The organism is Celerinatantimonas marina (genome assembly GCF_046054165.1).
Classification (GTDB): domain Bacteria; phylum Pseudomonadota; class Gammaproteobacteria; order Enterobacterales; family Celerinatantimonadaceae; genus Celerinatantimonas.
Map to the genome: position 1 here is coordinate 1 of NZ_JBFNXK010000008.1, position 115,343 is coordinate 115,343.

The window sequence follows — 115,343 nt, forward strand, 5'->3', positions numbered from 1 at the left end:
CTTCAATTCAAATCATGCTCATCGAATTCTGTTATTGACAGTGTTAGTCACTGCAGAATTGATGATTTAAAATTTTTGCAAATCATCTCTGCGAGTGCCCACACAGATTGCTTGATATCTTGTTAAAGAACGTTGCTTCTTTCGAAGCGAGGCGCGCATTATAGCGAACCTTTATTTGAAGTCAACCTTTTATTAAGGAGGACTTCACAATAAGTAAATTCAAATGAATTGTTAACTTATTGTTTTAACTGACCTTTACAGCAGCGTTTGGCTGGTGTGCCGTGTCAGTGGTGGTGCATTATAGGGATTTGCCGGACAAGCGCAAGAACTTTTTTGAAGAAAATCACATATTTTTATTATCCACACCTCCACAGCAGGTTATACACAGATATACCCACATATTTATGCTAAAGCGTTGGCTCTGAGACAAAACAATCATCAAATCTGTGCTACATTTCAACTATTAGCTAGCATTTATGAAACAATTGGAATATTAGCGAATTGCTGGTTAAGATATTTTCTGTGGAATAACACATTAATATGAAATGGACTCTTCTATTATTTAACGGTTGATTATGAAAACACCTTTATCTTTATCTATTATTGTCACAATTGCATGCGCAATTGTTTTAGCAATTATTACGGCTGCACTCAAAACTAATTTATCCGCACCATTAGCAATTAGTATTGGTAGTGTTATTACTGGTTTTGTAGTTGCTTTTACTAAAACATCTCTTCCTCACCCCAATCAATCTACTTCCACGGTCGTAGAAAATGGACCGACTCAAACCTTATATGTAGGGAATCTTCCTTATCGTGCTAATGAAACAGCCGTTCGGGAATTATTCGGTCAATATGGCCATGTGGTCTCCGTACGTTTATTAAAAGATAAACATACGGGTAAACGTCGCGGCTTTGGATTTGTTGAAATGAGCGAAAAAGGCGCTCAAGCAGCACAAGATGCTCTTAATGAGTTTGAGTTCCAGCAACGGACACTAAAGGTTCGTCCTGCGAATGATCGAAAAGAACTTCAGGATATGGATTAAACTGAGTAAAGTTTAGCTTTATGAAAAATGCCTGCAGTGATTCACTGTGGGCATTTTTTTTCGTATAGAATGCTATTCGCGATGCAGCTATTGAATTAGATTGATAATGTCGATGTAGCGACTTCAATAAAAACTGTATTCGCCGAGCTACCGCTTCGCCTGAATCAATTAAAACCGCCGATCCTAGCACCTGGGATAACGGCTCCCGAATCAGTGGAAAATGAGTGCATCCTAAAACAATCACATCCGGAGCAATACTCCGTTCAAGCCAAGGCTGCAATATGGTTTCTATATCAGCTAAGTTGATACTTTCCCCCGTGAGTGACTGTTCGGCCATGCGTACCAATTGGCTTGAACCTAATTTTAATACCTGCACATGTGCCGCAAATTTTTGGATCAAAGCATCCGTATAAGTTCGATGAATCGTTGCCGGCGTCGCTAATAATCCGATAGTTCCTATTTTAGTCAACTGCGCGGCCGGTTTTATCGCAGGAACAACCCCAACAACGGGGATCGTTAACTGAGAGCGCAGACTATCCAATACCGCTGTTGATGCGGTATTACATGCAATCACTAATAAATCAGGATTTAATCGCTGGCATAAGGGGATCAATAAATGGGTTACCCTCAAAATAAGTTGCTCCCGGGATAATTCACCATAAGGGAAAAACTCATTGTCAAATAGATAAGTTAGTTGATAAGGCCCGAGACTTTGATCCAATGATTGCACAATAGATAAGCCTCCCACCCCAGAATCAAAAACAACAATATGCGGAAACATGAACGCTTTTAATCAATAGAAAATCAGATGCATTGAAGTTTACGCCTATCGGTTTATTCAGGCCAAGTAAAAAGCCATTCACTCAGACATGAGCTCAAGACAGTGATAGATGAAGTAGAAAGGCCATGAAATGGATTAATCGGCCCCATTTATTTTAAATACAACCTCGTCGGATCCATATTCCGATTAAAAATAATAAAGCTCTACAGCGTTTAACGGCTCATTCAAAAATTTAGCCTTAAACCTATTTATCTCTGTTGATTGAAATTTACTCGAAGCACTCTATTTTAACGTGATATTGCCGCCTAATCAGTTAAATAAACAGAGTGCAATAACATTCAACCAAGGAAAAGGTCAACACGCCTTAATGTTCCACGGAAGTGGTTTGCATACGACGACGATACCGCTGCAACTTTCCCATCAGAAGACATACAATCAGCATTACAAAAGAGGGCCAAAGCCAGCTCATTCCAAGCGAGAAACCAGGTAAAAAATCAAGCCAATGTATATCAATATTTAAGGAATTAAGGGTATCAATGAGTGCAAAAACAAATGTGGTCGTCAGAATATATCGGTAATCTCGTTTTGGATCAGCCAATTTAGAGCGAATAAAAACCAGAGCAACTAACACAATCGCAACCGGATATAGCATATATAACACCGGTTTTGACAATTCGATTAATTTCGATAAACCAATGTTCGTCACTAAAGCGCAAAGGCATCCTAAACAAATAATCCAGTACCGGTAACCCCCTCCGATCAATCGAGCAAAATATTCAGAACAGGCTGAAATTAAGCCGATAGCCGTAGTCAAACATGCCAGTAATACAATGCCAGATAACACCAATTGTCCATAATGCCCAAATAGTTGCTGAGTATACAGGCTCAGAATGGTGCCTCCATTATCAACATGTAAAGCAACCGAAGCACTGGTCGCACCTAAATAAAAAAGGGATACATAGACAAATGCCAATCCCACTGCTGCAATACCAGCCGCCCATACTAAATATTTTGCACAACTTCTAAGCTCATCAATGCCTTTGCTGCGCAATGTATCGATCAGCAACATTCCAAAAATCAACGAACCGAAAGTATCCATCGTATTGTAACCATCTAAAAACCCGGCCGATAATGGGTGATGTTGGTATCCACCTGATGCAACCCGAGGTATCCCTAAGGGGTGTAAGAATACGGTCACAGCTAAAATAATTAATCCGATAAATAACGCCGGCGTTAGCACTTTACCGATAAGATCGATCAATTTCCCCTGAGACCAAGCAAAGAAAACGGCAACCGCAAAAAATATGATGGAAAAAACAGCAAGTGGCAGCGTTCCATTCTGATACGTTTGACCCAGCAATGGTTTCACAGCCATTTCAAATGCCACCAGCCCGGTGCGGGGCACGGCAAAGGCGGGACCGATGATGATATACATAAGAACAGCAAATAAGGTTGCAATGTGTATGGGCAGATCTCGACTCAACTTTTCCCAGGAACCGCCCGCCACGGCAATCGCGAGAATACCCGCTAATGGCAACCCTACGGCAGTCACCAGAAAACCACTCATAGCCCAAACATAATGTGAACCGGCAAGTTGTCCCGCCAAAGGTGGGAAAATAATATTGCCAGCTCCTAGGAAAAATGCGAAAAGCATAAAACCGAGTGCAATAATGTCTGATATCCTCAAAATACTTCTCACAATTCACCCTCATTTACTTTAAAAATTATTTATTTTGTGCATAAAAATGACAAAAAATAATTATTCAGACTAAATTCGGGCGCAATAATGACGAAACAGCAAGAGAGAATCAACCCCTGGATCAAGCAAGGATCCAGGGATGAAGAGTGGCAATCAGTTCAATTCTTTAAAAATCGTAGGTTGCATTGAGTCGAGTATCGATCCCCGGAGCCCGATAAGTAGACTGTGAATCATAATGACGATCCAATACGTTATGAGCACTGGCATTAACTTTAAAGCGCGAAGTAATTTGGTACCCCACAGCCAAATTCAATGTCATATAACTCGGCATCTGCACACTATTGCTAACGTCAGCATACTGTTTTGCGATCCATTTGAGTCCCGAATGCAGATGCCAATGGGCAAGATCCCAGTCCATCTGCCATTTCACGCTATGCTGAGGTACATAACGTAATTGCCGATGGGTATTTTCATCTTCGCCGTATTGATACACATAGCTGAGCTTTTGCTGGATCGGCCCCGTATTTCCACTCAAAATGAATTCACTACCCGATATTCGAGCTTTGGAGACATTGCTTGGAATATAAGTCGGTGCCGGTGAACTCACCAAATCACGATACCAACTTTGATAAAGATTCACTTCATAATTAAACCAAGCGTTATTTCCGATAAACCCTAACTCCAACGTATTGGAGTGCTCAGGATCTAACTTTGGATTCGAAAAACCCGGATAATACAGATCATTAAAGTTAGGGGCTTTAAATGCCGTCGCATAACTCAGTTTAACTTGTTGATGAGGGAGATAATTCCAGCCCGCGGCAGCTCCGAAAGTCGTATCATTCCCATAGCGCTGATTATGATCCTGACGGACACTGACATTAGCCAGATAATCGCCATTATCAAAGCCCAGCTGGCTAAATACCGCAACATTATAACGGCGAGTTTCATCATAACTCTGACTTGAACGTCCCACATCATCGTTACGTCCATCAATTCCACCACTGAGCTGCCAGTGTGGCCTGAACTGCCAGCGGTTAATCCAGTTCAAAGCATATCTCTGCGTCACATAACGAGTGTGATACGCATGATCGCGACTATCATCAATCCCATAACTGACATTTAAATCGCTATGATACGTGTCATTTTGGTAATCGCCGCCCAACACATAGAACTGTTGAAACAAATCCGTTTTAGCGACTGAATCGGGTGACCCTAAAAATCCGGCAATATTATATTCAGAGTGCCCTCGGTTCAGAATCGCTTTCCCATGCAATTGTAGCTTCGGATTAATCTGATAAGATCCGCCCACCAATGCTTGCTGAGTGTCATATCCATAATCGTGATCTAAGGTACTGGTCGGTTTAAAGTTATAGCCATCTGAACGCTCTTCGTTCACGCTGGCTTGCAGTTGCATCGCCTGATTGATTTGATGGACATAACGAACACTGCCCTGTCCATATCCTCGGTTCCCCATTCCCGCTTTCAGCCGCAGTTGCTCTTCCCCCGGCTCAGGTTTAGTGATGATATTGATCACGCCAGCCATTGCATCTGCACCATACTGCACAGCTCTCGGCCCACGAATAATTTCAATCCGCTCCACCATACTGACCGGTAAAAAGCTAATCGAGGAACCACCTGCGGTAGCACTCATCGCCCGAACGCCATCGACCAATACCAACGTATGACTGCTACTATCCCCCCGAATGGAAGTATAGGAAGTTGTGCCCCGCCCACCACTGGTTCGAATATTGACACCCGGTTGCATCGAAAGCACATCTAAAATACTGGAAGCCTGCATCCGTTCAATATCTTCCGATGTTACGACGGTATAAGCAGAAAGGACTTTTTCGGTTGATTCAGCCATACGACTGGCTGTCACTAACATTGTCGGAGTAGACTTACTCCCTTCTTGAGCATAACTATTTAGTACAACCAGACTAAACAGCACACAGCTCCATTGCTTTTTCATAATAGATCCCACTAAATAACGCGTTAGCTGTTGTTGTCTCCGGGCAGGTCTTCGGACTTCGAGATAGCCTTTCGGCCTCAAGAGCACCTTCCCACATCTCACCAGATGCAGTGGTTTGCCACTCCTGATTCATCGTTACCGCTGCGCGACAGCTCTGGATTTACACCAGATTCCCTTTTCAATGGCCTCGGCCATCACCACGGAGGCGCGATTATACGCAGTTTATTAAATAACTTTCAAATGCATCTTATAATTACTCCTTGTATTAAAATCAGGCTTACCTAAAATGACGCGCCAGAAGCGCATCAACCAAAAGAACGATCATGGCCGAAATAGCATACTCTCCAGAACAGTATCAGTCCCTTCTGAGTACGAAGGTTGAACGGATCCGTCAGCAATTTGCAGATTTAACCCCCCAACCACCAGAAGTCTTTGCATCGCAATCCGAACATTATCGAATGCGAGCGGAGTTCCGGGTCTGGCATGAGGGGGAGGATCTCTATCACATTATGTTTGATCCACAAACCAAGCATAAAATCCGTGTGGATCAGTTTCCACCGGCAAGCCTGTTGATCAACACCTTGATGCCATTACTACTGGAACAACTGCGACACAACCCAGTCTTACGTCATAAGCTATTTCAAATCGACTACCTCTCCACCCAAAGTGGCCAAGCAATTATCAGCCTGCTTTATCATAAACACCTTGATGAAGCTTGGTTACAACAAGCGACTCAGCTTCGCAACCAACTCCGTGAAAACTTCGATATTCATCTAATCGGACGCGCTCGCAAGCAAAAAATTCTACTTGATCAGGATTTTGTCGTCGAACATCTCCACGTCGATAACCAAACACTGCAATATAAACAGGTGGAAAACAGCTTCACGCAGCCTAATGCCGGTATCAATGAAAAAATGCTGGCTTGGGCACTTCAGGTCACCGCCGCACAACACGGTGATCTACTCGAACTTTATTGCGGGAATGGCAATTTTTCACTGGCCTTAGCGCGTAACTTCCGTAAAGTTCTAGCTACCGAAATCGCCAAACCGTCGGTCGATTCAGCCCAATATAATATCGCCGTCAACCAGATCGAAAATGTGAAAATTTTGCGAATGTCAGCGGAAGAATTCACCGAAGCGATGCATGGCCGCCCTTTTCAACGTCTGAGCAATGCTCAGGTCAACCTCAGTGATTACCAATGTGATACGATTTTTGTCGATCCGCCCCGATCGGGATTAGATCAGGACACCTTAAATATGGTTCAGGACTATACCCATATTCTGTATATTTCCTGTAACCCTCAGACACTACATGCCAATTTGCAGCAGCTCAGTCAAACGCATCAAATAACACGCTGGGCCATCTTTGATCAATTTCCTTATACTGATCACGCTGAAGTTGGGGTCTGGCTCACGCCACACAAGTCATAATCACAAAGGTGGGGGCGTTTTCATACAGGCACCGCCACTTCGCAACCCACCCGAATGAGGCTCAAAGGGATATGCTAAAGGCGGTGATTTATAACAGGATAAAAACAACATGCCAACACCACAAGTAGGCGTCGGAGTCATTATTCTCAATCAGGAAGGGAAATTACTCCTCGGTAAACGCTGCAATACCCATGCGCCTTTTTGGGCGCTTCCGGGAGGGAAGGTCGAACTCGGCGAGAGCTTTGAACAAACAGCAATGCGGGAAGTACAGGAAGAAACAGGTTTAACCATAGAACATGTGCAGGTCATCGGACTAACCAATAACCTGCAGACCTATCAGCACGAAGGGATCCATTTTGTCTCTGCGATTTTAACCTGCGATCCAGTTGCTCAGACGCCCTGTTTACGCGAACCCCACCGCTGTGAACAGTGGCGCTGGTTTGAAATCAATCAACTCCCAAAGCCACTGTTTGAAGCTTCCGAGCACGCTATCAGCAACTGGCAAGCCGGACAATTTTATACCCGTAGCTGATACGCTTTTGGGGTGATGCGTGTCGACGTTGGCAATAGTCTCAGTGATCGGGTATTAGGAACACTCATTTAGACCAGACGCTGACACAATTGTACCAAATCGCTTTGAATAGCACCGGCTGTCACTTCTCGACCCGCTCCCGGCCCCTGAATCACTAACGGATTACTCTGATACCAATCCGAAGTAATCGCGAACACATTATCACAGGGGCGTAAATGGACAAAAGGATGTTCTGCATCCAGTGCAATCAACCCAATCTGGGCCTGTCCCTGTTCATTAAAACGCGCTAAATAACGAATAAATTGATGGCTATGAGATGCCTGCTCCAGTTGCTGCAGCATCGGGGCATCTAGCTCCGAGCTTCGTTGCCAAAACTCATCCAGCGGTAATTCAGCCAGCGACTCCGGAATCAGTGATTGCAGCTCGATCTGCTGCTGTTCCAGGGCAAATCCAGCTTCACGCGCCAGAATCAATAACTTACGCTGTACATCCTGTCCGGACAGATCTTCTCGCGGATCCGGTTCGGTTAACCCTTGTTGCCAGGCTTCATGCAGCAACTGCGAAAATGGTTTTCGTCCATCGTACTGCTGAAACAACCAGCTTAACGTTCCTGAGAAAATCCCACTGATTTCGCGAATTTTATCTCCGGAATCGCGGAGCATCTGGATACTGGACTGAACCGGTAACCCCGCCCCAACGGTAGCGTTATAGAGCCAGTGCCCACCATATTCATGAAAGAGCTGACAGGTCTGCTGATAAAAAGACAACTCAGCGGAACCAGCATATTTATTGGCAGTAATCACATGGATCCCATGTCGAGCCAACTGCGGATAGTAACGGCTGACAGTTTCACTGGCTGTCATATCCACTACCACTAACTCATCAAAAGGATGATGCCGTAATTGATCCAATAACTCCTGCCAAATCAAAGGATGCGGTGTAAAATGATCCAAAATACTGACCGGATCAAGCCCTTGCATATTGAGCATGCCGCCGGTTCGGCCAAAGAGTCCCGCTAAAATCAACCGCTGATGAAACCGTTGCTCCAGTTCAGAGCGTTCCCGCGCAAACAGCGATAACCATAACGATCCAATATTACCTTTGCCAAAAACCACCACCCCAATCTGCCGAGGAGCATCAAACAGAGCCTGATGTAACTCCTTAACCAATGGATCTAGAGTGATCTGGGGCAATACGGCAATCAGGCTTAAATGAGCCGGCCCGTGTTGAATAAAACTGATAGGTTGGCGAGCTAATAATCGGTAAAACTGACTACTATGTTCCGCATGTTCACTCACCCCACGTCCGACCAGCGCCAGCAAACAAAATCCACCCTGTCCCTGAACCGGGCATTGCCGTGGCGCAGCCCATTGTTCAATCGACTGTAGAGCCTGCGGATAAAGCTCGGCGGTATAAGCCAGACGAATTGTGTCGCAATCACGGCGTTGCTGCCAGGTCAGCGGTTTTAACTGCTGCTCATCGAGATAACATAACAGCTGATTCAGAACCGTTTCTTGGCCATCAAAATCAATGTCAATGAGGTACACATTATCTAAAGCAGAAACAATACGGGCACCGGGACCCTCACAACGCTGACGGACAATCTGAGTCATCCCATCATCAGGGGTATAACTACATCGCAACATGAGCCGCTGTTTCGAACGAGACAACGGTTCAAGAGAGCGAGCATGTAACACCGAGGCGCCGATTCGGGAGAGTTCACTCGCCTCTGCATGGGACAACTTGGTTAATAATTTAGCGCTACGCACTTTTCGCGGATCCGCACTGTAGATCCCCGCCACATCACTCCAGATCGTCGTGGCCGCCGCATCCGACAACGCTGCGAGCTCTGTCGCTGAGTAATCACTGCCATTGCGCCCTAATGTAATCGTATGCCCACCGGGCTCCCGGGCAATAAAACCGGTGATGACTAACCGGGCATCGGCCGGATACGCTGCCAATAACTGCTGCAAAAGCGGCTGACTACAGGCAAAATCGACTTGGGGCTGAGCCCCATCTGGGGCTCGTAAAAAATCACGAGAATCAATCCAATCCGCCAACAGGTGTTGCTGTTGGAGCAATGCACTTAAGAGTCGAGCGGACCAGCGTTCCCCAAAAGAGAGGATCTCATTACATGTCCAGCGATCTAACTGCTGTTCTAGGTAATGCGTGATTTGAATTTGGTCCTGTTGCAACGCCGCCGTTAACTTAGCTGCGAGTTCTTCATTTAATAACTGAGAAACCAACTCCAACTGGTAGCTTAGCAGCGATTCTAAAACATCGACCGCGGCCGGATCGGCATTGCTCGCTAAATCTAACAACTCGAGCAACCGATTCGTGGTTTTCCCTGCCGCCGAAACCACTATCAGATCACCAGCCACCGAATAGCGCTCAATAATCTGAGTGACACGCCGGAAACAACTGGCATCCGCCAAACTGCTGCCCCCAAATTTATGAACGTGACGAGCCTGCTCGCTCATATTATTTCCCTACCGAGGCTAAAGCCTGCTCAAGATCTGCAATTAAATCTCTGGCATCTTCCAGCCCCACCGATACGCGTAACAACTGAGGGGTAATGCCAGCTTCTAACTGATCGGCCTCCGACATCCCGGCATGAGTCATCTTGGCCGGATGAGCAATTAAACTTTCGACCCCACCCAGCGATTCAGCCAGACAAAATAACTGCAATTGGTCTAAAAAGGCAGCCATACCCTGCTCATCCAAATCGATCTCAAAACTAAACATAGCTCCGAATCCACGTTGTTGCCGTTTCGCAAGTTGATGTTGGGGATGAGATTCTAACCCCGGATAATAGACCTGTTTAATCAAGGGATGCTGATCTAAAAATGCGACAATTTGCTGGGCATTTTCCTGATGTGTTCGCATTCTGGGACCCAAAGTTCGAAGCCCGCGAAGCACCAAATAACTATCAAATGCCGAACCTGTTTGTCCCTGACAGTTCGCCCACCAAGTCAAATGCTCATACAAGACTTGAGTCTTGGCTACCACCGCTCCAGCCACAACATCAGAATGACCATTAATATATTTAGTCGTAGAATGCACAACGATGTCAGCCCCCAGCGCCAACGGCTGCTGTAGTGCGGGAGATAAAAATGTATTATCAACGGCCACCAAGGCTCCATTGGAATGTGATTTCTGGCACACGGCTTCGATATCAACCAATCGCAATAACGGATTACTCGGTGTTTCAATCCAGACCAATTTAGGTGAACGAGCTAGCGCCTGCTCTAAAGCCTGCCCATCATTTTGATCCAGGAAAATCACCTCAAACAACCCACGAGCTGCCAATGATTTAAATAACCGATAACTCCCACCATAACAATCATGAGGGGCAACCAGAATATCTCCTGGATTTAATAAGGAGCAAACCAAATGCACGGCGGACATCCCGGTATTCGTAATCACCGCACCGACTCCATCTTCCAGTTCAGCCATAGCCTGCGCCAATACACTACGGGTCGGGTTATTACTACGACTATAATCAAAAGGCCCTTTCTGATTAAATGTAGGAAAACTGTAGTTGGTCGACAAATAAATAGGGGGGACCACAGAACCATATGCGGTGTCGGTTTCGATACCGTTACGCACGGCAATGGTGTTGATCTGACGTTTGCTCATGAATACTCTCGCTGACTCTAGTATGCTCGTGGTAGCTTACTATTTAGCAATAAAGACGTCAACACTTCTAGACGTCTAAAGCTCCTGCCGTACAGATTGTCATCTATAGTAAGACTGGGTACAATGTCCTCAAGATTAGTCACATTATTTAGCTTATGGCAACTGAATGGAATGGCGAGTGGATCAGCCCTTACGCTGAACACGGCAAAAAAAACGAACAGGTTAAGAAAATTACTGTTTCGATCCCTTTGAAAGTATTAAAAATATTAACTGATGAACGGACTCGACGTCAGGTGAATAATTTGCGCCATGCAACCAATAGCGAATTGCTATGCGAAGCTTTTTTGCATGCCTATACCGGTCAGCCATTACCGACGGATGACGATTTAAGCAAAGATAAAAATCAACCGATCCCTGACAGCGCTTTGGAACTCATGCGTCTGCTAGGTGTTGAGCCCCCTTCGGATAGCGATGAATAATTTTTTAACGCTCATCCCAACGTTTTTCCCATCGCGCCTTAGCACCACAGCGTTAAGGCGCGTTCAGTAGATCTCAAATATCAGATCCAGCCCGGAGCATCTGCTTTGCTCCTGTGCCCAAAGCCCGCTACAATCCTCCAACAAGTGACTCTATACCGGTTTAATAGTGCATTAAGCAGTGATGAGCGCGTCTGGCCGTGGCTTCATGTATGAAACAAACCAGACACGCACATACCATAGATGTTTACTGATCTCTTCTAACCGGAGTTTAACCTAACCCAAATCAATGCAAGCCCAGAGGCTTTCATAACAATTACATCAGAGATACGTTCAATGAGCTTAACGATCGACCAACAAATAGCGTCTGAACTAGGTGTCGCTTCGCCACAGGTTCAGGCAGCCATCGGATTACTGGATGAAGGTGCCACCGTTCCCTTTATCGCCCGTTATCGAAAAGAAGTTACCGGTGGGCTGGATGATACCCAACTGCGAACGCTCGATAGCCGGCTGAGCTATTTGCGAGAACTTCACCAGCGCCGTGACACGATTTTGCATAGCATTGAAGAACAGGGCAAACTCAATGAGTCCCTACGTCAACAAATTATGTCCGCCGACAGTAAAACTGCTCTGGAAGATTTATATCTGCCCTATCGTCCCAAACGTCGAACCAAGGGCCAAATTGCCAGAGAAGCAGGTATTGAACCTTTAGCCCAGCAATTACTTGAAAATCCACAACTGGATCCGGAACAATGCGCGCAAGATTATCTCAATCCAGATGCCGGATTCGCCGATACCAAAACAGTTCTGGACGGTGCCCGGGCGATTTTAATGGAACAATTTGCTGAAAATGCCCAGTTACTCGCCGATCTACGAAGCCAACTCCAGGAACAAGCCCTGTTAACCTCAAAAGTTATTGATGGTCAGCAGCAAGCCGGACAAAAATTCCGGGATTATTTTGATTATCAGGAACCCTTACGAGAGGTTCCGTCACATCGGGCACTGGCGATGCTTCGTGGCCGTAATGACGGCATCCTTCAATTGGCCTTGCAATGGGGTGAACCCGATGCAATCCTTCATCCAGCCCAAGTGGTCATTGCCCAACATCAACAAATCCAAAATCTAAATCGTCCAGCCGATCCATGGCTGCAATCGGTCGTGCAATGGACCTGGCGGGTCAAATTGAGCCTTTCTCTAGAGAATGAGCTTCTCAACCAATTGCGGGAACATGCTGAATCGGAGGCAATTCATGTCTTTGCCGACAATTTAAAAGATCTACTCATGGCCGCACCAGCCGGACACCGGATCACACTGGCGCTGGATCCGGGGATCCGCACCGGAGTCAAAGTGGCGGTGATTGACGGCACCGGCAAACTGTTAGCCACGGATACGGTTTATCCTCATCCTCCCAGGAATCAATGGGATCAATCGATTGCAACCCTAGCCCGCCATTGCAAAACTCATCAGGTATCGTTGGTGAGTATCGGAAATGGCACCGCCTCACGGGAAACCGACCGGCTGGTCGCTGATTTGGAAAAACAGCATCCAGAACTCACCCTACAGCGAGTCGTGGTCAGTGAAGCCGGAGCGTCGGTCTATTCCGCATCGGAATTAGCCGCCCATGAATTTCCAGATCTGGACGTTTCGCTACGGGGAGCCGTATCCATTGGCCGGAGACTACAAGATCCATTGGCAGAGTTGGTGAAAATTGATCCCAAATCGATTGGTGTGGGTCAATATCAGCACGACGTCAATCAGGCGGAACTCTCCAAAGAATTAGCCAATGTCGTCGAGGACTGTGTGAATGCCGTAGGCGTCGATGTGAATACGGCATCTCCGGCGCTCTTGGAGCATGTCTCCGGACTCTCTAAAACACTCGCACAAAATATCGTGCTGTATCGCAATGAAAACGGACCGTTCCCGGATCGTAAAACCTTAACCAAAGTTCCGCGTCTTGGAGCCAAAGCCTTCGAACAATCCGCTGGATTTTTGCGGATCCGGGGGGGGAACAATCCTCTGGATGCCAGTGCCGTGCATCCGGAATCCTATCCATTGGTTCAAAAAATTCTAAAAAATACCTCATATTCCATTGAGCAGGTGATGAGCAACGCGACGCTTCTACACCAGTTCAATGCTGCTGATTATGTCGATTCTCAATATGGATTACCCACCATTTCCGATGTTTTAAAAGAACTGGAAAAACCGGGACGAGATCCTCGCCCTGAATTCAAAACCGCTCAATTCAAAGAAGGGGTTGAAACGCTTACCGATCTCAAAGTCGATATGCGTTTGGAAGGCACCGTCACAAATGTGACCCACTTCGGTGCTTTTGTGGATATCGGCGTGCATCAGGACGGTTTAGTGCATATCTCATCGTTGGCTGATCGTTTTGTCAAAGATCCCCGAGAAGTTGTTAAAACCGGTGATGTCGTCACCGTGAAAGTCCTCGAAATCGATTTAGAGCGAAAACGAATTGCACTAACTATGCGAATGGATGAATCTGCGCAGCAAACCGCCAAACAACCCCAAACAGCCACAGGAAACTCTCGTTCATCATCTACAGTGAAACCGAAAGCCTCTCGAAGCGCCCAAACGGCCGCTCCAAATAACGCTTTTGCCGAAGCCTTCGCTAAAGCTGAATTCAAGAAATCCAGATAGTCATTCACTGACTCAAAGGGGAGCGATCCGCTCCCCTACGCTTAAATGCATAAATTAGGACACGCTAGCGGTGTTTTCAGTCAATGGTTTAGCAGGCTGAACTTCTTCTGATACCAACGGTTCCTCCGAAAGCTGGATCGGACGCCGTTTCTGATGGATCATTCCCATAATATAAAAAGCTAACATCAGCACCATCAACCAACCAGATAGTGAATATAATGCGGCATAGCCCGTTTTCACCGCAATCATTCCAAATAAAATTGCACCGCAGCCATTACCAATATCTAGCATATTATAAAATGTCGCACTTGCGGCACTACTTTTATCCATAGACACTCGGGTCAGGATCTGAGTCTGTAATCCCGGGAATAAGGTTCCAAGACCAAAGCCGTACAAAATCGAACAAACGATAAACCAGATTTCACTGGTAATATGCGCCAATAAAAAGAAGGATACTAAGAATAAAAGGATCCCGGGAATAATAATACTAGAGGGACCATTTCGATCATAAATGCGGCCAGAAAAAACTCGAGCAATACACACACATACAGTTGATATCAAAAAGAAATATCCTGGATGCTGAATATGATTTATATTTGCAAAAATAGAAATGAAATTCAGAACACTGCCATACCCAATCCCGAATAGTAGTGTCAACAAAGCGGGTAACCGAGCGCCTTTCACTGCAAATTGATCAAAGATGGATATATGTGATTTTCTACGTGATACATTTAAATTTTTAGTCCGTTCGAAATGACAAAAATAAGTCCAGACTAACGCGATTACCTGACAAGCCACCGCAACCCAAAAAACGTAAGAATAGCTATAATCCAGTGCCAGCCATAACCCTAGTGCAGGAGCAACCGCCATGGCGACAGTTGTTCCTAAACCAAAAAATCCCATACCTTCGCCTTTTTTGGAATTAGGAATAATGACCGCTGCTAACGTCGCATAAAAAGTTGTGGCAATACCAAAACCAACACCATGTACAACCCTAATCATTAATAATCCATTGACACTACCAAATATCATATAACTGAATGCACACAAGAAAGAAATAATAATCCCTAGGAATAAGCACTTCGTCGTCCCTAGATATTTTTTACCGATATCCGTACACAATCGAATAATAATTGCTGAAAAAACAAAGATCCCCGCAACGAGACCCACTTGTGTTGGCGTCCCTCCCATTTTCGAAACATACAATGGAAGAACCGGTAGCAATAAATGAAATCCAGAAAAAAATATCCCATTGGTTACAATGAGTGAAATAAAATTCATATTCCACAAATTATCTCCATTAGAATTTCGACTCGACATAATGCCATACTCCTTTATTATAAATCTGACTATCTCCCTGAATAATTAAATCAGTTAGTGATGACCAGAATGATCAAACGTCATTGAAATAAAATTAATGAATATGAAGTAACACTGACATCGCATGTAGCTTGAACAAGCCATATATTCCAGCAGGAAACTGGATATAATAAATAGCCAAAACGGCATTTCCACACATAGGTACAACAACAAATGGAGATTACATCAGCATTTCGACTTTAGAGCGACGATCCAATATAACATCAAGACATCTTAAATAAATTCATCGCATTGATGATTTATAAAACCTCCTAAAAAATAATTCCTTAAACTATAAATGAGTATCTAGCTACATTCATTTTTTGTCAATAGAGAAAAAAGCTATCGTTATTTTCTTACATCTTATAAAATTCAAATATAGATTACATTTTTAGTTATATTTTATTTAGCATGGACAACTAATTTTATACATCTAAAATCCTCACCGAGCAGATCTTTATTTTATCGTCTACTGAATAGATTCATTGAATATATTAAAAAAACAATTTAATTTAATAATGACTTCATTTAAAAACTAATTCGATTAGATTGATAATATTAATAAGATTTTTTTATATTCATATTAAATAATTTCTATGTAAAAAAATCACATATAATAAATACATTCCTTCATATCAAAATTTAATTCCGATGATATGGACAAATTTGCTTTTAAATAAGTCTACATCAAATCAATGATTATCTAACGGCCCCTGTCGTACCCCTCCATTGACCGAAACGTCCCAAGGGAACTCATTAGAACACAAAGCTCCAGACACAACGCCTGGAGCTTTTATCACTAAGATCAGCTAATCCGAGTAATGGTGATATAACGATAGGGATCCATCTTGATGGATTGCCATTACATCAATATTTTCGGCTGGCTTCGCCGGATCCCCCATCCCTGGGGCCTGTTTCGGCATACCGGCCACAGCTAATCCAATCACATCTTTCGGGGCCGCTTTAAGCAGCGACCGCATATCCATCACCGGAACATGGCCCTCAAACACATACCCCTTCAGTTGGGCAGTATGACAGGAACGAACTTGTTGCGGTATTTTCGCCTGCTCTTTAATGCTTCGCATATCAGTTTCAACATGATCGACGACGCTATAGCCTTGTTTTTGCATCATTGCCGACCAACGTAAGCAACAGCCGCAGTTTTCAGAACGATGTAATTCGATCGTTTCAGCGGCCAAAACTTGCCCGGATAATCCCAATGCGAGTAGTGCTAAAGCGAATTTTTTCATCATTAATCCTCTTATCCTAAATTGTAAGTTCAAACAATATTCGCAATATCAATAGGTTGTAGCAGCGACAAGGATCGGGATCGGTTCAAGCGGACCGACGGTCCGAGAAAGGTAAACTTTGGCAGATATCGGCTGTTGCAGCATTTGACCATACACGGCGGGATTTTGAATATGGATGGGAGCGATAAACGTGAAACAAAGCGCACAGTGATTTGATTCGGAATCCACACTCTCAGGACTATGGTCCACCGGAGTGACAATCGCACACCCGGCATCAATTGATGAAGAAACCAGATGCATAGGAACGCTGGCATGAGCCCATCCAAAGAAGAGACTCAGCAGACATAGGATTATCAGTACCCGTTTGTGATGCATCCAGTTCCATACAAAATAGTTTGACTGAGCATGATGCTAAACGTTACAGCTACAGGAAAGTCAATGCTTAAGATACAATTCCGATTAAATAGTAACCGAGAGTCCTGGCTGAGCCGGCAACTGATAGGAAGACTGGTAGCGATGGGCAATCACCTGATTACGAAAGCGCATGGCTTTAACTTCTTCGGGGGAACTGGGCGCTCCCGGTGGAGCTCGATGATAATAATCGCGATCGCGCAGCTGGCTGGATTTAGCGCGGGCTAAAAGCGCATCTAAACTCACATTACTCAATGGCAATCGACGATTGTCGTTCGGATCCCCTTGCTGTTCCTGCTGTTCTTTTCCTGAAAATGAATGCTCTTCCTGCTGCTGAGTTTTTTCTTCAATACGAGGATGTTGTTTCTGCGTTGAATGTGAAGCGGTAGGAGTAGCCAGCTTATGGGAAGCGGTGCGAGCCTGATCGCCATGTCCCCCAACCTGAGCGCCACTGGGATTAGCAGCCATTTCTTTCGGGGGAATAATCTGCGGACGTTGAATATTATCACGACGAGCGTCTTCCGTCGGCGGATTCACCGCCAACGGGACAATATTGGGAAGTGTTACATTGATATTCATAATCTAGGCTTGAATATCGAGTAAACTACCTACCATCTGGTTATGAGTCTGGATCACCTTCGCTCCGGAACGAGCATAAAGTTCGCCCTGCTTCAACCCCAGCATCGCATCAGTCACTCGTTGATCACCAGGCTGAGATGGTTTTTTACTAGCCACATCGGCAAGCTGCTGACTACTTTGAGTCACCTGTTCATCAGCATGGCGAACCATTTGCACCCCAGAGATATCAGCTCGTTGAATCTCCATCGCAACCTCCATGCTTTCAGTTCATCAACTCTATTATAGCCAAGTGACCAGTTTTTAATCAACTGAAAAGAAAATTTTCTATACTTTCGACAAATTCTCGTGGATGGGAAATAAACGGCGCATGGGATGCTTTTGCAATCAGTTGTTGTTGAATATTTCGGTATTGCAAATGCGCTGGCATCGCCTGTTTGGGAACCAACGAATCCAGAGCACCGAAAATCTGCAACCAAGGGACCTGAAGGCTTGATAGTCCGGATCTTAAATCAATAGTTTTTAACCACTCAATCCCTTGATTTAAATGTGTCAAAGCCGGTTCTGGCCTTTGTTGTAATTGATGACGGATCTGCTGGATATCTGCTTTTGCCCGGGGACTACCTAACGTCTGAATCGCTAAAAAACGATCGAGGGTTTTGCGATAATCCTGAGTTAATCCCTGCGCAAAAAAAGCTAAGACATCGGGTTTAATTCCCGGCCATTGCTTTCTTTCTACAAACGTAGCAGTACTGGCTACCGTAATTAATTTTGAAACTTGTGAAGGACAGCGCAAAGCTATCTGTAATGCCAATAACCCCCCCATACTCCATCCAAGCCATATCCCTTCAGGGAGTATTCGACTCAACTGCTCACAGGTCTCATCAAAGGTGATAAGTTCTGCTGGCTGACTCAACCCATACCCGGGCAAATCCACTAAATACAGTGAAAAACGTTCAGCCAAGCGATTGGCAACACTCTCCCAAATGGCACTGTTCATTCCCCAGCCATGGAGTAAAATCAGATTAGGTCCGGATCCCCGCTGTTCAACATGCAGTGTCATATTTACATCTCTTGGTTCATTCATAGGTCTATGGTCGCGATTCTTGAATATACAAAACAGTCTTGGCTAAACTGGTTTTATCACCTTCAACGTTGCTTAGGATGCCAGCAATCACTAGATCAACACAGCCACTGGTGCTCTGAATGTCTGACCCAATTAACCCCCATCTATACCCATCGTTGTTTACAATGTGCGCTGCCAATTGCATCCGGAGATCGATGTGGTCACTGCTTGCATGAAGCACCTTACTTTGACGAGACATTTACTTTTGATGATTACCGCTGGCCTCTGGCACAGTTTGTCCAACAATTCAAACATCGCCGGCAAACTCAGTTAGCCCAAGGGCTTGCTGAATTATTTTACAGCTATCACCCAGATCTTGATAGCGCATGCCTGTGTCCCGTCCCCATGCATTGGCGAAAACGCTGGCAACGTGGGTTTAACCAGAGCGAACTACTTGCCAGAGCACTGGCTAAGCAGTTCCGACTCCCTTATCGCTCACTTTTTTCTAAACCCAAGTCCAGTGCCGATCTCATTGGTTTATCCCGAAAACAACGCCAACACATTGTCAAAAACAGCTATCAACTGCTCCCCAATCAATCATTACCTGATCAGGTAACTTTAGTCGATGATGTGATGACCACGGGCGCGACGTTAAACGAGCTAGCCCGGCAACTCAAACAAGCAGGCGTTGCTAAAGTGGATTGTTGGGTGCTAGCACGAACCCCGGTCCATCATCATCCCAGTGAAAATTCTCTATAGCACCACCCCAACTCATTGATATCCATCTAACTCGTTCAATAGTCTCATATTATAAGCGCATAACCGTGTTGCTCCTGATAAAATTATATTTTGATAACGACAAAAATAATCACGAAAGATCAACAGCCCCTAGCTTTTGAACGATTATTCAATTTATAATAAAACCTACTAAATTAGTCAGGTATGTAAGGACGACTTTATGATATCCATTTCTACCGCCGCGCAGCAGCATTTTGTTAAGTTATTAAGCGCGCAACCTGAAGGTACAAATATTCGCGTATTCGTTATTAACCCTGGTACGCCTCATGCGGAATGTGGTGTCTCTTACTGCCCGCCAGACAGTATCGAAGAGGAAGATCTTCAGTTCCCTTTTGAAGGGTTTAAAGCACTCGTTGACGCAGCCAGTGCACCATTTTTAGAAGACGCCGAAATTGATTTCGTAACAGATAAAATTGGTTCTCAACTGACACTCAAAGCACCGAATGCCAAAATGCGTAAAGTAGCCGATGATGCGCCTTTGATTGATCGTGTCGAGTATCTCATTGAAAGTGAAGTAAATCCCAATTTAGCCGCTCATGGTGGCCGGGTCACGGTCTTAGAATTAACCGATGACGGCATTGCCATCGTGCAATTTGGCGGTGGATGTAATGGCTGTAGTATGGTTGATGTGACCCTCAAAGAGGGAATAGAAAAACAGCTGCTCGAAGCATTTCCGGATGAACTCAAAGGTGTTCGGGACATTACCGAGCATCAATCAGGTGAACATTCCTATTATTAGCCCCAGCGTTATCGTTATCTAAAGAGACTCACGAAATAAGCCATTGCAAATACTACACTGGCCGAGTCCAGATAAACTAAGGACGTGACATCAATGATAAACCTGCCTAAAACTAATTTTCAGCAGGTTTATCATCGTAATTATTCATCTTTTTGCGAACGGGCTAACAAATCAGTGGCCGCGGCCGATGCCGATTTATGCTGATAAAGCACCTGATAGACTTGCTCAATAATTGGCATTTCAATGCTGAATTGCTGAGCCAACTGGTAGACTTCTTGAGTATTTCGATACCCTTCGACAACCTGACCGATAGCCTCTTGAGCCTCTGTAATAGACTGCCCTTGTCCCAAAGCTAAACCAAAGCGACGATTTCGAGACTGATTATCGGTACACGTTAACACTAAATCGCCGAGTCCAGCCATCCCCATAAACGTTTCAGGAAGTGCTCCAAGAGCCAACCCCAAGCGCATCATCTCCCGCAATCCGCGGGTGATCAGCGCGGTTCGGGCATTGGCACCGAAGCCTAAACCATCCGCAATCCCGGCACCTATGGCAATCACATTTTTAACGGCGCCCCCCAGCTGAACACCAATCATATCGCGATTGGTATACACTCGAAAACTCCGCTCACAGTGCAACAATGAGGCTAAATCACTGACAAACGTTTCATCAGCCGATGAAACCGAGATCGCTGTCGGCAACCCTTTAGCCAGCTCTCCAGCAAACGTTGGTCCGGAGATAACGGCCAGCGTTCGACTCGGACCTAAAACTTCAGCCGCCACATCTGAAAGCAAATGCCCAGTTTTAGGTTCAAGGCCTTTCGTCGCCCACACAATCCGAGCCGTCTCAGACAAATGAGGTTTGATGTGTCTGAGGACATCCGCAAAGGCATAGCTAGGCACAACAATCAAAACATCGTCAGCTTGTTGCAAAGTTGCAGCTAAATCATCGCTAATCAGCAGTGATTCCGGAAACGGGATCCCCGGTAAAAAAGCGCTATTACAACGATCACGGGACAAATGCGCCATGTGCTCAGGCTCATGCCCCCACAATAAGGTAGGGTGCCCATTACGAGCCACAGCAATAGCAAGTGCCGTCCCATAAGAGCCGGCACCGAGCACACATAAAGGAATGCGATTAGGCATTAGTGTTGAATATTCTGTTCACCCTCTGCCGCAGCCGCTTGTTCGAGATAATTTGCAAACATAGCGTCAAAATTCACAGGGGCTAAATTTAACTGAGGGAATGAACCACGGTTGACCAAGCTGGCCACAACTTCACGGGCATAGGGGAACAAAATATTAGGTGTATAAGCATTGACCGCATGGGCTAACTGAGCCGGTTCCATATTAGCCAGCGTAAAGATCCCTGCTTGTTTTACTTCACATAAAAAAGCAGTTTTATCGTCATGAGTGGCTGTTACAGTCAAAGTCAGTACAACTTCATACACATTTTCACCCAGCTCTTCGACATTGTTATCCAAATCGACTTTTACTTCTGGCGCCCATTCCTGCTGAAAAACAGCGGGTGAATTGGGAGTTTCAAAAGAAATATCTTTGGTATAAATACGCTGAATAGCGAATTCAACTTCCTTATTTTCATTTGCGGCGTCAGCCATAATCAAAAACCCTATTATTAATGGTGTAACGACTTACCCGGTCCAAAACCAGGCATACAACAGGAACCTGAATCTGGTTCCCTTATCTTTTATGTTGTTATTTTTTTACTAAAGGTAGATTAGCACTGTTCCAAGCGTTAATACCACCTTGCATAAAATAAACTTCTTTAAAGCCAGCCTTAGAGAATACTCTGGCAACTACAGAAGCTTTGTTACCTAGCTCACAGGCTACGACAATCGGCTGTTCCCGATATTTCTCATAGGCTTTTAAATCATCGACCGTCACTTTGGACTGAGTCAAATTGACCGAGCCGGCAATATGCCCTTTACGGTATTGATCCCCCGAGCGAACATCTACAATCACCGCATCTCGTTTATTGATCAGCTGAGTCACTTGCTGATAAGCAATTCCTTTGACTCCAGACAACAACGGCACAATGAAGCTATAAATCACAGCGGCGAGTAACACGACCCATAACGCACAAAGTAACAGATGGGTCTGAATAAACTCTATAATTTGCGGCATTCCCAACAGTAATTCCCCAGATAAACTTAAAACATAGGCCGCTGAGTATACACCGAGCGACTTCTAAGATCAGCTGGGTCGATTACAATCTGCCCCAAATTTCACACTCTGTAACAAAGAATTATCTTTAATATTGATCTGTTTTAAGAATAGACAGGTGACGTCGGCTCAAAATGTAGTAAAATTTCAGCAGATTTGATCAGAATTATATTTAACTAACAGGTAATCTTTATGTCTGCAAATAAAAAACCTTTAGCGCTTATCATTATGGATGGTTGGGGCTATCGTGCTGATAGTGCCAACAATGCCGTGGCTCAAGCAAATACTCCCGTTCTGGACCGTCTAGCGGCCACCAAAGCCAGCACTATCATTTCTGGTTCAGGTCTCGATGTCGGTCTTCCAGATGGACAGATGGGTAACTCTGAAGTTGGCCATACCAATATTGGTGCAGGCCGCATCGTCTATCAAGATCTGACTCGCATCGATAAAGATATTGCTGAAGGGACTTTCTTCAAACATCCAGTCCTCACTTCAGCCGTTGAAAAAGCCGCAGCGGCAGGAAAAGCCGTCCATATTTTAGGCCTGCTGTCTCCCGGTGGTGTACACAGCCATGAAAACCACATGATGGCAATGGTTGAACTCGCCGCTAAACAAGGTGCTGAAACCATCTATGTACATGGCTTTTTAGATGGACGTGATACTCCACCTCGAAGTGCCCAGGGGTCTATCGATAAATTTGAAGCTAAATTTAAAGAAGTCGGCAAAGGCCGTTTTGCTAGCTTAGTCGGCCGTTATTATGCAATGGACCGAGATAATCGTTGGGACCGGGTTCAATCAGCTTATGATTTATTGACCCAAGGTAAAGCTGAATTTAGCGCTGCCTCAGCAACCGAAGGCTTAGCCGCCGCTTATGCACGTGATGAAAACGATGAATTTGTGAAAGCGACTCGCATTGGCGATACAGCAGCCATCGCCGATGGCGATGCGGTTATTTTCATGAACTTCCGTGCTGACCGAGCTCGTGAAATTACTCGCGCTTTCGTAGATACTGACTTCACAGGATTCGCTCGTGATGTTCGTCCTGCCTGTGAATTTGTAATGCTGACTCAATATGCGGCCGACATCCATACCACATGTGCCTATCCCCCTGAAGATTTAGTCAACACGCTGGGTGAATGGTTAGAGAAAAAAGGCAAAACGCAGCTGCGTATTTCTGAAACAGAAAAATATGCACATGTCACTTTCTTCTTTAACGGCGGTAAAGAAGATCCATTCCAAGGTGAAGATCGTGAAATCGTCCCTTCACCACAAGTTGCGACCTATGACCTGCAACCTGAAATGAGCTCTAAAGAGCTGACCGATAAGATGGTGGCCGCGATTAAGAGTGGCAAATACGATGTCATCATCTGTAACTATCCAAATGGTGACATGGTTGGTCATACTGGAGTCATGGAAGCGGCCGTTAAAGCCTGTGAAGCCGTCGATCAGAGCATTGGTCGGGTCGTTGAAGCATTGGAAGAAGTCGGTGGCGAATGTTTAATTACAGCCGACCACGGTAACGCAGAACAAATGGTTGACCCAAAAACCGGGGGTATCCATACTGCTCATACCAACTTGCCCGTTCCATTTATTTATGTTGGCCGTGAAGCCACTATGAAAGAAAATGGACGCCTTAGTGATATCGCCCCCACCATGTTGACGCTGATGGGAGAAGAAATTCCAGCGGAAATGACTGGTCACTCGCTAGTGGTTCTGAAATAATGCGCTTATGATGCGTATTAAGAAACAACTATTACAGTTGATTTGTGCCAGCTTCGTCGCTGGCACTTTTATATGGCCTTTCGTCAGCTTTTCAGTGGCTGCAGATGAAGTCAGCCAAGAGCAACTGGATAGTGTAACAAAAGAACTAGGAAAAACTCATCAGGTCACCAAACGAGCCCAAAAGTTGTTAGCCCGATTGGAAAAGCAACTGAAATCGGATGAATTACAGATCGCCCGGCAAACTCAAAAAGTAGCCCGGACCCAACAAGAAATCATTCAACATCAACAGCAGCTCGATCAACTCAAATCTCAAGCCCAAACACTGCAGCAACAGCAACAGCAGCAACGACAGTTATTACGACAGAACATGATTGCCGCCTATCAAATGGGCCAGGGTAGTTATTTAAAAATGCTACTCAATCAAAATAAAACGGCTCAACTTGAACGAATGATGGGCTATTATCAGTACCTGACACAAGCCCGGCTCGAGCAAATTAAAGCACTGGAACAAACAACGCAGCAATTAACCCAAAACCAACAGCAACAGCAACAACGACTGGAATCACTCAATCAATTGTTAGCTGACCAAAAACAGCTCCAAAATCAACTGGCGAAGCAACAGCAAAAACGTCAGCATACGGCGAAACAAACCAATCGTTTACTCGCCAATAGCCGGTTAAAAACAGAACAACTTAATCAGGCCAAGGCTTATCTGGCCAGAGAACTGGCTGAAAATGCAATTCCGGAAGTGCAACTCTCTGGCCTCACTCATCATCAGTTAAACTGGCCGGTTACCGGTAAAATTATTCACGATTATCACTCACTCCAGCTAGGCGGTAACCGCTGGGATGGCGTTGTATTGCAGGCCAAATTGGGAACACCGGTCAAAGCGATAGCTGACGGTCAGGTGGTATTTGCCGATTGGCTTCGAGGATATGGGTTAGTGATCGCACTTAACCACGGCCATCATTATCTGAGTCTATACGGATACAATCAATCACTGCTGCATCAGGTCGGTGACAAAGTGAGCCGGGGACAACCTATTGCCACGGTCGGAAATACAGGGGGCCAAGAACAACCAACCCTGTATTTTCAGATCCGCTATAAATCCGGTGTTGAAGACCCACACCAATTTATTCGTTAATTCGAGTGATCACTTCTAATTCATTGAGGATCCGCAACGCCTGTTCTCGAGTTTCACCACACACCCAGTCACTAAACTGGAATCGAAGGCAGACGGCAGGACGCTCCGGTTTTCCAAACAATTTGCAAAGATTATGGTCATCTAACTGAATGCACCGAACACCTGCGGGTTTTCCGTCAGGCATTCCAGGGATCGGAGAAGTAATACTTGGGGCAATGCAGCACGCCCCACATCCAGCCCGACATTCAGTTGACGATTGACTCATGCACACTCCAAACTTTTAAAGTTCACGACTCGCCATATGCACCGACTGGATCCGACGCTGTACTTTGGTAATCCCATCAACAACGAGGGTTTCTGTGTTTAACCGCCCCTGACCATCTCGCCAGATCCCTCGCAGTAAATCCCCTTGAGTAATACCGGTTGCAGAAAAAATAACCCGATCCGAACTCACTAACTGCGATAACGTCAAAACTTGATTGACTTCTAACCCTTGCATTTGACAGCGATGAATTTCAGTCGCTGCGATTTGCTGATTTTCAACTGAAGAACCTTTTACCTGATCCCGAGGTAACAAACGGGCTTGCATATCACCGCCCAGCGCCCTAACAACTGCCGCAGAAACCACACCTTCAGGTGCCCCACCGATACAATACATCACGTCGACATCACTCTGCTCAATACACGTTAAGATCGACGCAGCGACATCCCCATCCGGAATAGCAAACACTCGCACACCTTGTTGATAAAGCGATTCAATCAAATGATCATGACGAGGCTTGGCTAATGTCACCACCGTTAAGTTTGCCAGTGGTTTTTCCAGTACATCCGCGATCCGCTGTAAGTTATCCATCAAGGACAGATTAAGATCAATCATCCCTTTCGCCTTGGGACCCACCACTAATTTTTCCATGTACATATCAGGAGCCCGCAAGAAACAATCTTTTTCACCGGCAGCCAGAACCGTGATCGCATTGCTTTGCCCCATTGCTGTCATTCGGGTTCCTTCAATCGGATCAACCGCAATTTCAACAATGTCGCCCCCCATACCGATGCGCTCTCCGATGTAGAGCATAGGGGCCTCATCAATTTCCCCTTCACCAATCACGATTTCGCCATCGATCGGCATGTCATTCAGCTGTTCTCTCATCGCCGCAACGGCGGCGCCATCAGCTTCATTTTTATTACCACGGCCTAACCACTGATATCCGGCCAGCGCAGCAGCTTCGGTCACTTCAGCAAACCGAAAAGCCAACTTCTCATTCATCACATCAACCTTCGTTAACTAACCTTAAATCCTGTAATTGCCGCGATCCTAGCATATTTATCCAGCAAAGAAGCGATGAAATCCAAGTCAATAAAATAATAAATGTTCTGCATCAAAGGTTGTGAAGTTCATTTAGGAACGTCGGACTATTTTAGGGCGTTTTTTGCCATATCCCCGATCTTTTAATGACCGCCCCCATTGATCTTTCCAGGCATCCAAACCACTTCGGGCATTTCCGGCAATAAGACATGCGGCCAAACTGGGACTCGCAAACTGATGATCCCGTAAAAACTCATATCCTTGTTCTGTTTCTACGAGCACATGTTCTCGAAGCAACTGTTCTCGAAGTTCACGAACCGCCGGGCGCATGGACTCGGTTAATCCCAGATTGGCCGTTGAGCCCTTGGTGACGACAAACTGAGGACGACTTTTACTTCCCGCCGGATACCCATAAGCACTGGCCCGTTTAACCTCAAACTGAAAATCAGCCTGAATTTTTTCCTGGACCGCTTCCGGATTGATCAAACTTTGCAGTGCCTGCAACTGATGATACATATCAATAGGGATAATCGCCGCTTGCTGACGCCCTTCATTATCGACAATAAAATTAACCCGGTTTAAATCAAAATCCTTATCCATCAATGATTTCCTAATCGTTAAAAACACGAGGGGTATTATCGTTTATCGTGCCATAACCCCGTGGAATAGTTTTATCTAATTCACTCAGCTCACGGAACAATCACAGACGTTCAACCGTCTCAAACATAGCCTCTTGAGTCATAATATTCCAGATATGAAAAAGCCCCGCAATAGCGAGGCTTTAGGAAACAAATCACAATAATTATAACTGCATAGACTGACGTAATTTTTTCAACGCATTTTTTTCAAGCTGACGAATTCGTTCAGCCGAAACCTGATATTCATCAGCAAGTTCCTGCAACGTGGCTTTGTCATCATCCAACCAACGACGAGTCACAATATGCTGGCTGCGATCGTCGAGCGTATTTAACGCCGCAGACAACCGATTAGCGGCATGAACTTCCCAGTTATCGTTTTCAATGCCTTGAGCAACATCGGATGTTTTGTCTTCCAAATACTGAACCGGAGCAAAACTTCCTTCGCTATCATCATCCACGCTCACATCAAAAGCCTGATCCTGCGCAGCCATGCGCGACTCCATCTCTTCGACTTCTCGAGTCGAAACCCCCAATTCATTGGCAACGGTAGAGATTTCATCTTGACTGAACCAACCCAGCCGTTTTTTCGACTTGCGTAGATTAAAAAATAGTTTACGTTGCGCTTTAGTGGTCGCAATTTTTACAACACGCCAGTTGCGCAATACATATTCATGAATTTCTGCTTTAATCCAATGGACGGCAAAAGAAACCAGTCGGACTCCATGATGGGGATCAAAACGTTTTACCGCTTTCATCAACCCGATATTGCCTTCCTGAATCAAGTCTGATTGAGGCAAACCGTAACCGGAATAATTTCTGGCAATATGCACGACAAAACGCAAATGAGACATAACCAGCTGGCGAGCTGCTTTCAAATCGCCATGCTCCCACCAACGAAGAGCCAACGCCTTTTCTTCTTCCTCCGTCAGCATTTTAATGCTGTTAACGGTCTGAATGTAAGCTTCAATACTCCCTTGGGGGACTAAAGCCATAGACGTTAAATTATCGCTCATCACTAAACCTCAACATCACGTTTATTGGATAAAGACCTAAAAACTCATATTTAGTTTACCACGGGCAATAGGGATTGCCAAACTCTGTCTATATCACATTTCTCTATAAAAGTAGAGTCCTGCCACATAAAAAAGTTCCCTACAAAAAAGCCGCCTTATCTAAACAAAGCGGCAACCAATTGACTGTAATTGAACATCAATTTTGGAGATTTTAACGGGCTAACCAGCCCCCATCAACGGCAATGGTATAACCATTAATGTAGTCAGAAGCAGCTGAAGCTAAAAAGACAGCCGGCGCCGCAACGTCTCGAGGAGTTCCCCAACGTCCGGCTGGAATACGATCCAAGATTTCGCTGGAACGATCATTATCAGCTCTCAGTGCTGCGGTATTATTCGTAGCCATATAGCCAGGGGCAATCGCATTCACATTAATATTATATTTGGCCCATTCGTTCGCTAACAAGCGGGTAACCCCCATGACACCACTTTTAGAGGCAGTGTACGATGGGACTCGAATTCCCCCCTGGAAAGATAACATCGAGGCGATATTAATGATTTTGCCGCCATTACCTTGTTTAACAAACTGCTTCGCAATCGCCTGAGACATAAAGAATACAGATTTAATATTGAGATTCATGACATCATCCCAGTCTTTCTCTGTAAAGTTTAAAGCGTCTTCACGACGAATAATACCCGCGTTATTTACCAAAACATCAACATGGCCATATTCACTCAGAACTCGATCAATATGACTATCGAATTGATCTATTTCAGCCATGTTGGCATGAATATCGAGGAATTTATGACCTGCTTTTTCCATCATAGTTTTTGTTTCTGTCGGTTCTACAATATTGATCCCGGCAATCGAACATCCAGCTTCAGCTAAACCAAGTGCCATTCCCTGACCCAAGCCTGTATCGCAGCCAGTCACAATGGCGACTTTTCCGGCTAAATCGAAACTATCCAAAATCATATATAACCCCTTTTCCATATATATTCGAAAAACGTCTTACATCCGACGTATCTAATGGTTACTAATATAAGTTCAAAGAACCATCATTTCAACGTTTATGAAATATTGTTTTAATTTTGGTTTTAAGATAGAGAACTGGCTCACAACTTTTCGGGTTTTGATAAAATCACGTTTTATAAAATATGAAATGTGACATAGATAATCTTTTCAACCACCTCTATAATAGAGAACAACTAATAACATGCTCAAAACAGGAAAAGGTAGCTATTTATGGGAGCAACAAAACAGGTTGAACCGGTTTCATCGGTACTCAAAGTGTTTGGCATCCTTCAGGCTCTGGCAGAACAACGAGAGATAGGAATTACGGAAATTGCCCAGCGACTGATGATGTCAAAAAGCACGGTCTATCGGTTCTTACAAACGATGAAGATGGCAGGTTACGTTTCTCAGGAAGACGATACTGAAAAATATACCCTCACCTTAAAACTATTCGAATTAGGCTCTAAAGCCTTGGAACATGTCGAACTCATCTCTTTAGCCGATAAAAAAATGCGAGAACTGGCGACTAAAACCGGTGAAGCCATGCATTTGGGGGCACTCGATGAAGATGCGATTATTTATATCCATAAAATTGATTCCCGTTACAATTTGCGTATGTACTCACGAGTAGGGCGTCGAAATCCACTCTACAGCACAGGGATCGGGAAAGTACTGCTGGCTTACCGAGATGAAGCTTTTGTCCGTGATGCTCTTAAAGATGTTGAATTCATCGCGCATACAAACAACACCATCACCGATGTCGAACAATTCATAGAAGAACTCGCAAAAGTACGTGATGAAGTCGTCGGTGAAGACCGTGAAGAACAAGAAGAAGGACTAAGATGTCTGGCCGTTCCAGTATTTGACCGATTTGGGGTGGTCATTGCCGGGCTGAGTATTTCATTTCCGACCATCCGCTTTGAACAAAGCCGTCGAGATGAATATGTATCGATGCTGCATCAGGCTGCATCTTCATTGTCAGACTCGCTGGGATTCCACGACTACCCCCAACCCGTACGGACCAGTAGTGAAGTTTCCTGAATCATTTCAGTTCATTAATCATCTAAAGAAGTCTCTTCATTAATAGAGGCTTCTTTATTTCCAAAGCATTTTACGCACTGGATGTTCCCCATCGAAAAAATCACATAAAAAAACCGACAATCTTTCGATTATCGGCTTTTTTACATTCCGGAGAACGGTATTCATCATAACTGGATCATGAATGGGTTTCCGGCAAACTCGGTCATTATTTAGCAAATTTACCGAAACGTTTGTTGAAGCGATCCACACGACCACCGGTATCAACAACACGTTGTTTACCAGTATAGAATGGATGACATTTGTCACAAACGTCCAAGCTGATTGCGCCAACACGAGTTGAGCGAGTTTTGATTACGTTACCGCAAGAACAAGTTGCAACAAGTTCTTCATATTCTGGATGAATACCAGTTTTCATGGGAAACCTCACAATTAGGCCGTGTCGCTATCCAACCCGAAGTCAGACACCACACGAAACATTATAAAATTGAGTGAACACTCTATCAGGGCGCGCATGTTAGCCGATCTTAACTATTCTAGCAACGAGTTTTGATGAATTATTGCTGTTTTTTTCACCGTCTCAATCAACCAATATCACTGGTAACCCCCTTACGGGCTGTTTACACTACTCTCTCATTTATTATGAAATCGATTTAGGAGATGACGCGTTGCAATTAGTGCGGGTGGTGGTGGCGACTCATTTACGCCGAACATTTGATTATTTAATACCGGACGATCAGGAACTTCCAGCGATTGGGGCTCGCCTTGAAGTTCCTTTTGGCCAGCGCCGATTAATTGCAATAGCCATCGAACATCCCCAGCACAGTGATATTGCAGCCGATAAATTACGACCTATCGGCCAACGGTTAGATCCGTGCCCGCTGCTTCCAGCGCCTATCCATAAATTACTACTCTGGTCGGCCCAGTATTATCATTACAGCTTAGGGGACGTCTATCTTCAGGCCCTCCCCACCTTGTTACGTCAAGGACAACCCGCGCAAAAAGTGCCCAAAAAATACTGGCAGATCACTGAACAGGGGAAAACCCGCCTGCGACAGTTAGCGCGAACCTCAAAAGCGCCCCGCCAAAAACAGGTTCTGGAACAGTTGCAGCAAGTGGCATTATTTCCCCACGAACAATGGTCATCTCTTGAAATTACCCCTGCCGTTTTAAACACCATGCAATCACAGCACTGGATCGAACCCGTCACGCAGATGCCCAAAAGTCATCCATGGCAATGGCGAGATCTAGCGCAACAACCTCACCAACTAAATAGCCAACAGGCCGTTGCCGTCGCCGCTATCACTCACCGGAGTGCACCTTTCACTCCTTTCTTATTAGAAGGGGTCACCGGTTCAGGAAAAACCGAAGTCTATCTGCAGGTACTGGAACCTTTATTAAAATCGGGTAAACAAGCACTGATCCTAGTCCCCGAAATCGGATTAACCCCGCAAACGATCGACCGATTTCGACGACGTTTTGAGCTGCCACTGGCCGTTCTCCATTCCGGGATGAATGACCGCCAGCGCCTTGATGCCTGGTTACAGGCCAAAAATGGTGAAGTTGCTATCGTGATCGGCACCCGATCCGCCCTATTCACTCCATTGCAAAATCCCGGGATTATTATCATTGATGAAGAACATGACAGTTCTTTCAAACAACAGGATACCTTCCGCTATCATGCCCGGGATGTGGCACTGATGCGAGCGAAACTGGAGCAAATTCCCATCGTTATGGGAACGGCGACACCGGCGTTAGAATCGCTACATAATGCCCTGTCCGGCCGCTATCATTATCTTCAGTTGAGCCAACGAGCCGGAAACGCTCAACCAGCCCATCATCAACTGCTCGATATTAAAAACCAGCCCCTGCGGGCGGGGTTATCTCCCCAGCTTCTCCAAGCCATGCAGCAAACATTGAAAAATGGGCAACAGGTCATGCTCTTTCTGAACCGCCGCGGATATGCCCCGGCCCTGCTTTGCCATGAATGTGGAGAAGTCGTCGAGTGCCCCCGCTGCGAACGCTTTTATACGGTGCACCAACAACCCGCCCATCTGGCCTGTCACCATTGCGGCAGTCAGCGCCCGATCCCGCAGCAATGCCAGCATTGCGGATCCACACAACTGGTCACCACCGGACTGGGCACAGAACAACTCGAACAAGAGCTGAAACAACTGTTTTCAGACTATGCCATCGCTCGAATTGATCGAGACAGTACCCGCCGCAAAGGCGCTTTAGAAACCATGCTAAAAGCGATCAATGCTAATGAATATCAAATTTTAATCGGAACGCAAATGTTGGCCAAAGGCCATCATTTTCCTAACGTAACCTTAGTCGCCATCATCGATATTGATCACGCGCTGTTTAGTAGTGATTTTCGAGCAGCCGAACGACTCGCACAGTTATTTATTCAAGTTGCGGGGCGTGCCGGACGCGCCGGATTAAAAGGTACCGTCATGCTTCAAACACACCATCCGGAGCATGAACTCCTGCAGGATTTAATCAACAATGGCTATACGCATTTTGCCCAATTTGCCTTAAGAGAACGTCAGCAAACCGAATTACCACCGTTTAGTTATCAGGCTCTGATCCGATTCGAAACCTCTCATTCAGAAAAAATCCAGCAATTCAGCGAGCAATTAGAAGCGTTTGAACGTTCGCTGAGCGATCATCAGTGTTGGATCTTTCCCGTTACCGAATCCGCTTTGCCCAAACGGGCCGGGAAATTACGGATGCAACAATTACTGCAGGCCCATCAACGCGTCAGGCTTCATCAGTTACTCCACCATCTGGCACATTGGCTAGAAAATACACCTTGTGCACAACGGGTTCGCTGGTCAATTGATGTCGATCCCATTGATATGCTGTAATGAGCAGTAGTGTTTAGCGGCAATTATCGCTAAAATACCCGGCCTGAATTTTGAACTATTGCCAAAAAGCCAAACAGGTACTGTCCAGCTATGAAAGAGCGCATCCAACAACTTCTTGAAGAAACAATTTCTCAACTCAAACAACGGCAATTACTCCCTGCCAACCTGAGTGCGCAGATCATGGTGGACAAGACCCGAGATAAAACTCACGGGGATTTAGCGACTAACGTAGCGATGGTCAATGCCAAAGCCGCCGGGATGAAACCCCGAGACTTCGCCCAAATGATTATCGAACATCTACCGACCTCTGATCTGGTTGAAAAAACAGAAATTGCCGGTCCCGGATTTATCAACTTTTATCTGAATAGCAACTGGCTTGCCTCTCAAGTCGAACAGATGTCCCATTCCGCCACGCTGGGTGTACAACAAGATCAACATCAAACCATCGTCGTAGATTACTCCGCTCCGAATGTTGCCAAAGAGATGCACGTTGGCCATATCCGCTCCACCATCATCGGGGATGCTGTGGTTCGAACACTGGAATTTTTGGGTAATAAAGTCATCCGAGCCAATCACATCGGGGACTGGGGAACCCAGTTTGGGATGCTGATTGCCAACTTAGAAGATGTCGCTCAGCAACAAGGGCTGGATCCCACCCACATCAGTCTGGCCAATCTGGAAGAATTTTACCGGGAAGCCAAACAACGTTATGACAGTGATGAAGTCTTTGCAGAACGTGCTCGCAACTATGTGGTGCGACTACAAGGCGGTGACGAATACTGCAATACGCTCTGGCGAAAACTGGTCGATATTACGCTCAATCATAACCAATCCGTCTATGATCGATTAGGCGTTTCCCTCACCAAACAAAATGTGATGGGTGAAAGCCTTTATAATGACATGTTACCCGGCATTGTCGACGATCTGCTGCAACGTCACATTGCCGAGGAAGATCATGGTGCCACGGTCGTATTTCTGCCGGAGTTTAAAAATAAAGATGGCGATCCAATGGGCGTTATTATCCGAAAAAAAGATGGGGGATACCTATACACCACCACGGATATCGCCTGTGCTAAATATCGTTATGAAACGCTAGGCGCTGATCGCGTCTTATATTTTATCGACTCGCGCCAACACCAGCACCTGATGCAAGCTTGGACCATTGTGCGAAAAGCGGGCTATGTTCCCGAAACAATTCCTTTAGAACACCATGCTTTCGGTATGATGCTGGGCAAAGATGGACGTCCGTTTAAAACGCGTAGTGGCGGTACGGTCAAACTCGTTGATCTGCTGGATGAAGCTGAATCCAGAGCCACAGAATTATTAGCAACCCGCGATACCGACCTAACCGAACAGGAATTGGCCGAAGTGACGCGGACGATCGCCATTGCCTCGGTCAAATATGCAGATCTGTCCAAAAACAGAACGACTGATTATATTTTCGACTGGGATAACATGTTGGCATTCAACGGAAATACAGCGCCTTATTTACAATATGCTTATGCCCGAATCGCTGCAATCTTCCGTAAATCCGCCATAGCGATGGATTCACTACAGGCCCCACTTTATCTTGAACAAGAACAAGAAATTGCTCTGGCTCAGAAACTTATTCAATTTAATGAAACCGTGCATCAGGTGGCTGCGAAAGGAATGCCACACATGCTCTGTAATTATCTTTACGAATTATGTGGTTTATTTATGAGTTTCTACGAAGCATGCCCAATGTTATCCGCTGAGGAAAAACTCAAACAATCTCGACTACAGCTGGCAGCCCTGAGTGCCAAAGTCATCCAACGGGGGCTCGGCCTGCTCGGGATCCAAACATTAGAGCGAATGTAATTCATGGCACGGGACTATGTCGGGCGTAAGCCTTCACCCAACAAAAAAGGGCGGAAACCCACCCCGCCCCCCAGTCGACGCTTGCCTATTTTGGCCGTCATTATTCTGGTTGTGGCGATTGCTGCATTCGTAGGGGTCCTCTGGCATATAAAAAACTCGGCAAAAGCTCCTGCGCCATTACCCGCGGCTGTCGTTCCCAAAGCACCGGCTCCCGTCCAGGTGAAACCCTTACCGAAGCAACCCAAAGAACCGGATTATATTCGTGAGCTGGAAAATAAGCAGGTCAAAGTCAAAGTACCTAAACGAGAAAAATCCGAACATCGTTATCAAATGCAATGTGCAGCCTTTCGCAATCGCAGTGATGCGGAAACCATGAAAGCCAAAATTGCATTTTCCGGATTATCCAGTCAGGTCCGCCGCAGTGAAGGGAAAAAAGGGGCTTGGTTTAAAGTCGTGCTCGGACCTTATGACACTCGCCGTAAAGCCGAAAGCGATCGCCATCTACTGGAACGAAACAACATCAATACCTGTCAAATCTGGTATTGGACTTGGGATTGATCTTCCTTCAATCTTTGTTCATTAAAGGGCTGTTTTGCCGATACCGACACAGCCTACACCGCTAGCTTTCGCGAGCATCAACCATGGAGGTTGATGCTCTTGCTTAAGATCTCGATAAAAATCAGCGCTGTTTAGCGCCCAGTCTGGGACATTTTCGCTTTGCTCTTGAAAAAGAGCTGAATCCCCCCCATATCAGCAGGTATATCTGCAGATCAGTTACTGATCTTATTTGCAACAGAGAGGTTTATTGTGACAACAATCGTATCCGTTCGACGCGGCAATAAAGTAGTTATCGGTGGTGATGGTCAGGTCTCACTTGGCAATACCGTTATGAAAGGCAATGCCCGTAAGGTACGCAGACTCTATAACGGCCAGGTACTCGCTGGTTTTGCGGGAGGAACTGCCGATGCTTTTACCCTGTTTGAGCGTTTTGAAGCGAAATTAGAGATGCACCAAGGACAGTTGATGCGTGCAGCCGTTGAACTGGCAAAAGACTGGCGAACTGATCGGGCCTTACGTCGACTCGAAGCATTGCTGGCTGTCGCAGACAAAACGGCGTCTCTTATTATTACCGGTAATGGCGACGTGCTCCAACCCGAACACGATCTGATTGCCATGGGATCGGGAGGTCCTTACGCTCAAGCAGCTGCACTCGCCTTACTTGAAAATACAGATTTAAACGCGCATGACATTGTTCAAAAAAGTTTGACGATCGCAGGTGGCATTTGTATTTACACCAATACGAATCAAACTATTGAAGAGCTTGACATAGCCTAACTATCGATTACAGGATTCTGACATGTCTGAAATGACTCCACGAGAAATTGTCTCGGAATTAGACCGCCATATTGTTGGCCAGTCTGAAGCCAAACGCGCGGTTGCGATCGCACTGCGTAATCGCTGGCGACGAATGCAACTTGACCCTGAACTACGTCAGGAAGTAACTCCGAAAAACATTTTGATGATTGGCCCCACCGGGGTAGGTAAAACCGAAATCGCCCGTCGTCTGGCTAAATTAGCTCGGGCACCATTTATCAAAATCGAAGCAACTAAATTCACCGAAGTGGGCTACGTTGGTAAAGAAGTGGATACCATCATTCGTGATCTGGCCGATGTGGCCATGAAAATGACCCGTGAACACGAAATGGAAAAAGTCCGTTATCGCGCCGAAGAACACGCGGAAGAACGTATTTTAGATGCGTTGCTCCCTCCGGCCCGAGATGGCTGGAGTAACGATACCACCACCAGCACCTCCGATAGCCAAAACCATACCCGTCAAATCTTCCGGAAAAAACTCCGCGAAAATGAACTGGATGATAAAGAAATAGAAGTCGATGTGGCTCAGCCACAAGTCGGTGTTGAAATTATGGCGCCTCCTGGAATGGAAGAGATGACCAGCCAGCTTCAGAGTATGTTCCAAAATCTGGGTGGACAAAACGGCACCAAAAAACGCAAGCTCAAGATCAAAGATGCCTTTAAGCTACTGATCGAAGAAGAAGCCGCAAAACTATTAAATCCGGAAGAACTCAAAGAAAAAGCACTGGCAGCCGTTGAAAATAACGGCATTGTCTTTTTAGATGAAATCGACAAAATCTGTAAACGCGGTGAAACTTCAGGCCCAGATGTCAGCCGTGAAGGCGTTCAACGAGACCTGTTGCCATTAGTTGAAGGTTCAACCGTCAATACCAAACATGGAATGGTCCGTACCGATCATATTCTGTTCATTGCCTCGGGTGCTTTTCAGGTTTCCAAACCTTCCGATTTAATTCCAGAATTACAGGGCCGTTTGCCAATCCGCGTGAGCTTAAACGCACTCAGTGCCAGCGATTTCGTAAGTATTCTCACAGAACCGAATGCTTCACTGACCATGCAATACAAAGCATTGATGCAAACTGAAAACGTCAATGTTGAATTTACAGCGGACGGGATCGAACGCATTGCCAACGCGGCTTGGCAGGTCAATGAGCGTACCGAAAATATCGGAGCGCGCCGACTACATACCGTGATGGAAAAACTGATGGAAGAAGTCAGTTTTAGTGCCGCCGATCATGCTGGGGACACCATCACCATTAATGCGGAATATGTTAATCAGCATCTTGATGAACTGGTGGAAGATGAAGATTTAACTCGCTTTATTCTTTAATAAACTTCAAGGTCGGCCTTCGGGCCGGTCTTTCCTGCTATCCTCTTTATTTTTGACAAGTTTTTTCATCTCTGTATAAATTTTTACCTCAACAAGATAAATTCGTCATATTTTTTCAATTGAAAACGGCTACTTAGGGGTTATACTTGGGCCATTAGTCAGCGTTAGCAGGACCGTCTCTATGGAATACAACACATCTGAACTTTGCGATATTTATGCGGATACCGTCGATGTCGTTGACCCTATGTTTGTGAGCTTCGGTGGTCGTTCATCGTTTGGCGGCTCAATCGTCACCATCAAATGTTTTGAAGCCAATGGATTAATCAATCAGGTTGTTCAAGAAGATGGTGAAGGGAAAGTCTTACTTATTGATGGGGGTGGCTCGATGCGACGCGCTCTTGTTGACGAAGCCATTGCCAATGCCGCCATTGAGAATAACTGGGAAGGTATTGTCGTCTACGGCTATATTCGGGATGTCGACGCGCTTGAAGAGTTAGATATTGGCGTTCAGGCGTTGGGATCTATTCCTGTAGGGGCTGATTTTGAAGATGAACATGGCGAAATCAATATTCCAGTCAATTTTGCTGGCGTCACTTTCTTACCGGAAGATCATCTATATGCGGATACAACAGGGATGATTCTCTCACCCGATCCGTTGGATCTGGAATAATTGAATATCAGCACTCAACAGCAAAGCCACCGTCAGCAGACAGTGGCTAAGTGATTGATGATCATTCACCGTCCGAATTGATATTATTCATACGTCCCAGCAACGATTTCAATCGCTCTTGCCAAGCTTGTTGCTCTTGGGTCAGACGGTTGTTTTCGTCACTTAATTTGCTGTTCTGTTCTTTTAAATCATCAATTTCCATACGTAACAGCTCAATATTTTCAACCGCAGTCTGGATTTTAGCTTCCAGTTCTTCAAGTAATTCGAACGACATAGATGCTCCCGTAATTTTAATCGCAATGCCCGAATATAAGAATCAAATTCAAAAGCCATGACAAAGGCCCACTTGCAGCATACCCTTGTCTTCACAAGGCAACAAGGAGAACCCGATGACCGTTCCATCAGATGATGAAAAATCAAACAGCATTCCTGTTCCTGGCCTCTATCAACATTTTAAAGGAAATTTGTACGAAGTTTTAGATGTGGTCCATCACAGTGAAACCGAAGAATTGCTAGTTTTATATCGCCCTTGTTATGGCCAGCGTCAACTCTGGGTCAGACCACTGGCACTCTTTAATCAACCCGCCACCACAGCGGATGGAGAATGCCCCCGTTTTAGTTTAATCCGTAAAACAGAGTCATCTTTATCGCAGCCCAGTGATATCTGAACTAAAGTGACTGACTCATTCCAATGGCGGGGCAATCACAATCCGGTCGTCCCACGATCCGAGCTGGAACGCCCGCTACCGTGGTATGAGGGGGAACAGATTGCAGAACAACGCTACCAGCTCCAACTTTAGCATCGGATCCAACTTCGATATTACCCAGAATTTTAGCGCCGGCACCAATCATCACCCCTCGGCGGATTTTAGGATGGCGATCACCGCCTTCTTTCCCGGTTCCCCCCAAGGTTACCGACTGCAGCACCGACACATCATCTTCAATAACTGCGGTTTCTCCAACGACAATTCCGGTTGCATGATCGAACATAATTCCCCGTCCAATCGTAGCCGCCGGATGAACATCGACCCCAAACACGACAGAAATCTGATTCTGCAGATAACTCGCTAATGCTTTTCGATTATGTTGCCATAACCAATGAGCTACCCGATATCCTTGAATGGCATGGAACCCTTTGAGATACAATAATGGTACTGAATATTGAGTCACAGCCGGATCACGTTCTACAACGGCTTCAATATCGGCAGCCGCTGCATCAAGAATATCAATATCGGCCCGGCAGGCTTCCTCGATGATTTCCCGCAGTACAATCGACTGCACCGTGGTACTATCCAGTTTACTGGCGAGCTGAAAACTCAGAGCGGAACGCAAATTTTTGTGATTAAGTAACGTTGCATGGAAAAAGCTCCCCAACATCGGCTCATCAAGTGTAAATTGATAAGCTTCTTCGCGGATGATCTCCCATATCTGTTGCCGAGTTAACGCCATAGTAATTGTTTTACTCCAACCTAAGTTGTTTGGAAATCCAGTGATGGTTCTTTGCCAATCACCGATAATGGATCCTGATGGATTAATATATCAGATTTAGGCCAACGACTCTTCAACTGCTGCTCAACCCGTTCAGCAATAGCATGCGCCTGAATCAGAGGAAGATTATCGTCCAATTCAATATGAATTTGAATAAAGATAATCTGTCCTGATTGTCGGGTTCGTAAATCATGTGTGCCCTGGATCCCATCAACCGCTTCAACAGTCGCCACGATCTCATCTTTAAAGTCGTCATCAAGTTCGCGATCCAACAGATGTTGAAAGGCTTCAAAACCAATCGACCAAGCGCCCCGAAAAATGTACAACGCAATGGCAATAGTGAACAAGCCATCCGCCCACCACCATCCGATACGATCCAGAACCAACGCCACCATCACCGCCAAATTCATCAAAATATCAATACTATAATGTAATGAATCGGCCTTAATCACACTATTCCCGGTCCGGCGTACAGTATAAAGTTGATAAAAGATTAAAAGTAATGTTAACACCGTCGAAATAGCCATTACCAATAACCCAACAGAGGTCTGTACCAGAGGTTTCGGCGTCCACACAGCCGCAATACCGGTATACAGCAAAATAATTGCGGTTCCACAAATAAAACCAGCCTGTAACAACCCCGCCAATGGCTCTACTTTACCATGCCCAAAGCGGTGTTCTGCATCCGGAGGGCGCAATGCATAACGAATAGCCAATAAGTTGACCACCGAAATGCCAATATCCATCAATGAGTCAACTTGAGAAGCCAAAATACTTACGGCACCCGTCAGTAAATAGGCCGCGCTTTTGATCACCAGTAACGTGATCGCAATGATCGTCGCTAGCAAACTGGCCTGTCGGACTAACCGACTATATTGAGAGTCATCCATCGTTCGTATCAATGATTCATAAAAGAGTCAGTATAATACTTAATGACCTATGCGTATGTCAGTAAACGCAATGCAATCATGTATTTTTAAGCCGCATACTGTAAATGTCGGTAAACATACCGCATTCAGGAACAATATTCGTTAAACTTTGGGCATTATGCCGTTGAAGGCATTACGGGAGGAAATTCAACTATGAAATTGCTGATGATCGATGATGACCGAGAGTTAACAGAGCTACTCTGTGACTTACTTACATTAGAAGGATTTGAATTTGAATCATGTCATGATAGTCAGCAGGGGTTAGACCGCTTAGCCAAACACGATATTGATTTAGTGCTACTCGATGTCATGATGCCAGGTAAAGACGGATTTGCAGTCTTGCGAGAATTACGTCAGGGACAACCCGAATTACCGGTACTGATGCTCACGGCCAAAGGTGATGAATTTGATCGCGTTCTGGGGCTGGAACTGGGTGCGGATGATTATTTACCGAAACCTTTTAGTGACCGGGAACTGTTGGCTCGGATCAAAGCGATACTAAGACGAATGAACCGCAACGGCACGCATCATGAAGCCGCGATCGATGATCATATCGAACAAGATGATCTCACAATATATCCCAAACGTCAGGAAGCCTTACACCAAGGACAACCACTGAGTCTCACCAGCACTGAATTCCTATTACTGGAACAGTTTCTTCGGCATCCGGGCGAAATTCTCAATAAGACCGAACTCAATGAACAGGTCTTGGGGAAAAAGCTCATGCCATTTGATCGGAGTCTGGATATGCATGTCAGTAATCTTCGCAAGAAAATCCCAGATCGGGATGACGGACAACCACGCATCAAAACAGTTCGGGGGAAAGGTTATTTATGGCTGGCATGGTAAATCGCCTATGGTTGTTGGTAAACAGCCTATTTATCAAGATATTATTGTCCTTTTGGGGGATTTTACTGTTAACACTCGCAACCGGTTTCATCATCATCCAGTTAGGACAAAAAAACGATTTTCCTTTGCCCCGATGGGCAACTCGTGACCTCCATGGAGCCCATTTTATATTACAGCATGGTTTACCCCGGCGAATGCCGATGATGGACGATCATTCTCGTTTTCCAATGCCACCACATCCGACGATCATCATTACCGATCAACATGGCACCTTACTCAATGAGCCAGAGTTACAACAATTAGATGGACCTATTCGTAGTTTTATATACAGTGTTGCCGATCCTCTTGCGCCTAAATTACGAATTTTAGATGAACATCAAGTCGTTTTTGGCCCCTTAGCTTTTAATGATGAACACAGCGGTGAATCTCGCCATCTCTATCTGCTTAAATCGCTGCCATCACAACAAATGGAACGACTTCAAAACTTTAGGGCTCGCCCAGAAATACTCTTAATAGTCCTCGTCATATTCAGTTTGATCGCCTGTATGGCCATTGCCTGGCATATCGCCCGTCCTCTCAAAAAACTGCGCCATGCAGCCAATCAGATTGCAATGGGAGATTTATCGGCCACATTACCCGATCTACATCGCCGTGATGAGATTGGTCATCTAGCCAAAAGTTTGTCCAATATGTCACAAACCATGGCAAATGCGATTACCAATCAACGTCGGTTACTCAGTGATATCTCTCATGAATTGCGCTCCCCTCTCACCCGTCTGAACATGGCGGTCGCTTTAAGCTATAAGCGACATGGTCCCAGCAATGAACTCGCACGAATAGAGAAAGAGTCGCAGCGTCTCGAAGAGATGATCCGAGCGCTATTAGGACTGTCCAGAATGCAGCTAGATGATAGTGGTCTGGAAGATGAAGAACTTAACAGTCTCCTCGAAGAATTAGCGAATGACTGTCAATTTGAAGCCGGACAATTGGGCAAAACATTTCAATGGCAGAATCGTGGCCCCAAAATGCTACGCTGTTATCCAGATGCTTTAATTAGCGCGATTGAAAATTTATGCCGCAATGCCATTAAATATGCCGAACATCGTGTAGAACTCTTGATCGAACCAGTCTCCAATCAAACACTTAAAATCAGTGTACAAGATGATGGCCCCGGCATTGATGAAAAAGATATCGAACAGATATTTCGTCCGTTTTATCGAGCCAGTGAGGCCCGAGATCGCGATTCCGGAGGTGTTGGTTTGGGTCTAGCCATCGCGGATTGGGCCGTTCGTCAGCATGGCGGCACGATTCGGGCTGAAAACCGCTCGGACCATTCAGGGCTGAAAGTGATTATTACACTACCTTATATCAGCTAAAGGCTGTTGCACTTGCAGCGTTGAATTTTGTACGAACTAAACACTTTTTATACAAGAGCAGTAGTGACATTAAGATTTGAGCGAGTGTTGATAGGTTATCTTGAGATGAAAAAGCAAACGTTTATCGTCTAAATTATAGATCGTGCTTTGACACGGATAATCCATTTCGAGGGTCTAGGATTTTCCGTGTCATATTGAGACGATAGGAGTATATAACTTGTTTATTACTTAAGACTTAATCATCAACCCGTCGCAACTGTTCCACTAATGAGCACTGATGTTTTAAAGCTTCATTCAGGTTCATACTATTTTCAGCGGTTTCTCTGGCCAGCTGCTCGCACTGCTGGGTTAGACGATGGATTTCATCAACATTATGCTGCACATCATGAGTGACTTGCACCTGTTCTTCAACCGCTGCCGCAATCTGCTGATTTCGATCACTAATCGCGGTGGTCTGATTCAGGCTTTCTTTAAGCTGTTCATTGGCATCTTGAGCCTGATCCATACAGGCATCAGCCAGCGTTTCACCCTGTGAGACAATATCACCAGCCTCAATAGAAACATTACGGATATCTTCAATGACCTGTTGGATCTGCTGGGTCGATGTTTGAGTATTCTGAGCCAGTTTCCGGACTTCATCAGCAACGACGGCAAACCCCCGCCCATGTTCTCCGGCCCGAGCCGATTCGATCGCCGCATTCAGTGCTAACAGATTGGTCTGCTCAGCAATTTTAGAAATCTGGCTAGAACTTTGTTCGATCAAATTACCATAATCTTTCAGTTTACCCATAACCTGTGCAGCTTTATGTAACTGCTGAGCTAATTCACCAATTGAAGCTCCAACCTGCATGGCTCGCTGTGCGGATTCCTGTGAAATTTCAGCTGTCATATTGGCCGCATCAGCAGCCCCTTGAGTATTTTCAGCCATATTCTGAGTGGCTTGTAACATCTGGCCCACCGCCGTTGCAATTTGCTCCGTATCCATGGCCTGTCGACTCAGCTCACCGACAATTTGCTCACTATTTTTTCGGGAAGATTCAGCGGATAACCGAATATGAACACTAGAATCCAAGATCCGGCCAGTCACAGCGTTCAGCTCTGATTGTGACATTTTAAAGGCCAGTTCAATCGCGGCCACATCATCACAGCGACCATGATAGATATAAGCCATAAGCGGGTTTTCAAAAACGGATTTAGACCGGTTCACCAACTTCTTCAACCGTCGAGTGAGACCATACTGCATCAATAAATTCAGGAGTACATAAATAACGGCGGCCACATCCCAATTGCCAAAATAGCCGATCAGAAGCGCGGGAATAAGCATCACCAATGAGCCTAGCATCAATGAACGTGACAGCCCTAATTTGGCCAATCGGATCGTCAGAGGTATATGCGATTTTCGCTGTTGCATCAATTGATACGTGCGCTGTGCTCTTTCGACAAGGGCTCGAACCGGTTTTAATCTAACAGATTGAAATTCAACAATTTTCCCATCACGGATAATCGGGGAAACAAACGCATCGACCCAATAGAAATCACCATTTTTACAGCGATTCTTGACCATGCCCTGCCATGTTTTTCCTGCTTTAACATGCTCCCAGAGATCTTTAAAGGCGGCCTCCGGCATATCCGGATGCCGAACAATATTGTGAGGTTGTCCGACCAGTTCTTGCTCTGTAAATCCTGCAATTTTACAAAAGTCAGGGCTGGCATACGTGATAATACCATTCAGATCCGTTGTAGATAATAGATTACAATGAGCAGAAAACAGAACCTCATGATCTGTTACCGGTGTATTAGTCCGCATATAAAATTCCTACAAGCATCATAGTTGCCGAAATGAAAAAACGGTTACGTACAGATATATATGACCAGAGAGGAATAACACAAATATTAGCTATACTGGGTTATCTTGATAAATTTCTAAAGTCACCGCCAGTAAAATATCAGCATGAGATTAAAATGACATGATTTGAAGCAATTTTATTTCACAATAAAAAATTAAATCAAAATAAAAAAATTATATCTATATAATATAAATTAAATAAAACTTTAATTACTCAAATGTCCTTCTTGGAACAAGAGTTTCGTAAGCAAATAGGATTAATAATCCTGTTCCGAAAGTTACAAAAACAAATGTCATTCCTTCTGAACCAACCGCATCCAACATGGCACCGATAATAAGTAACCCGGTAATGCCTCCCATTGAATCCATCATGGCATAACTCATATTGGCCGACATCTGATCCTGCTGACAAAAACGCTCTCCCATTACCGTAATACCAATGCCATAAATTCCACCCAGACATCCCCCCCACACAAAAAGCAGCGCCAATGCCACACTGTATTCAGCATAAACAGCCAGTGATAAAAACACCGAACAAACCACCGCGCCAAAAACAGCCGCCAAGACCACCACACAGCGATTCAAAAATGACGAGAGCATACTCACCAACATTCCAAGGCTGACCGATCCCAGCATAAAAGTCGTCAGCAGCAGTTGAGCCTCTGATTCGCTCAGCCCATTTTTCAGCCCATAAAGAGTCAAAAAACTAGGCAATCCAAAGAAACCAATACCACCGACAAATGCCGAAACCAGAATAATTTTGGCATGCTTAAACGCAAATCGGAAACGAACCAACCCCACCCCTTGCATCGCCTGCCGCTGCACTCGAAGCACCACACAACAGAGTATCGGGATCAACGTAATCACGGCACTAAAGGCAAATCGCCAGTGCATCGGGATTGGAACTAATTGCAGAACAATCGGCCCCAGCGCAACCCCGCATGATAATGCCGATGAATACAACCCAATCCACATGCCTTTGAGTCGCCCCGATATTGAAATATTTAACCAAGTCTGGACCAGTACCAAAACCATCCCAGATGCCAATCCATAGCAAAATATTAATCCAACCCAAACCGCATAAAACGAACTATAAGTCATAATAAGTAAACTAATCGCTCTCACCAGTTCTAATAAAATAAAAGAACGAATAATTCCAATCTTATTTAAACCGATAGAAATAGGTCGATACAATAATAATGGACCAATAATTTCGAACGCCATTGCCATACCAATTAGAGTATTCCCATATCCTTGTTCATTCATATTTACAGGAATAGTGACATAATTAATCCCTGATGATAACTGCACAATTAAAGCCACCATAATTAGTATGATAGGTATAATTTTATTAATCATCATTTCACCTTATAAAGAGTCCATTCGATCCATAAAGTTGAACTATTTTTTAATTGGATATGGCATCCAAGATTTTCTAACCGAATCAAGGCACTTAAAAGTTTAATTTCAATAGCACTCAATTTAATAAGCTGTTCATATTCAATTTTATACAAAGGGACATTTATTATTCGTATGATCTTAGCGGGTAATAAAAATAGCTGCTTGTGACTGGAATGAAAAACAGAACGGAGTTTCCAGCTATCTAATAATTCAGACGCCATCTCAATTTCAGCCATGACCGGATGATGAATCAGTTGCTCAAATACGTCATATAACGAAAATAATGCCTCCCCCATCGCTTCGGGCCAACAAGCCTGTAACACCTCATTTCCTCGCCAGGTCAGCGTCCCAAGCCGATGCTGGATCAAGCGCTCCTGAAAGTTATTCAGCCACTGCGGAAAATTTCCCCGCTGCGAGGATTCTGATTTTAATAATGAATATTCTCCATATTTTTCAAGTGATTCTAATTTTTGAGTATCCCCGGAATAAGATGGATCTTTCAGTTGATAGAAAAATTTCATCAAGGCAACTAACAAATATCCCTGTCGTTGTAATTTATCTAAATTCAGATCGGATTGTTGATTGATCACCGTAAATAAACGATTTCGGTTAAAATGTGAGCGACGGATCCACCATACGATCAGGCCGACAATAATCCCTAAAAAAACTATGATAATTTTAGCTTTATTAAAAACTTGTTTTATCGGGGCCATCCGAAGATAAAAATTGCCCAACTCCAAATCCATGGCTAATACACCGACAAATCGACCTTGATGATCATAAAAAGGTGCATAAGCACTTATAAATGTTCCCCATTGATCATGATAGGGTATTTTAGATATTCCAATCTGCTGGTTTTTTAACGCCTGATATAACTCATCCGGTGCATCACGATATAACTCCATTAAAGCCGGCGGTTCATCTGCAATTCCATCACCATCATTATCATTTTGAGGGCTTGGATTCACGATAAAATAAACTTTATTATTTTGTAATATACACGTATAAATATATCGAACATCAGCAGCGGCTTTCCGAATACTTTCCATGTGCTGGGCCATTTGCTGATAAACCGGATCAGAGCGGGATGTCGAAGCTGAGAACTGTTCATGTACCGAACCATCCAGAGTCGTAGCCGCAGCCGATACCGTTGAAATCAAACCAATTTTAATCTGTTCTTCCAGAGCATCCATCGACTTGGTATAAAGTAAATAGATGGTCACCCCCAGCAGCAACATAAAAATACTACTCACGACAATGACTTCACTGATATATTGAAAAGGCTTACTGGGTTTCATAAACAATGATTCGCCTCCACCAACAGCGCTACCGCAATGATCGATAACAATGGGAATAAATAGCGGCAGTGATGCACGATTCGGAATGATGTCTTCTGTTTTTCTTCGCGAATTTTGACAAAAACAATCACTAAAATTGCCGTGAAAATACTGACATACCCCAATACCACCATTCGCCCAATAAAGGTGGTATAGGGCAAACGCGGCAACAGACTACTGGTATAAAAAGTGTAAGCGACGACAGTAAGCATCATCGTAAATGACGTCATCAGGCGCTCTGTAAAACCATCGATCCAAAACACTGACCACGATGCAATCAGAATCAGCGATAGCGGCAGCAAAAACTGCCAGATATAGTAATTCGGTTTCCGTTTGGCCTGAATATGAACTTCTAATCGGGAAAAATAACTAGGATGATCATTTTCAATATGGTGATAAACAGACTCCGTCACCCGAGAAACGGGTTTATCCGTCATATCCCATTCACTAATGGTCTGATTCTCCAGCGCCTCTAAAAATACCGAAACATGGCGAAAAGAGAGCTGTGACTTTTCATAAGAAAATGGCTCCATAATGATATCAAACGACTGCTGATCAAATGGGAACTTCCGAAAATCCATGGCCGTGGTAAACGTTCCGCTAAAACGTTCGTTGTAGATCACCCCTCCGGCTGCCGTTAAAACCAACCGTTTATTGGCCGTCTGACGTTTCCCGATAATATTAATAAATTCGAATGCGGGCACCCATAACCCACTTTTAATCAGGGTATCGACACAACTATTCTCACAAATTTTCTCACCTTGAGCAGGGAAAAAAGCAGAAGGCTGATCCAGTTTCCAACTGGTCACCAAATATCCATCGATCTGGTAAGTTTGATCTACCGTATTCACGCCATATATCTTATTAATCGAAATCGAGGTATCGACCAAGGGTTGAGCACGCACCGACATGGGATAATACAGCATCAAAGTCAATATCAATCCCATCCACCGTTTCAGGTTCATCATGCGTTATCTCCCGGAAATGGCGCATGTTCCTGCGTAGATGCCTCACGAAACCGCTCTGAAAATGCTCCGGGGGCCGCCAATGCACATAACAGTTCATCAAGTGATGAGCGAGTCACATGACTCAGCACCACAACATGACTCATCGAATACCGGTACCCCTGATGGACCCAACTATCCTGTGCCAGCGAAAAGCGGGTAATAATAGGAACATCTGGAGAACTGAAACAAACAATATTGCTATGCGGAGCCCTCGGCATGACCTTGAGAACCCGACCACTCGGATCAAGTTGCTGAAATAATCGAATTAACTGTTCACTCAAATATTCAGTATGATTAGCATTATTCAAAGCCAAATGCCGTAACCCAAATTCCCCTAACGCAGCTAATCGTTCCCACAGAAATAAGGCATACAATCCCTGACGCGATCCGGATATGGTCGAATCCCGGCTCGCAATGTAGGAGGGATGAAAACTGGAACCAATCTTATAACGCGACTGCATCAGATAAATCCCGCAGGCCCACGGTGCTCCCAACCATTTGTAAGGGCTGGCGCAAATCGACATTACTTCCGGATGACGAAACTCAAATGGATCCTCAGCGAGTTCAAAAGGATCCGCATGTAAATAAGGGGAAAAGTTAGCCCCCAAGGCACCATCCACATGGATCCAGTAGCGGCGATCATTATTTCGGTTACATCCAAGGATCGGTTTTAAGCGATTCAGGATCCGGGTGGTTGCATCGCTGCCACCGGTAAACGTTGTTCCATGATTTAACAACAGAATGATGGGATAATGGGCATCAATAAAAAACCGCACCAGTATTTCCAACGATTTCTCATGTACCGCGCCCGTATCGTCCACCGGTAACCGCTGCTGCCAGTTTCGCCCCGGAAGTGGACAAGGCCCAAGTGTCGGCCCTATCTCATTAAACACTGGAATTCGTAAAATCTGGCAAGCTTTAAAAACAGAGTAGTGTGTTGCTTGCGAACAAATCAGTACCGGAGGTAACACCGTTTTAACGGCAGGCTGAGATGGACTAATCGCCTCTCCACAGAGGTAATCCCGAGCATTCCACAGCGCAAATAAATTCCCTTCGGTGGACCCCATGGCCGTGGTATATCCCCAATAGCGCCGCCGCTGTGCCGGATGCTGAAAGTGCCATAATCGAGCATAATATTCCACCACCGCGCGCTCAAATGGCTTAGCATTGATGCGGTATGACCCTTCATCATAGCCATCCCCTAAATTCACCAAATTCAGGGATAAAAACCGCATTAACGAGTTGGGAAAAGAAACATCCTGATTGGTCTGATAACCTAAAAAATTTTGCTTGAGCGCTTCCATTCGAGCGCCATATTCCGCCAAAATGGCCTTTCTTTTAACTGCTGGTAAACCACGTTCTTCAATGACCAGCTGAGCATCAATATCCATATACCCTTCACCATGATCGACTTCATGATTAAATTAACGGAAGTGAATACGAATAACGCGGGTAAAACCACGCAAAGATCTGGTTGAAAGATGAAGATTTCGAAACAAAGGAAAAACAGAACAGAGATTAAAAACCGTCTCCGATATATCCCCCACATTCACTCATTCAGGGGCTGTGCGGCCTCATCGCTAGCGAAGAAAGTCAGCTCACCGCACAACATTTAGCCAATACCGGAGATCGGCTAAGCACACCATTGATTACTGACCGCCCGCGAAACCTTGTTGACGCCAGGCTTCATAACTAATCACCGCCACCGAATTAGAAAGATTCAGACACCGACTATTGGGTTGCATCGGAATACGGATCCGCCGTTCAGGGGCAATCGATGCCATCACTTCAGGCGCTAACCCATGCGTTTCAGCCCCAAAAAGTAACACATCATCATTCTGATACTGGATCTCAGTATAAGGACGACTGCCTTTGGTTGTACAAGCCAAAATCCGTCGCTCTCCCATCGCTTTAGCAAACTCATCGTAATTCGGATAAATAGTCAAATTCACTAAATCATGATAATCCAGACCAGCCCGACGTAATTTTTTCTCTTCTAAATCAAAACCTAACGGTTCAATGAGATGTAATTTGCTCCCATTATTGGCCGCCAAACGAATAATATTTCCACAATTAGGCGCAATTTGTGGCTCAAACAAAGCAATATGGAACACAATAAGCCTCACGAATAAACATCAGCAGCGCAGTATAACGCGATGCTCCGTGACTGCAAATTAGCTAAGACGATTAACCTTGAGTGATGATTGGGCCACACTCGACGTTTCGGGATCAGCGAAACCAAGTTTTATGGTATTTCAGATAATGCGCTATCAACGTAACACCGCGAGCCAACATGAAACAACTTAGCGCAAACCATAACCCATGATTGCCCCAGGAACGGGTCAGCCACCAGACCGGGAAAAAAACGACAAATGCCGAAACCAGCATCCCGTTTCGCATAATCCGCCCTTGAGTCACCGCGATATACACACCATCAAAAATATAACTGGAGACAGCAATCACCGGCATAATCACCAGCCAAGGTAAATAATCTGCCGCCTGTTCACGGATCAGTTCAATACTGGTTAATCCGGCAATAATCGATTTACCAGCCCCCCAATAAATCAGTGAAAATCCCAGGCTTACCCCAACGGCTACCTTACAGGTTCGTCGAACACACTGCTCAAGCTGTGCCCGGTTTTGTTGTCCCATCGCATGTCCTGCCAGTGCTTCAACCGCATAAGCGAAGCCATCCAGAGCATAAGAGGTAAATACCATAAAATTCATCAGAACCGCATTGGCAGCCACGATCAACGTCCCCAGTTTGGCCCCTTCAAAAGTGATAAACCCAAAACATAACTGTAATGCCAGCGTTCTTAAAAAAATATCTCGATTCAGGCGCAACAAATGCCACAATTTATGCCAATGAACCTGTAGTGTTTTTGACTGGGGTAATAGCGATACCCCCAAATGCTTCCAGGCTCGCCACAATAACCAAACCCCACCGATGGCCCCTGCGTAATCGGCAATTAACGAAGCCCCCGCAGCTCCGGCAACCCCCCAGTGAAATCCCATCACAAAGATTAAGTCCAGAGAAATATTAATCACATTCATCCAAATCAGTAGCGTCATCGGAGCTTTGGCCCGTTTCATCCCCAATAGACATCCCAACGTGGCATAATGCATCAAGGCGGCCGGAGCCCCCCAAATTCGGATCTGATAATAGATATGCGCGTAATAGGTCACCTGTCCATCGGCATCCGACAGCAATGCCGCAAGTTGCCAGATCGGCCATTGCAGCACAATGAGGACAATGGCAATTCCCCAGCCCAACAATGCCGACTGCCGCCAGGTATCCACAGCCTGCTGATAATCAGCACGCCCCATTGCCTGCGCAACAACCCCAGTGGTCGACATTCGTAAAAAACCGGATAGCCAGAAGATAAAGCTGACCACCGTTGAGCCAATAGCGACGCCCCCCAAATAATAACTATAAGGAAGATGTCCGATCACCGCCGTATCGACCAGCCCTAACAGGGGCACTGTTACGTTGGATAAAATCATCGGAATAGCAATCGAAAAAATAGCCCGATAGGACAGCATTGCGGACATAGCAAATCCCTTGCACTGAAAAGTCAGCCCTAGAACAGGCGCTGAAGGACTGCTGAACTTTCGTGCCGGGGTTTATCCCCACGAAAGTTCAACAGATCGCTAGATTAAATAGAAAAATTACAGCCAGTCTGAATTACGAATAATCCCCACAGCCAAACCTTCAATCGTTAGTTCTTCGCAGCTGAGATCCACTTCAATGGGTTGATAGTCTTGGTTTTCAGGATGCAGAAACACATGATTATTTTTCCGCTCAAAACGTTTCACGGTCACATCATCCCCGACCCGGGCCACGACCACCTGACCATTCGTCACATCCTGCGTTTTATGCACCGCTAACAGGTCGCCATCCATAATTCCAATTTCTTTCATACTTTCCCCCTGCACCCGCAATAGAAAATCAGCTCGGGGATGAAACAAAGCCGGATCGACGGCATAATGCGATTCAATATGTTGCTGCGCTAAGATAGGTGCTCCAGCAGCCACTTGACCAATCAACGGCAAACCACTTTCATCATTAGCGGCTTCAACATCTGGAAGAGACGTTGCATGAGCCTCTGATACAACTTCAGGGGATTCAGTTTCGACCAGACGTACTCCCCGCGATGCACCGGGGATCATTTCGATCACACCTTTACGGGCCAGCGCTTTTAGATGCTCTTCAGCCGCATTCGCGGAGCGAAACCCCAATTGTTTGGCAATTTCAGCACGGGTAGGCGGCATCCCGGTTGAATGGATATGCGATTTTATAAGTTCAAGAACCTGACTCTGACGCTTGGTAAGTGCTTTCATGATAAACCTGTTTTTTTATACAGCAACTGTTAGTATATACAGTGGTTTAGCAAGTGCAACTTTTTCTGTCGTTACAATCAATTAGACCGCGTCCCCTTGCAATATCATCCATACCGCTCAAAATGCGGACAAAGTCATAGCTTTTTCTGAGTTTGGCGATATTATGTTCAAGTTCAAAAGAAAGGCAACCAGACATGATAATTGTAACCGGACAGGTCGCAGCTCTCGGGCACCAGAACTTAACGATTTGTCCTCATGCTCATTCGCATACTATTCGATGTAGTTATATCCAGATGCAGCATGGTCCTATTATCGAAGGGCCACTCCAAATGGATGAAACCATTTATGAAGCCCTTCAAAGTGGCCGAATGATGACAATTGCCATTTATCCCGGAGGGTTATTCTTTCGCCGTTCCGTGCAAAGTGTTCGCTTTAGCCATGGGGATGTCGTCTGCAATCGGGAAGCCATCTTTAAGCGTTTCTTCACATTGGCCACATCCATGAGCATTGTCCTTTATGGATTGATCTATGGCTACTTCAGTCAATTAATCGATTCAGAAAGTGGCTTTCGAGCGGCGGGAGTCGGTCTGATCCTGTGGGTCATGCTAACCAGTTTTGCTTGGCTGCGTCTGCAACGTGGTCGTTACTGGTTACGTCTACGACACCGATTATCCCATTTTACCCATCATTTTCATGAGTGACCGTTACCCTTCTCATCGGATAAAAAGTAGCCCTTTGCCATCATAATGCATACACTGTTCAAGCGCGAATCATCCACTCAAGTCATTAAGGAGCGCGAATGGATCTTGGACTTCAAAATAAGCGGGCTCTCGTTCTAGCCTCATCTCAAGGGTTAGGGCTGGGAATCGCAAAAACACTAGCCGCTGAAGGTGCTCAGGTGATATTAACCGGCCGCAGCCCTGAATTATCCACGCTAGCTTTGCAACTCGATGCCACATTTCCCGGGCAAGTTTTGGCCTGTCCTCTGGATTTAGCCCAGCCGGACTGCGTAGCCACCCTATCCACGTTTGTAGCAAGTCAATTCGGTCAACTGGATATTCTGATTAATAACTGTGGCGGTCCCCCAGTCGGTGACATCACATCGATTACTACAGAACAATGGCTACAACAATTTCAAATGATGGTGCTGCGGATCATCGAGATCACCAATACCTTTCTACCGGCCATGCGGGCTCAAAAATGGGGACGGATCCTAACGGTATCCTCCATCAGTGTCGAACAACCTATCGATAATCTGGGATTATCCAATACCTTACGCAGTGCACTGGTCGGCTGGTCAAAAACCCTAGCCAATGAAGTCGCGGCAGATGGGATCACCTGTAATCTGCTGTTACCGGGACGCATCCAAACCTCGCGTGTCGAACAACTCGATCAAACCCGAGCCCAGCAGCAGAATCGCCCGCTCGAAGCCATTCAACAACAGGCTCTGAGCCATATTCCAATGCACCGTTATGGCCAAGTCGAAGAATTTGCCGCCACTGCCGCCTTTTTAGTCAGCGAACTGGCCAGTTATATCACCGGCAGCAAAATTCGCTGTGACGGTGGCGCAATTCGTACCGTTTAATCCTTTGCGAACGACACTGGCTTCTGCCCTGGAAGCTGGTGTTTATTCCACCCTCCGCCCAGCGCGACAATCAACTGCACACTGGTTACTAACTGTGTCTGCACCAGCTGTAGTAAATTTTGCTGCGAACTAAGACTGGTCGCCTCAGTGGTTGCAACATCCAGATAATCAATCATCCCCGCCTGAAACTGATTATACGTGAGATGGGCTGATTGTTGCGCAGCATCCGTCGCTAGCCGCTGCGCGTTTAATTCGTGCGTTAATACAGACATTTCCACCAGATAGTTTTCGACCTCTTCTAAAGCGGATAACACCTGCTGGCGATAATTCGCCACCTGCGCATCATAGGCTGCACGAGCCTCTTCCACCTGTGCCCGAGTTCTTCCAAAATCAAAAACAGTCCCGCTTAGCTCAGGTCCGACCGACCAAACCCGGGAAGGGAGTGAAAAGAGATTTCGAAATACAGAGTTTTCAGTTCCCCCACTCGCCGATAGCGTCAAATCCGGAAAATATCCGCTCATCGCCACCCCAATAGCGGCATTGGCCGCAGCGACCGAGCGTTCAGCGTAAGCGATATCCGGCCGTCGCTGTAAAAGCTGAGAGGGAACTCCGGCCGGAATCACCGGCAACTGATAGTGAAATTCTTTAGCCGGAAGTGAAAACACAGCCGGAGGCTTACCGATCAGCACCGCAATCGCATGTTCCAACTGTGCTCGTTGCCAGGTCAGATCCAACATCGAGGCCTGAACCGAATGCAATTGACTCTGAGCCTGAGCCACCGATGCCCGCGGCTCTTTGCCTCCCCGGTACTGATTTTCGACCACTTTTAGATAACGCTGATAGATAGCGATATTGGTTTGATACAACCGAATCCGCTCATCCATAATCCGAAGCCGGAAATAATCTTGGGCTAACTCCGACTGAGCACTGAGTGTCGCAGAGGCCAGATCGGCGGCACTCGCCTGCGCATTCGCTTGCTGCTGCTCACGGGTGCGCCGAAGTTTCCCCCAAAGATCGACCTCCCAACTGACCGAAGCATTGGCCGACCAGTTATTCCCCACCCGGCCACTACTCCGAGAACGCGAACCACTGCCCGAGGCACTCAGCGACGGGTATAAATTTGCCCCGGCTTCCGCAGCCAGCGCCCGAGCTTGACGATACTGCGCGGTATACTGCGCCACATTTTGGTTATTAATTTCAACCTGAGCCAATAACGTCGCCAGATCCGGATCCTGATACACGTTCCACCACGGCCCTTTATGCTGTTGATCCTGAGGGGTTGCCTGAACCCAACCTTTGGCCTCTTTATACTGTGGAGCCAGTGGCGCTTTCGGAACCTGATAATCCGGCCCTAACGCCGAGCATGCACTTAACAACGCCGCCATAATGAACAAGCTAATTCGTTTTAGTTGATTTGCTGCCATAAATCACTCACCTACCTGAGAAGACGGCTCGGACCGAGCATGACGCCGAATGTAACGATTCCATAAATGACGGGTACCCTGACTCATTTTATCCATATAGATATACACAACGGGGGTGGTATACAGCGTTAAGATCTGGCTGACCACCAACCCACCGCAGATCGCAATCCCCAGTGGACGCCGTAAATCAGCATCACCGCCACTGTCCAACACCATCGGCAATGCACCAAAAAATGCCGCCAACGACGTCATCAAGATCGGCCGGAAACGCTTAATACACGCTTCAAAGATCGCATCTTTCGGAGCCAATCCATGCTGGCGCTGCGCATCCAAGGCAAAATCGATCATCATAATGGCATTCTTTTTTACAATCCCAATCAGCAGCAAAATTCCAATCACAGCGACCACGGTCAGCGGCGTATGGGTCATCTGCATCAACAATAAAGCCCCAAGACCGGCAGAAGGCAGTGTCGAAAGGATGGTCAGCGGGTGCACATAACTCTCATACAACATCCCCAACACAATATAAACCGCTGCCAACGCGGCTAAAATCAACAGCGGGATCTGCTGAATAAAACTTTGCGAAATCTGAGCATTACCGGCATAACTGGCCGAAATGGTTCCCGGCAGCGCAATCTGTTGCAGCGCCTGGTGAATGGCTTGCTGCGCCTGTGCCAAGGTAACGCCATCCGCAGTATTAAAAGCAACAGTCACTGTTGCCGAATGCCCCTGATGAGCCACCGATAACGGTGCATTACTACTCTCTATATGCGTGAAGGCCTGCAACGGCACCACTTTTCCGGCATCTGTGACGATATGCATCTGCTGGAGCATCTCACTGTTACTGACATAATCATCCGTCAGTCCCATCACCACATAATATTGGTTGAGGCTCTGATACATAGTTGCTATCTGACGCTGACTAAATGAATTATTGAGCAATGCATCCAGATCTCGCACCGAAATTCCCAACCGCTTTGCCGCATCCCGATCAATCACTAACCGAATTTCCTGACCACCATCTTGTAAATCAGAAGTCACGCCACTTAATTCCGGCAATGCGGTCAGTGCCTCTTTAACCCGGGGAGCCCACTGCCGCAACAAATCCAGATCATCGGCCTGCAAACTCAGTTGATAACTGGCATCGGCACTACGGCCTCCAAAGTGCAAATCACCCACCGCCATTAGAAATAATTTACCATCTGCCATAGTTTTTGCTTTCATATACAGTCGGTTTGCCACTTCCTGAGCACTCGCTTGACGCTGGCTTTCCGGTTTTAGACGGACAAAAAAACGTCCGCTGTTACGTGTACCGCGGTGACTGCTGGAAATAGACGCCATCACACTGGCCACCGCCGGATCATCCCGAATCATCTTGGAATATTTAATCAAGCGCGGTTTCATCAATGCAAATGAAGTACTCTGATCGGAACGGACAGCACCAAACAATAGCCCAGTATCCTGATCGGGGAAAAATCCCTTCTGCACCACCACATATAGATAACCGTTAAGCACAATCGTGGCCAGTAACACCAATAACGTCAACCGCCGGTGTACCAATAAAACTCGGAGCGAACGCTGATAGCCGTTCTGCAAAGCTTTCAGCGCCATTTCAATCATTCGGTATAATCGAGGTTGAGATGATCGCGGCGGTGCCCGTCGCAACAACCGCGAGCAGAGCATTGGCGTCAACGTTAACGACACCACCATCGAGATCAACAACGCAACGGTTAATGTGACGGCAAACTCCTGAAACAATCGGCCAACGATGCCGCCCATCAACAATAATGGGATAAACACCGCCACCAGCGATAGCGTCATAGATAACACGGTGAATCCGACCTCTTTCGAACCCCGCAGTGCCGCCCGAACCGGGCCGAATCCTTCTTCCAGATTTCGGGAAATATTCTCAAGCACGACAATGGCATCATCGACGACAAAACCAGTCGCCACAATTAAAGCCATCAAGGACAAATTATCCAGGCTGTATCCCAGCAAATACATCACCGCAAAAGTGCCGACCAGCGAAATGGGCAATGCTAATGCCGGGATCAGCAGTGCCCGAATGTTCCGCAAAAAGATAAATACCACCGCTATCACCAGTGCAATAGCGATGAGCAACGTGCGTTCGGTTTCATGCAGCGACGACACAATAGTAGGGGATCGATCCATCGATACCACCAATCGCGCACCCTGCGGCAGCAGTTTACGAAATGTCGGCAACTGAGCTTTAATCGCTTCAATGGTCGACAACATATTCGCACCTGAAGCCAGCGTCACCCCGATATTCACTGCCGGCTGATTATTGTAATAAGCCACGTTATATTCGTTCTGAACACCGTTACGAACATTGGCGATATCCCGCAGGTAGATGGCTGCCCCCTCTTTGTAAGCAATCACTAACTTACGATAAGAATCAACATCCGTCAGTTGATCGTTGGTATTTACCATCCAGGCATAACGTTGCCCCTGAAGAATCCCCTTGGGTTGATGATCGGTTGCCTGAGCAATCGCCCGACGCACCGTTTCCAACGAGATCCCATAATGAGTCAACGCCTGTGGATGGACATCGATCCGGATCGCCGGAAGCGCACTACCAAACAACGACACCGAACCAACCCCCGGAACCTGAGCCATCCGAGTTTCTAGATTATTTGAGACAAACTGATACAGCTCACCCGTAGATAATGAATCGGAAGTCAACGTCAGCATCATCACCGGCGCCGATGAAGGGTTGATCTTGCGATAGGTTGGCAGCGAGCTCATGGCACTCGGCAGCAGGCTGCGAGCAGCATTAATAGCGGCCTGCACATCTCGGGCCGCCCCGTTAATATCTCGATTTAAGTCAAACTGCAGAATCACTTCCGTAGACCCTTGCGAGCTAGAGGAAGTCATTTCATTGACGCCGGCAATCTGGCCTAGAGCACGTTCCAAAGGTGTAGCCACCGTTGCCGCCATCGTGGCCGGAGAAGCCCCGGCCAAATTAGCACTAACCACAATAACCGGAAATGAGACCGAAGGGAGCGGAGCAACCGGCAATAACCGAAATCCCAGCACCCCTAACAACATCAATGCCAGCGTCAGCAGCCAGGTAGCCACCGGACGGAAGATGAACAACCGGGATAAATTCATCTTAATGCTCCCGGCTCGCCCGGCGACGGCGCGTAAAACGATCAAAAAACAGATAGATCACCGGTGTTGAAAACAAGGTCAGTAACTGACTGAGTAGCAAGCCTCCCACGATCACGAGCCCCATCGGCTGGCGTAATTCGGCCCCCGATCCATGAGCAAACATCAGGGGCAGAGCCCCGAGCAAAGCGGCCATCGTCGTCATCAAAATGGGGCGAAATCGTAGCAGACACGCTTGATGAATCGCATCTTTGGGAGACAAGTGTTCCTCATGCTCCGCTTCCAGGGCAAAGTCGATCATCATAATGGCATTTTTCTTCACAATCCCGATCAGCAGAATAATCCCGATTAAAGCGATCAAACTAAACTCGGTATTGGTAAAACGCAGCGCCAGAAAAGCCCCGATAGCTGCCGTCGGTAACGTGGTCAAAATCGTCACCGGATGGATGAAGCTCTCATATAACACCCCTAGCACGATATACATCGTCACCAGTGCCGCCAGAATCAAATAGAGCGTATTTCCTGAAGAACGGCTAAAGGCATCGGCCGATCCCTGATAATTCAGGGTCATACTCACCGGCATCTGGAGTTGATGGGTCAACTGCGCCAACGCTGACTGCGCATCTTCCAGTGAGTAACCCTCAGCCAGATTAAACGACACCGTCACCGCCGGCAGTTGACCTAAGCGGGCCTTCATCAGTGCCCCAGTGGTTTCAGTTACCGAAGCCAGATCGGTCAGGCGCACCATTGGGGTAGTCGTATTAGTACTGTCACTACTCCGGGTCCCGGCGACATAAATATGATCCAAATCGGCCGGGCCTCGTTGCTGTTGCGGCTGAACTTCCAACACCACCCGATACTGATTTGACTGGGTAAAAATCGTTGAAATCAACCGTTGCCCATAGGCATTGTAGAGTGCGGTATCAATGTCCTGAGCCGAAATTCCATACCGCGCGGCAATATCCCGATGAATATGCAACGATAAAACGCGTCCCAACTGATCCAAATTACTCACGACCGCTTTAAATTCAGGGCGCTGCTGCATGGCTTGAACCAATTTCGGTGTCCACCCGGCTAACTGAGAGCCATCGGTATCACTTAAAATAAATTGATACTGGCTGGGTGTGATCTGATCATCCACCGTCAGATCCTGCAGAGCTTGTAGATACAGTTGGATCCCGGGAACATCGGCGACCTCCTGCTGCAAACGTTGAATAATCGCAGGTGCTCGATCACTGCGGTGAGCAAAACTCACCAGATTGATCTGCAGCATACCTCGGTTCAAACTGGTATTTTGACCATCTACGCCAATCGTCGAACTAATACTGCTGACATCCGGATCCTTCAATAATCGCTGCACCACAGCCTGCTGACGAGCGGCCATTTCGGTATAGGATACATCCGCCGAGGCTTTGGTAATGCCTCGCAAAACCCCGGTATCCTGCGCCGGGAAAAACCCTTTGGGCACCCATAAATACAAAGCGACCGTGATAAAAAATAAACTGACGATAATCATCAGCGCTACTCGTTGATACTTAAAAACAACGTTTAGCCCCCGATCATATAAATTGAGTAAGCGGTCAAAAAACTCCCCGCCTTTCTTATAAAAACGACTTTGCTGAGACAGTGGGATATACTTTAAAAAATAAGCACATAGCATCGGGGTTAAGGTCAGAGAAATCACCATCGACACTAAAATGGCGACCGCCAATGTAATCGCAAATTCTCGGAATAATCGGCCGACGACATCCCCCATAAACAGCAATGGGATCAATACCGCCACCAGCGAAAACGTCAGCGAAATAATGGTAAACCCAATCTCCTTCGACCCTTTAAAAGCCGCCTCCAAAGGCGTCAGGCCCTTTTCCAGATGCCGCGAAATGTTTTCAACCACCACAATCGCATCATCGATGACAAAACCAGTCGCAATCGTCAGTGCCATTAGCGTCAAGTTATTGAGGCTAAATCCGGCCAGATACATCACCCCAAAAGTACCAATCAGCGATAGCGGCACCGCCACACTGGGAATAAAAGTGGCCGCAAGATTCCGTAAAAACAGAAAGGTCACCATAATCACCAGTGCAATCGATAGCATCAGCTCAAACTGCACATCCTCAATCGAGGCCCGGATAGTTTGGGTTCGATCCGATAAAATCGTCAATTTCACACTACCGGGAAGTAAAGTTGTCAGCGTCGGCAACTGCTGCTTAATTCGATCCACCACCGCAATGACATTGGCTCCCGGCTGGCGTTTCACCTGAATAATAATGGCAGGTTGACCATTGGCCGTCGCGGATAAGTATTGGTTTTCACTGCCCTCGGTCACTGTAGCGACGTCTTTAATTCGCAGTGGCGAACCATTTTCATATTTAAGGATCAAACGGGCATATTCACTGGCACTGCGGAGCTGGTCATTGGCATCGATGCTGATCGAGTGATATTTACTATCGAATCCACCTTTAGAGCCATTGACGTTACTCTCATTAATCAAGGTATAAATATCATTCAGTGTCAGCTGGTGAGCCGCTAATACCCGAGGATCCGCCTGGATCCGAATCGCCGCCTGATGCCCCCCCGCCAGCGTCACCATCCCGACCCCAGAAATTTGCGATAACTTCAGCGCAATCCGAGAGTTAATCAGATCCTGTAATTTCACGAGGGATAGTGTTTTGGAAGTCGCGGCAATCGTAATCACGGCCGTATCCGCTGGATTCACTTTTTTATAGGTCGGAGGATTCGGCAGATCGTCCGGCAACAAATTATTAGCCGAATTAATCGCCGCCTGTACTTCCTGCTCGGCGACATCTAGCGACAACGACAAATTAAATTTTAACGTAATCACCGAAGCGCCACCGGAACTGGTCGAATACATTTGATTCAGCCCCGACATCTCGCCTAACTCACGCTCTAGCGGCGCCGTCACCGAAGTTGCCATCACATCGGGACTCGCGCCGGGATACAGAGTCGTCACCTGAATCGTGGGATAATCGACTTCAGGCAATGCAGAAATCGAGAGTTGTCGGTAAGCGATCACTCCGGCCAATAGGACTGCAACCATTAGCAAAACCGTTGCAACAGGCCTTCGAATAAATAGACGGGATGGATTCATTGAGCCGCCTTTTTCAAGGTCAGCACATTCACTTTGGCTCCCTCAGACAAATCATCCACTCCGGTGGTTACCACTCGCTCTCCGGCCTGAACGCCTTTTAAGATCACCACCCGATCATCACCGTTGTTCGGCCCGCGAACAACTAACCGTTTATGGACTTTGGATTCGCTATCCACCACAAACACAAAATCGCCCTCGCTATTGAGCTGCAATGCCGCCTGAGGGATCACCACGGCTTGTTTCAAGGTTTGCAACTGTAACTGAGCATTCACAAACTGATTCGGATACAGCTTCGAATCCTGATTATCAAACAGCGCTTTGAGTTTCACCGTCCCGGTATCGGTATCAATCTGGTTACTGATATACTTCAGCTGGCCCGAGGCAATCTTCTGAACCCCATTCTGATCATAAGCATCAACCGTATAGCTCTGACCACGGCGGACCCCTTGTAAGAGCGACTGTAATCGGGCCTGAGGAATACTAAATGTCACCGCAATTGGCTGGGTTTGAGTAATGGTCACGATTTCGGTGGAATCGCTACTCACCAAATTTCCTGGATCAATGGTTCGTAGCCCGACATAGCCACTGATAGGCGCCCGGATATTGGCATAATCGATATTCAGCCGCGCCGCTCGAATCTGCGCTTTATCGGCGAGTACAGTGCCCTCGTACTGACCAACGCTCGCCTGTTGATCTTGCAAATCCTGCTGTGATAGCGAATCCTGCTGAAATAATTTTTGATAGCGAGCCAGTGTCTGACGAGCATTTTTCAACAGCGCCTGATTTTGCTGCAAATCCCCTTGATACTGCGCCAATGAAGCCTGATAACTGCGATCATCAATTTGTGCCAATCGCTGCCCTTTTTTGACATACTGTCCTTCATCAAAAAAGACCTGTTGTAATTCACCGGTCACCCGGCTGGTCACCGTCACCGTTTTATTGGCTTGTACGGTACCTAACGCATGCAAATACACATCGACGTCAGCTAACGATGCTTTTCCAACATACACCGAGCTGGTCATTCCCCCAAAAGGCCCACCAAAACGTCGATGTCCCGTCGTCGCCGGAGGCGTACCACGCCCTGAAGCCACCGCCGTTGCAGGAGATTTATCGGTAGTCATAAAATATCGCCAACCGAATCCAAGGATCACAACCATCACAATGGCAATGACTAAAATCCAAACCACACTATTGCCAGAACAACGCCGAAAGGAAGAACGCATTATCATTTTTAGTACTCATTCGTCATCAAACATTGCAACGCAATATTTAGAGGTGGATTATTAAAATAAGACGTCATCTCTGCCGGGAGTAATCGATACCACAAGATGATCTGAGTATCCGGAACGACTAACGCTATCATTCACTGTATCCCTACAAAGTTTACATGGCGTTACTATCTGTAAATCAATCGCAAAATTCAAATGTAAGTCCCACTTTTTACCGTTTTTTACAAAGAGTTAGCATCATCGAATTTTACGGTCAAATAAGGTTCGCATTACCATATGCGTCCGAACCAGAGTCACGGTTGGAATCGCCTCAATGATTGTGCGGATCTCTTCAATCCGACGCATACTGGCCGCCTCTACAAAGGCAATTAAATCAACCTGCCCACTGGTAAAATCACAGCGCTGGATCTCCGGAATCGTCTCTATTTGTTCCGCATACTCCCGCCACACGGTATCTTGTCCATGCCCCTGAACTTCGAAATAAGCCTTCAACAGCTCTTTCTGTTCAGGATCTTCAACTTTGGCATAATATCCTTTAATAATGCCTCGGACTTCTAACTGCCGGATACGCTCCTGAGTTGCTGAACGGGAAAGGTTTATCTGACGGGCAATCTCACTCGTCGTCTGACGAGCATTTTGGGTTAGCAATGCAATAATTTGTTGATCAAATTTATCCATATTTATTATCTGTTAGGGTTCCAAATTCCGGATGATTGGATGCCATAGCCGCACACCTTCAAATTCGCGGGATGAAACGTGAAATTAACGGTAAAATCCAACACTTTGTAAGCTCGTTCCAGCCTTGAACTGTTCTATCATACACGACCAGAACTCATCGGAAATGAACAAATGACACGATTAAAACCACAGCTCAATTTATTCCAAGGCATCGGATTACTGGTGACGACGCTACTGGGAACCGGAATCTTTGTGGTTCCCGGATTGAGTGCTCAAATGATAGGTCATCAGTCACTGTTGGCGTGGGCTATTTTACTGATGGTAACCCTGCCTATCGCACTCACGTTTGCCTCTCTCGGGAAACGCTATCCTCACGCAGGAGGCGTACCCCATGTCGTCGGTCAGGCGTTTGGTCGAGGATTCGAAAAATACTGTGCCTTTTTATTTATTTCAATCCTTCCGGTAGGTATTCCTGCATCACTCATCATCGGCACCGGATTTATTACTGCTGTTATTCCGCTCTCACCGCTTGCCATACTCGCAGTGCAGATCCTGATGTTAGTGGGGATGTTTACAACCGGATTTTACGGCTCTAATGCCTGCGCCAAAATGCAAACGCCTATCGCTATTTTTATTATGGTGCTCGTGGTACTACTGCTTGGAAACGCCGACTTAAAGCCAGCAGATGTGCAGGTACACTGGCAATTCAATACCCCATTGCTCAAAACATTAGGCATCATGTTCTGGTGTATTATCGGTTTGGAAGCATTTGTGCATCTGGGGGAAGAGTTTAAAAAACCGCAACGGGATTTTCCGTTAGCTCTGATTCTAGGGACCATCATTACCCTAGCGCTGTACTGGTGTGCCAACGTCGTCGTATTAAAATATAGCGCTCAACAACCCCTCTCATCACAGGCCGGAAGCTTACCGGCCATTGCCAGCCAATTATTCGGCCCTAAAGTCGGCCTATTAGTATCCACACTAGGCTTTCTCTCTTGCTTTGCCTGTACCAATACTTACATTCAGGGAGCTGCTCGTTTACTCTGGAGCCTGGCACAAGAACAAAAATTACCCACTTTTATGGCTCAGTTAAACCGCCATCAGGCCCCACTGCCAGCGCTGCTCGTCACAACCGGATTCATCATGCTCATGACTTGGCTGATTTGGTTTATCGGTCTCGACCTGAGTCAATTACTTCTCTATTGCAATGGCAGTTTTATTGCCATATATCTCCTGGCCATGCTCGCAGGATGCACATTACTCAAAGGATTTGGCCGAGGACTGGCCATTTTTTCAGCCATTATTTGTATTATTTTTATGTGGAGTCTGGGTACAGAGATCGGTTATCTATTAATTTTCAGCATGATATTTATCATATTGCAGTGGATTCAGCGTTATCACCAAACTCATCGTCTGACACGGCAGAAAATAACCCGATGAGGAATAAGGGTAAAAACCACTCTGGTTTAGATTTAAGACAGAGATCGTATCGATGACATAGCCATGAAATATCAAACGATAGCGGCAATAAACGCCTCGCTTATCTGTTTAAATGCTCTGTTCCATTTGCTCAGCATTTGATGAAATCTGCATCAAGAGCTGCTCAAAAAGTTGCAGTTGATCTTCTGGGATCCCAGCCAAAAGTGACTGCCGAATTAACAAAATACGCTGCTCAATTTCAGACAGTAATAACTGACCGGCTTCTGTCATCATCACGATGCGGGCGCGCCGGTCGGTTTCACACGTTTTACGCTCAATGAGCCCCTGAGATTCAAGTTGGCCCAGTGTCCGCATGAGTGATGGCAATTCCAACTCTAACGCATCAGCTAATCGTTTCTGGCTAACTTCTCCATCCATACGCGCTAACTTCCACAAAGCTGTCCAACGAGGATGCGTGAGTCCCAAAGGTTTTAAATAGCGATCCGCTACACCGCGCCACAAGCGGAATGTCCGGCCTAATTTTTCAGCAGGTGCATACTCTAGCAATATTTTTTCAAGAGAATTCATTCAGTTACTCCTATATAAGAAATAGCATTATATTTAATAAGCACGCTTAGTAAATACTTATTGCATGATCCATGAAAATATATCGTTCCGCTTTCGAGTTTGGTTAAAATAAAGTTTGCATGCTGTAAAAAAGTTTGTCCAAAAACAGCTAAATTTGTACAAATTAAATCCATTTTGAACAAGGTGCCGATAGTCATCGGCTCCGGCAATACGTGCCGCACTAATTTGGCTGGCTACATCCCGAGTTAAACGGCAAGGTCAGCAAGCATGAACGGTTTCGCCGAATTGGCATTTTGTCTTAAAACACTTTCACCATCCAATGACGCGGCCACCGACATAACGCGAACGAGCATTGCTTTTGCTTTTTTGTCCACGCGACAGGCCTTGGTATGCCTTGCGATGATGGGCTTGGGGAGGAGACGTCCTTTATTCTTCTACAATGTTTCATTTCATGAGCATTTTTACAGCAACTGCACTTAATTTAGCCAAAGCAACCGTTGTGCCATTCACACGCTACAAACGACCTATCTCACCCAATAGAGCTAATTTTCTTTAAAAAATAAAGAATTACCTATCAGCATTTATTAAATAAAAATGAGAATGGTAATCAGTTAATAAGATATTGATTTAAATCAATTTTTGATTTCATTCTGGCAATGATATGCCTATACTAAAATTTTAAGACAACGACTGGAGACGTTTAATATGCAGGGTCATCCACAGATCATCCAATTATTAAACAAAGTGCTGACGGCAGAATTAACCTCAATTAACCAGTTTTTTCTGCATGCCCGGATGTTTGGTAACTGGGGGTTCAATGAACTCAACAAAGTCAGTTATAAAAAATCAATTAAGGATATGAAACAAGCGGACGCGCTGATCGAGCGTATTTTATTCCTAGAAGGACTTCCCAATTTGCAAGCGCTGGGAGCTTTAAAAATTGGTGAGCACGCCCAAGAAATGTTGCGTTGTGATCTAGATTTCGAATTGGAACAAATTCCATTGTTACGTCAAGCTATTGCCACTTGTGAAGCAGAAACGGACTATGTCAGTCGCGATCTATTGGGTTCAATTCTAGATGATGAAGAGGAACATATCGATTGGCTCGAAGCACAACACTACCAGATCAAAGAAATAGGCATTGAAAAATACCTGCAAACGAAAATTTCGGAGGATGACTGATATGCAAGGCAAACAGATTGTAATTGATGCTTTAAATCATTTATTGGCCAATGAATTGACCGCAATGGACCAGTACCTGATTCATTCCCGAATGTATAGTGACTGGGGATACAGCAAACTTTATGAACGTATCGAACACGAATCCCTCGAAGAACGCGAACACATCTCCATCTTAATCGAGCGTATTCTGTTCTTGGAAGGAACTCCAGACATGGTCACTCGCGATACAATTCATGTGGGTTCCGACGTTCCCAGTATGTTAGAAAACGATCTTCAAGTTGAATATACCGTTGATAAGCTGCTGAAAGAAACCATGGATTTATGTGAGAAAGAACAGGATTATGTGACGAAACATGCCCTGCAACGACTCATTGATGATACCGAAATGGATCATGCTCATTGGCTGGAACAACAACTTAAACAGATCAAATTACTCGGCCTTGAAATATACTTACAGGCTCAGTTGTAATGGCAAATACCGATGTCTCTGAAAGCGCTCGAACAGAGACATCGGACAATTTTACACCACCCACAGATAATGCAGTGCCACCCCGAAGAACACCACCATTCCCACATAGTTGTTGTTCAAAAATGCTTTAAAACAAGCCTGACGTTCCCGAAAGCGGGCCAATTGCTGTTGATAGATAAACAAACCAGCCGCGATAGCTAATCCAATAAAATAGATAGCCGACACCCCATTCAAATGCCCCACCCAAATAAGCAAAAGCAAGGTAATCAACTGTAAGCAAGCGATCACTCGCTTATCCCAACGCCCAAACAGAATTGCCGTTGATTTAATGCCGACTTTAACATCATCATCTCGATCGACCATGGCATAAAAAGTATCGTAAGCAATAGTCCAGGCACTATTGGCCAACAACAGTAACCAAGCCTGTAATGGCAACGAATCACTCTGCGCGGCATACGCCATTGGGATCGCCCAACTATAAGCCAACGCCAAAAATAACTGTGGCAGATGGGTATACCGTTTCATAAATGGATAGATCGCGGCCAATATCAATGCTGCAAACGATAATTCAATGGTTAAACGATTTTGAGTCAAAACCATCGCAAAGGCACAGCCGACTAAAATCAGAAATAATCCCAAGGCTTGACCCGCCGTGACCAATCCCGCAGGAAACGGTCGATTCTGAGTTCGTTTGACAAAGCCATCGACTTTGCGATCGGCAAAATCATTGATCACACAGCCGGCAGAGCGCATCAACCAAACCCCAATCACAAAAACGACGACAATACTAAAATCAGGGCGTCCATCCGCGGCGAACCATAATGCCCACAACGTTGGCCAAAGTAGCAACAGCGAACCAATCGGCTTATTAATCCGCATCAGCTGTACATAAGCCAGCCATTTTGAATTTTCACTGGCCATGACAAATCTCCAGATACGCCGGACAATCCGGCAAAAATAATTCCTGAACTAATAACTGCGAGGCTCGAACTGAATACACGCTGCGCCGGGCCCATAACGGCTCCGGGTGAACACCATAACATCGACTAATTTGTCGCAGTTGCAATGGATCGCTATCTTGATTGCTGAAGATCCACTCCCCTAGAGGCTGAGTGTTAATCCGGGACAACGCCCTTAAAGAGCCATCTTTTGGATCCCAGAGACTACGGGCCAACACCCACGGGATCCCATCACCAGACAGACAAACCTGCCGCTCCCATATTCTACTATGGCCGTTCAACAACGTCATTTCATCCTGACGAGCTATCGCAGGCTGATTCAGCAAAACATCCACCCGGAATCGCTGACAATACCGTTTTAACTGTTGCGTTAATGAACCTCTGGCTCGCAGCCAGTTTCCGATCATGGCTTCAGGGAGCTTGTCAGGTTCGAGAATAGCCCATGAATCCCAAGCTTCAGGCCAGCTTAATGATTCCATCTCCATCCATATCGGTCAAAATAAACGTCTATTATCCCGTATTCATTACAACAATGTAAACTTATCAAAAAGCAGCTAGACTGAGGCTATCCAATCAGGAAAAACTTGACCCCCACAGAGAAAAAGTGACAATACTCTTCTGTAAAAATATAGGGAATCACACAGGTTATGAATCAGTTCTTGCGGATTTTGATAGTTGTTTTAATCGGCTGGTTCAGTACGGCCACGGTACAGGCCGCAGATGAACCACAAAATCAGGATAGCTATGCCTACTTCGGATTTGAACCCGATATTATTACAAATTATATCAAAGCCGGGCGAACCCTAGGATACATCCGCCTCTCCGTCGAATTACGAGTCAAACATCAAAGCCGTTTAGCCGATGTAGAACATAATTCGCCATTACTGCGTGACGCTATTATTAAAATTTTCGGGTCTCAGGATGAACCGCAAATCCGCTCACTCACAGGTCGAGAAAAAATTCGAGAACAATGTCTGTCCACTGTGAACGATTTATTATTCCAGGAAACTGGGGAAAAAGACCTGGTGGATGATCTCTTATTTACGAAATATCTTTATCAGTAACCTTATCAAATACGGCCTGCAAACAACCAACCAGCAACCCAAATAGGTGAGCCTGATTGGCGGTTGCCGGGCCGATGACCTGAAAAAAGCCAATCACCAGCCAAGCCAGCATAAAAATGACGATTCCATTATTTATAGATATCCCTAGCTGAGGCCGTAGCCATCCGGTCAGCCACAAATACCCCAAAAGAGCATAGACAACCCCAGAAAGCCCGCCAAAATAAGGCCCGGAGACCCAGAACTGCGCCATATTCGGGATCACGGCGGCCACAATCAGAATCATGAATAACTTACCGCTACCCAGTCTCCGCTCGATCACGCCCCCTAATTCCCACCACCACAATAGATTAAAGAGAATATGCAGAATAGAAAAATGCAGGAGGATCGGTGTGACTGCGCGCCAAGGCTGCTCTAAAAGTTGATGCCAACTATCAGAGAACCGCAACCCATTAAACAACCATTCGCCACCAGTTAAAATTCCCAACACATACACAATAGCGGCAACGCCCATCATGATTAAAGTGACGGGTCCAGCATGGCTCAGCAGCCGCTGTTTAATCTCCGAAGTCGAACTATGGTAACGAATAGAAGCTCGCTTGTGATCGCCCACCGACCAAGAAGCCGCCTGATATTTAGGCGCTAAAGGATTTTTAACAAATTCTTCAAGTTCCTGCCGAGCCCGCTCCAGATGTTGATCATCGATAAGCCAAATGATCACGTCATTATGATCGACAGACAGCTGGCATTCAATGTGTAGCGTTGCCATATAATCAACAAATGCTTGTGCCAGACGAGGATTATTTATTACAACCAATTGCTGCATGAAACGACCTATTTATTCGTGACCGGAGCTTGCTGCGCCCACGCTTCAAACCCACCATCTAACGAATAAACCTCTTCAAATCCCTGCTGGATCAAATACTGGGCGGCACCTTGACTAGAGTGACCATGATAGCAGACCACAATAATTGGAGTGTCCGGATCATGGTCATGCATCAGCGCTGTTAAACTCTGGTTGGTTAAATGGATCGCCCCTTGAGGATGACTCTGTTGATATGACTGATCATCACGGATATCCGCAATAATAGCCCCACTTTCAGCGACAAGCGCCTGCGCTTGTTCCACATTAATATGTGCAAATTGTTCCATTATCACTCCTTCACGATGACCTGAAAAATATGGGTATCCTGTCACGGTATCATGTTGATCCGTTGTTGGGGAGCCCCTTTTTAACAACAGATCAACATGCTATATCAAAGCTTAAGGATGCTGAAAACTTTTCCCATTCAGCAACAACTGGCCATTTTTTAACACCACATGGCTCGAATAACGTTGTTTACTCTGATCATAAGCCAGATAACCACGCTGAGACTGAAACTCCAACACTCGCTGCACCTGTTCTGACAACATGGCAGAACGCTGATCCCTCAATTGCGGATGGTCTTTATCAAAAGATAATAGCCCCCGGATCAATTGCTGGATCGGCTCTTGATCGATGACCACATTTAAATCAGCCTGCACATGAGCCATCAATTCCAGTAACAAACCAACATCGCCCATCTGTTGTACACGTGCATCGTTTAAAGCTCCGATATCCAGATGTCCAGCTACCGAGACCTCATGCTCTTTTTGTTGCAAAGCTATCGGAGAGAACTGCAACTGAGTATGGCTGAGTGCTTTAGCCATCATGGCATCTAAATCTTGCTTATATTTCCAATCATGTGGCTGGTCTTGCATTTGCTTAAAGAAATGAGCGACCTCCCGATCAGAAGCTGCACTCATGTGATTGAGACTCACATTAAATTGTGGATTGCCAATCGCGATTTGATTGAACATTAAATCTGAAATCTGGCTGCGTAACGATGAGTCGAAAGTCTGCTGCTTCTGATCAAAAGTCGTGTTTCCTGACATCGTTAATCCAGAAAACGTCATCACCTGCGGGCTATCTTCATCATCACTCAATACATGCATCGACGATGACCCCACTTGCATGGAAAACTCACCCGGAGCCATCGACGTCTGCGACTGCCAGTGATAATCCGAATGACCCGAAATTCCCCCCAATGCCAGTTCAAGTTGTCCAACCGAACCATGACTAACATAACGGACAGAGAGATTGCCTCCCTCCCAGTTGACCTGCGTCTGCTGATGCCCTTTTAGATCGTCCTGACCTCGGATTTGCAACGCTTTAAATACAAATTTATCGGCCTGCCCTTTTCCGTTGTCCATGTTATAAATGGTGCGCGGCTCCACCCGAACCATGAAGTTTAAATTTTCCAACCAGCTATACGATACATCGGCCAGCAACGGAGACCCTTTCTGAAACAGAGACTGAACAATTCGAGCGGCCCCCGGATGAGATGCAATTTGGGGATTATGAATCAGGCTACACTCCGATTTTGCAGAATCATTCACTAGTTCCATATGCGTCTGAACCAGTTTGCCACTAAATAACTGCCGGTAACCAAATTCAGACTGACTATGTAGCTCCAGACAAAACCGTTGCTGATCATTCTGATTCAGGATCTCCAGCCGTCTTACAGCTTGAGACGTCAGCCCCTGCACCTGAAAATCGGCCGAGCTCAGCGTGACATCAAATCCCTGCTCGACAAGATTTTGCCGAACATCATCGGGAAAAGCCGGATTTTTAATCTGTTCGATCACGTAAGGCTTCATGATGTAAGGCGCGGCAACGATCCCTCCAGCAACAATAATAACGACGGCGGCCAGCGCTGTTTTTTTCAACATTATAAATTCCCTGTTCTTATCTGTAACACGGTGATTAATCGATTGGAGGGAGCATTTTACATTGAGCAAAGCATCATGACTATGCAACATCAGTTCACGAGGAGAAATGCCTCTGCTCATCAGAGCAGAGGACATCAAGGACGAGCACTATCCTCCTAGATAAGCACTTTGTACCTGAGGATTACTCAGCAACGCATCACCACTGTCTTCCAATACAATCCGGCCATTTTCCAGCACATAGCCCCGATCGGCGAGTTTCAGGGCCTGATTCGCATTTTGTTCCACCAAAAAGATCGTCATCCCATCTTTACGCAGTGATTCAATAATATCGAAAATCTGCGCAATAATGATGGGAGCCAGACCCAACGAGGGTTCATCCAGTAATAACAGTTTAGGTTGACTCATCAGCGCTCGGCCAATAGCCAGCATCTGCTGTTCCCCCCCCGACATAGTTCCAGCCCGCTGATTACGTCGTTCCCGCAATCGAGGGAACAGATCAAACATCTGCTGCATCAACTCGATCTTTTCGGTCGTCGTCGCAAAAAAAGCCCCCATATAGAGATTTTCTTCTACCGTTAACCGGGAAAAGATCCGCCGGCCTTCAGGCACAATGGCGATATTTCCGCGCATAATTTGCGATGTTTCTTTCTGGGTAATGTCTTCCCCATCAAAGAAAATCTGCCCGGATGAAGCTCTCGGATCACCACACAAGGTCATCAACAAAGTGGTTTTCCCGGCCCCATTAGCACCAATTAAACTGACGATTTCCCCTTTTTCGACCGTGATCGATACATCATCCAGCGCCTGAATTTTTCCATAATGGGTACTGACATGATCAAAACGAAGCATACTCATTATGATTCTCCCAGATAAGCTTTAATCACATCAGGATTTTGCCGGATCTGCTCCGGGGTACCATCAGCCAGAGGGCGCCCCTGATTCACCACATAGATATAATCAGAAATATCCATCACCAATTTCATATCATGCTCAATCAAGACCACCGAGATCTTTTCATTTTGACGTAGATCGACAATCAGATCGTTCAGATCGGCCGTTTCTTTTGGGTTCAGACCCGCCGCGGGTTCGTCCAGCATCAACAGGCTGGGATCGGTCACCATACAACGTGCAATCTCCAATCGCCGCTGCTGCCCATAGGCCAAATTACCAGATAACCGATTGGCAAAATCCAGCAAATCCACTTTCTCTAGCCAATAGCGTGCCTTATCTAAAGCTCCGGCCTCACTTTTGCGAAATGCCGGTGTTTTAAACAAACCGGAGAGAATATTGGTATTCAGATGATGGTGCTGAGCGATCAACAAATTTTCAATAGGCGTCATCTCTTTAAATAAACGCACATGTTGGAAGGTTCGAACCATCCCTTTGCGAGCAATTTTATGACCCGGCAATCCTTGCACAGCTTCGCCTTTAAAAGTAATCGAGCCGGCTGTTGGCTTGTAAAAACCGGTAATACAGTTAAAGACCGTGGTTTTCCCCGCACCATTGGGACCAATGATCGAAACGACCTGTTCCGGTGCAATATCCAGCGCGACCTTATCGACGGCCACCAGCCCACCAAAACGCATGGTCAGATCTCTGACCGATAGTAAACTCTGGTTATTCATTCGATCCCAACTCCATTTTTGGTCGACTCATCGGCAGCAGTCCTTGCGGACGCCAAACCATCATCAGTACCATCATCAGACCGAACAAAACCATCCGATATTCACTAAATTCTCGCGCGAGTTCCGGTAATACCGTCATAATAATCGCCGCTAAGACCACACCAATCTGTGAGCCCATCCCGCCGAGTACCACAATTGCCAAAATGATCGCAGACTCCATAAAGGTGAATGATTCCGGGCTGATAAACCCCTGACGAGCCGCAAAGAAACTTCCAGCAAATCCAGCAAATCCAGCCCCAATGGTAAAGGCGGTCAGTTTAATCACGGTTGGATTCAGCCCCAGCGAGCGACAGGCAATTTCATCATCACGCAATGCTTCCCAGGCTCGACCAATCGGCATTCGCAGTAAGCGGTTGATGACAAACAACGTAACCACCACCAACAACAAAGCCATCAGATATAAAAAGATCACTTTATGATCCGAGTTATAGTGGAATCCAAAGAAATGATCGAAGGTATCCCAGCCTCCATCCCGGGCATGACGGCTAAATTCCAAGCCGAATAGAGTCGGTTTCGGGATCCCACCGATCCCATTCGGCCCACCGGTCAGCCCAGTCAGGTTATTGAGCATAATCCGGATAATTTCACCAAAACCCAGCGTCACGATCGCTAAATAGTCCCCTCGCAGCCTCAGCACCGGGAACCCCAGTAAAAAACCGAAAAAGGCCGCCAAAACGCCAGCAATCGGTAGACATTGCCAAAATCCAAGTCCCGCATAATGGTTCAATAATGCATAGCTATAAGCGCCGACCGCATAGAAACCGACATAGCCTAAATCTAGCAACCCAGCCAACCCCACCACGACATTCAGTCCTAGCCCTAGCATGACATAGATAAAAGTCAGGGTGGCTAAATCAACGGCCCCGCGCGAGACCACAAATGGCCAGATAATCGAACCAATGGCTACAAAACTGACCAACCAGCGATAAAACTTAGGCGCTTCCTGCGGTGCTGGGAATTTAAAGGTCTGCTTCGGTTTGGCTTTACCCCACAAGGTCTGTAACGGCTCATGAAACAACTGAAACAAAAAGACCAGTAACCCACCGGCTCCTAATAACAACCAACGCGGCGCTTCAGACCAGGCCAGAGTCAAGCCAGTCGCTGTGGTATCCAAACGGATCCCCAACAACCATCCGGCTAAAACTAGATAAACCAGCAAAGATTTAATGGCCGTTGAAAAATCAAAATATTTCATACTTTTTCAACCTCCGGACGCCCTAAAATTCCGGTTGGCATAAAGAGCAGTACCAAACACAACAACAGGAATGACACCACATCCGAATATTCCGGACTGATATAACCTGCGGTCAAAGCTTCGGTCACCCCAAGGAGCAACCCACCCAGTACCGCGCCCGGGATAGAACCAATGCCCCCCAATACCGCCGCTGTAAACGCTTTTAGACCAGCAATAAACCCGATATACGGATTCACCACCCCGTAGTACACGCCTAACAACACCCCGGCAATGGCAGCCAATGCCGCCCCGACGATGAAGGTAAAAGCGATCACTTTGTTAGTATCGATCCCGAGTAAGCTGGCCATAGAAATATCTTCAGAACAAGCCCGGCAGGCCTGTCCCATGCGAGAACGTGAAATATAAGTGGTCAGACACATCATCGCGATAAACGTCACGACGAAGATCACGACCTGCATATAAGAAATGGTCAAATGAAAACTATTCGCCGGACCAATCACCCAGCCACCGCTGACCAGGGTAGGAATCGCCACGTCTCGACTCCCCTGTGCCGTACGGACTAGGTTTTGTAAAAAGATCGACATCCCGATAGCTGAAATGAGAGGGATTAAACGGTTACCACCACGCAGAGGTCGGTAAGCCACGCGTTCAATCGTCCAGCCGTAGATACTGGTGATCAACATACTGATGGCAAATGCCGCGATAAACAATAATGGGACATTATCAAACCCCATCAACATCAGCACCGATAATGCAATAAACGCAATATAGGTTCCGATCATATACACTTCGCCATGCGCGAAGTTAATCATACCAATGATGCCGTATACCATCGTATAACCGATAGCGATCAGTGAATAGGTACTACCCACCGTGAGCCCATTGATAAGCTGTTGAATAAAATAATAAAAATGTTCAGACATAGCAGCCCCGAAAAGGTTCTTCTTGCTTAAAACAGTAAGATGGAGGGTTACCAGAACAACCGGGTAACCCTGTCATATCAACTACTGCAATGCAGTCGAAGAACCGTTTGCATGCCATCTGAAGATGCCGAATTCAAACCCTCTCAAATCACCTTTTTGATCCCATTTCAATGGACCCATCACGGTATTCACCGTATGCGTTCTCAAATATTTAGAAACGGCATCCGGATCATCACCAACCGCTTTGATCCCGGCGACAATGGTTTGTACCGCCGCATACGAAGTCCAGACAAATGGACCACTTGGATCTTTATTTTCAGCCTGCAGAGCTTTTACGATTTCGGCGTTCTCTGGATTCTGATCATATTTTTTAGGCAGGGTCACTAACAAACCTTCCGAAGCAGCACCCGCAATCGCGGATAGATCTTTATTCCCTACCCCTTCCGGCCCCATAAATTGTGCTTTAAAGCCTTTTTCGGCAGACTGGCGCAAAATCAGACCCAATTCAGGATGGTAGCCCCCGTAGTAAACAAAATCGGCATTTTCCTGTTTGAGTTTGGCAATCAGTGCGGAAAAGTCTTTTGAACCACTGGTGATCCCATCGAATGAAACCACTTTAATCCCTGCTTTTTTCAGATTGTCACGAACGGCGGTCGCAATCCCTTCACCGTATTGCTGTTTATCGTGCACAATCGCCACTCGTTTAGGTTTCACATGATCAATAATATATTTCGCCGCGGTAGGTCCCTGATCACTATCCAGACCGATGGTACGATAGATAAATTTGTACCCGCGAGTAGTAATCCCTGGGCTGGTGGCTGCTGGAGTGACCATCAACACGCCTTCATCTTCGTAAACATCTGAAGCAGGCTGAGTCGCACCGGAACACAAATGCCCGACCACGAAAGAAATCTGATCGTTCACAATACGGTTCGCAACCGCAACGGCTTGTTTAGGTTCACAGGCATCATCATAATCAATGGCTTCAATTTTTTTGCCATCGATACCACCAGCTTTATTAATTAATTCAACAGCGACATGAGCACCGTCAAATTCCATATCACCATATTGAGCAACCGGACCGGTTTCTGGGCCTGCAATCGCGATTCTGACACTATCGGCGGCCTGCGCCATGGAAGCACCACCTATGAGAGCGAGAGAAACAGCGACTACAGCCGCTTTTTTAGTCCATTTCATCATATGATTCTCCGTAACCATTTCGTTTTATAATTAATTTATATGCAATGTTGTGTGTTTTTATCCACAGTTAACGTTATAAAATTCTCTATCAACTGTGATTAGTAGCAGTTTTACCTCATTGTACCGAGATTCGGCAAGCGCTTCGCAAAGCAAAAAATAAGGAGTTTTCAACTTTTAAAGGGAGTAATTGCAAATAAATTAGACAATAAAGTGGAAATATTTAGCGGTTTAGTTACGAATAAAATAAAAAACCTGATTCAGTGGATTAAATCAGCAGAATAAACTTATTTAAATAATCTGATTAGCGATTGATCAAATACACTAATTTGCCCCGCATCGCAGCCTTTCACTCTGTGCCGAAAACAAAAAGGCCTGAGTTCGATAACATCTCGAACTCAGGCCTAGAAATGAGCCAACTGGATGGATCAACTCCCCTCAGCCACTTTAGTGGTGAAGATTCGATCAACCATGAATACCACTATGGCGTAGTAGTGCATCGACCTGCGGCTGCCGACCTCGGAATGCTTTAAATAATTCCATCGGTTCCTGAGAGCCCCCTTTCTCTAAAATATTCTGCAAGAAAGATTGGCCGGTCTGTTCATCAAAAATGCCATTTTCCTCAAATAGTGAAAATGCATCCGAGGAAAGCACTTCAGCCCATTTATAGCTGTAGTAGCCTGCGGCATAGCCTCCGGCAAAAATATGAGAGAAGCCGTTCTGGAAACGGTTAAAGTCTGGAGTGACCATCACCGAAACCTCTTTTCGGACATCATTCAATACTTTCTGAACCGATAATTGGGCCGGATCTTGACTGTGTAATTTAAAGTCAAAAAGCGCGAATTCCAGCTGTCGCAGCATTGCCATAGCCGAATGATAATTGCGAGCCGCCAGCAATTTATCCAATAATTCGGAGGGCAGTGATTCCCCGCTCTGGTAATGCCCGGAAATAAAGCTTAGCGCCTCACCCTGCCAACACCAGTTTTCCATAAACTGGCTAGGTAATTCGACCGCATCCCACGCCACACCATTAATGCCTGACACCGATGCCACATCGATCTGAGTCAACATATGATGCAAACCATGCCCGAATTCATGGAACAACGTCAGCACTTCATCATGAGTAAACAGGGCAGGTTTATCCCCCACCGGTCGGTTGAAGTTACAGGTAAGGTAAGCCACCGGCAATTGCAAACGGCCATTCGTCGTGATCCGCCGAACCTGGCATTCATCCATCCAGGCCCCACCCCGTTTATGTTCACGGGCATACAAATCTAAATAGAAAGAGGCTCGCAGTTCATTCTGCTGATCGTAGATCTCAAAGTAGCGAACTTCCGGATGCCACAACTCATCATTGTGAGCTTCCTGGACCCGAATATGATACAAGCGATGAACCACTTCAAACAGCCCAGACAATACGGTTTGCTCCGGAAAATAAGGCCGTAACTGCTCATCTGAAATCGCATACTTATGCTGTTTTAGTTTTTCGCTGTAATAACCGATATCCCAGGCCTGCAAACTTTCCACACCATGATGTTGACGGGCATAATCCTGCAATTCAGCCAATTCTTGTTCCGCCTGAGGTTTCGAACGATTGGCCAGATCTTCTAAAAAGCCAATGACCTGATCACGACTCTGCGCCATTTTAGTCGCCAACGACAGATCCGCATACGTCTCAAATCCCAGCAATTGGGCCAATTCATAACGCAGTGCCAGCGTTTCTTCAATCACACCGGTGTTATCAAATTCCCCGGCATTCGGTCCTAATTCGGAAGCCCGAGTGGTGTAAGCCCGATACATCTCTTCACGCAACTCTCGATCGTCAGCATAAGTCATGACCGGCAAATAACTGGGGATATCCAGTGTTAACAGATAACCGTCCATCTCTTTATTTTTAGCGGCCGCAGCGGCTGCTTCCAGTGCCGACTCAGGAAGTCCGGCTAAACGAGAGGCATCGGTCAAATGTTTTTGCCAAGCATGAGTGGCATCCAATACATGGTTGGAAAATGTCGAACCCAACTCTGACAAGCGTTGACTAATTTCACCAAATCGTTGTTGCTTCTCTTTCGGTAGACCAATACCAGAAAGTTCAAAATCCCGGAGCGAGTCGGTGATGGTTTTCTGTTGTGCCAGAGAAAACGATGCAAAAGCGTCACTCTCTTTTATTTGCTGGTACGCCTGATATAAGCCCTGATGCTGCCCTAAGAAAGTACTTAAATCAGATAACAACGGCAGACAGCTTTCATAGGCTTCACGCAGGCTTTCACTATTCATCACCGAATTTAAATGGCTCACCGGCGACCAAATCCGACTCAGCCGATCACTGACATCAGTCAGCGGTTCAATGAAATTATCCCAACTGAACACATCCTGTTTGAGAACTTTTGCAACGGTATCCCGATATTCGGTAATCGCCTGTTCCACAGCGGGACGAACATGTTCGGGAAGGATCTTGGAAAACGGAGGTAAACCTTTAAATTCTAATAGGGGATTTGACATATCGGCTCCTGATAGCGGGGCGCATAAATGCGCCGAATATTGTCAATATGGAGACATTTTCCGACGAATTCAACCAAAGGTCGGTCTCATCGGTGACAGCATAGTCCAATATAGGTGATCGAAGTGAGACCTCCAGCTTTAATCCACCCATCAAAATACATCAATTTAAGCTATTCTGATTTATATCAGTCAGGGAGAAGGCACTGGATACATATGCATGAGGGACATCTGGAATTATCTCCACGAGGCAACGCTGCGATCACAACCTACCATCTTCTGGGGGCTTCGATCTTAGTGCTCGTCACAACACTGGCCATCATCAGCGGGCAATATCAGCAAACCAAGCAAGCCATAGATAGCGATTTGCGGCTGATTCGACACAGCTTTATTAAACCACTGGCGACCGCTTTAGCCAGTGATCAACATCAGCAGCTCTACACACTCGCGAAGCTGATTATCACGCAGCCGCACATCCACACGGTCATGATTGATCAAATTTCCCCGACCCAATCCAGAACAGTTTTAGCGATGGGTCACAAAGAAGCGAATGATCAGCGATTACACTATCCACTCATCGAGAATAAACAGCTCATCGGTCAACTCTATTTGTCCGTTGATCCGGCGTTCAATGCGTATCAATTAGCCCGAGAACTAAAATTCGCATTAATGTTCTGGATTATCGGGCTGATCGCAATGGGATGGTTCAGCTATTATTTAATGCACAAAAAAATAAGAGGATATGCCATGATGCCGCCTTTCAGTTCCGACTCCGATCCTTCAGAGTCACCACCCGATCTGATATCAGGGACCACCGAATTGTCTCATTTCAGCCACGACCTTTGTCAGTCAGTGATTCAACGTTCCCCAATGTTGATTCTAAAGCTGGATAACGCGCTTTGTGTTCAGGCTGTCAACCCAACCACAATTCTCCAGACCGGACGCCTTGAAGCGGAACTCCTCGGGAAAAACTGGCTTGAGCTTTTCATCCCCAAAACTCAGCACGCGATTGTTCAGCAACGTTTAGATCAATCGCTTTCCATTAATGGACTGTTATCGCCAATCAATAGCCTGATCAGCGATGAACTAGAACTCAGTTGGACAGTGATTCCCTATACCGATGCTCAGGGAGTTCTATCTTTTATTGCATCCGGGGTCGATATCAGTGAATTAAAAGACCAGCTATTTTTTCAAGAAGCCGTTCAACATCGAGATGAGCCCGCCATTGCCACGCCAATGATGAAATCTGAAGAGATGGAAGCCTTAGGCAATATGGTGGCCGGTATTGCCCATGAAACCAATACGCCGATTGGAATTTGTGTCACCAATACATCGCTGCTCAAAGAGCAAGCTTCTAAAATCCAGCAGGCCATCATGGAACAATCTCTGACGAAAAGTCAGATGAATGAATTTTTGGAACGCGTCATCGAAGCGTCCAACTTAATGCTGACTAATCTGCATCAGGCCAGTGAACTGCTGAAAAGTTTCAAACAAGTGGCCGTCGATCAAACGTCACAACAAGGTTATCTCTTTAACGTTAAAGATAACTTACGCCAAATCATCGTATCGCTGGGGCATCATCTGCGCCAAAAATCCATCTCAGTATCCGTGGAATGTTCGCCCCACTTAAAAATTAACAGCCTGCCGGGGCGTTTTGCACAAATTTACTCTAATCTACTGATGAATTCTGTCATTCATGCCTTTAACGATATAAACGTAAACCCAAGCATCAATATCCGAATTACCCGCCAGAAACAGCGGCTCATGATCGATTATGAAGATAATGGTCAGGGAATTGACAGTTCTATTCGCGATCACTTGTTTGAACCCTTTGTCACGACCAAACGAGAACAAGGCGGAAGCGGTTTAGGAACCTATATTATTCACCAAATCATTACCGAAAATCTCTCTGGATCTATTGAATATTCACCTCGGGAACCTCACGGCACGCATTTTCATATAGAGATCCCCATTCAGCACTTTGAGGATGACGCATTCAATTATTCTGATTAATTGGCTACAACTATTAAAGCCTTTATGAGTAACAATATGATAAATCGATCCATTCTCGTTATACTCGAAACCATTGAGACTAAATGACGAGCAGAGGAAAACGTATGACACAGCCAGAAAACGCTTTTGATTATCTGTGTATTGGTGCCGGAAGTGGGGGAATTGCCTCGGCGAACCGGGCGGCCATGTATGGTCAAAAAGTTGGGATTATTGAAGCGAAAGAAGTTGGCGGAACCTGTGTCAACGTTGGATGCGTTCCCAAAAAAGCGATGTGGTTTGGCTCCCAAATTGCCGAGGCCATTCATAAATATGGCCCTGATTACGGCTTTGATGTCACCGTCAACCAGTTTGACTGGGGCACACTGGTCAAAAATCGTCAGGCTTACATCGACCGGATCCACGGTTCCTATCAACGAGGATTCGACAACAACCATGTCACCCAAATTCAGGGGTTCGCCAAATTTATCGATGCTCATACCATTGATGTCGATGGCGTCCGGTATCACGCCAAACATATCCTGATTGCCACCGGGGGCCACCCTTCCCTCCCGAGCATTCCCGGGGTTGAATACGGCATTACTTCCGATGGTTTCTTTGAACTCACCGAGCAACCTAAACGAGTCGCCGTTGTCGGTGCGGGCTATATCGCCGTAGAACTAGCCGGAGTACTCAAAGGATTAGGAAGTGAGGTTCATCTGGCGGTTCGTAAACACGCCCCACTTCGCAACTTTGAACCGATGCTCTATGAAACACTGGTCGATATCATGCAAGAAGATGGGCTAGAACTTCATACCCACAGTATTCCTAAAAAACTGGAAAAATGCGCTGATGGTTCATTAGACTTAAGCTTTGAAAATGGTACCCATCTGAATGTCGATTGCGTCATTTGGGCAATTGGTCGGGAACCCAATACCGACCAGCTCAATCTCGCGGCTGCCGGAATCGAAACCGATGCTCGGGGATTTATCCGTGTAGATGAGTATTCGAATACCACCGCCGAAGGCGTCTATGCACTGGGTGACGTCATCGGCAAAATTGAGCTGACACCAGTTGCCGTCAAAGCGGGCCGCCTGTTGAGCGAACGGTTGTTTAATCATCAGACTCACGCCAAAATGGACTACGAACTAGTCCCGACCGTCGTCTTCAGCCACCCAACCATCGGCACCATCGGGCTCAGTGAACCGCAGGCACGAGAACGCTATGGCGATGATCAGGTCAAAGTGTATACCTCCAGCTTTGCCGCCATGTATACGGCCGTGACCTCACATCGTCAGATGACCCGCATGAAACTCATTTGTGCCGGAGCGGATGAAAAAGTTGTCGGCTTACATGGCATCGGCTTGGGAATGGATGAAATTCTGCAAGGCTTTGGAGTTGCCATCAAAATGGGAGCGACTAAAGCTGATTTCGACAGTTGTGTAGCCATTCACCCAACAAGCGCTGAAGAGTTTGTGACGATGCGTTAGTGTAGAAAAAGCATTTCACACGCGGAATTGAATCCAGAAAAAATCGCTGTCTATCCAGTATATAGGCAGCGATTTTTTTAGAATGAAGAACTAATAGAAGAACTAATAGGACAGCCACAATAACAGAACATTAAATCTCACACGGCTAATGCGCACACCATTTCAATAAATTAAATGATGGCAATCTTGTTGGTGTTCTCAGAATAGATATTTAAGCTCATATCTGATGATAAAGTGGGTGGCCTGTTGACTCTCCGTAGAAGAACTAATAGGACAGCCACAATAACAGAACATTAAATCTCACACGGCTGATGCACATACCATTTCAATGAATTAAATGATGAACAATCCTGTTAGAGCTCTCAGAATGAATATTTAAGCTCATATCTGAGGAGAGTTGGAGTAAATCGTATGATTGAGGGTCATCGAGGTCGCTCTGTTTGGGAGTAATCAGAATTTATCCTTCCAGGAGACAAAATAAAATCTTAAGCGTGTAACGCACTTGGCTGATAACCGCCCCGATGATGCCTACGGCAATGATGGTGATAATCATATTGAACCAGTGACGCATGGCTCCCGACCAGTCCTTTAGATTGCGCTGAAAATGAAGTGATGATATCGAGCCAGCTCGCAGAGCTGATATGAAGACGCTGTAAAATAGGTTGCAATGAAATATCAATCGCACCCTTTTTATCGGGTCGAACGATACGCCCGGTCAGGTCGATAAGTTCCAGATAATCGGTCAGTTTGAAAGCCAGCCCTTCCGGCCGATTTTGACGAGGGTTTCCTGTAAACGGATATAGCCGTTTCGGTTGCCGGTGTTGCTGAGCCGCCTGGGTTCGTTGTCTGATGCTGGTAAACTGGGAGTCTTCCGGTGTCGAACTCAGGCCTGCGCGCAGCGGGTTTAAATCAACATAGGCCATACACGCCGCTAATGCGGTTTCATCCAGCAGCGCCTGTGATTTAAACCGACCTTCCCAGAATCGACCCGTACAGTTATCTTCAGCATTCGCCTGTCTTGCAATGGGTTCGTTGAGTTCTCGCATCAACCAGCTGATATCCTGTAACCGGGCCCGATAAGTTTCTGCCGAAGCATTAACAAGATTCATGGCGAATTCAGGCAGAGACTCACCATGCTCAAATTGCCGGGTAAAGTGTGTGCCCCGATGCAATTGATGCCAGTGTTGAATCACTTCCTGTGTGGACCAGCTCTCGGCCTGTGATTCATTGACATGCAAAACCACGTGCAAATGATTGCTCATGATGGCATAAGCACAGATATCAATTGCAAATACACCGCCTAAAAACAAGAGTCGTTCTTCTATCCAGCCACGGCGATGCTCAAAGCTTTTTCCCGTCACGCTATCCTCACCACATAAAAAGGCACGCCGGACACATCGGGAAATACAATGATAATAGGGTGTATCGCTCAGACTAATCTGCTGACATCTCGGCTTTGGCATGGATAACGACCACTACGGATAAATACATCTGTATATTTATACAGTATTTTATCAATACGTCAAGCCCAAATCATACTTCCCATATTGACTGGATTCATTAGGTGGGTGGCCTGTTTCTACTTCCCATTTCTGGCATTGTGCTCAATAATGCAGCTTTATCGAAAACGTTGTTAACCCACTTTTCTGCAGCAGCTGGCTCATCAAGTGCGATAAACTCCGCTGCATCACCCAATTTTTGTAATGCTAAAGGAGACCAAACAACATTCATTTTTGAATGCGCCCTAGCACTTGTTCACGCGCATCTTCATTGGCCACACCAAAACCAGAAGCTAATTGAGCCTCGGCTGTTCTCATTTCTTCCAATAACTCGATCTTTTCCTGCATTGCCTCATATTCAGCAACATCAAGAACAACTGCCACACCTTTACCACGCTGAGTAATAACCAAAGGACGGCGTGTTTCATTGATTTGCTTAATGTATGACGCAACTCCAGCTCGAAACTCTGACAAAGGTTGGATATCTTTATCGATTTGTATACGGCTCATACTGGACTCCAATTAGTACAAAATAACGTACGAATTATAGTTCTAGATTACGTAATATACAACTACTGATATTGGGTTATAAGGAATAATATGGACTCCCTCTTCCCAAATCACCACGGGCAATAGGCAGGCCACCCACCTTATGAACCCTGTTCTAACAGGATCCTTTAGCCTTCCTGCTTCAAGATAATTCAAATAATCGAGGGCGCCACAGCTTTACCAACAAAATGAATGAAAATACAAAGTGAAGATTTCGGCCATTTGGCTTCCCTCTCATTTCATAAGAGCCGCATGAATACTGGCTTTATACGGTGGGTGGCCTATTTATTTTCTTTCCTTCTTCAAGATAATTCAAATAATCGAGACCGCCACAGCTTTACCAACAAAATGAATGAAAATGCAAAATGAAGGTTTCGGCCATTTTGCTTCCTCTCGTTTCATAAGAGCCGCATAAATACTGGCTTTATACGGTGGGTGGCCTATTTATTCTCTTTTCGTCCTATTTTTGCACTTCCCGCACATTGACTGGCTTGTAGTTTAAATATTGCACGAGCAACTTGATATTTCGTTGACTTGTCATCTAAAACATTCCAACCACTTGACTTAGTTAAATCCCTGTAGAAAGGAACTTCAAAATAGCAATCCATATTGAAATCTATCTCCTTACTTTTGACAAACCTAACGCAAAGTTCAGTTGCAAAATATATGGCACTACATTTTGGGAACCAAAATTCGTGACATATATTTTGTCAATTGAAACGCCTTGTTATATCTATATACAAGTGGTAATTAAGTTATCAGCCAAATTAGAAAACTTATTTTTCAATAACTCTATTTGTTCTAACTGATTATGAGACCATTGTCTCCGATCTTGCAATGATACAACTTGCTGAAAATTATTTAGTTCACCCAATGGAACATTTAACCATAGACTATTTTGTATTAATACGTTTGCATCTTCTATTTCACCAATACGGAAATTTTCTACCCCGATTTTAGCGATAGGGTCATAATTGTTAATATCCCTTTTTAGAATAGAACAAAGATCCTTTTTAACAGCTTCAGAAATTTTATTATGCATGGTTTCATCTGCTTGAATCATTTCTTTTTTTCCTTTTGCAACACCGGCATCTATTTGCGTCTTCGTTCTACGCTTACTCGCAGTATCAAACCCATTAAATACCCACCCTGCAAACACTGGCATACCTAAATGGTCAAATTCTTTATAATGTGGATTAGCTTTATTAAATCTTTCAATGCCACTTTGCCAATCATTTACAAAATTTGGAACCATTTGTCCGATTAACCCCAAACAATAAACACTAAAATTATCAGACGTACAAGGAACAATATAATAATCGCTCGAATAAAATGCAGCCCTTACTAGAGAACCGAATGATGGCGGAAGATCTATTAATACGTAATCATATTTTTGATTAAACTTTTCCTCAGCCTTATTTATAATACTTCTAATAGCAACATATCTACTGAGACCTGTCCCTGACAATAAATCAGAACCGACATTTAATGAATCTGCATATACGTTTAACCAAAAATCACCAGCTATAATATCTACATTATCAGATGTATGTTTTCCCTTATGAAGATAAATTTCCTCACCACCTGTATTTTGTAAAAACCTTTGTAAAAATGATCTAACTGTAGTTCCATAAGGAGCATTTTGAGATGGTAATTGTTGAATAAATTTATCTTCTCCTAGCATTGCTATTGATAAATTGCATTGTGGGTCAAAATCTAACAACAATACTTTTTTATTTTTACATCCTAAAGAATGGGCTAAATTCCATGTAATGGTAGATTTCCCTACTCCACCTTTATTATTAAATATAGAAATAACCTTTGTCATATTATTTTTTCCTTAATATTAATTTCCACAATGTATAAAATTATAGATATAACAGCTGTATATCACGCACGCTCAAAAACTACCTGCACACTTTTATCCAAAATTCTGGTAAAACCATATTTATCAATAAGGTATACCGATATTTTCCGATATACCTTGGTTACAAAATGCGCGCGCGCAATATCTACCTAAGCTTTGCGCAATAACTCTCTTTGTTGATTTGTATCCAATTGATTTAAAAACAGTTTTTAACATTCCATCAAAACAAAGTGCGCAGGCTTTGCAACAAAATGTGCGTCATTTTTGAATCAAACCAATACGACTGTATATCCACACTACCGCACTGATAGTTAAAACCAGTCTAAATCTAAAATAATAGTTATTTTAATTAACTAGTTAACCATAGCGAGAGCGGGGATTTTTGACAATTGTTTTTGCTGATATTTTTATCATATTAGATAGATTGAACCCTAGTATTAAACCTATCGGGTGATGTAATAAGCTACTTAGGGTAAATTGACTGTGTATTCGGTTATCACAAGATTGTGATTGCCCTAAATACATGCGTGGTGATCAGTGATGGTTTAAGGGAGGCTTTCATCACTAAAAGCAATATCGGTTGAGTTTTTGACTCGCTCACGAAATATTTTGGGAGTTTCACGCATCATTTCTTTAAACCTAAGACAAAAATAAGCACTATCACAAAACCCTGCTTGTTCAGCAACAGTAGCAATCGCCACATCAGTCGTGGCCAGTAGTTTCACGGCAACATTAATTTTTCGCACTACCATAAATGTTTTAAATGGCATGCCAAATGTTGATTTGAAAATCCGAGAAAACCACGATTTGGACCAATGGCAGCGTTGAGCCGCCTCTTCGGTAGAAATTGAGTATTCTTTATTTTTATCAAGATCGTGGACAAAATCCATCAACGTGTTGATATGCTGATCGACAGGCCTAACCTTAGCATAAGGGGATTGACCTAATTTATTGAACACATCAAGCAAGATCGTTTTCAATAACGATTTAAACAAGGGATCGAATGAGCCCGAATTTTTTAATTGATCGGAGCACCAACTAAAGATCTGCTGTAATCTTGTGGCTTCCAATTCCGTCAATACCCGAACCATCTCCCGGATCAACTGACTCGAATGGATATCTATCCCGTATTCGTCCAAATAGTTTTCTTCAAACTGCAACAAATAGCGCAGGTGATCCTCTCCAGCCGCCAGATCCATATCATGCACCATTAAGGCCGGTACAAAGATCAAGGTATTGTTTTTAATTGTATATTTTTCATTACCAATACTGAATGTCCCCGTTGAGCGGCGAAACCACATGATCTCGAACATCATGTGATAATGCGGTTCAACCGTTAACCCTCGAAAACAATGATAGTCATCAACCCGTAAGGTAAATAGCTCACCCACTCGGACCGGTATCTTTTCGAAAATGGGACAATCATCACTCATAATGTACACACTTATTATATAAATACATTCTTTTTATACATATAAGCCATATCTTATTCAATAACATATTCATTCTCGATAAGAGATTTATTTAACCAACAATAAAAACTCTCTGAAAGGAGAAGAACTATGTCTAGTACCCCTTTGACAATAAAAGAAAAAATAAGTTATGGCTTAGGCGATACCGGGTGTAATTTAGTATGGCAGACCGTAATGCTATTTCTGGCTTACTTTTATACCGATATTTTTGGACTAAGTCCCGCACACATGGGAACCATGTTTTTGGCTGTAAGGATCATTGATGCGATAACCGATGTACTCATGGGTGCCATCGCAGATAGAACAAAAACACGTATGGGTCAGTTTAGACCCTATATTTTATGGTTTGCTATTCCCTTTGGTTGTATTTGTACCTTAACTTTTTATACCCCGGAATTGAGTTATACCGGCAAGCTTATTTATGCCTATGCCTCATATATCTTATTATCATTAGTCTATACCGCTATTAATGTTCCTTATTGCGCAATGATTAATAATATATCGCATGATTCACAGGAAAGGGTTTCGCTACAATCCTACCGTTTTGCCCTTAGTACCGCAGGTGGACTGATTGTATCTATTGCGGCATTACCTTTAGTCAAATATCTTGGCAAAGGTAACCCTCAGCATGGATATTTTTATACCATGATGCTGATGAGTGTCATTAGTATCATCCTTTTCTTTATTTGTTTTTCTTTTACCAAGGAGAAATACTCCAATAAAAATCAAGCAAAAGATAGCAGCTTAGCAACTGATTTAAAGATTCTAACGGCGAGTAAAGAATGGCGAATTTTATTTGTATTAAATATCGTTAACCTTATCGCTGTTTTATTAAAAAACAGCACTGCAATTTATTATGTGAATAATGTTATGGGGAAACCCGATCTTGCGAGTACCCTGCTAACCACATCATTAATTGCCGGAATTATTGGTGCATTATTGTCAGCACGGATATTCAAAAACATAGATAAAGTCAAAGGTTTTAAATTTTCTATGTTTATAGAAGCTATTTTATTAGGTATTTTCTATTTCATTCCGGCAAGTAATATCTATTTAGTTTTCGCATTTATTATCGCCATTAATTTTATTCAGCTCGCTGCAACGCCACTGCAATGGAGTATGTTATCAGATGTAGTAGACGATATTGAAAAGAAAACCGGTCAATATTTAAGTGGTATTGTTTTTTCTACCAATCTATTTGCTATCAAACTCGGTATTGCTATCGGTGGCGCACTAGTTGGATATCTCCTGTCATGGAGTCATTACGTGGGGGGAGCCACCGCTCAAACTAGCTCAGCGTTAGCCATGATCAATGCGTTATTTACCGTGATCCCTGGGGTATTAGTGTTCAGCCTCATTCTCATTATGCATCGTTATTCGCTTGATGATGCTCACATTTCAGCCGCTAAATTACCCAGCTTAGCTAAGGAGAAAGCACAATGATACATGTCATTAGTTCCGGCAAAGATCATATATGGCAAACACAGAAAGCCTGCCCTCTAACCAGCGATGAACAAGGCCCCAATCTTATTGTTAGCCAGCAACGGGGACGAGCGATAGAAGGATTTGGCGGATGTTTTAATGAACTGGGCATGATCGCGTTAGCCTCATTGAAACCAGAACAACGAGAAGCCATTTTTGATCAACTATTTGCCCCCGATGGAGAATGCCAACTAACCCTAGGCCGACTTCCCATCGGTGCCAGCGATTATGCCAAATCGTGGTATAGCTATAACGAGCACGAAGATGATTACAGCATGGCCCATTTTTCCATTGAACGGGATCGGCGTTGGTTAATGCCTTATGTTCAGGCGGCCTTGGCACGTCAACCCAAGATGACGCTATTTGCCTCCCCTTGGAGTCCGCCAACATGGCTCAAAACCCATCAGGCCTATAATTTTGGTCGCTTAAAAAGCGATGCACAAACGCAGCGGGCTTACGCTTTGTACTTCCAAAAATATATTGAGGCTTACCAACAGGAAGGGATCACGGTTCAGCAAATACACGTGCAGAACGAGGTAGCCGCCGATCAAAAATTTCCCTCCTGTGTCTGGAGCGGAGAACAGCTGCGGATATTCATTAGAGATTATCTCGGCCCCTTATTTGCTGCGGAAAATATCGATAGCGAGATCTGGTTGGGCACGATCAATGCCCCTAATTTTATGGAAGAAGTCGGGCAGGATTATGATGATTATGCCGGTTATGTCTTAAACGATCGCGAGGCCTATCAATATATCAAAGGAGTCGGTTACCAGTGGGCGGGAAAGAATGCGATCCAACGGACCACCATGAGCTATCCCGAACTACGTTACTATCAAACCGAAAACGAATGTGGCGACGGTGAGAATAGTTGGCCCTATGCACACTATGTATTTAGCTTGTTCCGACATTATTTGGTGAACGGGGTGAACGGTTATTGCTACTGGAATATGGTGTTACCCAAGGGAGGTGAAAGTACTTGGGGCTGGCGACAAAACAGCATGATCTCGGTTGATATGGAGAACCAGCAGGTGATGATTAATCCTGAATACCATGTGATGCGTCACTTCTCTCATTTTATTAAACCGGGGGCGAGATACGTACCGTTGAGCGGTCATTTAAGTGGCAATGCCGTCGCTTTTTGTAATCCGGATGGTTCTTTGGTGCTCAACCTTAATAACCCCTACAACGAACCCCGTTTGTTGGATCTGGAACTTGATTCACACCGTTATCAGTACCAGCTCCCCCCTTGTTCTATCACTAGCGTTGTCACCGAATGACGCTCACATGTTCTGCCCACCGCGTCATTCCTGATACGATGGGCAGATTGATATCCACATGGGCTCCCTGATAAGGGAGCTTCAGGTGTGATCAAGAAAACACCCACTGTCTTTCGCATGACTCAAGATGAACCCGCAACCCCACTTGAATGTGCTGCAATGACTTCCCAACGATCACCTTCCACATGCTGCCATACCCGAGTAAAACGAAACGTCCCATCCGCTGGCTGTCCATCATAACTACCGCAGATGCTCATTTTAACCACCACAATCGCAGTATCTTGTTGCAATTTAATCTGCTGATCTTCTATAGCAATATGAGAGAGATGTAATAAACCTGATTGATGCGCTTGCAAATCATCCTTTTTACCGAGCACCTGCCCTAAATGATTGCTAAAAACCAGCTCGGAAGATAAAAGGCGATCCAATTCTTGAACATCCGAAGCCAACATGGCCTGACAAAGCAACGCTTCTGCGGCAATGATCTGACTTTCTTTACTATTTTCCACCGCCAATCCTTTTTTACTGCTTGCTGAAAATAAACGGATTCACTTTCACGACACATCAGGAAAACAATGTGGCTCATACATTTCATGAATAAGCGAATGCGCTTTCGCTTGAACATTGGCGATGACATTGCCGATAACACCATCCCCAAACCAGCGGCCAAGATCAGTCATCATCCCGCTCTTGAACCTCAAGGGATGAATAACCGCTCCCCCGCACTGCATCGATATCAATCCCACATGACAGATTGAATGATCATCAAGACAACAAACCTTTAATTCCCAAATCCATACGGATAATCCATTTGTTTCGAAATTCTGATACGTGCATCGACCCCGGCCAATCGCTCAACTAAAAACAGCCCCAAATCAATTGAAGATGACACGCCTCTTGCCGTTACCACATCGCCTTCATCCACCACGCGCAGATCGACCACACGACAATAGTTCTCTAGTTCCCCAAAAGCACTTGGATGCGTCGTAGCCCGTTTCCCGCTAAGAAAACCAGCTGAGCCCAATAATAAGGCTCCGGTACACACTGAAACCTTTAATTTCACCGCTTGTCCCGTTTTCAGCCAATCCATAAAGCCTTGATCAAATTGCAGCGCACGCGTCCCGAAACCACCTGGAACAACAATAAGGTCGTATCCACTTAAAGACGCACCGACTTTGTCAGGGAAAAATCGCAATCCTCGATCGTCAGTGACGTCCTTGGTATAAGCACAAATATCCCATTCGAATTCAGGAAGAATATGCATGGATTTTAAGCGAGTGAGCGGATCGTAAACCCCAATAAAATCTAATGCGGTCATCTGCTCAAAAATAATAAATGCAACGTTCATAAACATCCTTACGATTGTTGAATAGGGGCTACCGCCGCGATCATGTGTTCATTCAAACGCATCCGATATTATTTATAGCAAATCGTTAAAACAAACGCTTTATTGACGATTATCTCTCCAAACACATGCGGTATTCTAAATGCCCGGTATGAATATCACGCTGCTCTCGCACCACTTTAAAACCGTGCGATACATAAAATTGATAACTGGCTTGGTTTTCTTTATAGACAGAAAGTGTGAGCGTCTCGCTCCGATGCGTCGCATGAGCCAATAACTGTGTACCAATCCCTTGACCTTGCCATTCGGGTGCCACAAATAGCGCCGCCAAATGATTTTCATTCAGGGCGTAAAATCCAACCACTTCATTTTTCATTTCAAATACATAACTCTCTGAAGCAGGGATATAAACATGCCGCATAGCATCGACTTGAGATTCCCAAAATTCAGCGGCAATAAAATCGTGAGCGATAATGGAGGCATTGAGCCAGAGTTGCAGAACACAAGCTAAGTCATTTTCTTGATACTTTCTGATCATATTCAAACTACCGAGCGTAAAATTTCAACAGCCGATCACCTTTCGATACAGGATAACGAAAATACCCCCATCGAATAAAGAGATCTGGATATTTATTCCAGCGGCTGTTGATGATGTTTAGATATTAATTAAATGCTCTCGATACGCTCGCAATGAAGCTTCATCCCGCCCCGTAAACCGCTGCAAAGTCTGTTCTAACATGGCTGTCAGTTCATCATAATCTTGTGGCAGAGCCGCGATAAAATTAACCGGATTGGCAACACTCTGCCCCAATAAAATAATCGGGTTGGTTAGCGCCCTGACAAGCAGCAATGTTTCTTCAATGCGCTCATATTCACTCGCTTCAGTAAAATGTCCAGCCCGAACATCCTGATAAAGTCGCGACTCGGCTTGCACAGCAACGGATGTCATATACATATGCGTCGGATGTAACTGATTCAATACTTCAGCCGTATTCCGAGCATTTCGAGCACCATTTCCAGCTCCGGCTAATCCGCCTAAGAAGATCACCCGATACGCGATTTCTGCCGCTTCCAGTTTTTGGCACTCCCGCAAAATATCGCTAGCCGCATAGCCTTTATCCATAAAATTCAAAATATCATCATCACCACTTTCAATTCCGATCACTAAATCATTAATCCCTTCGGCTTTTAACACCTTGAGATCCGCGATGGTTTTGTTATAGATACTGTCTACCCGAGCATACATTCCGATGTTAATTTCCGGGAAATAGCTGCGGATCAACTGCGCCAAATCGATCAGTTTCGCCGTACGTAAAGTGAACGGGTCGCCGCCCACCGCATAGAGCCGCCGAGCATCAGGATACCTTAGACGAGCTTCTTTAAGGTCACTCTCAATCTGTTTTTTCGCCGCTATTCGGTAAGGGATGCCGTGATAAAAAGTACAGAATCGACATGAATTATGAGTACATCCAACCGTGACTTCTAACAAAATACTATTAGCTTCATGAGGAGGACGGATAACTGGACCGGTGTAATGCATCACTATATTCCTATTGTTAAGCCAATGGCCGACAGCCTCAAGCTATCTAACCAACGTGCTCTATCAATCACTGAGATTAGCTGATCCTCACCTAGTCTTTAAACGCAATAAAGAGGTTAAAAGTTCTATTAATCTGGAAATTTATTCCACAATAAAAGTAGGTACTATGTTTATCAAAGACAGCGGTTCCAAGGGTCCTATTTTGATCATTCCTCAAACATTCCCCACTACGTTTCATTTAAACAAAATTTCCTCTTGGGAGAATGAACACCGCCCAGCGTCGCTTGAAGTTCAAAAACACAGGATTAAAAACCAGCTGATTTATTGCTATCTATCCCTTTCTATTCGTGCTGAAATATATGATTCATATGTTATTTCAGTCTCAGTGAGAATTTCTCGATGTTAGAACAGTTACAAGGACGTGTAGCCAATTATAACCCCGTCACTAAAACGAATGTTCAGTTAGAGCTGGTTGGTGAATGCCGGGTGATTGAACTACAACTTAGTGACGCTTGGGTAATCAATCGAGGGGATCAGGTCATTGTTGCCGGAGAGGTGGATCCGAAATCCGGGAGATTCAGTGCTTATGCCTATAAAAACCAAACCCGAGGAGTCTTCGGTAAACTCGGGGCGAGTGCAGCAACCGGCGGTATTTTTGTCATCGCCAGTATTTTATTTTTTTGGGCCATCTTTCCACTGATGTTTCATTTACCGGCCGGTTTAAAAATGATAGCTTTGGGTAAAAAAGTAAACTCAGCCTTTGCGATGATCCAATCCGCTAAGTCATAAAATCAATCGGAGCTCTTTTCACGATGATGCGCTCAATAAATCTACAACCCATCTATCAAAATTTCCCGGGATGTAACGCCTATACGGACGACTCATTCACAGGAATTTTGCATGAAAAGTGTTATTGGTCTGATGCGGAATATTTTAAGTTAGATAATGCTCTCTACGCGCTGGCTCAAGCCTATAAAGATGAATCCCAGTGTCCTCGGGAGCTCGTGGGATGTCTCATGCGGATTTTCAGCTTTGTGATCATGTCTATCAACTGCCATTATGATCCCAACGATCTGTACCAAATCGAAAACTTAGATAACGAACAACTCCGCATCCGCAAAGAGCGATTCCAACAAGTTTTTGAGGGAGTCTTCCTGAACAATATGCTTCCAGTAAACTATTTTGAATACCAGTGTTCGACAGAGAAATAAAGGGTTAACCGCACCCATAGAATCTCTGTCCTTTGGTTGCATTGACTGCTCCTCTACTGACCTGCTCCCCCTAATCTAGTCCAGTCTACACTTAGTCGTGTTCATCCAACCAAGGAGATGATGAACATGAAAAATCCGATAATGAGCACACTAATAGGAACGGATGGGAAATAAGCATTAATGCAAATGCCGAGTAAACCAATTCAATACGCGCCATATCATATATAGTGCATTTTATTTTTCATAAAAGCCTCGGTTGCTCTCGGTTAAAGCAGTCACTGTAGCTCAAGTGACCTATACTCATGGCTATAAATTCTGCTATGGTCGATTTTTATGCACTTTTTTGATGACTCAAAGGAGAACCGATGCGAGCCATTTTAGGGTTAGTACTCACTTTATCTGCAATATCTAACGCCGAAGCGGCCACAGCCGAACAACCCAATCCGCCGGGTGATTCCTCATCAACATCAGCATCCTCCACGACCGACGGCCTCGGCCAGCAAGACACAATCAAAATTGCATCCGATCAAAATAAAGAACAGGCCACCCAACAATTGCTAGCCTCAAAAAACGCTCTGGATCGAAAACTCGGCCACATGTTTGAGGCGAGTGATAATCCGTTCGTCCTCTTTCCCTATGAAGAAAACTATCTGCTGTATACCTATGATCCCGACCTGACCAGTAACCACTACGATTATTTGGATAAAGAGCAAGTCGATAAATTTGATAAACATGAGGTGAAATTCCAATTCAGCATCATGTTCCCGCTGGTTCGGGGAATTGTTGGTGATAATTCAGTGTTGGCGGCATCGTATACACAGCTTTCCTTATGGCAGGCTTTTAACAGTAAAATTTCATCGCCTTTTAGGGAAACCAACTATGAACCGCAACTGTTTTTAGCTTGGTTGACCAACTATCACTTTGGGGGATGGACTCTTCGAGAAACAGAATTCGGCTTCAATCACCAATCCAATGGCCGGGGCATCCCCCGCAGTCGCAGTTGGAACCGGATTTACGCCGATATCACCGCCGTCAAAGGCAATTGGGCGATCTCCTTTAAGCCTTGGTGGCGGATCCCGGAAAGTCGTGATAACGACGATAATCCGGATATCACCCACTACATCGGCTACTATCGCGTCAAAGCCGGATATGCTTATGGCAAAAGTACCTTCACCAGTGAGTTCCACTACAACTGGAATACCAGTCGCGGATCGGTGCAAGTGGGCTGGAGCCATCCCATATTGCACCATGTCAGAGTTTACGCGCAAATCTTTACCGGATATGGTGAAACGCTGATTGACTACAACAATAGCGATACTCGCTTTGGCCTCGGGATCATGCTGAACGATATGTTATGAAACAGAGCTGATGGTAAAAGTGCAACTTCCCATCACCCACATGGGCAGCCTGATGATACGACTTAACAGTGAACACATCTTCTCGGGAAAACACCCCAAAGCTTCTGAGTTCTGTTAACATCGGTCTTTACATAACACGTTAGATTAACGCAGATACCTCCTCTTTGGGGATTCAAGGGATGATCGCAAAGCAGATCAGTACTTCACGAACTAGATGGAAGATGCTCGTTAATGCTGGCTCGATTCATTTTGATATATTAAAGAAAAATTTTTAGAGATTTCCAGATGCAACTACACACACTATTACTTTTTGCACTCGCGAGCCTGTCGATCAATTTAATTCCAGGGCCCGATGTGATTTATATCGTTTCGAATACCCTGAAAGGTAAGATGCTCGGTGGCATGAAGGCCGCTCTGGGGCTCGGGGTGGGTTATTTTGTCCATACGCTAGCCGCCGTATTAGGGCTTTCGGCCATCATCTTAAGTTCGGCACTGGCATTTACGGTAGTCAAATGGCTGGGCGCGTGTTATTTGCTTTATTTGGGGATCACCTCTTTACGCTCGATGTATCGCGGTGGTTCGAAGTTGACGGTAGCAACCTCCGAGACTTCATCTAAAAGCATCTTTAAACAGGGAATCGTGGTCAGTGTGCTCAACCCTAAAGTCGCACTCTTTTTCCTATCCTTTTTGCCCCAATTTATTGATACCTCAGCCGGCTCACTTAATCTGCAATTACTGGTTTTAGGATTATGTTTTAGTGCATTAGCCACATTATGTAATCTCACTTATGCGTTGGCAGGCAGCTGGCTACTCAGAAGTGCCAAAGCGAATCGCTATTCACGGATCATCGAAGGGATCTCCGGTATATTACTGATTGGTCTGGCGGGAAAAATCGCGTTTAGCCATCGCTAGATTCGGTTCATCTTGCGTCATTAGTTTGGCAACCTTTCAAAAGTCTGGAAGTCATATGAACATTTCACAATTTGCAGCTAAAACGGCATTAACGCCGCATACGCTGCGCTACTACGAAAAACTGGGGCTACTGATGCATGTTCAGCGGAATCGCAGTGGCCACCGCAGCTATTCTCAAGCCGATATGAACTGGGTCATGTTCATCAATCGATTGCGTGAAACGGGCATGCCACTGAAACAAATCTTAGAGTATGCCCAACTTCGCGCTCAGGGCGATCAAACCTTCAGTCAACGGCAACAACTTTTACAACAGCATCGAGATGCACTTAAAACTCGCATTGAAAGCGAACAGGAACACCTGCGGGCTCTCGATGCAAAAATTCAGTATTATGCCTCGAATCAGCCCTTGACTTAGAGCTTACTCTAACTTGTAAGCTGTCTTCTGTTCATCACATACTAAGGAGACAGCGATGGAACAACGATATCAAAATGGATTAGCCAAACTGGCTGAAATTGATGGCGACGCTGGCCAACAAGTCATTGATAGCCTTCAGGCCATCTGCCCGGATCTGGCCCGCTATACCATTGAATTCCCCTTTGGCGATATTTATCAGCGCCCCCAGCTCGACCTAAAATCTCGTGAAATAGCAACCGTTGCCGCGCTTACCGCTTTAGGTCATTGTGCACCACAACTCAAAGTACACATCAATGGTGCCTTAAATGTCGGCTGTGAAATGTCTGAAATCATTGAAGTTATCTTACAGATGGCTGTCTATGCCGGGTTTCCGGCGGCGCTCAACGGGATGTTTGTCGCTAAAGAAGTTTTTACACAGCGCCAACTGCTCCCAAAATAATCGGATGACGATCCAGCGCTCTTATCGACTTTAATGATCAGCGTCAGGGGCATGCATAACAGCAGCCCCGGTTGTCTTTAACACGGCCATCTAAAAAGCCTTGATGAGGCAATTACGGCACAGGGTCAAAAGTACACAAGATACCTTGGCGATTACAGTTGAAACTTACTCAATCGCGTTTGCAGACCATGTGCCAGTTTACTAATTTCCCCACAAGCGATCGCGGTCTGAGAGCTCCCTTCCGCCATTTCGGCTGAAGCAAAATTAATCTGTTCCACGCTACGATTAAGATCTTCAGACACCGCATTCTGTTCACTACAAGCGGTTGCAATCTGAATACTCATCTCGGCAATCTGATGCACCGAGCCCTCGATTTCACTAATTTGAGATCCCGCCTGTTGCCCCTGAGTCACACATTTAGCAATACCACCTCGACATTCATCGCTGGAGTCTCCCATCTGTTTCGATTTCTGTTGTAACTGTTCCACAATCCCAACAATTTGTTTAGTCGACTCCTGAGTCCGCTGTGCCAACGAGCGAACTTCATCGGCTACCACCGCAAATCCACGCCCCTGCTCACCGGCACGAGCCGCTTCAATCGCCGCATTCAATGCCAGTAAATTGGTTTGTTCAGCGATAGCGCCAATCACATCCACCACCATATTGATATCGTTAGAGCTATTTTCTAACTCGATGGCTAGCCGACCTGATTCATCGATCATGCCCGAAACATTAGAGATCACATCAATCATGCGTTGCAGCGAATTACTCCCTTGCTGCGCCATCTCCGCTGAAGAGTTAGCCGAATCAGCCGCTTGTTCCGTATGCTGAGCGACTTCAGCCACAGCCGCCTGCATTTCAGTCATTGCAGATGCGACCGAATTGAGTTCCATCTGCTGACGCTGCATTCCGGATGCGGTCTGGGATGAAATCGTACTGACTTCTTCGACGGCTGAAGCCAGTTGAATCGTGGCCTCATTCACTTCAGTTACCAAATCATTGAGATCCGTTTGCATCTTTCCAATTTGTAACAGTAAATGTCCTAATTCATCTTTGCTCAGATGCGCCTGATCAATCCGATTATTTAGCTTGCCACTGGCGATGGATGAAGCGAGTGTCAGGGCATGCTGTACCGGTTGCCGAACCGAATGAATGAGCCACATCGACGCTAAAATAATCACCGCAATAACCACCAATGCACCAACGACTAAAATCCAGGTTGTTCTCACAAGCCGCTGCTTCACGGTTTGCTCAATATCGCTAACAGCCTTTTCATTGGCTTGAATCGCAGTATTGAGACTCTCAATCGCTTGGGTATAACGTTGATATGAATTCAGCACGACCTCATTAGCCTGTTGCAGCTGTCCTTTAATCAAATACTGATTATAGGAACGGGTCGCTTGCCGATAATTTTGCCAAGCCGCTTTAAAAACATTCAGTACCTGAGCTTCATCTGTTGAAAGAGGCAGGGCTTCATAGGATTTAAGCTCTTGATCCAATCGATCCCGTTTGCCATCCAACTCCGTTAACCACTGCGATAACTGCGGGGAACTGGCGTTAGGGATCAACGAAAATTCATCTTTTCGGATCTCCGTCAAAGTGACCTGAATTCCTTTTAGCAGACTAATTGACGGCAAACTATCATTACTGATAGTTTCAACATTGGTCTCCAGTTTTGAAAGACTGCTGCGCATGATGAGACTCATCACCAGGAATATAATAAAGACGAGCGAAAAACTCCCCCATATCTTCTTTCCGACACTTAAATCTCTCACTCTCATTTTCAATCCTTAATGTCTGGCAATTGCTTATTTAATGATAGTGGGTTTGCCGTCATGCGATGGTTTTTCAAGCACAAACTGACAAACAATATCCTTAACTGTTTTTGTTCATCCCTACGATTCCAAGGCAAAGATGGACTATTTTTATAAGATTTCAGGCAACTGGCACGCATATAGACCTCCATTAAAATGGGGCTGACATGTTCGTAAGGTCAGCTAAACATCAGCGCAAGTCGGTGCGATCCAAGTTTCTTTTAGATTTTTACCAGTACCATACAAATATCGACTCAAGACGGTAAAACTAAAGATGAAGTTGCCGAAACAGACCGAATAAAGGCTAAACAGATGTTGATTTAAGAGCAACATTCCACTATTCGCATAGCGCTTCAAATAATGATTTTTTAGTCAATATAAAGCAGCTGTAAAAATATATTTCTTTACTATCAATACTTGACTTTTGCTCACAAAAAGGGCTAAATATCAACAGTTGTTGATATATGATATTGTCCTTAAGACAGATACATTTCTTACACGAAACATTCAACTGCTGTACCTCATCATTCGGATTTAAATAGAACCATGCTGCGATGCCTCATCAGAACAATCCTCTGTTTCTGATGTTTTGTTATTGCGGCAGGATCATTGTTACTTGGGGATTGCTCAATGTTCGCCTTCACGGCTGATTTTTTTAATCGGGAAAAACACCTTCAGGCTCTCTCAGCCTGGTGCCGAACTCAGGGATTTGGTTGGGTCTACGTTTGCAAATTATTGTTAGGTGTCAGCCTGGCTTATTGGGCTTCAATGTTCCTAGAACTCTCGAGTACCCGTTCGGCAGCACTGACCGTCATCATCGTGATGCAGCCTCAAACAGGCCAGGTTTTCGTGAAAAGTATTGCCCGTATAGTGGGAACGGTCATTGGGCTGGCTGCGAGTCTGACCTTTGTCAATCTGTTCCATCAGCATCCCCCTTTATTTCTACTGGCAACCGCCCTTTGGTGTAGCCTCTGTATTGCCGGAGCCGTTCGTTTCCGGGATTTTCGGGCTTATGTATTTCTACTGGCGGGTTATACCGTTGGGATGATCGGTATTCCCGGAGCCATTGACCCCCATGTCGCCGTTGCTGTTTCAGTCAGCAGGATGCTAGCCGTCGCGTTGGGTATTGTCTGTGGCGGTTTAGTCAGCGCGACTATTTTACCGCGAACCACCAATGCTGCGTTTCAGAGCCTGTTAGCCCGGCGATTATTCAACCTTTGTCGCCACAGCTCCACTCTATTGCACCACCAGCTAAGTGAAAAAGATTATGAGCAAATTCGTTTACAATTAGCCGCTCAGGCCGTTAGTACCGGGGCTTTGCGTCAAGCCGCCAGCTCAGAAAACCCCAAAATTCGCCAACATCGCCAGCATTTAGTGGAACTCACGCATCTATTTTTAGATCTCAGTACTCGACTGCATACAATGGCCCGCTCCTATTTTGCTTTAAACCAAGATGAAATCACCCAAACCTTACTCGCCAAACGCTTTGACGATATGTCCATGCCGCTGGTGAATCTGCTGGATATTCTACAGGTTGATAACAAGCTTTCGAGTCACCATGTGGGCCAATATCTCGGAGCATTACGCCAGACTCGAGTCAAAGTACGATTACAAATTCGTCAAGCTCGTCGCCTACTTGAACAAGAAAAAGCATTTCAGGCACTGGATGACGCTCGTCAACAAGAACTTCAGGAACATTTTGAAACACTCAGCGAACTGTTATTCCGCTTTACCGACCAGTTTTATAACTACTGTCATAGCTACGCCAGTCTTGGGGATGACAAAGAGCACCCCAAATGGCACATTGAATTTGATTCACTCCGCCGACATTTCAAACCTTCCGTCAACTCGCTCTATGTTCTCAGTTGTGGGGCACGTTCAGTTTTAGTCATCCTGATTGTTTCCGCACTGTGGTATTACAGCGGTTGGTCTGGCGGAACGATGTTTGTACAAAATGGCATCATCGGTGCGACCTTGAGTGCAACGGCTGCAAATCCGCATAAAATGGCCGTGAATCTGGCCCAAGGTTCGATTGTCGGGTATATCCTCGGTTTCTCGATTACTTTCTTTTTACTGCCCAATATTGATGGTTTTGCATTATTGATATTGGCCCTCAGCCCGATCATTATTATTGGGGGATGGCTTACCCTCAATCCCAAATATGCGGGGATCGGCACCGGTGCCATGATTAACTTTTGCTTTGTGGCCTCGCCGCATAATCCGGCAGTTTTCAATCCACACCAGTTCGTCAATGACTCTATTGCCGGATTCACGGGGATGACATTAACTGCCGTTTTACTGGCCTTGCTATTCCCACCAACAGGGCGCTGGCTATCACGTGCGATGATCAAAGATCTGCGTCGTCTGGTGGCCGTTGCGATTACGGCACCACTAGATAATCTAAAAAGCCGGCTGGATACTCAGTGCTGCGATATTCTGCTCCAGACCTACAACGTGAGTTCCGGCCAAATTTTAGTACAGCGAAGTCTGATGGACTGGCATGCCAATGTCGAATCCGTCAGTCATGCGATTATCGAATTAAGGGCTCTGATCAACGCAATGCCCCAGGAGCAAGAACGGCCTCAGTGGCGGATTTTGATCAACCGGATGGGGATTGCACTCACGCATCTCTATCTCAAACCTTCGGCTCGGCATCATCAAGCGGCGCTCACGCATATCAATGAGGTGATCCAAGAATTAGAACCTCAGCTGGAACCCCTGATGGATCGTTTTAATCAATCCCCCAAACGTCAGATGATGAGTTACCTTCATTTTATTCGGTTTGCACTGAATGACTGTCAGGGCCCATTCCGAGATTATCTGGTTCCGCAACCGGCTCAATCTGATATCACTGTTGAAGCCTAACTGGCGACAGGCAAAGAGATAACCAATGACTGAAGAACCTCAAAAATCAACCCGAGGACGCCGTCAGAGCGGTCTTGAATCGGGTCGTAAAGCATTATTGAAAGCCGCTATGGTAGTTTTCTCCAAACATGGTTACGACTCAGGTAGCCTGCGGGCCATCGCCCGGCGGGCCAATGTCGATGTAGCGCTGTGTGCACGGCTCTTCGGGGGAAAGGCTCAGTTGTGGCAAGCCGTGATCGACTCACTCGTGGCCATTTTTGAACACGACATCAAAGAACAACTGGAGCAGTTGGTCAAATTGGCAAATACCGCCCCTTATGAAGCCATGCGACAGTTTATTGTGCTGTATGCCAAGCATTGTACAGCTAACCCTGAATTTCCGGCGTTCTTTCTACAAGAAGCGGTCAACTCACCGGAACGCATGGCCATCATCCGTGAACAACTGATGCGTCCCATGATGCACCCGGTGCTTGAGATAGCACAAAAAGCTAAAGTTGCGGGAGTGGTCCGTTTTGATGATCCCATCATTTTTATCCGGATGCTCACCAATTCAATCTCGCTGCTACTGGCCGCACCGGAGCAATTACCGAAACGAACACTGGCGGCCGGGAATTTAACTGAACGCATTATGAATGAAGCAATCAATATTTATCTGCACTCACCTGAAACTGAACAATTGAAATTCAAAGAGTAACTGTAACGTGGATAAGCTCATATACTCCAAAGCTCGATCATTGATGAAACGGAATTATCCAATGGCAAAAAATCAATTTAAAACAATCGCATGGCTCATGTCATTTATACTGATAAGTGGCTGTGCATCATTTCAAGGGATTAATTCCAAAGCGACGATCCAAAAGCCGGATGCCGTCTCACCGGAACAACTCAAAGAAGCCAGTAAACCGCTAGACTCAAAATGGTGGCAGGTTTTTCAAGATAACCAACTAAACTGGCTACTGGATCAAGGGACAGCCCATAGTCCCACGCTAAAACAAGCTGATGCCCGAGTTCGCCGGGCGCTTGCCAGTGCCGGCGAAGTCAAATCTGGAGATCGCCCCCATATCGATGCTAATGCCGACATGGGCTATCATAAATGGCCAGAAGACTCTCACTATGGCGGTGGACTCGCCGGTGAGCACACTTGGGACAATACGGCTAATTTACAGTTTAGTTATCATCTCGATCTCTTTGATCGCCAAGCCAACCGGAACCGTCAAGCCCACGCGAATATCGCATTATCTCAGGCCTCTGCCCAAGCGGCACGACTCCAGTTAGAAGGGAATCTGCTGCGGTCCTATATCCAACTCACACTTTATTATCAAGAACTCGATGTGGAACGGGCCCGTTTGGAACAGCAAAACCATATTGTCCGACTCAACCAACAGCGTCTCGATTATGGTTTAGGATCGCAGTATGACTTACAGCAATCGATGGCATTGCTGCCGATTACACAGCGACGGATCAGCGTGCTGCATGAGCAGATCAAACTCACTAAAAATCAGCTCATGACACTCGCAGGACTGCCTTTATCACAAACGGCTCAACTCCAACGTCCTTCGCTGGTACTGACCGATGAACTGCATCTGCCCCAGGCCCTTCCTATCGCGCTGATAGGTCACCGTCCGGACTTAGTCGCCAGCCGCTGGCAGATTGTTTCCTCAGCTCGAGGCATTGATCTGGCCAAGGCTGATTTCTATCCGAATATCAATCTCCATGCCATGCTCGGCCAGATGATGACATTAGGAGGATTAAGTAACTTTTTTGAAGCTAAAAACCGCACCTATTCCGTAGGGCCAGCTCTGTCACTTCCCATCTTTGATGGCGGAGCCCGTCGCGCTCGATTAGGAATCGCCACTGCGGATTATGATGAAGCGATTGAAGGTTACAATGCCACCTTACAAACGGCGCTACGGCAAGTCTCTGATGAGATGATCCGGCAACAATCGATCCGGCAACAGTCACAACTCGCCGATCTAGGCGTTGATCGAGCCAATCAAGTTTACACGACCGCTCAAGAAGCCTTTAAACGAGGACTTCGCGATTATCTGCATGTTCTCGATGCGCAGAGTCGTCTGTTTGATCAAGAAATCGCCCGAGCAACCGTCCAGTCAGAGTTAATGCGCTCTCAGGTTGATTTAGCGATCGCAATGGGGGGCGGGATTACATTTGAGTCAACTCCGGCATCACTGCAGTTACTCCCAACCCAAGCGGCTCAAGCCAAACAGGCTGCTGAAAAAACCGCTGCAACCACTGTCACCAAGCAGAACTAGGGGGATATATGAGAGAGATTGCATTTCATAGTTTTTATTTTCCAACTGTCACGCTGGTATTTGTACTCGGATACCTACTGACGTTTGCACTGGATCGGATCCTGATGACTTTAGATCTACATCGACACATCTGGAATCCAACTCTATTTCGAATTGCCAGTTACTTAGCCATCTGTTGTGGCATTGCACTGTTTATTTACGCTTGAGGAAGTTATGAGCCTGACCAAATTTTATAATATTGTGATTACACTGTTGATTGTCGTGGTCGCCATAGTGCTTGCCCGTATTCTGTGGCTCCACTATATGAACGACCCCTGGACTCGTGATGCCAAAGTACGGGCCAACGTCATTAACATCGCGCCGGATGTTTCCGGTTTCGTATCAGATCTATCGGTAAAAGATAACCAGCTGGTGAAAAAAGGCGATCTACTCTTTCGCATCGACCAATCCCGCTACCGTATTGCGCTGAATCGTGCCCAACATGAAGTAGATATGCGTAAAACGGATGTTGCACTGCGTGAAGATGAAGCTCGCCGTCGTCAAGATGCGAACCATCTGGTGGTCTCTCGTGAAGATACCAACCAAGCCGATAGTGCCTACAAAGTGGCTCAAGCTCAGTACCAGCAAGCATTAGATCATCTCGATTCAGCCAAACTAGATCTACAACGTACCGAAATTCGCGCTCCAGCCGATGGTTACATCACCAACTTAAACCTTCATGTCGGTGATTATGTTCGTACTGCGCAGCCCGCTCTGGCTTTGATTGATGAACACTCATTCTGGATCTATGGCTATTTTGAAGAAACGAAAATTCATCTGGTCAAAGCTGGTGAAAAAGCGAATATCACGCTCATGAACGGCTCAAAATTCGTGGGGCATGTCAGCAGTATTGCACGAGGGATCTACGACTCTGAAAACCCAGAAGCCAGTAACCTGATAGCCAACGTTCAGGCGACATTTGACTGGGTACGTCTGGCTCGGCGTATTCCGGTTCATATCACCATTGATGAATTTCCTAAAGATCAGGTGCTCTCCATGGGCATGACCTGTACGGTCACATTGGACGTTCCGCATCAACGAAAATGGTGGGATATCCTTTAAAACCATCCATTATCATTCGGGGACGCCATTCCCCGAATGATTTTCACTACATCCATTTTTATGGCACTGGGATCGTATGTCACATACGCAGCGCAGATCCGCCATCAGTCTCCAGCACTACTGCTGTTTCAGATACCAAAGCCCACCTAAAATATGTGGCAGATTAATCTGTGCGGCCTGTCGATAAGAGAGCTGCGGACGAGGATTGCTGCCATCACGGTAAGCACCCGGTCCGAAATTCTGAAACTCGGCAAAACGAGCATCATTCATCGGATCAAATGTCACAGTACTACCATCTTTACCATGCCCCGTCATCGACGCCCAATAATAGACATGATCATCTAAATAACTCCGGAAATACAGCGTATAACCAATCGCATCCGGATCAGCATAACGCCCATCGCTAAAGGTTCGGGTTGGATGCCAAGGCCGCCCCAGCCCGTAACTATGCGCAGGCACCCCAGCCTCTTTTCCGATATAACTGTAATAAAACACTAAGCCGTACGGAACATTGCTCATGGTACTGGGCGCAGTAACAAAGCCTATCGGCTGAGCATCAATGCCTCTTGGACGAGCAATAATGGCGCAACTGTCAAAAACCGCAGTCCCACCACCGAAGATAAAATCGACATTGCCTTTAATCGTACTATTACGAAAATAACTGGTACTGCCATCTTTCACATAGAGCGTATCCTGATATCCCAGTAATGTGACATCCTTTACTTTCACATGCGTGGCATTGGTGCCAATTAATAATGCAACGGCCTGAGAAGAACCAATTTTGGTCGCGTCATCACTTGCTTTGGCATCATTGGTTAGATAATCAAAACTATTTTTGACTGTGATATTTTTCAATGTCACATTATTGCCGTTAATGGCTAACACATAACTGCCTGAGGTTCCCCAATGATTCCCTTCAGCATCGTTTTGACCGGAAGCCGATTCATATTCAAGCACAGTCTTGTGCTGATCCTGACCATAAATAGAAATATTGGATTTTTTTAAATTAACTTTTTCGGTATAAATTCCATTTTTGACCAAGATCTTAAACCGGTGCTCAGATTGCTCCGGTGCCTGAGCAATCGCGGCACTCAGCGAACTATATTCATTCGCAGCCTTTGGCATTTTAGTGACGATCGCATCATAGTTCGTTGCATAGCAAGTGACCGTAAAACCTAACCCGATCAGTGGCATTAACCAAACTGGCTTCATCTTTCATTCCCTTAATTATGACTTAAATGGATTCAGATTGGATTCATCACACACCACAGATGAAAACAAAGCTTAAAAAATAAACATGATGGGTCATATTAGGGGAAGGTCACATATTGATAACGTTATGATTATCACACTATTAAAACATTGTTTTAATTATTGGGGTGGCATTCATCATTCAATGAACTCGAGCATCCATCAGACTTCACTGGATGACGATGAGCCAGTGGACTTTGGCTCAGAAAAATAACCTGCCAGCCATCCACAAACGAGAGCGGAATGAATGTCCGGAGCAGCCGAGGCGACTGAATTCCGGGTATCAGGACCTTAAGTGAAAAGCTTAAGCCCAAATCCCGGAATTCATTGAGATGGGAATCAAAGCGGTGATAAATGTTTCAGCCAGTGCCGCTCGGCTCGTTTGAATAACCAAATCAAACTAAATGAAATAATCATATAAATAATGGCGGCCAGTCCAAACGACTGAAACGATAAATACGTTGCTGAGTTAATATCCCGGGCAATCTTCAGAATATCCGGAACCGTCGCCGTAAATGCCAATGAGGTGGCATGTAACATCAGAATCACTTCATTACTGTAAGCAGGCATCGCATTACGCAGTGCCGACGGAATAATGATATGGCAATATAATTTCCAGGTGGAAAATCCGTAAGCTTTAGCCGCTTCAATTTCTCCTTTGGGGATCGAGCGGATGGCACCAGCAAAAATTTCGGTGGTATAAGCACAGGTATTTAACACGAGAGCCAAAATCGTACACCGATAGCCACTACGAAAAAACCAGTTTAAAAATTCAGTATGTCGCACCACATCCAGAGTATAGATCCCGGAATAGATGATGAGTAACTGAACATATAATGGTGTTCCGCGAAACACGTAGGTAAAGAGCCAAACCGGAAACTGGATCCAGCGTTTTTCCGATACCCGCCCGACCGATAACACAATCGAAATAGCGAAACCAAAGGCTAAAGACAGCACCAATAACCATAAAGTCACAACAACGCCGGTAAAATGATACCCATCCGTCCAGAGTAACGATTTGCCATATTCCTGAATCAGTTCAATCATGCGATATTTTTTTTCTGCTCAAATTGGTAACGACGCTCTAACCACCACAGGCCTGCATTAGACAAGGTTGTGAGCACTAAATAAATCACCCCGGCAAGTATCGTAAAGAAAAAGAAATGATACGTTCCTTTACCTGCATCCTGAGTGGCTTTAACAACATCCGCCAACCCAATCAAAGACACCAGTGCCGTTGATTTTAAAGTCACCAACCAGTTGTTGGACAGGCCAGGAAGTGCGTGACGCATCATCTGTGGAAACAAAATCAGCCGAAAAACCTGCCAGTTGGAAAACCCATAGGCTTTTCCAGCTTCTAATTGTCCCTTCGGCACCATCAAGAACGCCCCGCGAAAGGTCTCGGTAAAGTAAGCGCCGTAAATAAACCCGATGGTCAACGTTCCAGCCAGAAACGGATCAATCTCGATCTCCTCAACACCCAACAGATCGGTCAGATGATTCAGAGCAATTTGCAAACTATAAAAAATCAACAACATCAACACGATATCCGGAACACCGCGGATCAGTGATGTATAAGCTGCCGAGATACCCTTAAGATAACGATGACCAAATAACTTGCCACAGGCCCCAAATAATCCGAGAACAATCGCAACAATCACCGAACTAATTGCCAATTCAATGGTAATCAGGGAACCTTGCCAAATCAGCTCCCCATAGCCATAAAACATATCTTCTCCCAACGGCTGCCGAGATGATCTTAACCGACACAAAGGCCCGTTATCGTCAGCGTTTTACTAAAGGTATAAATACAAAAATGGAAGTGTTCATGACAAACACTTCCGATATCATTTGTTTTTCAATCTGTTATTTTGCCTTAATCGGCATCATTACTGATTGAGGCTTACATCGAAACCTTTAAAATATTTCTGGGACAACTGGTGAATCGTACCATCCTGTTGAACCTGTTTAATCGCTTTATTAATCCGTTCACGCAGCTGGTCATCACCTTTACGCAAACCAAAACCGATACCGATCCCTAACACTTTATCATCAGTGACGGGTTTACCGGCAAAGCCAAAATCTTTCCCTTGAGGTTTATCAAGAAAACCAGACTGACCAGCAGTTGACATCACGAGGGTGCCATCCAAACGGCCATTGGCCAAATCGTTGTAGACTTGGTTCTGATCTTTATAAGAAGTAATCGTCACCCCTTTAGGCTGCCAGTGTTTTTTAGCATAAACTTCCTGGATTGAGCCCTGCAGCACCCCGATATTTTTACCACGTAAGGATGTGGCCGTTGGTTCTAATGCAGCATCTTTACGAGCGATCAACTGAGTAGGGACCTGATAAATAGGATTGGTAAAATCAATCGCTTTGGCACGCTGAGCGGTAATATTCATCGCTGAATTGATCACATCGAATTTTTTCGCCTGAAGCGCTGGGATCAACGTATCAAATGCACTTTCTACCCAGCTACATTTCAGTTGTGCTTCACGACAAATCGCATTTCCCAGTTCGATATCGAACCCAACCAGTTTACCATCTGCAGTTTTACTCTCAAATGGAGGATACTCAGCTTCCAGACCATAACGCATGGTTGTTGTTTCCGCCAATGCACTATGCGCTGCCAGCATACCGACTGAAAGCATGAGTAACTTGATTTTTTTCATCGCTAATTCCTATTTATGCAAGTTATTAATTTTTTAAACTGATAACACTCGATGTGCTAAAGCCGGTAATTGTCGGCGCACAGTTGCTAAGCGCGTCTTATCTAATTCAGCGATGACGATACCATCGCCTTCTTGCCGTTCAGCCACTATTTCACCCCACGGATCGATAATGACACTATGGCCAAAAGTCCGTTTGCCACCGTCATGTTCACCCGTTTGCCCAGCCGCCAGAACATAGCACTGATTTTCGACAGCTCTGGCTTGCAGCAACAAATGCCAATGTGCCAGCCCGGTTTTATATGTGAATGCCGCCGGTGCCGTAATCAACTCATAATCTGGGCGCTGCCGATAGAGTTCCGGAAAACGCAAATCATAACAAACGGATGGCCGGATTCGGGCAAACGGCGTCTGAATCGTCTGAACCTGATCGCCGGGATAAAGCACGTCCGATTCTTGATAGGACTGCTCACCATCATCAAAACCGAACAAATGAATTTTATCGTAACGACCCACACATATACCAGATGGATCAAAGGTCAAATTCGTATTAAATACGCGATCGGGTTCCAGACTTTTAAGCGCAATCGTGCCGCCAGAAATCCAAACCCCATACTGTTTAGCCCAACCGGATAAATGTCGCTGCAGCAGACCATCCCCAAATACCTCAGCAAAGGATAGTCTATCGGCGTCGTTACGTCCCATCCAATAAAAATATTCGGGAAGTAAGACATAACTAGCCCCCTGCAAAACAGCCTCATTGATGAGTCTCTCAGCGGTTGCGATATTATATGCTATATCCGAATAACTATTCATCTGTATTGCTGCAATTTTTACATTTTTTGCAGAATTCATGATCAACCCCGGGCAAACGTAACAGAAGATAAAGCTTGAGCACCTTGACGAATGGTCTGTTCATCCTTCGCAAATGAAAGCCGGATCAGTTTTGGATCATAACCATCCGCGTAAAAAGCAGACAACGGGATCGTGGCCACTCGATTTTCACGGATTAAGCGCTGAACCAATTGCAGATCACTTTCATCACTCAGATGCTGATAACTGGCGAGCATAAAGAAGGAACCAGAACATGGCAATAGTTGCAGCGGACTGTTCGCAAGTTCACTGACGAGCAGATCGCGTTTTTGCTGATAAAAGCTACTCAGCGTCAGATAAGTTTGAGGATCACACATATATTCGGCAATCGCATGTTGAAATGGCGTATCCGCGGCATACATTAAAAACTGATGCACCTTACGGATCTCATCCATCAAAGCTTTAGGTGCCAAACAATAACCCACTCGCCAACCGGTCACATGAAATGTTTTACCAAATGAAGACACAATCACACTCCGATTAGCCAGCTCACTGTGCGTTGCCATCGAACAATGCGATTTACCATCAAAAATAATATGTTCGTACACTTCATCCGACAGGATCATAATTCCGGTATCGTGAGTAATCCGAGCCAGCGCCTGGAGATCATCAGCCGATAAAACCTGTCCACTCGGATTATGAGGGGTATTAATAATAATCATCCGAGTTTTCGGCGTCACCGTTGCAGCCACTTCATCCCAGTTGATGGCAAATTCAGGCAACTGTAACCGGATCGGAACCGGAACCGCTCCCTGCAACCGGATCACCGGTGAATAGCTGTCGAAAGCGGGTTCAAAATAAATAACTTCATCTCCCGGATGCACCAATGCCGAAATCGACGCATAGATCCCTTCACTGGCACTTCCGGCAATCGTAATCTCATCGGTGACATCATATTGGCGGTGGTATAGTCGTTTGACTTTCTCAGCCAGAATTTCTTTTAATGAAACCACGCCATTCATCGGTGCATACTGGTTAAACCCAGCCTGCATCGCGGCCGTAACCCCATCGATCAGTTTTGGATCAGGAGAAAAACTCGGAGCCCCTTGCGACAAATTAATCGCCTGATAGCGATTCACTAATTCTCCAATCACACTAAAAATTGTTGCACCAACATCGGGTAATTTAGAACGGGGAGCCACCGCAGCTTGCAATGTCATATCCATAACCTCTCTGAAGCCTATTGTCATGTTGAAGAAATTCATTTAAGCGAGCAACGATTGCTTTCACAATCGAATTATCGTCATAATAGCCATGATCAAAATGCATAGCTATTCATGCTCATGCGCATTTATCATCCAGGATTGATTGATGAAAACCCATGCTCCGCCCCTTTATGCCATGTATGTCTTTACGATTGTAGCCCGTCATCTTAATCTGACGCATGCCGCAAATGAATTGTGCATCACCCAAGGTGCCGTCAGCCGTCAAATAGCCAGTTTGGAAAACTATCTGGATTTTCCGCTCTTTCATCGCCATGCCCGAGGCTTGACCTTGACCAGCCAGGCTCAGCAACTACTCCCCGACTATTGCCAGGCATTTCATCTTCTGGAGCAAGCAAACGAAAAAATCCACCATAGCGAGACCTTGATCCGCCTTAAAGCCCCAACCTGTGCCATGCGTTGGTTATTACCTCGGCTGCAATTTCTCGAACAACATCAAGGCTATCAAATTGCTTTACAGACCACACAACAACATGGCGTTAACTTTCAACAAGAAAATGTAGACATCGCCATCATCTATGCCCATCACACGCCGCAGGCATACGCAGTAAAACTATTTGATGAACAATTAGTTCCTGTACTAGCCGCCAGCCCGTTATCGCCATTACCTGCGCCAGAGCAATGGTCGCAGCTTAACCTAACGTTCTTACATCCAAGCCCGGACGGCAGAGATTGGCAACACTGGCTGGAAACAGCGGGCATTCATCCCAAAATGCATAAAAATCAGTTCTTTGAAACCATGGATCTAGCTATCAATGCGGCGATCCAAGGATTTGGCATAACGGTGGCAGATATTCATATTATTGAGGATGATCTTCGACAACAGCGCTTACACATCGCAGCCAATCACCGCATCCAAACAGGAGCCGCCTACTATCTGGTTCCACATCCACAGCTCCAACATCGACTCACGCCTTTTATGGAAGCGTTAAAGACGGTTGAGCTTCATTGATGGTTTTAGCTTACGAGCGAAAAAGTTTATTGGTGCCCACCTTAAACTTAACCCTTTCAGATATCGATAGGGTCCATCTCCTCTGATTCCGGAGATTGGGGCTCCATCATCTACATCAGCAATGTCACCAATTGTTGACGTTGCTCTGTATCTAATCGCGCCAAGAATTGGCTATCTGTTGTTTCTGCAACAGGTTGTGCCGTTTCCAGTACCTGCTCACCCAGTTCAGTTAAAAAGATAAAACGTCGCCGCCGATCATTCGGATCCGCCTGACGATACACCAATCCCCTTTTTTCCAGACGATTCAACAGCTCCGCTAGCGTCGCTTTGGTACTGGCCGCCGCATTCATCAACTGAATCTGTTCAATACCGGGCTGATCTAAGACCGTTCTCAATACCGCATACTGAGGTTTGGTAATCCCAGGCATCGCTTTTTGCCAAACTGCCGTATGCTGCTGTAAAACCAGCCGCATTAAATAAAAAGCTTTTTGTCTGATTTCATGACCCTTGTTAGTATCCATACTCATCGCTGCTCCATATCCATCAGCACTTTGCTAACGATAGCTATTTTTAAAAGCGCATATCGTGGCATAGGTCCTGCTTTCACATCGGAAATTAAACTGTAAGGATTAGGCTCCCCTCAACCGTCAGACAAAATATAGATAAAAAAGCTATTTCGCACTTAAATCATGGTCAATGAGTCACTATCATGAGGAAACAGTATCAATCATAAATAGAAATACGTAAAAAATACGTTTAACCATATGATAAATATTGATTTTATTATTTTGTAATTCCTATATTGCTCCTCTTGTAAACCTGAATATTATTCAGTTAATGCTATCGCCTTATTATTTTCAGATACGGTATTCTCTCAACGCTCCCATCTCGGGGAGCTCCGACATCCAGACAAATCTGTTGACAAATTAATTAACATTTGCAACAATAAAATAGATGTATGATACATAAAGTTGACTATTTTCAATATGTTATCCGTTATCCATTTTTACTCTAATTTTACACATGTTACATATGTCAATTTTTTTTTATTTTATTTAGCATCCAATATTTATCGAAAATTCGTTTTAAAATGAATCTAGATAATTATTTAAGATTTATATAAAAAAGACGGTTATATCAATGATAATGCTTAAGCATTGTTTTTAATAAAAAAGTCACTAGCGGAAATTTAAAGTGCATTTTCCATGCATTTTAAATTTTAATTTAATTGTAAAAAGTTGCTGTAAATCAAATTTTCTTCA

108 protein-coding genes, 1 pseudogene and 1 riboswitch are annotated in these 115,343 nt (G+C 45.3%); of the genes and pseudogenes, 41 read left to right on the forward strand and 68 right to left on the reverse strand.

All coding sequences use genetic code 11. From position 1 onward, the window contains the following. Nucleotides 1–575 precede the first annotated feature (575 nt). A complete protein-coding gene (locus tag ABUE20_RS10240) occupies nt 576–1,046 on the forward strand; it encodes an RNA recognition motif domain-containing protein (RefSeq protein ID WP_408619821.1) in 471 nt (156 codons plus the stop codon). On the opposite strand, the gene murI is transcribed toward ABUE20_RS10240, so the two are convergent. The 3 genes from murI to ABUE20_RS10255 form a co-directional block, all read right to left on the reverse strand. Next, a complete protein-coding gene (gene murI, locus ABUE20_RS10245; protein ID WP_408619822.1) occupies nt 967–1,827 on the reverse strand; it encodes a glutamate racemase in 861 nt (286 codons plus the stop codon). The two genes, ABUE20_RS10240 and murI, sit on opposite strands and share 80 nt — an antisense overlap. Before the next feature lie 364 nt (nt 1,828–2,191). Continuing rightward, nucleotides 2,192–3,526 (reverse strand): branched-chain amino acid transport system II carrier protein, encoded by a 1,335-nt coding sequence (gene brnQ / locus ABUE20_RS10250; RefSeq protein ID WP_408619823.1) that lies wholly within the window; start codon nt 3,524–3,526, stop codon nt 2,192–2,194. 166 nt (nt 3,527–3,692) lie between these two features. Then, the gene (locus tag ABUE20_RS10255; RefSeq protein WP_408619824.1) at nt 3,693–5,495 is read right to left on the reverse strand and encodes a TonB-dependent receptor domain-containing protein; all 1,803 of its coding nucleotides are present in this window, start codon (nt 5,493–5,495) and stop codon (nt 3,693–3,695) included. A gap of 25 nt (nt 5,496–5,520) precedes the next feature. Further along, nucleotides 5,521–5,713: riboswitch (cobalamin riboswitch) on the reverse strand. A gap of 105 nt (nt 5,714–5,818) precedes the next feature. On the opposite strand from ABUE20_RS10255, the gene trmA reads away from it, so the two are divergent. Both trmA and ABUE20_RS10265 read left to right on the forward strand, forming a co-directional pair. Next, nucleotides 5,819–6,925, forward strand: a complete 1,107-nt coding sequence (gene trmA / locus ABUE20_RS10260; RefSeq protein WP_408619825.1) for a tRNA (uridine(54)-C5)-methyltransferase TrmA — start codon at nt 5,819–5,821, stop codon at nt 6,923–6,925. Nucleotides 6,926–7,034: 109 nt separating this feature from the next. After that, nucleotides 7,035–7,457, forward strand: a complete 423-nt coding sequence (locus tag ABUE20_RS10265; RefSeq protein WP_408619826.1) for a nucleotide triphosphate diphosphatase NUDT15 — start codon at nt 7,035–7,037, stop codon at nt 7,455–7,457. 68 nt (nt 7,458–7,525) lie between these two features. On the opposite strand, the gene metL is transcribed toward ABUE20_RS10265, so the two are convergent. Then, nucleotides 7,526–9,937, reverse strand: coding sequence for a bifunctional aspartate kinase/homoserine dehydrogenase II (metL, locus tag ABUE20_RS10270; protein ID WP_408619827.1), 2,412 nt, complete (start codon nt 9,935–9,937; stop codon nt 7,526–7,528). A 1-nt stretch (nt 9,938) separates the two neighbouring features. Then, complete coding sequence (gene metB, locus ABUE20_RS10275) at nt 9,939–11,096, reverse strand: cystathionine gamma-synthase (RefSeq protein ID WP_408619828.1); 1,158 nt, start codon at nt 11,094–11,096, stop codon at nt 9,939–9,941. 155 nt (nt 11,097–11,251) lie between these two features. Here metB and metJ point away from each other — a divergent pair, with 155 nt between their 5' ends. After that, a complete protein-coding gene (metJ, locus tag ABUE20_RS10280) occupies nt 11,252–11,575 on the forward strand; it encodes a met regulon transcriptional regulator MetJ (RefSeq protein ID WP_408619829.1) in 324 nt (107 codons plus the stop codon). Nucleotides 11,576–11,908: 333 nt separating this feature from the next. Next, nucleotides 11,909–14,230 (forward strand): Tex family protein, encoded by a 2,322-nt coding sequence (locus ABUE20_RS10285; protein WP_408619830.1) that lies wholly within the window; start codon nt 11,909–11,911, stop codon nt 14,228–14,230. A gap of 54 nt (nt 14,231–14,284) precedes the next feature. On the opposite strand, the gene ABUE20_RS10290 is transcribed toward ABUE20_RS10285, so the two are convergent. The 6 genes from ABUE20_RS10290 to bioH form a co-directional block, all read right to left on the reverse strand. Next, the gene (locus ABUE20_RS10290) at nt 14,285–15,550 is read right to left on the reverse strand and encodes an MFS transporter (protein ID WP_408619831.1); all 1,266 of its coding nucleotides are present in this window, start codon (nt 15,548–15,550) and stop codon (nt 14,285–14,287) included. Nucleotides 15,551–16,398: 848 nt separating this feature from the next. Further along, nucleotides 16,399–16,842: a DUF411 domain-containing protein gene (locus ABUE20_RS10295; protein WP_408619832.1), complete on the reverse strand. Its 444-nt coding sequence runs from the start codon at nt 16,840–16,842 to the stop codon at nt 16,399–16,401. Between the two features lie 45 nt (nt 16,843–16,887). Further along, a complete protein-coding gene (locus ABUE20_RS10300) occupies nt 16,888–17,214 on the reverse strand; it encodes a hypothetical protein (RefSeq protein WP_408619833.1) in 327 nt (108 codons plus the stop codon). 84 nt (nt 17,215–17,298) lie between these two features. Continuing rightward, nucleotides 17,299–17,829: a hypothetical protein gene (locus tag ABUE20_RS10305; protein WP_408619834.1), complete on the reverse strand. Its 531-nt coding sequence runs from the start codon at nt 17,827–17,829 to the stop codon at nt 17,299–17,301. A 3-nt stretch (nt 17,830–17,832) separates the two neighbouring features. After that, complete coding sequence (locus ABUE20_RS10310) at nt 17,833–18,075, reverse strand: flagellar biosynthesis protein FlgE (protein WP_408619835.1); 243 nt, start codon at nt 18,073–18,075, stop codon at nt 17,833–17,835. 58 nt (nt 18,076–18,133) lie between these two features. Further along, complete coding sequence (gene bioH / locus ABUE20_RS10315; protein WP_408619836.1) at nt 18,134–18,889, reverse strand: pimeloyl-ACP methyl ester esterase BioH; 756 nt, start codon at nt 18,887–18,889, stop codon at nt 18,134–18,136. 30 nt (nt 18,890–18,919) lie between these two features. Between bioH and ABUE20_RS10320 the strand changes: the two genes are divergently transcribed. After that, the gene (locus ABUE20_RS10320) at nt 18,920–19,651 is read left to right on the forward strand and encodes a ComFC family protein (protein ID WP_408619837.1); all 732 of its coding nucleotides are present in this window, start codon (nt 18,920–18,922) and stop codon (nt 19,649–19,651) included. A gap of 199 nt (nt 19,652–19,850) precedes the next feature. Beyond that, nucleotides 19,851–20,429, forward strand: a complete 579-nt coding sequence (gene nfuA / locus ABUE20_RS10325; protein WP_408619838.1) for a Fe-S biogenesis protein NfuA — start codon at nt 19,851–19,853, stop codon at nt 20,427–20,429. Nucleotides 20,430–20,569: 140 nt separating this feature from the next. Here nfuA and gpsA read toward each other — a convergent pair whose 3' ends face one another. The 3 genes from gpsA to ABUE20_RS10340 all read right to left on the reverse strand — a co-directional run bounded on the left by gpsA (nt 20,570) and on the right by ABUE20_RS10340 (nt 22,573). Beyond that, complete coding sequence (gpsA, locus tag ABUE20_RS10330; protein ID WP_408619839.1) at nt 20,570–21,574, reverse strand: NAD(P)H-dependent glycerol-3-phosphate dehydrogenase; 1,005 nt, start codon at nt 21,572–21,574, stop codon at nt 20,570–20,572. After that, complete coding sequence (secB, locus tag ABUE20_RS10335) at nt 21,574–22,047, reverse strand: protein-export chaperone SecB (RefSeq protein ID WP_408619840.1); 474 nt, start codon at nt 22,045–22,047, stop codon at nt 21,574–21,576. The genes gpsA and secB overlap by 1 nt, the downstream gene beginning before the upstream one ends. A gap of 97 nt (nt 22,048–22,144) precedes the next feature. Continuing rightward, on the reverse strand, nt 22,145–22,573 hold the full coding sequence (locus tag ABUE20_RS10340; RefSeq protein WP_408619841.1) for a rhodanese-like domain-containing protein: 429 nt from the start codon (nt 22,571–22,573) through the stop codon (nt 22,145–22,147). A gap of 231 nt (nt 22,574–22,804) precedes the next feature. On the opposite strand from ABUE20_RS10340, the gene gpmM reads away from it, so the two are divergent. After that, the gene (gpmM, locus tag ABUE20_RS10345) at nt 22,805–24,334 is read left to right on the forward strand and encodes a 2,3-bisphosphoglycerate-independent phosphoglycerate mutase (protein WP_408619842.1); all 1,530 of its coding nucleotides are present in this window, start codon (nt 22,805–22,807) and stop codon (nt 24,332–24,334) included. A 7-nt stretch (nt 24,335–24,341) separates the two neighbouring features. Then, a complete protein-coding gene (locus tag ABUE20_RS10350; RefSeq protein ID WP_408619843.1) occupies nt 24,342–25,478 on the forward strand; it encodes a murein hydrolase activator EnvC family protein in 1,137 nt (378 codons plus the stop codon). Here the strand turns inward: ABUE20_RS10350 and ABUE20_RS10355 are convergent. The 5 genes from ABUE20_RS10355 to kduD form a co-directional block, all read right to left on the reverse strand. Next, nucleotides 25,468–25,743: a YkgJ family cysteine cluster protein gene (locus ABUE20_RS10355; RefSeq protein WP_408619844.1), complete on the reverse strand. Its 276-nt coding sequence runs from the start codon at nt 25,741–25,743 to the stop codon at nt 25,468–25,470. The genes ABUE20_RS10350 and ABUE20_RS10355 overlap by 11 nt on opposite strands. Before the next feature lie 15 nt (nt 25,744–25,758). Continuing rightward, a complete protein-coding gene (glpX, locus tag ABUE20_RS10360; protein ID WP_408619845.1) occupies nt 25,759–26,745 on the reverse strand; it encodes a class II fructose-bisphosphatase in 987 nt (328 codons plus the stop codon). A gap of 132 nt (nt 26,746–26,877) precedes the next feature. Then, a complete protein-coding gene (locus tag ABUE20_RS10365) occupies nt 26,878–27,384 on the reverse strand; it encodes a DUF4357 domain-containing protein (protein ID WP_408619846.1) in 507 nt (168 codons plus the stop codon). Between the two features lie 202 nt (nt 27,385–27,586). Then, nucleotides 27,587–28,435 carry an RNA polymerase sigma factor RpoH gene (gene rpoH, locus ABUE20_RS10370; RefSeq protein ID WP_408619847.1) on the reverse strand — a complete coding sequence of 283 codons (849 nt, stop codon included), beginning with the start codon at nt 28,433–28,435 and terminating at the stop codon, nt 27,587–27,589. A gap of 211 nt (nt 28,436–28,646) precedes the next feature. Beyond that, nucleotides 28,647–29,408 (reverse strand): 2-dehydro-3-deoxy-D-gluconate 5-dehydrogenase KduD, encoded by a 762-nt coding sequence (kduD, locus tag ABUE20_RS10375; protein WP_408619848.1) that lies wholly within the window; start codon nt 29,406–29,408, stop codon nt 28,647–28,649. Nucleotides 29,409–29,678: 270 nt separating this feature from the next. Here kduD and kdgR point away from each other — a divergent pair, with 270 nt between their 5' ends. Continuing rightward, nucleotides 29,679–30,488, forward strand: coding sequence for a DNA-binding transcriptional regulator KdgR (gene kdgR / locus ABUE20_RS10380; RefSeq protein WP_408619849.1), 810 nt, complete (start codon nt 29,679–29,681; stop codon nt 30,486–30,488). A gap of 205 nt (nt 30,489–30,693) precedes the next feature. Here kdgR and rpmE read toward each other — a convergent pair whose 3' ends face one another. Beyond that, entirely contained in the window at nt 30,694–30,903 is a 210-nt protein-coding gene (gene rpmE / locus ABUE20_RS10385; protein ID WP_408619850.1) for a 50S ribosomal protein L31, read from the reverse strand. 250 nt (nt 30,904–31,153) lie between these two features. Here rpmE and priA point away from each other — a divergent pair, with 250 nt between their 5' ends. The 6 genes from priA (at nt 31,154) to rraA (ending at nt 38,565) form a co-directional block, all read left to right on the forward strand. After that, nucleotides 31,154–33,355, forward strand: coding sequence for a primosomal protein N' (gene priA / locus ABUE20_RS10390; RefSeq protein ID WP_408619851.1), 2,202 nt, complete (start codon nt 31,154–31,156; stop codon nt 33,353–33,355). Between the two features lie 90 nt (nt 33,356–33,445). Next, nucleotides 33,446–35,194: an arginine--tRNA ligase gene (gene argS / locus ABUE20_RS10395; RefSeq protein ID WP_408619852.1), complete on the forward strand. Its 1,749-nt coding sequence runs from the start codon at nt 33,446–33,448 to the stop codon at nt 35,192–35,194. 3 nt (nt 35,195–35,197) lie between these two features. After that, nucleotides 35,198–35,752, forward strand: coding sequence for an SPOR domain-containing protein (locus ABUE20_RS10400; protein WP_408619853.1), 555 nt, complete (start codon nt 35,198–35,200; stop codon nt 35,750–35,752). Nucleotides 35,753–36,001: 249 nt separating this feature from the next. Further along, nucleotides 36,002–36,529: an ATP-dependent protease subunit HslV gene (gene hslV, locus ABUE20_RS10405; protein ID WP_408619854.1), complete on the forward strand. Its 528-nt coding sequence runs from the start codon at nt 36,002–36,004 to the stop codon at nt 36,527–36,529. Nucleotides 36,530–36,551: 22 nt separating this feature from the next. Next, nucleotides 36,552–37,895, forward strand: a complete 1,344-nt coding sequence (gene hslU / locus ABUE20_RS10410; protein ID WP_408619855.1) for an ATP-dependent protease ATPase subunit HslU — start codon at nt 36,552–36,554, stop codon at nt 37,893–37,895. Nucleotides 37,896–38,076: 181 nt separating this feature from the next. Further along, a complete protein-coding gene (gene rraA / locus ABUE20_RS10415) occupies nt 38,077–38,565 on the forward strand; it encodes a ribonuclease E activity regulator RraA (protein ID WP_408619856.1) in 489 nt (162 codons plus the stop codon). A 61-nt stretch (nt 38,566–38,626) separates the two neighbouring features. Here rraA and ABUE20_RS10420 read toward each other — a convergent pair whose 3' ends face one another. Continuing rightward, nucleotides 38,627–38,839, reverse strand: a complete 213-nt coding sequence (locus ABUE20_RS10420) for a cell division protein ZapB (RefSeq protein WP_408619857.1) — start codon at nt 38,837–38,839, stop codon at nt 38,627–38,629. Between the two features lie 115 nt (nt 38,840–38,954). On the opposite strand from ABUE20_RS10420, the gene ABUE20_RS10425 reads away from it, so the two are divergent. After that, on the forward strand, nt 38,955–39,233 hold the full coding sequence (locus tag ABUE20_RS10425) for a DUF1653 domain-containing protein (RefSeq protein ID WP_408619858.1): 279 nt from the start codon (nt 38,955–38,957) through the stop codon (nt 39,231–39,233). A 1-nt stretch (nt 39,234) separates the two neighbouring features. On the opposite strand, the gene cysE is transcribed toward ABUE20_RS10425, so the two are convergent. Together cysE and ABUE20_RS10435 are read right to left on the reverse strand one after the other, a co-directional pair. Continuing rightward, a complete protein-coding gene (gene cysE / locus ABUE20_RS10430) occupies nt 39,235–40,014 on the reverse strand; it encodes a serine O-acetyltransferase (RefSeq protein WP_408619859.1) in 780 nt (259 codons plus the stop codon). Between the two features lie 20 nt (nt 40,015–40,034). Beyond that, on the reverse strand, nt 40,035–40,943 hold the full coding sequence (locus ABUE20_RS10435; RefSeq protein ID WP_408619860.1) for a cation diffusion facilitator family transporter: 909 nt from the start codon (nt 40,941–40,943) through the stop codon (nt 40,035–40,037). Between the two features lie 192 nt (nt 40,944–41,135). Here ABUE20_RS10435 and ABUE20_RS10440 point away from each other — a divergent pair, with 192 nt between their 5' ends. Both ABUE20_RS10440 and ABUE20_RS10445 read left to right on the forward strand, forming a co-directional pair. Further along, a complete protein-coding gene (locus tag ABUE20_RS10440; RefSeq protein ID WP_408619861.1) occupies nt 41,136–41,831 on the forward strand; it encodes a response regulator in 696 nt (231 codons plus the stop codon). Beyond that, on the forward strand, nt 41,816–43,207 hold the full coding sequence (locus tag ABUE20_RS10445; RefSeq protein ID WP_408619862.1) for an ATP-binding protein: 1,392 nt from the start codon (nt 41,816–41,818) through the stop codon (nt 43,205–43,207). The genes ABUE20_RS10440 and ABUE20_RS10445 overlap by 16 nt, the downstream gene beginning before the upstream one ends. 235 nt (nt 43,208–43,442) lie before the next feature. Here the strand turns inward: ABUE20_RS10445 and ABUE20_RS10450 are convergent, their stop codons facing one another. The 8 genes from ABUE20_RS10450 to lexA all read right to left on the reverse strand — a co-directional run bounded on the left by ABUE20_RS10450 (nt 43,443) and on the right by lexA (nt 53,139). Further along, the gene (locus ABUE20_RS10450; RefSeq protein WP_408619863.1) at nt 43,443–45,014 is read right to left on the reverse strand and encodes a methyl-accepting chemotaxis protein; all 1,572 of its coding nucleotides are present in this window, start codon (nt 45,012–45,014) and stop codon (nt 43,443–43,445) included. A 249-nt stretch (nt 45,015–45,263) separates the two neighbouring features. Further along, on the reverse strand, nt 45,264–46,415 hold the full coding sequence (locus ABUE20_RS10455; RefSeq protein WP_408619864.1) for an MFS transporter: 1,152 nt from the start codon (nt 46,413–46,415) through the stop codon (nt 45,264–45,266). Continuing rightward, nucleotides 46,412–47,752, reverse strand: a complete 1,341-nt coding sequence (locus ABUE20_RS10460; RefSeq protein WP_408619865.1) for a PDC sensor domain-containing protein — start codon at nt 47,750–47,752, stop codon at nt 46,412–46,414. Before ABUE20_RS10460 ends, ABUE20_RS10455 begins: the two co-directional genes overlap by 4 nt. Beyond that, entirely contained in the window at nt 47,749–48,759 is a 1,011-nt protein-coding gene (locus ABUE20_RS10465; protein ID WP_408619866.1) for a ligand-gated ion channel, read from the reverse strand. The genes ABUE20_RS10460 and ABUE20_RS10465 overlap by 4 nt, the downstream gene beginning before the upstream one ends. Then, on the reverse strand, nt 48,756–50,189 hold the full coding sequence (locus tag ABUE20_RS10470; RefSeq protein WP_408619867.1) for a pyridoxal-dependent decarboxylase: 1,434 nt from the start codon (nt 50,187–50,189) through the stop codon (nt 48,756–48,758). The genes ABUE20_RS10465 and ABUE20_RS10470 overlap by 4 nt, the downstream gene beginning before the upstream one ends. Before the next feature lie 258 nt (nt 50,190–50,447). Next, the gene (locus ABUE20_RS10475) at nt 50,448–50,912 is read right to left on the reverse strand and encodes a tRNA (cytidine(34)-2'-O)-methyltransferase (RefSeq protein WP_408619868.1); all 465 of its coding nucleotides are present in this window, start codon (nt 50,910–50,912) and stop codon (nt 50,448–50,450) included. Nucleotides 50,913–51,027: 115 nt separating this feature from the next. Next, entirely contained in the window at nt 51,028–52,350 is a 1,323-nt protein-coding gene (locus tag ABUE20_RS10480) for an MATE family efflux transporter (RefSeq protein WP_408619869.1), read from the reverse strand. 117 nt (nt 52,351–52,467) lie between these two features. Then, the gene (gene lexA / locus ABUE20_RS10485; protein WP_408619871.1) at nt 52,468–53,139 is read right to left on the reverse strand and encodes a transcriptional repressor LexA; all 672 of its coding nucleotides are present in this window, start codon (nt 53,137–53,139) and stop codon (nt 52,468–52,470) included. Nucleotides 53,140–53,333: 194 nt separating this feature from the next. Between lexA and ABUE20_RS10490 the strand changes: the two genes are divergently transcribed. Further along, complete coding sequence (locus ABUE20_RS10490) at nt 53,334–53,840, forward strand: hypothetical protein (RefSeq protein ID WP_408619872.1); 507 nt, start codon at nt 53,334–53,336, stop codon at nt 53,838–53,840. Between the two features lie 98 nt (nt 53,841–53,938). Continuing rightward, complete coding sequence (locus tag ABUE20_RS10495) at nt 53,939–54,724, forward strand: SDR family oxidoreductase (RefSeq protein WP_408619873.1); 786 nt, start codon at nt 53,939–53,941, stop codon at nt 54,722–54,724. Here the strand turns inward: ABUE20_RS10495 and ABUE20_RS10500 are convergent. The 6 genes from ABUE20_RS10500 to ABUE20_RS10525 form a co-directional block, all read right to left on the reverse strand. Next, nucleotides 54,721–56,148, reverse strand: a complete 1,428-nt coding sequence (locus ABUE20_RS10500) for an efflux transporter outer membrane subunit (protein ID WP_408619874.1) — start codon at nt 56,146–56,148, stop codon at nt 54,721–54,723. The two genes, ABUE20_RS10495 and ABUE20_RS10500, sit on opposite strands and share 4 nt — an antisense overlap. 3 nt (nt 56,149–56,151) lie before the next feature. Continuing rightward, nucleotides 56,152–59,280 (reverse strand): efflux RND transporter permease subunit, encoded by a 3,129-nt coding sequence (locus ABUE20_RS10505; protein WP_408619875.1) that lies wholly within the window; start codon nt 59,278–59,280, stop codon nt 56,152–56,154. Between the two features lies 1 nt (nt 59,281). Next, nucleotides 59,282–62,386 (reverse strand): multidrug efflux RND transporter permease subunit, encoded by a 3,105-nt coding sequence (locus tag ABUE20_RS10510; RefSeq protein ID WP_408619876.1) that lies wholly within the window; start codon nt 62,384–62,386, stop codon nt 59,282–59,284. Further along, on the reverse strand, nt 62,383–63,615 hold the full coding sequence (locus ABUE20_RS10515) for an MdtA/MuxA family multidrug efflux RND transporter periplasmic adaptor subunit (protein WP_408619877.1): 1,233 nt from the start codon (nt 63,613–63,615) through the stop codon (nt 62,383–62,385). Before ABUE20_RS10515 ends, ABUE20_RS10510 begins: the two co-directional genes overlap by 4 nt. A gap of 2 nt (nt 63,616–63,617) precedes the next feature. Continuing rightward, complete coding sequence (locus tag ABUE20_RS10520; protein WP_408619878.1) at nt 63,618–63,749, reverse strand: hypothetical protein; 132 nt, start codon at nt 63,747–63,749, stop codon at nt 63,618–63,620. A gap of 103 nt (nt 63,750–63,852) precedes the next feature. Beyond that, nucleotides 63,853–64,293 carry an Lrp/AsnC family transcriptional regulator gene (locus ABUE20_RS10525; protein ID WP_408619879.1) on the reverse strand — a complete coding sequence of 147 codons (441 nt, stop codon included), beginning with the start codon at nt 64,291–64,293 and terminating at the stop codon, nt 63,853–63,855. A 171-nt stretch (nt 64,294–64,464) separates the two neighbouring features. Between ABUE20_RS10525 and yjeH the strand changes: the two genes are divergently transcribed. Next, the gene (gene yjeH, locus ABUE20_RS10530; RefSeq protein WP_408619880.1) at nt 64,465–65,733 is read left to right on the forward strand and encodes an L-methionine/branched-chain amino acid transporter; all 1,269 of its coding nucleotides are present in this window, start codon (nt 64,465–64,467) and stop codon (nt 65,731–65,733) included. Between the two features lie 108 nt (nt 65,734–65,841). Here the strand turns inward: yjeH and slyA are convergent, their stop codons facing one another. Then, on the reverse strand, nt 65,842–66,300 hold the full coding sequence (slyA, locus tag ABUE20_RS10535) for a transcriptional regulator SlyA (protein ID WP_408619881.1): 459 nt from the start codon (nt 66,298–66,300) through the stop codon (nt 65,842–65,844). A 245-nt stretch (nt 66,301–66,545) separates the two neighbouring features. Continuing rightward, nucleotides 66,546–66,674 (reverse strand): hypothetical protein, encoded by a 129-nt coding sequence (locus ABUE20_RS10540; protein WP_408619882.1) that lies wholly within the window; start codon nt 66,672–66,674, stop codon nt 66,546–66,548. 331 nt (nt 66,675–67,005) lie between these two features. Between ABUE20_RS10540 and bfr (ABUE20_RS10545) the strand changes: the two genes are divergently transcribed. Both bfr (ABUE20_RS10545) and bfr (ABUE20_RS10550) read left to right on the forward strand, forming a co-directional pair. After that, on the forward strand, nt 67,006–67,482 hold the full coding sequence (gene bfr, locus ABUE20_RS10545) for a bacterioferritin (RefSeq protein ID WP_408619883.1): 477 nt from the start codon (nt 67,006–67,008) through the stop codon (nt 67,480–67,482). Between the two features lies 1 nt (nt 67,483). Next, complete coding sequence (gene bfr, locus ABUE20_RS10550; protein ID WP_408619884.1) at nt 67,484–67,951, forward strand: bacterioferritin; 468 nt, start codon at nt 67,484–67,486, stop codon at nt 67,949–67,951. 51 nt (nt 67,952–68,002) lie between these two features. Here the strand turns inward: bfr (ABUE20_RS10550) and ubiA are convergent, their stop codons facing one another. Together ubiA and ABUE20_RS10560 are read right to left on the reverse strand one after the other, a co-directional pair. Continuing rightward, nucleotides 68,003–68,872, reverse strand: a complete 870-nt coding sequence (gene ubiA, locus ABUE20_RS10555) for a 4-hydroxybenzoate octaprenyltransferase (protein WP_408619885.1) — start codon at nt 68,870–68,872, stop codon at nt 68,003–68,005. Beyond that, nucleotides 68,862–69,389, reverse strand: coding sequence for a chorismate--pyruvate lyase family protein (locus ABUE20_RS10560; RefSeq protein WP_408619886.1), 528 nt, complete (start codon nt 69,387–69,389; stop codon nt 68,862–68,864). Before ABUE20_RS10560 ends, ubiA begins: the two co-directional genes overlap by 11 nt. Before the next feature lie 168 nt (nt 69,390–69,557). Here ABUE20_RS10560 and ABUE20_RS10565 point away from each other — a divergent pair, with 168 nt between their 5' ends. Continuing rightward, nucleotides 69,558–69,974, forward strand: a complete 417-nt coding sequence (locus tag ABUE20_RS10565) for a flagellar basal body-associated protein FliL (protein ID WP_408619887.1) — start codon at nt 69,558–69,560, stop codon at nt 69,972–69,974. Here the strand turns inward: ABUE20_RS10565 and glpG are convergent. The 9 genes from glpG to prlC form a co-directional block, all read right to left on the reverse strand. Continuing rightward, nucleotides 69,952–70,797, reverse strand: a complete 846-nt coding sequence (gene glpG, locus ABUE20_RS10570; RefSeq protein WP_408619888.1) for a rhomboid family intramembrane serine protease GlpG — start codon at nt 70,795–70,797, stop codon at nt 69,952–69,954. The two genes, ABUE20_RS10565 and glpG, sit on opposite strands and share 23 nt — an antisense overlap. An 8-nt stretch (nt 70,798–70,805) precedes the next feature. Continuing rightward, nucleotides 70,806–71,123: a thiosulfate sulfurtransferase GlpE gene (glpE, locus tag ABUE20_RS10575; RefSeq protein ID WP_408619889.1), complete on the reverse strand. Its 318-nt coding sequence runs from the start codon at nt 71,121–71,123 to the stop codon at nt 70,806–70,808. Between the two features lie 111 nt (nt 71,124–71,234). Then, nucleotides 71,235–72,722 carry a DUF945 family protein gene (locus ABUE20_RS10580; RefSeq protein ID WP_408619890.1) on the reverse strand — a complete coding sequence of 496 codons (1,488 nt, stop codon included), beginning with the start codon at nt 72,720–72,722 and terminating at the stop codon, nt 71,235–71,237. A 147-nt stretch (nt 72,723–72,869) separates the two neighbouring features. Further along, the gene (locus tag ABUE20_RS10585; protein WP_408619891.1) at nt 72,870–73,577 is read right to left on the reverse strand and encodes an ABC transporter ATP-binding protein; all 708 of its coding nucleotides are present in this window, start codon (nt 73,575–73,577) and stop codon (nt 72,870–72,872) included. Beyond that, nucleotides 73,577–74,347: a high-affinity branched-chain amino acid ABC transporter ATP-binding protein LivG gene (gene livG, locus ABUE20_RS10590; RefSeq protein ID WP_408619892.1), complete on the reverse strand. Its 771-nt coding sequence runs from the start codon at nt 74,345–74,347 to the stop codon at nt 73,577–73,579. Before livG ends, ABUE20_RS10585 begins: the two co-directional genes overlap by 1 nt. Beyond that, nucleotides 74,340–75,602, reverse strand: a complete 1,263-nt coding sequence (locus ABUE20_RS10595; RefSeq protein ID WP_408619893.1) for a high-affinity branched-chain amino acid ABC transporter permease LivM — start codon at nt 75,600–75,602, stop codon at nt 74,340–74,342. Before ABUE20_RS10595 ends, livG begins: the two co-directional genes overlap by 8 nt. Continuing rightward, a complete protein-coding gene (livH, locus tag ABUE20_RS10600; RefSeq protein ID WP_408619894.1) occupies nt 75,599–76,525 on the reverse strand; it encodes a high-affinity branched-chain amino acid ABC transporter permease LivH in 927 nt (308 codons plus the stop codon). Before livH ends, ABUE20_RS10595 begins: the two co-directional genes overlap by 4 nt. An 81-nt stretch (nt 76,526–76,606) precedes the next feature. Continuing rightward, the gene (locus ABUE20_RS10605) at nt 76,607–77,725 is read right to left on the reverse strand and encodes a branched-chain amino acid ABC transporter substrate-binding protein (RefSeq protein ID WP_408619895.1); all 1,119 of its coding nucleotides are present in this window, start codon (nt 77,723–77,725) and stop codon (nt 76,607–76,609) included. Nucleotides 77,726–78,187: 462 nt separating this feature from the next. Continuing rightward, entirely contained in the window at nt 78,188–80,221 is a 2,034-nt protein-coding gene (gene prlC, locus ABUE20_RS10610; protein ID WP_408619896.1) for an oligopeptidase A, read from the reverse strand. A gap of 213 nt (nt 80,222–80,434) precedes the next feature. Between prlC and ABUE20_RS10615 the strand changes: the two genes are divergently transcribed. Together ABUE20_RS10615 and gorA are read left to right on the forward strand one after the other, a co-directional pair. Next, nucleotides 80,435–82,231: a PAS domain-containing sensor histidine kinase gene (locus ABUE20_RS10615; protein WP_408619897.1), complete on the forward strand. Its 1,797-nt coding sequence runs from the start codon at nt 80,435–80,437 to the stop codon at nt 82,229–82,231. Nucleotides 82,232–82,335: 104 nt separating this feature from the next. Continuing rightward, nucleotides 82,336–83,697: a glutathione-disulfide reductase gene (gene gorA / locus ABUE20_RS10620; RefSeq protein WP_408619898.1), complete on the forward strand. Its 1,362-nt coding sequence runs from the start codon at nt 82,336–82,338 to the stop codon at nt 83,695–83,697. Between the two features lie 485 nt (nt 83,698–84,182). On the opposite strand, the gene ABUE20_RS10625 is transcribed toward gorA, so the two are convergent. The 5 genes and pseudogenes from ABUE20_RS10625 to ABUE20_RS10645 form a co-directional block, all read right to left on the reverse strand. Further along, the gene (locus ABUE20_RS10625) at nt 84,183–85,160 is read right to left on the reverse strand and encodes a transposase (RefSeq protein ID WP_408619899.1); all 978 of its coding nucleotides are present in this window, start codon (nt 85,158–85,160) and stop codon (nt 84,183–84,185) included. Nucleotides 85,161–85,281: 121 nt separating this feature from the next. Further along, nucleotides 85,282–85,428: pseudogene (locus ABUE20_RS10630) on the reverse strand (type II toxin-antitoxin system RelE/ParE family toxin); the annotation flags it as partial. Next, entirely contained in the window at nt 85,425–85,706 is a 282-nt protein-coding gene (locus ABUE20_RS10635; protein WP_408619900.1) for a type II toxin-antitoxin system Phd/YefM family antitoxin, read from the reverse strand. The pseudogene ABUE20_RS10630 and the gene ABUE20_RS10635, both read right to left, overlap by 4 nt. A gap of 772 nt (nt 85,707–86,478) precedes the next feature. Beyond that, on the reverse strand, nt 86,479–87,573 hold the full coding sequence (locus tag ABUE20_RS10640) for a ParA family protein (protein ID WP_408619901.1): 1,095 nt from the start codon (nt 87,571–87,573) through the stop codon (nt 86,479–86,481). A gap of 584 nt (nt 87,574–88,157) precedes the next feature. Next, on the reverse strand, nt 88,158–89,045 hold the full coding sequence (locus ABUE20_RS10645; RefSeq protein WP_408619902.1) for an AraC family transcriptional regulator: 888 nt from the start codon (nt 89,043–89,045) through the stop codon (nt 88,158–88,160). A 129-nt stretch (nt 89,046–89,174) separates the two neighbouring features. Between ABUE20_RS10645 and ABUE20_RS10650 the strand changes: the two genes are divergently transcribed. After that, nucleotides 89,175–90,527, forward strand: a complete 1,353-nt coding sequence (locus ABUE20_RS10650) for a glycoside-pentoside-hexuronide (GPH):cation symporter (RefSeq protein ID WP_408619903.1) — start codon at nt 89,175–89,177, stop codon at nt 90,525–90,527. Continuing rightward, a complete protein-coding gene (locus ABUE20_RS10655; protein ID WP_408619904.1) occupies nt 90,524–91,843 on the forward strand; it encodes a glycoside hydrolase family 30 protein in 1,320 nt (439 codons plus the stop codon). Before ABUE20_RS10650 ends, ABUE20_RS10655 begins: the two co-directional genes overlap by 4 nt. A 122-nt stretch (nt 91,844–91,965) precedes the next feature. Here the strand turns inward: ABUE20_RS10655 and ABUE20_RS10660 are convergent, their stop codons facing one another. The 5 genes from ABUE20_RS10660 to ABUE20_RS10680 form a co-directional block, all read right to left on the reverse strand. Continuing rightward, nucleotides 91,966–92,352 carry a nuclear transport factor 2 family protein gene (locus ABUE20_RS10660; protein WP_408619905.1) on the reverse strand — a complete coding sequence of 129 codons (387 nt, stop codon included), beginning with the start codon at nt 92,350–92,352 and terminating at the stop codon, nt 91,966–91,968. Between the two features lie 45 nt (nt 92,353–92,397). After that, nucleotides 92,398–92,526 (reverse strand): hypothetical protein, encoded by a 129-nt coding sequence (locus ABUE20_RS10665; RefSeq protein WP_408619906.1) that lies wholly within the window; start codon nt 92,524–92,526, stop codon nt 92,398–92,400. Between the two features lie 98 nt (nt 92,527–92,624). Next, complete coding sequence (locus tag ABUE20_RS10670; RefSeq protein WP_408619907.1) at nt 92,625–93,191, reverse strand: DJ-1/PfpI family protein; 567 nt, start codon at nt 93,189–93,191, stop codon at nt 92,625–92,627. A 109-nt stretch (nt 93,192–93,300) separates the two neighbouring features. Beyond that, on the reverse strand, nt 93,301–93,726 hold the full coding sequence (locus tag ABUE20_RS10675; protein WP_408619908.1) for an N-acetyltransferase: 426 nt from the start codon (nt 93,724–93,726) through the stop codon (nt 93,301–93,303). Nucleotides 93,727–93,843: 117 nt separating this feature from the next. Further along, a complete protein-coding gene (locus ABUE20_RS10680; protein WP_408619909.1) occupies nt 93,844–94,728 on the reverse strand; it encodes a radical SAM protein in 885 nt (294 codons plus the stop codon). A 399-nt stretch (nt 94,729–95,127) separates the two neighbouring features. On the opposite strand from ABUE20_RS10680, the gene ABUE20_RS10685 reads away from it, so the two are divergent. From ABUE20_RS10685 to ABUE20_RS10710, 6 genes are all read left to right on the forward strand, one after another. Then, nucleotides 95,128–95,517, forward strand: a complete 390-nt coding sequence (locus tag ABUE20_RS10685; RefSeq protein WP_408619910.1) for a hypothetical protein — start codon at nt 95,128–95,130, stop codon at nt 95,515–95,517. 23 nt (nt 95,518–95,540) lie between these two features. Continuing rightward, nucleotides 95,541–95,939 carry an Imm41 family immunity protein gene (locus ABUE20_RS10690; protein WP_408619911.1) on the forward strand — a complete coding sequence of 133 codons (399 nt, stop codon included), beginning with the start codon at nt 95,541–95,543 and terminating at the stop codon, nt 95,937–95,939. Between the two features lie 365 nt (nt 95,940–96,304). Next, complete coding sequence (gene pldA, locus ABUE20_RS10695) at nt 96,305–97,297, forward strand: phospholipase A (RefSeq protein WP_408619913.1); 993 nt, start codon at nt 96,305–96,307, stop codon at nt 97,295–97,297. 285 nt (nt 97,298–97,582) lie between these two features. Beyond that, nucleotides 97,583–98,209, forward strand: a complete 627-nt coding sequence (locus tag ABUE20_RS10700; protein ID WP_408619914.1) for a LysE family translocator — start codon at nt 97,583–97,585, stop codon at nt 98,207–98,209. A gap of 55 nt (nt 98,210–98,264) precedes the next feature. Further along, nucleotides 98,265–98,624: a MerR family transcriptional regulator gene (locus ABUE20_RS10705; protein WP_408619915.1), complete on the forward strand. Its 360-nt coding sequence runs from the start codon at nt 98,265–98,267 to the stop codon at nt 98,622–98,624. A gap of 55 nt (nt 98,625–98,679) precedes the next feature. Next, nucleotides 98,680–99,063, forward strand: coding sequence for a carboxymuconolactone decarboxylase family protein (locus tag ABUE20_RS10710; protein ID WP_408619916.1), 384 nt, complete (start codon nt 98,680–98,682; stop codon nt 99,061–99,063). Nucleotides 99,064–99,215: 152 nt separating this feature from the next. On the opposite strand, the gene ABUE20_RS10715 is transcribed toward ABUE20_RS10710, so the two are convergent. Then, nucleotides 99,216–100,844 (reverse strand): methyl-accepting chemotaxis protein, encoded by a 1,629-nt coding sequence (locus ABUE20_RS10715; RefSeq protein WP_408619917.1) that lies wholly within the window; start codon nt 100,842–100,844, stop codon nt 99,216–99,218. Nucleotides 100,845–101,507: 663 nt separating this feature from the next. Here ABUE20_RS10715 and ABUE20_RS10720 point away from each other — a divergent pair. From ABUE20_RS10720 to ABUE20_RS10740, 5 genes are all read left to right on the forward strand, one after another. Then, on the forward strand, nt 101,508–103,742 hold the full coding sequence (locus tag ABUE20_RS10720; RefSeq protein ID WP_408619918.1) for an FUSC family protein: 2,235 nt from the start codon (nt 101,508–101,510) through the stop codon (nt 103,740–103,742). 25 nt (nt 103,743–103,767) lie between these two features. Beyond that, on the forward strand, nt 103,768–104,436 hold the full coding sequence (locus tag ABUE20_RS10725) for a TetR/AcrR family transcriptional regulator (RefSeq protein WP_408619919.1): 669 nt from the start codon (nt 103,768–103,770) through the stop codon (nt 104,434–104,436). Nucleotides 104,437–104,497: 61 nt separating this feature from the next. Next, nucleotides 104,498–106,012 carry an efflux transporter outer membrane subunit gene (locus ABUE20_RS10730; protein ID WP_408619920.1) on the forward strand — a complete coding sequence of 505 codons (1,515 nt, stop codon included), beginning with the start codon at nt 104,498–104,500 and terminating at the stop codon, nt 106,010–106,012. Nucleotides 106,013–106,020: 8 nt separating this feature from the next. After that, nucleotides 106,021–106,218 (forward strand): DUF1656 domain-containing protein, encoded by a 198-nt coding sequence (locus ABUE20_RS10735; RefSeq protein ID WP_408619921.1) that lies wholly within the window; start codon nt 106,021–106,023, stop codon nt 106,216–106,218. Between the two features lie 7 nt (nt 106,219–106,225). Beyond that, nucleotides 106,226–107,113, forward strand: coding sequence for an efflux RND transporter periplasmic adaptor subunit (locus tag ABUE20_RS10740; RefSeq protein ID WP_408619922.1), 888 nt, complete (start codon nt 106,226–106,228; stop codon nt 107,111–107,113). A 117-nt stretch (nt 107,114–107,230) separates the two neighbouring features. Here ABUE20_RS10740 and ABUE20_RS10745 read toward each other — a convergent pair whose 3' ends face one another. From ABUE20_RS10745 to ABUE20_RS10770, 6 genes are all read right to left on the reverse strand, one after another. Next, entirely contained in the window at nt 107,231–108,325 is a 1,095-nt protein-coding gene (locus ABUE20_RS10745) for a pectinesterase family protein (RefSeq protein ID WP_408619923.1), read from the reverse strand. Nucleotides 108,326–108,703: 378 nt separating this feature from the next. Next, a complete protein-coding gene (locus tag ABUE20_RS10750) occupies nt 108,704–109,411 on the reverse strand; it encodes an ABC transporter permease (protein WP_408619924.1) in 708 nt (235 codons plus the stop codon). Continuing rightward, nucleotides 109,408–110,094, reverse strand: a complete 687-nt coding sequence (locus ABUE20_RS10755; RefSeq protein WP_408619925.1) for an ABC transporter permease — start codon at nt 110,092–110,094, stop codon at nt 109,408–109,410. The genes ABUE20_RS10750 and ABUE20_RS10755 overlap by 4 nt, the downstream gene beginning before the upstream one ends. Before the next feature lie 159 nt (nt 110,095–110,253). After that, entirely contained in the window at nt 110,254–111,036 is a 783-nt protein-coding gene (locus tag ABUE20_RS10760; protein WP_408619926.1) for an ABC transporter substrate-binding protein, read from the reverse strand. A 33-nt stretch (nt 111,037–111,069) separates the two neighbouring features. Next, nucleotides 111,070–111,888: a carbon-nitrogen hydrolase family protein gene (locus tag ABUE20_RS10765; protein ID WP_408619927.1), complete on the reverse strand. Its 819-nt coding sequence runs from the start codon at nt 111,886–111,888 to the stop codon at nt 111,070–111,072. Nucleotides 111,889–111,890: 2 nt separating this feature from the next. Then, a complete protein-coding gene (locus tag ABUE20_RS10770; protein WP_408619928.1) occupies nt 111,891–113,066 on the reverse strand; it encodes a methionine aminotransferase in 1,176 nt (391 codons plus the stop codon). A gap of 151 nt (nt 113,067–113,217) precedes the next feature. Here ABUE20_RS10770 and ABUE20_RS10775 point away from each other — a divergent pair, with 151 nt between their 5' ends. Next, entirely contained in the window at nt 113,218–114,081 is an 864-nt protein-coding gene (locus tag ABUE20_RS10775; protein ID WP_408619929.1) for a LysR substrate-binding domain-containing protein, read from the forward strand. Nucleotides 114,082–114,191: 110 nt separating this feature from the next. Here the strand turns inward: ABUE20_RS10775 and ABUE20_RS10780 are convergent, their stop codons facing one another. Beyond that, the gene (locus tag ABUE20_RS10780) at nt 114,192–114,602 is read right to left on the reverse strand and encodes a MarR family winged helix-turn-helix transcriptional regulator (protein ID WP_408619930.1); all 411 of its coding nucleotides are present in this window, start codon (nt 114,600–114,602) and stop codon (nt 114,192–114,194) included. Between the last annotated feature and the right edge of the window lie 741 nt (nt 114,603–115,343).

What these genes read in the sequence shown, in the direction of transcription:
- ABUE20_RS10240 (WP_408619821.1), top strand. Translation starts at nt 576, where the DNA reads ATGAAAACACCTTTATCTTTATCTATTATTGTCACAATTGCATGCGCA.
- murI (WP_408619822.1), bottom strand. Translation starts at nt 1,827, where the DNA reads ATGTTTCCGCATATTGTTGTTTTTGATTCTGGGGTGGGAGGCTTATCT.
- ABUE20_RS10255 (WP_408619824.1), bottom strand. Translation starts at nt 5,495, where the DNA reads ATGAAAAAGCAATGGAGCTGTGTGCTGTTTAGTCTGGTTGTACTAAAT.
- trmA (WP_408619825.1), top strand. Translation starts at nt 5,819, where the DNA reads ATGGCCGAAATAGCATACTCTCCAGAACAGTATCAGTCCCTTCTGAGT.
- ABUE20_RS10265 (WP_408619826.1), top strand. Translation starts at nt 7,035, where the DNA reads ATGCCAACACCACAAGTAGGCGTCGGAGTCATTATTCTCAATCAGGAA.
- metL (WP_408619827.1), bottom strand. Translation starts at nt 9,937, where the DNA reads ATGAGCGAGCAGGCTCGTCACGTTCATAAATTTGGGGGCAGCAGTTTG.
- metB (WP_408619828.1), bottom strand. Translation starts at nt 11,096, where the DNA reads ATGAGCAAACGTCAGATCAACACCATTGCCGTGCGTAACGGTATCGAA.
- metJ (WP_408619829.1), top strand. Translation starts at nt 11,252, where the DNA reads ATGGCAACTGAATGGAATGGCGAGTGGATCAGCCCTTACGCTGAACAC.
- ABUE20_RS10285 (WP_408619830.1), top strand. Translation starts at nt 11,909, where the DNA reads ATGAGCTTAACGATCGACCAACAAATAGCGTCTGAACTAGGTGTCGCT.
- ABUE20_RS10290 (WP_408619831.1), bottom strand. Translation starts at nt 15,550, where the DNA reads ATGTCGAGTCGAAATTCTAATGGAGATAATTTGTGGAATATGAATTTT.
- ABUE20_RS10295 (WP_408619832.1), bottom strand. Translation starts at nt 16,842, where the DNA reads ATGATGAAAAAATTCGCTTTAGCACTACTCGCATTGGGATTATCCGGG.
- ABUE20_RS10300 (WP_408619833.1), bottom strand. Translation starts at nt 17,214, where the DNA reads ATGCATCACAAACGGGTACTGATAATCCTATGTCTGCTGAGTCTCTTC.
- ABUE20_RS10305 (WP_408619834.1), bottom strand. Translation starts at nt 17,829, where the DNA reads ATGAATATCAATGTAACACTTCCCAATATTGTCCCGTTGGCGGTGAAT.
- ABUE20_RS10310 (WP_408619835.1), bottom strand. Translation starts at nt 18,075, where the DNA reads ATGGAGATTCAACGAGCTGATATCTCTGGGGTGCAAATGGTTCGCCAT.
- bioH (WP_408619836.1), bottom strand. Translation starts at nt 18,889, where the DNA reads ATGACACTGCATGTTGAACAGCGGGGATCCGGACCTAATCTGATTTTA.
- ABUE20_RS10320 (WP_408619837.1), top strand. Translation starts at nt 18,920, where the DNA reads ATGGTCGCGATTCTTGAATATACAAAACAGTCTTGGCTAAACTGGTTT.
- nfuA (WP_408619838.1), top strand. Translation starts at nt 19,851, where the DNA reads ATGATATCCATTTCTACCGCCGCGCAGCAGCATTTTGTTAAGTTATTA.
- gpsA (WP_408619839.1), bottom strand. Translation starts at nt 21,574, where the DNA reads ATGCCTAATCGCATTCCTTTATGTGTGCTCGGTGCCGGCTCTTATGGG.
- secB (WP_408619840.1), bottom strand. Translation starts at nt 22,047, where the DNA reads ATGGCTGACGCCGCAAATGAAAATAAGGAAGTTGAATTCGCTATTCAG.
- ABUE20_RS10340 (WP_408619841.1), bottom strand. Translation starts at nt 22,573, where the DNA reads ATGCCGCAAATTATAGAGTTTATTCAGACCCATCTGTTACTTTGTGCG.
- gpmM (WP_408619842.1), top strand. Translation starts at nt 22,805, where the DNA reads ATGTCTGCAAATAAAAAACCTTTAGCGCTTATCATTATGGATGGTTGG.
- ABUE20_RS10350 (WP_408619843.1), top strand. Translation starts at nt 24,342, where the DNA reads ATGATGCGTATTAAGAAACAACTATTACAGTTGATTTGTGCCAGCTTC.
- ABUE20_RS10355 (WP_408619844.1), bottom strand. Translation starts at nt 25,743, where the DNA reads ATGAGTCAATCGTCAACTGAATGTCGGGCTGGATGTGGGGCGTGCTGC.
- glpX (WP_408619845.1), bottom strand. Translation starts at nt 26,745, where the DNA reads ATGAATGAGAAGTTGGCTTTTCGGTTTGCTGAAGTGACCGAAGCTGCT.
- ABUE20_RS10365 (WP_408619846.1), bottom strand. Translation starts at nt 27,384, where the DNA reads ATGGATAAGGATTTTGATTTAAACCGGGTTAATTTTATTGTCGATAAT.
- rpoH (WP_408619847.1), bottom strand. Translation starts at nt 28,435, where the DNA reads ATGAGCGATAATTTAACGTCTATGGCTTTAGTCCCCCAAGGGAGTATT.
- kduD (WP_408619848.1), bottom strand. Translation starts at nt 29,408, where the DNA reads ATGATTTTGGATAGTTTCGATTTAGCCGGAAAAGTCGCCATTGTGACT.
- kdgR (WP_408619849.1), top strand. Translation starts at nt 29,679, where the DNA reads ATGGGAGCAACAAAACAGGTTGAACCGGTTTCATCGGTACTCAAAGTG.
- rpmE (WP_408619850.1), bottom strand. Translation starts at nt 30,903, where the DNA reads ATGAAAACTGGTATTCATCCAGAATATGAAGAACTTGTTGCAACTTGT.
- argS (WP_408619852.1), top strand. Translation starts at nt 33,446, where the DNA reads ATGAAAGAGCGCATCCAACAACTTCTTGAAGAAACAATTTCTCAACTC.
- ABUE20_RS10400 (WP_408619853.1), top strand. Translation starts at nt 35,198, where the DNA reads ATGGCACGGGACTATGTCGGGCGTAAGCCTTCACCCAACAAAAAAGGG.
- hslU (WP_408619855.1), top strand. Translation starts at nt 36,552, where the DNA reads ATGTCTGAAATGACTCCACGAGAAATTGTCTCGGAATTAGACCGCCAT.
- rraA (WP_408619856.1), top strand. Translation starts at nt 38,077, where the DNA reads ATGGAATACAACACATCTGAACTTTGCGATATTTATGCGGATACCGTC.
- ABUE20_RS10420 (WP_408619857.1), bottom strand. Translation starts at nt 38,839, where the DNA reads ATGTCGTTCGAATTACTTGAAGAACTGGAAGCTAAAATCCAGACTGCG.
- ABUE20_RS10425 (WP_408619858.1), top strand. Translation starts at nt 38,955, where the DNA reads ATGACCGTTCCATCAGATGATGAAAAATCAAACAGCATTCCTGTTCCT.
- cysE (WP_408619859.1), bottom strand. Translation starts at nt 40,014, where the DNA reads ATGGCGTTAACTCGGCAACAGATATGGGAGATCATCCGCGAAGAAGCT.
- ABUE20_RS10435 (WP_408619860.1), bottom strand. Translation starts at nt 40,943, where the DNA reads ATGGATGACTCTCAATATAGTCGGTTAGTCCGACAGGCCAGTTTGCTA.
- ABUE20_RS10440 (WP_408619861.1), top strand. Translation starts at nt 41,136, where the DNA reads ATGAAATTGCTGATGATCGATGATGACCGAGAGTTAACAGAGCTACTC.
- ABUE20_RS10445 (WP_408619862.1), top strand. Translation starts at nt 41,816, where the DNA reads ATGGCTGGCATGGTAAATCGCCTATGGTTGTTGGTAAACAGCCTATTT.
- ABUE20_RS10450 (WP_408619863.1), bottom strand. Translation starts at nt 45,014, where the DNA reads ATGCGGACTAATACACCGGTAACAGATCATGAGGTTCTGTTTTCTGCT.
- ABUE20_RS10455 (WP_408619864.1), bottom strand. Translation starts at nt 46,415, where the DNA reads ATGATGATTAATAAAATTATACCTATCATACTAATTATGGTGGCTTTA.
- ABUE20_RS10460 (WP_408619865.1), bottom strand. Translation starts at nt 47,752, where the DNA reads ATGAAACCCAGTAAGCCTTTTCAATATATCAGTGAAGTCATTGTCGTG.
- ABUE20_RS10465 (WP_408619866.1), bottom strand. Translation starts at nt 48,759, where the DNA reads ATGATGAACCTGAAACGGTGGATGGGATTGATATTGACTTTGATGCTG.
- ABUE20_RS10470 (WP_408619867.1), bottom strand. Translation starts at nt 50,189, where the DNA reads ATGGATATTGATGCTCAGCTGGTCATTGAAGAACGTGGTTTACCAGCA.
- ABUE20_RS10480 (WP_408619869.1), bottom strand. Translation starts at nt 52,350, where the DNA reads ATGTCCGCAATGCTGTCCTATCGGGCTATTTTTTCGATTGCTATTCCG.
- lexA (WP_408619871.1), bottom strand. Translation starts at nt 53,139, where the DNA reads ATGAAAGCACTTACCAAGCGTCAGAGTCAGGTTCTTGAACTTATAAAA.
- ABUE20_RS10490 (WP_408619872.1), top strand. Translation starts at nt 53,334, where the DNA reads ATGATAATTGTAACCGGACAGGTCGCAGCTCTCGGGCACCAGAACTTA.
- ABUE20_RS10495 (WP_408619873.1), top strand. Translation starts at nt 53,939, where the DNA reads ATGGATCTTGGACTTCAAAATAAGCGGGCTCTCGTTCTAGCCTCATCT.
- ABUE20_RS10500 (WP_408619874.1), bottom strand. Translation starts at nt 56,148, where the DNA reads ATGGCAGCAAATCAACTAAAACGAATTAGCTTGTTCATTATGGCGGCG.
- ABUE20_RS10505 (WP_408619875.1), bottom strand. Translation starts at nt 59,280, where the DNA reads ATGAATTTATCCCGGTTGTTCATCTTCCGTCCGGTGGCTACCTGGCTG.
- ABUE20_RS10510 (WP_408619876.1), bottom strand. Translation starts at nt 62,386, where the DNA reads ATGAATCCATCCCGTCTATTTATTCGAAGGCCTGTTGCAACGGTTTTG.
- ABUE20_RS10515 (WP_408619877.1), bottom strand. Translation starts at nt 63,615, where the DNA reads ATGATAATGCGTTCTTCCTTTCGGCGTTGTTCTGGCAATAGTGTGGTT.
- ABUE20_RS10520 (WP_408619878.1), bottom strand. Translation starts at nt 63,749, where the DNA reads ATGATAGCGTTAGTCGTTCCGGATACTCAGATCATCTTGTGGTATCGA.
- ABUE20_RS10525 (WP_408619879.1), bottom strand. Translation starts at nt 64,293, where the DNA reads ATGGATAAATTTGATCAACAAATTATTGCATTGCTAACCCAAAATGCT.
- yjeH (WP_408619880.1), top strand. Translation starts at nt 64,465, where the DNA reads ATGACACGATTAAAACCACAGCTCAATTTATTCCAAGGCATCGGATTA.
- slyA (WP_408619881.1), bottom strand. Translation starts at nt 66,300, where the DNA reads ATGAATTCTCTTGAAAAAATATTGCTAGAGTATGCACCTGCTGAAAAA.
- bfr (WP_408619883.1), top strand. Translation starts at nt 67,006, where the DNA reads ATGCAGGGTCATCCACAGATCATCCAATTATTAAACAAAGTGCTGACG.
- bfr (WP_408619884.1), top strand. Translation starts at nt 67,484, where the DNA reads ATGCAAGGCAAACAGATTGTAATTGATGCTTTAAATCATTTATTGGCC.
- ubiA (WP_408619885.1), bottom strand. Translation starts at nt 68,872, where the DNA reads ATGGCCAGTGAAAATTCAAAATGGCTGGCTTATGTACAGCTGATGCGG.
- ABUE20_RS10560 (WP_408619886.1), bottom strand. Translation starts at nt 69,389, where the DNA reads ATGGAATCATTAAGCTGGCCTGAAGCTTGGGATTCATGGGCTATTCTC.
- ABUE20_RS10565 (WP_408619887.1), top strand. Translation starts at nt 69,558, where the DNA reads ATGAATCAGTTCTTGCGGATTTTGATAGTTGTTTTAATCGGCTGGTTC.
- glpG (WP_408619888.1), bottom strand. Translation starts at nt 70,797, where the DNA reads ATGCAGCAATTGGTTGTAATAAATAATCCTCGTCTGGCACAAGCATTT.
- glpE (WP_408619889.1), bottom strand. Translation starts at nt 71,123, where the DNA reads ATGGAACAATTTGCACATATTAATGTGGAACAAGCGCAGGCGCTTGTC.
- ABUE20_RS10580 (WP_408619890.1), bottom strand. Translation starts at nt 72,722, where the DNA reads ATGTTGAAAAAAACAGCGCTGGCCGCCGTCGTTATTATTGTTGCTGGA.
- ABUE20_RS10585 (WP_408619891.1), bottom strand. Translation starts at nt 73,577, where the DNA reads ATGAGTATGCTTCGTTTTGATCATGTCAGTACCCATTATGGAAAAATT.
- livG (WP_408619892.1), bottom strand. Translation starts at nt 74,347, where the DNA reads ATGAATAACCAGAGTTTACTATCGGTCAGAGATCTGACCATGCGTTTT.
- ABUE20_RS10595 (WP_408619893.1), bottom strand. Translation starts at nt 75,602, where the DNA reads ATGAAATATTTTGATTTTTCAACGGCCATTAAATCTTTGCTGGTTTAT.
- livH (WP_408619894.1), bottom strand. Translation starts at nt 76,525, where the DNA reads ATGTCTGAACATTTTTATTATTTTATTCAACAGCTTATCAATGGGCTC.
- ABUE20_RS10605 (WP_408619895.1), bottom strand. Translation starts at nt 77,725, where the DNA reads ATGATGAAATGGACTAAAAAAGCGGCTGTAGTCGCTGTTTCTCTCGCT.
- prlC (WP_408619896.1), bottom strand. Translation starts at nt 80,221, where the DNA reads ATGTCAAATCCCCTATTAGAATTTAAAGGTTTACCTCCGTTTTCCAAG.
- ABUE20_RS10615 (WP_408619897.1), top strand. Translation starts at nt 80,435, where the DNA reads ATGCATGAGGGACATCTGGAATTATCTCCACGAGGCAACGCTGCGATC.
- gorA (WP_408619898.1), top strand. Translation starts at nt 82,336, where the DNA reads ATGACACAGCCAGAAAACGCTTTTGATTATCTGTGTATTGGTGCCGGA.
- ABUE20_RS10625 (WP_408619899.1), bottom strand. Translation starts at nt 85,160, where the DNA reads ATGCCAAAGCCGAGATGTCAGCAGATTAGTCTGAGCGATACACCCTAT.
- ABUE20_RS10635 (WP_408619900.1), bottom strand. Translation starts at nt 85,706, where the DNA reads ATGAGCCGTATACAAATCGATAAAGATATCCAACCTTTGTCAGAGTTT.
- ABUE20_RS10640 (WP_408619901.1), bottom strand. Translation starts at nt 87,573, where the DNA reads ATGACAAAGGTTATTTCTATATTTAATAATAAAGGTGGAGTAGGGAAA.
- ABUE20_RS10645 (WP_408619902.1), bottom strand. Translation starts at nt 89,045, where the DNA reads ATGAGTGATGATTGTCCCATTTTCGAAAAGATACCGGTCCGAGTGGGT.
- ABUE20_RS10650 (WP_408619903.1), top strand. Translation starts at nt 89,175, where the DNA reads ATGTCTAGTACCCCTTTGACAATAAAAGAAAAAATAAGTTATGGCTTA.
- ABUE20_RS10655 (WP_408619904.1), top strand. Translation starts at nt 90,524, where the DNA reads ATGATACATGTCATTAGTTCCGGCAAAGATCATATATGGCAAACACAG.
- ABUE20_RS10665 (WP_408619906.1), bottom strand. Translation starts at nt 92,526, where the DNA reads ATGATGACTGATCTTGGCCGCTGGTTTGGGGATGGTGTTATCGGCAAT.
- ABUE20_RS10670 (WP_408619907.1), bottom strand. Translation starts at nt 93,191, where the DNA reads ATGAACGTTGCATTTATTATTTTTGAGCAGATGACCGCATTAGATTTT.
- ABUE20_RS10675 (WP_408619908.1), bottom strand. Translation starts at nt 93,726, where the DNA reads ATGATCAGAAAGTATCAAGAAAATGACTTAGCTTGTGTTCTGCAACTC.
- ABUE20_RS10680 (WP_408619909.1), bottom strand. Translation starts at nt 94,728, where the DNA reads ATGCATTACACCGGTCCAGTTATCCGTCCTCCTCATGAAGCTAATAGT.
- ABUE20_RS10685 (WP_408619910.1), top strand. Translation starts at nt 95,128, where the DNA reads ATGTTAGAACAGTTACAAGGACGTGTAGCCAATTATAACCCCGTCACT.
- ABUE20_RS10690 (WP_408619911.1), top strand. Translation starts at nt 95,541, where the DNA reads ATGATGCGCTCAATAAATCTACAACCCATCTATCAAAATTTCCCGGGA.
- pldA (WP_408619913.1), top strand. Translation starts at nt 96,305, where the DNA reads ATGCGAGCCATTTTAGGGTTAGTACTCACTTTATCTGCAATATCTAAC.
- ABUE20_RS10700 (WP_408619914.1), top strand. Translation starts at nt 97,583, where the DNA reads ATGCAACTACACACACTATTACTTTTTGCACTCGCGAGCCTGTCGATC.
- ABUE20_RS10705 (WP_408619915.1), top strand. Translation starts at nt 98,265, where the DNA reads ATGAACATTTCACAATTTGCAGCTAAAACGGCATTAACGCCGCATACG.
- ABUE20_RS10710 (WP_408619916.1), top strand. Translation starts at nt 98,680, where the DNA reads ATGGAACAACGATATCAAAATGGATTAGCCAAACTGGCTGAAATTGAT.
- ABUE20_RS10715 (WP_408619917.1), bottom strand. Translation starts at nt 100,844, where the DNA reads ATGAGAGTGAGAGATTTAAGTGTCGGAAAGAAGATATGGGGGAGTTTT.
- ABUE20_RS10720 (WP_408619918.1), top strand. Translation starts at nt 101,508, where the DNA reads ATGTTCGCCTTCACGGCTGATTTTTTTAATCGGGAAAAACACCTTCAG.
- ABUE20_RS10725 (WP_408619919.1), top strand. Translation starts at nt 103,768, where the DNA reads ATGACTGAAGAACCTCAAAAATCAACCCGAGGACGCCGTCAGAGCGGT.
- ABUE20_RS10730 (WP_408619920.1), top strand. Translation starts at nt 104,498, where the DNA reads ATGGCAAAAAATCAATTTAAAACAATCGCATGGCTCATGTCATTTATA.
- ABUE20_RS10735 (WP_408619921.1), top strand. Translation starts at nt 106,021, where the DNA reads ATGAGAGAGATTGCATTTCATAGTTTTTATTTTCCAACTGTCACGCTG.
- ABUE20_RS10740 (WP_408619922.1), top strand. Translation starts at nt 106,226, where the DNA reads ATGAGCCTGACCAAATTTTATAATATTGTGATTACACTGTTGATTGTC.
- ABUE20_RS10745 (WP_408619923.1), bottom strand. Translation starts at nt 108,325, where the DNA reads ATGAAGCCAGTTTGGTTAATGCCACTGATCGGGTTAGGTTTTACGGTC.
- ABUE20_RS10750 (WP_408619924.1), bottom strand. Translation starts at nt 109,411, where the DNA reads ATGATTGAACTGATTCAGGAATATGGCAAATCGTTACTCTGGACGGAT.
- ABUE20_RS10755 (WP_408619925.1), bottom strand. Translation starts at nt 110,094, where the DNA reads ATGTTTTATGGCTATGGGGAGCTGATTTGGCAAGGTTCCCTGATTACC.
- ABUE20_RS10760 (WP_408619926.1), bottom strand. Translation starts at nt 111,036, where the DNA reads ATGAAAAAAATCAAGTTACTCATGCTTTCAGTCGGTATGCTGGCAGCG.
- ABUE20_RS10765 (WP_408619927.1), bottom strand. Translation starts at nt 111,888, where the DNA reads ATGAATTCTGCAAAAAATGTAAAAATTGCAGCAATACAGATGAATAGT.
- ABUE20_RS10770 (WP_408619928.1), bottom strand. Translation starts at nt 113,066, where the DNA reads ATGACATTGCAAGCTGCGGTGGCTCCCCGTTCTAAATTACCCGATGTT.
- ABUE20_RS10775 (WP_408619929.1), top strand. Translation starts at nt 113,218, where the DNA reads ATGAAAACCCATGCTCCGCCCCTTTATGCCATGTATGTCTTTACGATT.
- ABUE20_RS10780 (WP_408619930.1), bottom strand. Translation starts at nt 114,602, where the DNA reads ATGGATACTAACAAGGGTCATGAAATCAGACAAAAAGCTTTTTATTTA.